The sequence below is a fragment of the Klebsiella scottii genome (assembly GCF_036561945.1).
GTDB lineage: Bacteria > Pseudomonadota > Gammaproteobacteria > Enterobacterales > Enterobacteriaceae > Klebsiella > Klebsiella scottii.
Genome location: NZ_JARXNI010000020.1, coordinates 57672 through 171619, shown reverse-complemented (window position 1 = coordinate 171619; position 113948 = coordinate 57672). Strand labels below are relative to the sequence as shown.

At 57.0% G+C, this 113948-nt stretch carries 108 protein-coding genes and 2 pseudogenes (2 of these 110 cut by a window edge); 29 read left to right on the top strand and 81 right to left on the bottom strand.

The window, feature by feature from the left end; all coding sequences use genetic code 11:
• The 8 genes from cysA to QFI97_RS08545 all read right to left on the bottom strand — a co-directional run.
• Positions 1-282: the start of a sulfate/thiosulfate ABC transporter ATP-binding protein CysA gene (gene cysA / locus QFI97_RS08580; protein ID WP_346430937.1), read on the bottom strand. 813 nt of this gene lie to the left of the window's left edge; 282 of the gene's 1095 nt are visible here — the first part of the coding sequence; its start codon is at positions 280-282; the stop codon falls past the left edge of the window.
• Positions 272-1147 (bottom strand): sulfate/thiosulfate ABC transporter permease CysW, encoded by an 876-nt coding sequence (gene cysW / locus QFI97_RS08575; protein WP_095100408.1) that lies wholly within the window; start codon positions 1145-1147, stop codon positions 272-274. Before cysW ends, cysA begins: the two co-directional genes overlap by 11 nt.
• Positions 1147-1980 (bottom strand): sulfate/thiosulfate ABC transporter permease CysT, encoded by an 834-nt coding sequence (cysT, locus tag QFI97_RS08570; RefSeq protein ID WP_095100406.1) that lies wholly within the window; start codon positions 1978-1980, stop codon positions 1147-1149. Before cysT ends, cysW begins: the two co-directional genes overlap by 1 nt.
• A complete protein-coding gene (locus tag QFI97_RS08565; RefSeq protein WP_095100404.1) occupies positions 1980-2996 on the bottom strand; it encodes a sulfate ABC transporter substrate-binding protein in 1017 nt (338 codons plus the stop codon). The genes cysT and QFI97_RS08565 overlap by 1 nt, the downstream gene beginning before the upstream one ends.
• Positions 2997-3204: 208 nt before the next feature.
• On the bottom strand, positions 3205-4104 hold the full coding sequence (locus QFI97_RS08560; protein ID WP_095100402.1) for a Dyp-type peroxidase: 900 nt from the start codon (positions 4102-4104) through the stop codon (positions 3205-3207).
• Between the two features lie 95 nt (positions 4105-4199).
• Positions 4200-4775 carry an RpoE-regulated lipoprotein gene (locus QFI97_RS08555; RefSeq protein WP_095100400.1) on the bottom strand — a complete coding sequence of 192 codons (576 nt, stop codon included), beginning with the start codon at positions 4773-4775 and terminating at the stop codon, positions 4200-4202.
• Positions 4776-4836: 61 nt separating this feature from the next.
• Positions 4837-5286, bottom strand: a complete 450-nt coding sequence (locus tag QFI97_RS08550) for a DUF2919 domain-containing protein (RefSeq protein ID WP_095100398.1) — start codon at positions 5284-5286, stop codon at positions 4837-4839.
• Positions 5273-5698 carry a GNAT family acetyltransferase gene (locus QFI97_RS08545; RefSeq protein WP_041146662.1) on the bottom strand — a complete coding sequence of 142 codons (426 nt, stop codon included), beginning with the start codon at positions 5696-5698 and terminating at the stop codon, positions 5273-5275. The genes QFI97_RS08550 and QFI97_RS08545 overlap by 14 nt, the downstream gene beginning before the upstream one ends.
• A 211-nt stretch (positions 5699-5909) precedes the next feature.
• Here QFI97_RS08545 and amiA point away from each other — a divergent pair, with 211 nt between their 5' ends.
• Both amiA and hemF read left to right on the top strand, forming a co-directional pair.
• On the top strand, positions 5910-6785 hold the full coding sequence (gene amiA / locus QFI97_RS08540) for an N-acetylmuramoyl-L-alanine amidase AmiA (RefSeq protein WP_095100396.1): 876 nt from the start codon (positions 5910-5912) through the stop codon (positions 6783-6785).
• Positions 6782-7684 carry an oxygen-dependent coproporphyrinogen oxidase gene (gene hemF, locus QFI97_RS08535; protein WP_346430936.1) on the top strand — a complete coding sequence of 301 codons (903 nt, stop codon included), beginning with the start codon at positions 6782-6784 and terminating at the stop codon, positions 7682-7684. The genes amiA and hemF overlap by 4 nt, the downstream gene beginning before the upstream one ends.
• Positions 7685-7715: 31 nt before the next feature.
• Here the strand turns inward: hemF and maeB are convergent, their stop codons facing one another.
• Entirely contained in the window at positions 7716-9995 is a 2280-nt protein-coding gene (maeB, locus tag QFI97_RS08530) for an NADP-dependent oxaloacetate-decarboxylating malate dehydrogenase (protein WP_095100392.1), read from the bottom strand.
• A gap of 287 nt (positions 9996-10282) precedes the next feature.
• Here maeB and tkt point away from each other — a divergent pair, with 287 nt between their 5' ends.
• Complete coding sequence (gene tkt, locus QFI97_RS08525) at positions 10283-12277, top strand: transketolase (protein ID WP_095100390.1); 1995 nt, start codon at positions 10283-10285, stop codon at positions 12275-12277.
• Here tkt and QFI97_RS08520 read toward each other — a convergent pair.
• The 3 genes and pseudogenes from QFI97_RS08520 to aegA all read right to left on the bottom strand — a co-directional run bounded on the left by QFI97_RS08520 (position 12267) and on the right by aegA (position 16017).
• Positions 12267-13313, bottom strand: coding sequence for a DUF1176 domain-containing protein (locus QFI97_RS08520; protein ID WP_346430935.1), 1047 nt, complete (start codon positions 13311-13313; stop codon positions 12267-12269). The two genes, tkt and QFI97_RS08520, sit on opposite strands and share 11 nt — an antisense overlap.
• 66 nt (positions 13314-13379) lie before the next feature.
• Positions 13380-13977: pseudogene (gene nudK, locus QFI97_RS08515) on the bottom strand (GDP-mannose pyrophosphatase NudK).
• A 57-nt stretch (positions 13978-14034) separates the two neighbouring features.
• Entirely contained in the window at positions 14035-16017 is a 1983-nt protein-coding gene (gene aegA / locus QFI97_RS08510) for a formate-dependent uric acid utilization protein AegA (RefSeq protein WP_346430934.1), read from the bottom strand.
• A 411-nt stretch (positions 16018-16428) separates the two neighbouring features.
• On the opposite strand from aegA, the gene acrD reads away from it, so the two are divergent.
• Positions 16429-19542: a multidrug efflux RND transporter permease AcrD gene (gene acrD / locus QFI97_RS08505; RefSeq protein ID WP_095100382.1), complete on the top strand. Its 3114-nt coding sequence runs from the start codon at positions 16429-16431 to the stop codon at positions 19540-19542.
• A 135-nt stretch (positions 19543-19677) separates the two neighbouring features.
• Here the strand turns inward: acrD and ypfM are convergent, their stop codons facing one another.
• Entirely contained in the window at positions 19678-19737 is a 60-nt protein-coding gene (ypfM, locus tag QFI97_RS08500; RefSeq protein ID WP_100181659.1) for a protein YpfM, read from the bottom strand.
• A gap of 473 nt (positions 19738-20210) precedes the next feature.
• On the opposite strand from ypfM, the gene QFI97_RS08495 reads away from it, so the two are divergent.
• Genes QFI97_RS08495 through QFI97_RS08485 form a run of 3 tightly spaced genes read left to right on the top strand, consistent with a single transcriptional unit; the run spans position 20211 to position 21949 of the window.
• Positions 20211-20567: an ArsC family reductase gene (locus tag QFI97_RS08495; protein WP_346430933.1), complete on the top strand. Its 357-nt coding sequence runs from the start codon at positions 20211-20213 to the stop codon at positions 20565-20567.
• Between the two features lie 3 nt (positions 20568-20570).
• Positions 20571-21698, top strand: a complete 1128-nt coding sequence (gene dapE, locus QFI97_RS08490) for a succinyl-diaminopimelate desuccinylase (RefSeq protein ID WP_095100379.1) — start codon at positions 20571-20573, stop codon at positions 21696-21698.
• 50 nt (positions 21699-21748) lie between these two features.
• A complete protein-coding gene (locus tag QFI97_RS08485) occupies positions 21749-21949 on the top strand; it encodes a YpfN family protein (RefSeq protein WP_095100377.1) in 201 nt (66 codons plus the stop codon).
• A gap of 94 nt (positions 21950-22043) precedes the next feature.
• Here the strand turns inward: QFI97_RS08485 and ypfH are convergent, their stop codons facing one another.
• From ypfH to dapA, 6 genes are all read right to left on the bottom strand, one after another.
• Complete coding sequence (gene ypfH, locus QFI97_RS08480; RefSeq protein ID WP_346430932.1) at positions 22044-22742, bottom strand: esterase; 699 nt, start codon at positions 22740-22742, stop codon at positions 22044-22046.
• A 76-nt stretch (positions 22743-22818) separates the two neighbouring features.
• Positions 22819-24819: a tRNA(Met) cytidine acetyltransferase TmcA gene (locus tag QFI97_RS08475; protein WP_346430931.1), complete on the bottom strand. Its 2001-nt coding sequence runs from the start codon at positions 24817-24819 to the stop codon at positions 22819-22821.
• Positions 24820-24831: 12 nt separating this feature from the next.
• Positions 24832-25704 (bottom strand): KPN_02809 family neutral zinc metallopeptidase, encoded by an 873-nt coding sequence (gene ypfJ, locus QFI97_RS08470; RefSeq protein ID WP_095100370.1) that lies wholly within the window; start codon positions 25702-25704, stop codon positions 24832-24834.
• Positions 25705-25825: 121 nt separating this feature from the next.
• Positions 25826-26539 (bottom strand): phosphoribosylaminoimidazolesuccinocarboxamide synthase, encoded by a 714-nt coding sequence (gene purC, locus QFI97_RS08465; protein ID WP_095100368.1) that lies wholly within the window; start codon positions 26537-26539, stop codon positions 25826-25828.
• Between the two features lie 109 nt (positions 26540-26648).
• On the bottom strand, positions 26649-27683 hold the full coding sequence (gene bamC / locus QFI97_RS08460) for an outer membrane protein assembly factor BamC (protein WP_095100366.1): 1035 nt from the start codon (positions 27681-27683) through the stop codon (positions 26649-26651).
• Positions 27684-27699: 16 nt separating this feature from the next.
• On the bottom strand, positions 27700-28578 hold the full coding sequence (gene dapA, locus QFI97_RS08455) for a 4-hydroxy-tetrahydrodipicolinate synthase (RefSeq protein WP_095100364.1): 879 nt from the start codon (positions 28576-28578) through the stop codon (positions 27700-27702).
• Positions 28579-28731: 153 nt separating this feature from the next.
• Here dapA and QFI97_RS08450 point away from each other — a divergent pair, with 153 nt between their 5' ends.
• The gene (locus QFI97_RS08450) at positions 28732-29301 is read left to right on the top strand and encodes a glycine cleavage system transcriptional repressor (RefSeq protein WP_346432076.1); all 570 of its coding nucleotides are present in this window, start codon (positions 28732-28734) and stop codon (positions 29299-29301) included.
• 3 nt (positions 29302-29304) lie between these two features.
• Complete coding sequence (gene bcp, locus QFI97_RS08445; protein WP_041146681.1) at positions 29305-29775, top strand: thioredoxin-dependent thiol peroxidase; 471 nt, start codon at positions 29305-29307, stop codon at positions 29773-29775.
• Between the two features lie 80 nt (positions 29776-29855).
• Here bcp and QFI97_RS08440 read toward each other — a convergent pair whose 3' ends face one another.
• Positions 29856-30923 (bottom strand): AI-2E family transporter, encoded by a 1068-nt coding sequence (locus tag QFI97_RS08440; protein WP_095100360.1) that lies wholly within the window; start codon positions 30921-30923, stop codon positions 29856-29858.
• 225 nt (positions 30924-31148) lie between these two features.
• Between QFI97_RS08440 and bepA the strand changes: the two genes are divergently transcribed.
• Both bepA and arsC read left to right on the top strand, forming a co-directional pair.
• Complete coding sequence (bepA, locus tag QFI97_RS08435) at positions 31149-32612, top strand: beta-barrel assembly-enhancing protease (protein WP_095100358.1); 1464 nt, start codon at positions 31149-31151, stop codon at positions 32610-32612.
• A gap of 9 nt (positions 32613-32621) precedes the next feature.
• On the top strand, positions 32622-32981 hold the full coding sequence (arsC, locus tag QFI97_RS08430; protein ID WP_041146684.1) for an arsenate reductase (glutaredoxin): 360 nt from the start codon (positions 32622-32624) through the stop codon (positions 32979-32981).
• Between the two features lie 45 nt (positions 32982-33026).
• Here arsC and QFI97_RS08425 read toward each other — a convergent pair whose 3' ends face one another.
• The 5 genes from QFI97_RS08425 to bglK form a co-directional block, all read right to left on the bottom strand.
• Positions 33027-33728 (bottom strand): DnaA inactivator Hda, encoded by a 702-nt coding sequence (locus QFI97_RS08425; protein WP_217698328.1) that lies wholly within the window; start codon positions 33726-33728, stop codon positions 33027-33029.
• A gap of 94 nt (positions 33729-33822) precedes the next feature.
• Positions 33823-35121: a uracil permease gene (gene uraA, locus QFI97_RS08420; RefSeq protein WP_346430930.1), complete on the bottom strand. Its 1299-nt coding sequence runs from the start codon at positions 35119-35121 to the stop codon at positions 33823-33825.
• A 96-nt stretch (positions 35122-35217) separates the two neighbouring features.
• Entirely contained in the window at positions 35218-35844 is a 627-nt protein-coding gene (upp, locus tag QFI97_RS08415; protein WP_095101327.1) for a uracil phosphoribosyltransferase, read from the bottom strand.
• Between the two features lie 182 nt (positions 35845-36026).
• Entirely contained in the window at positions 36027-37457 is a 1431-nt protein-coding gene (locus QFI97_RS08410; RefSeq protein ID WP_346430929.1) for a 6-phospho-beta-glucosidase, read from the bottom strand.
• A gap of 10 nt (positions 37458-37467) precedes the next feature.
• Complete coding sequence (gene bglK, locus QFI97_RS08405) at positions 37468-38361, bottom strand: beta-glucoside kinase BglK (protein ID WP_095100352.1); 894 nt, start codon at positions 38359-38361, stop codon at positions 37468-37470.
• Between the two features lie 264 nt (positions 38362-38625).
• Here bglK and purM point away from each other — a divergent pair, with 264 nt between their 5' ends.
• The 4 genes from purM to ppx all read left to right on the top strand — a co-directional run bounded on the left by purM (position 38626) and on the right by ppx (position 44183).
• Positions 38626-39663, top strand: coding sequence for a phosphoribosylformylglycinamidine cyclo-ligase (purM, locus tag QFI97_RS08400; RefSeq protein ID WP_095100350.1), 1038 nt, complete (start codon positions 38626-38628; stop codon positions 39661-39663).
• Positions 39660-40301 carry a phosphoribosylglycinamide formyltransferase gene (purN, locus tag QFI97_RS08395; RefSeq protein ID WP_095100348.1) on the top strand — a complete coding sequence of 214 codons (642 nt, stop codon included), beginning with the start codon at positions 39660-39662 and terminating at the stop codon, positions 40299-40301. Before purM ends, purN begins: the two co-directional genes overlap by 4 nt.
• A gap of 285 nt (positions 40302-40586) precedes the next feature.
• Complete coding sequence (ppk1, locus tag QFI97_RS08390) at positions 40587-42647, top strand: polyphosphate kinase 1 (RefSeq protein WP_095100346.1); 2061 nt, start codon at positions 40587-40589, stop codon at positions 42645-42647.
• 3 nt (positions 42648-42650) lie between these two features.
• Complete coding sequence (gene ppx, locus QFI97_RS08385) at positions 42651-44183, top strand: exopolyphosphatase (protein ID WP_346430928.1); 1533 nt, start codon at positions 42651-42653, stop codon at positions 44181-44183.
• 41 nt (positions 44184-44224) lie between these two features.
• On the opposite strand, the gene QFI97_RS08380 is transcribed toward ppx, so the two are convergent.
• A complete protein-coding gene (locus tag QFI97_RS08380; RefSeq protein ID WP_346430927.1) occupies positions 44225-46462 on the bottom strand; it encodes an EAL domain-containing protein in 2238 nt (745 codons plus the stop codon).
• A 353-nt stretch (positions 46463-46815) separates the two neighbouring features.
• Between QFI97_RS08380 and QFI97_RS08375 the strand changes: the two genes are divergently transcribed.
• Positions 46816-47007 (top strand): YfgG family protein, encoded by a 192-nt coding sequence (locus tag QFI97_RS08375; protein ID WP_071844960.1) that lies wholly within the window; start codon positions 46816-46818, stop codon positions 47005-47007.
• Between the two features lie 45 nt (positions 47008-47052).
• Here QFI97_RS08375 and QFI97_RS08370 read toward each other — a convergent pair whose 3' ends face one another.
• Positions 47053-47940, bottom strand: a complete 888-nt coding sequence (locus QFI97_RS08370; protein WP_346430926.1) for a LysR family transcriptional regulator — start codon at positions 47938-47940, stop codon at positions 47053-47055.
• A gap of 97 nt (positions 47941-48037) precedes the next feature.
• On the opposite strand from QFI97_RS08370, the gene QFI97_RS08365 reads away from it, so the two are divergent.
• Positions 48038-49234: an MFS transporter gene (locus tag QFI97_RS08365; RefSeq protein WP_346430925.1), complete on the top strand. Its 1197-nt coding sequence runs from the start codon at positions 48038-48040 to the stop codon at positions 49232-49234.
• Position 49235: 1 nt separating this feature from the next.
• Here the strand turns inward: QFI97_RS08365 and QFI97_RS08360 are convergent, their stop codons facing one another.
• Positions 49236-49991 carry an SDR family NAD(P)-dependent oxidoreductase gene (locus QFI97_RS08360; protein ID WP_346430924.1) on the bottom strand — a complete coding sequence of 252 codons (756 nt, stop codon included), beginning with the start codon at positions 49989-49991 and terminating at the stop codon, positions 49236-49238.
• Positions 49992-50033: 42 nt separating this feature from the next.
• Positions 50034-50801 (bottom strand): SDR family oxidoreductase, encoded by a 768-nt coding sequence (locus QFI97_RS08355; RefSeq protein ID WP_346430923.1) that lies wholly within the window; start codon positions 50799-50801, stop codon positions 50034-50036.
• Positions 50802-50913: 112 nt separating this feature from the next.
• Here QFI97_RS08355 and QFI97_RS08350 point away from each other — a divergent pair, with 112 nt between their 5' ends.
• On the top strand, positions 50914-51504 hold the full coding sequence (locus QFI97_RS08350; protein ID WP_346430922.1) for a TetR/AcrR family transcriptional regulator: 591 nt from the start codon (positions 50914-50916) through the stop codon (positions 51502-51504).
• A gap of 122 nt (positions 51505-51626) precedes the next feature.
• On the opposite strand, the gene QFI97_RS08345 is transcribed toward QFI97_RS08350, so the two are convergent.
• Positions 51627-52406, bottom strand: a complete 780-nt coding sequence (locus QFI97_RS08345; protein ID WP_346430921.1) for an SDR family oxidoreductase — start codon at positions 52404-52406, stop codon at positions 51627-51629.
• Positions 52407-52503: 97 nt separating this feature from the next.
• On the opposite strand from QFI97_RS08345, the gene QFI97_RS08340 reads away from it, so the two are divergent.
• A complete protein-coding gene (locus tag QFI97_RS08340) occupies positions 52504-53409 on the top strand; it encodes an AraC family transcriptional regulator (protein ID WP_095100332.1) in 906 nt (301 codons plus the stop codon).
• Between the two features lie 81 nt (positions 53410-53490).
• On the opposite strand, the gene guaA is transcribed toward QFI97_RS08340, so the two are convergent.
• Together guaA and guaB are read right to left on the bottom strand one after the other, a co-directional pair.
• Positions 53491-55068 carry a glutamine-hydrolyzing GMP synthase gene (gene guaA / locus QFI97_RS08335; RefSeq protein WP_095100330.1) on the bottom strand — a complete coding sequence of 526 codons (1578 nt, stop codon included), beginning with the start codon at positions 55066-55068 and terminating at the stop codon, positions 53491-53493.
• Positions 55069-55133: 65 nt separating this feature from the next.
• Positions 55134-56600 (bottom strand): IMP dehydrogenase, encoded by a 1467-nt coding sequence (gene guaB / locus QFI97_RS08330; protein ID WP_095100328.1) that lies wholly within the window; start codon positions 56598-56600, stop codon positions 55134-55136.
• Between the two features lie 158 nt (positions 56601-56758).
• Between guaB and xseA the strand changes: the two genes are divergently transcribed.
• Complete coding sequence (gene xseA / locus QFI97_RS08325; protein WP_346430920.1) at positions 56759-58129, top strand: exodeoxyribonuclease VII large subunit; 1371 nt, start codon at positions 56759-56761, stop codon at positions 58127-58129.
• Here xseA and QFI97_RS08320 read toward each other — a convergent pair whose 3' ends face one another.
• Positions 58130-58354: a zinc ribbon domain-containing protein gene (locus QFI97_RS08320; RefSeq protein ID WP_346430919.1), complete on the bottom strand. Its 225-nt coding sequence runs from the start codon at positions 58352-58354 to the stop codon at positions 58130-58132.
• A gap of 49 nt (positions 58355-58403) precedes the next feature.
• Positions 58404-59421: pseudogene (locus QFI97_RS08315) on the bottom strand (oxidoreductase).
• Between the two features lie 349 nt (positions 59422-59770).
• On the opposite strand from QFI97_RS08315, the gene QFI97_RS08310 reads away from it, so the two are divergent.
• Entirely contained in the window at positions 59771-60130 is a 360-nt protein-coding gene (locus QFI97_RS08310) for a hypothetical protein (RefSeq protein WP_346430918.1), read from the top strand.
• On the opposite strand, the gene QFI97_RS08305 is transcribed toward QFI97_RS08310, so the two are convergent.
• Positions 60123-60665 (bottom strand): plasmid pRiA4b ORF-3 family protein, encoded by a 543-nt coding sequence (locus tag QFI97_RS08305; RefSeq protein ID WP_071056516.1) that lies wholly within the window; start codon positions 60663-60665, stop codon positions 60123-60125. The genes QFI97_RS08310 and QFI97_RS08305 overlap by 8 nt on opposite strands.
• Positions 60666-61141: 476 nt before the next feature.
• On the opposite strand from QFI97_RS08305, the gene QFI97_RS08300 reads away from it, so the two are divergent.
• Complete coding sequence (locus tag QFI97_RS08300; protein ID WP_071056514.1) at positions 61142-61573, top strand: hypothetical protein; 432 nt, start codon at positions 61142-61144, stop codon at positions 61571-61573.
• Between the two features lie 7 nt (positions 61574-61580).
• Here QFI97_RS08300 and QFI97_RS08295 read toward each other — a convergent pair whose 3' ends face one another.
• The 7 genes from QFI97_RS08295 to QFI97_RS08265 all read right to left on the bottom strand — a co-directional run bounded on the left by QFI97_RS08295 (position 61581) and on the right by QFI97_RS08265 (position 68032).
• Positions 61581-61772 carry a hypothetical protein gene (locus QFI97_RS08295; RefSeq protein ID WP_071056512.1) on the bottom strand — a complete coding sequence of 64 codons (192 nt, stop codon included), beginning with the start codon at positions 61770-61772 and terminating at the stop codon, positions 61581-61583.
• Positions 61773-62656: 884 nt separating this feature from the next.
• On the bottom strand, positions 62657-63028 hold the full coding sequence (locus QFI97_RS08290) for a hypothetical protein (RefSeq protein WP_032743366.1): 372 nt from the start codon (positions 63026-63028) through the stop codon (positions 62657-62659).
• A gap of 203 nt (positions 63029-63231) precedes the next feature.
• Positions 63232-63429, bottom strand: coding sequence for an HGGxSTG domain-containing protein (locus QFI97_RS08285; protein WP_269784078.1), 198 nt, complete (start codon positions 63427-63429; stop codon positions 63232-63234).
• Positions 63430-63603: 174 nt separating this feature from the next.
• Positions 63604-66600 (bottom strand): tail protein (tape measure), encoded by a 2997-nt coding sequence (locus QFI97_RS08280; RefSeq protein WP_346430917.1) that lies wholly within the window; start codon positions 66598-66600, stop codon positions 63604-63606.
• Between the two features lie 7 nt (positions 66601-66607).
• Entirely contained in the window at positions 66608-66934 is a 327-nt protein-coding gene (locus tag QFI97_RS08275) for a hypothetical protein (RefSeq protein ID WP_004213174.1), read from the bottom strand.
• Entirely contained in the window at positions 66934-67104 is a 171-nt protein-coding gene (locus QFI97_RS08270) for a hypothetical protein (protein WP_170064944.1), read from the bottom strand. The genes QFI97_RS08275 and QFI97_RS08270 overlap by 1 nt, the downstream gene beginning before the upstream one ends.
• 166 nt (positions 67105-67270) lie before the next feature.
• Positions 67271-68032, bottom strand: a complete 762-nt coding sequence (locus QFI97_RS08265; protein WP_346430916.1) for a hypothetical protein — start codon at positions 68030-68032, stop codon at positions 67271-67273.
• Between the two features lie 684 nt (positions 68033-68716).
• Here QFI97_RS08265 and QFI97_RS08255 point away from each other — a divergent pair.
• The 3 genes from QFI97_RS08255 to QFI97_RS08245 are packed head-to-tail and all read left to right on the top strand — an operon-like array spanning position 68717 to position 71055.
• A complete protein-coding gene (locus QFI97_RS08255; protein ID WP_095094579.1) occupies positions 68717-69526 on the top strand; it encodes a TIGR04255 family protein in 810 nt (269 codons plus the stop codon).
• Positions 69527-69537: 11 nt separating this feature from the next.
• Entirely contained in the window at positions 69538-70197 is a 660-nt protein-coding gene (locus QFI97_RS08250; RefSeq protein WP_143350127.1) for a helix-turn-helix domain-containing protein, read from the top strand.
• 9 nt (positions 70198-70206) lie between these two features.
• On the top strand, positions 70207-71055 hold the full coding sequence (locus tag QFI97_RS08245) for a hypothetical protein (protein WP_095094575.1): 849 nt from the start codon (positions 70207-70209) through the stop codon (positions 71053-71055).
• 26 nt (positions 71056-71081) lie between these two features.
• Here the strand turns inward: QFI97_RS08245 and QFI97_RS08240 are convergent, their stop codons facing one another.
• From QFI97_RS08240 to QFI97_RS08105, 27 genes are all read right to left on the bottom strand, one after another.
• The gene (locus tag QFI97_RS08240; protein ID WP_346430915.1) at positions 71082-71486 is read right to left on the bottom strand and encodes a single-stranded DNA-binding protein; all 405 of its coding nucleotides are present in this window, start codon (positions 71484-71486) and stop codon (positions 71082-71084) included.
• 57 nt (positions 71487-71543) lie between these two features.
• Entirely contained in the window at positions 71544-71708 is a 165-nt protein-coding gene (locus tag QFI97_RS08235) for a hypothetical protein (protein WP_346430914.1), read from the bottom strand.
• A gap of 116 nt (positions 71709-71824) precedes the next feature.
• On the bottom strand, positions 71825-74584 hold the full coding sequence (locus QFI97_RS08230) for a DUF927 domain-containing protein (protein ID WP_346430913.1): 2760 nt from the start codon (positions 74582-74584) through the stop codon (positions 71825-71827).
• Entirely contained in the window at positions 74577-74927 is a 351-nt protein-coding gene (locus tag QFI97_RS08225; RefSeq protein ID WP_208510051.1) for a hypothetical protein, read from the bottom strand. Before QFI97_RS08225 ends, QFI97_RS08230 begins: the two co-directional genes overlap by 8 nt.
• A gap of 9 nt (positions 74928-74936) precedes the next feature.
• Positions 74937-75563, bottom strand: a complete 627-nt coding sequence (locus QFI97_RS08220) for a hypothetical protein (RefSeq protein WP_346430912.1) — start codon at positions 75561-75563, stop codon at positions 74937-74939.
• Positions 75560-75769, bottom strand: a complete 210-nt coding sequence (locus QFI97_RS08215; RefSeq protein ID WP_346430911.1) for a hypothetical protein — start codon at positions 75767-75769, stop codon at positions 75560-75562. Before QFI97_RS08215 ends, QFI97_RS08220 begins: the two co-directional genes overlap by 4 nt.
• On the bottom strand, positions 75766-76269 hold the full coding sequence (locus tag QFI97_RS08210) for a hypothetical protein (protein WP_346430910.1): 504 nt from the start codon (positions 76267-76269) through the stop codon (positions 75766-75768). The genes QFI97_RS08215 and QFI97_RS08210 overlap by 4 nt, the downstream gene beginning before the upstream one ends.
• Positions 76266-76481, bottom strand: coding sequence for a hypothetical protein (locus QFI97_RS08205; protein WP_346430909.1), 216 nt, complete (start codon positions 76479-76481; stop codon positions 76266-76268). Before QFI97_RS08205 ends, QFI97_RS08210 begins: the two co-directional genes overlap by 4 nt.
• Positions 76478-76657 carry a hypothetical protein gene (locus tag QFI97_RS08200; protein ID WP_346430908.1) on the bottom strand — a complete coding sequence of 60 codons (180 nt, stop codon included), beginning with the start codon at positions 76655-76657 and terminating at the stop codon, positions 76478-76480. The genes QFI97_RS08205 and QFI97_RS08200 overlap by 4 nt, the downstream gene beginning before the upstream one ends.
• Positions 76650-77648, bottom strand: coding sequence for an ash family protein (locus QFI97_RS23505; RefSeq protein ID WP_438943424.1), 999 nt, complete (start codon positions 77646-77648; stop codon positions 76650-76652). The genes QFI97_RS08200 and QFI97_RS23505 overlap by 8 nt, the downstream gene beginning before the upstream one ends.
• Complete coding sequence (locus tag QFI97_RS08185; protein WP_341545016.1) at positions 77645-77824, bottom strand: DUF4222 domain-containing protein; 180 nt, start codon at positions 77822-77824, stop codon at positions 77645-77647. Before QFI97_RS08185 ends, QFI97_RS23505 begins: the two co-directional genes overlap by 4 nt.
• Complete coding sequence (locus QFI97_RS08180) at positions 77824-78396, bottom strand: BRO-N domain-containing protein (RefSeq protein WP_341545022.1); 573 nt, start codon at positions 78394-78396, stop codon at positions 77824-77826. The genes QFI97_RS08185 and QFI97_RS08180 overlap by 1 nt, the downstream gene beginning before the upstream one ends.
• A 31-nt stretch (positions 78397-78427) precedes the next feature.
• Positions 78428-79237 (bottom strand): antA/AntB antirepressor family protein, encoded by an 810-nt coding sequence (locus QFI97_RS08175; protein ID WP_346430907.1) that lies wholly within the window; start codon positions 79235-79237, stop codon positions 78428-78430.
• Positions 79238-79250: 13 nt separating this feature from the next.
• Complete coding sequence (locus QFI97_RS08170) at positions 79251-79685, bottom strand: PM1773 family protein (RefSeq protein WP_301690912.1); 435 nt, start codon at positions 79683-79685, stop codon at positions 79251-79253.
• Positions 79685-79888 (bottom strand): helix-turn-helix transcriptional regulator, encoded by a 204-nt coding sequence (locus tag QFI97_RS08165; protein WP_099844136.1) that lies wholly within the window; start codon positions 79886-79888, stop codon positions 79685-79687. Before QFI97_RS08165 ends, QFI97_RS08170 begins: the two co-directional genes overlap by 1 nt.
• Before the next feature lie 109 nt (positions 79889-79997).
• Positions 79998-80879: a hypothetical protein gene (locus tag QFI97_RS08160; protein WP_346430906.1), complete on the bottom strand. Its 882-nt coding sequence runs from the start codon at positions 80877-80879 to the stop codon at positions 79998-80000.
• 103 nt (positions 80880-80982) lie between these two features.
• On the bottom strand, positions 80983-82236 hold the full coding sequence (locus tag QFI97_RS08155; protein WP_346430905.1) for a tyrosine-type recombinase/integrase: 1254 nt from the start codon (positions 82234-82236) through the stop codon (positions 80983-80985).
• Between the two features lie 228 nt (positions 82237-82464).
• Positions 82465-83943, bottom strand: coding sequence for a ribosome biogenesis GTPase Der (der, locus tag QFI97_RS08150; RefSeq protein WP_346430904.1), 1479 nt, complete (start codon positions 83941-83943; stop codon positions 82465-82467).
• Between the two features lie 114 nt (positions 83944-84057).
• Positions 84058-85236, bottom strand: coding sequence for an outer membrane protein assembly factor BamB (gene bamB, locus QFI97_RS08145; RefSeq protein WP_041146707.1), 1179 nt, complete (start codon positions 85234-85236; stop codon positions 84058-84060).
• A 10-nt stretch (positions 85237-85246) separates the two neighbouring features.
• Positions 85247-85867, bottom strand: coding sequence for a YfgM family protein (locus QFI97_RS08140; protein WP_095100315.1), 621 nt, complete (start codon positions 85865-85867; stop codon positions 85247-85249).
• Between the two features lie 34 nt (positions 85868-85901).
• On the bottom strand, positions 85902-87176 hold the full coding sequence (hisS, locus tag QFI97_RS08135) for a histidine--tRNA ligase (protein ID WP_346430903.1): 1275 nt from the start codon (positions 87174-87176) through the stop codon (positions 85902-85904).
• Between the two features lie 91 nt (positions 87177-87267).
• Complete coding sequence (gene ispG / locus QFI97_RS08130; RefSeq protein ID WP_346430902.1) at positions 87268-88389, bottom strand: flavodoxin-dependent (E)-4-hydroxy-3-methylbut-2-enyl-diphosphate synthase; 1122 nt, start codon at positions 88387-88389, stop codon at positions 87268-87270.
• 26 nt (positions 88390-88415) lie between these two features.
• Positions 88416-89405: a cytoskeleton protein RodZ gene (rodZ, locus tag QFI97_RS08125; RefSeq protein ID WP_346430901.1), complete on the bottom strand. Its 990-nt coding sequence runs from the start codon at positions 89403-89405 to the stop codon at positions 88416-88418.
• 272 nt (positions 89406-89677) lie between these two features.
• Complete coding sequence (gene rlmN / locus QFI97_RS08120; protein WP_095100303.1) at positions 89678-90844, bottom strand: dual-specificity RNA methyltransferase RlmN; 1167 nt, start codon at positions 90842-90844, stop codon at positions 89678-89680.
• 334 nt (positions 90845-91178) lie between these two features.
• Positions 91179-91610, bottom strand: coding sequence for a nucleoside-diphosphate kinase (ndk, locus tag QFI97_RS08115; RefSeq protein WP_041146713.1), 432 nt, complete (start codon positions 91608-91610; stop codon positions 91179-91181).
• Between the two features lie 160 nt (positions 91611-91770).
• Positions 91771-94095, bottom strand: coding sequence for a peptidoglycan glycosyltransferase PbpC (gene pbpC, locus QFI97_RS08110; RefSeq protein WP_346430900.1), 2325 nt, complete (start codon positions 94093-94095; stop codon positions 91771-91773).
• Positions 94096-99045 (bottom strand): alpha-2-macroglobulin family protein, encoded by a 4950-nt coding sequence (locus tag QFI97_RS08105; RefSeq protein ID WP_346430899.1) that lies wholly within the window; start codon positions 99043-99045, stop codon positions 94096-94098.
• Between the two features lie 628 nt (positions 99046-99673).
• Here QFI97_RS08105 and QFI97_RS08100 point away from each other — a divergent pair.
• The 3 genes from QFI97_RS08100 to sseA all read left to right on the top strand — a co-directional run bounded on the left by QFI97_RS08100 (position 99674) and on the right by sseA (position 103075).
• Positions 99674-100885, top strand: a complete 1212-nt coding sequence (locus QFI97_RS08100) for a hypothetical protein (protein WP_346430898.1) — start codon at positions 99674-99676, stop codon at positions 100883-100885.
• Positions 100886-100922: 37 nt separating this feature from the next.
• The gene (locus QFI97_RS08095) at positions 100923-102107 is read left to right on the top strand and encodes an amidohydrolase (RefSeq protein ID WP_346430897.1); all 1185 of its coding nucleotides are present in this window, start codon (positions 100923-100925) and stop codon (positions 102105-102107) included.
• A gap of 122 nt (positions 102108-102229) precedes the next feature.
• Positions 102230-103075 (top strand): 3-mercaptopyruvate sulfurtransferase, encoded by an 846-nt coding sequence (gene sseA / locus QFI97_RS08090; RefSeq protein ID WP_346430896.1) that lies wholly within the window; start codon positions 102230-102232, stop codon positions 103073-103075.
• Positions 103076-103106: 31 nt separating this feature from the next.
• Here sseA and sseB read toward each other — a convergent pair whose 3' ends face one another.
• The 11 genes from sseB to trmJ all read right to left on the bottom strand — a co-directional run bounded on the left by sseB (position 103107) and on the right by trmJ (position 112270).
• The gene (sseB, locus tag QFI97_RS08085) at positions 103107-103883 is read right to left on the bottom strand and encodes an enhanced serine sensitivity protein SseB (RefSeq protein WP_346430895.1); all 777 of its coding nucleotides are present in this window, start codon (positions 103881-103883) and stop codon (positions 103107-103109) included.
• 87 nt (positions 103884-103970) lie between these two features.
• Complete coding sequence (gene pepB / locus QFI97_RS08080; protein ID WP_095100279.1) at positions 103971-105257, bottom strand: aminopeptidase PepB; 1287 nt, start codon at positions 105255-105257, stop codon at positions 103971-103973.
• A gap of 179 nt (positions 105258-105436) precedes the next feature.
• The gene (gene iscX, locus QFI97_RS08075; protein ID WP_041146721.1) at positions 105437-105637 is read right to left on the bottom strand and encodes a Fe-S cluster assembly protein IscX; all 201 of its coding nucleotides are present in this window, start codon (positions 105635-105637) and stop codon (positions 105437-105439) included.
• Position 105638: 1 nt separating this feature from the next.
• Positions 105639-105974: an ISC system 2Fe-2S type ferredoxin gene (gene fdx / locus QFI97_RS08070; RefSeq protein ID WP_095100276.1), complete on the bottom strand. Its 336-nt coding sequence runs from the start codon at positions 105972-105974 to the stop codon at positions 105639-105641.
• A 1-nt stretch (position 105975) separates the two neighbouring features.
• Positions 105976-107826, bottom strand: coding sequence for a Fe-S protein assembly chaperone HscA (gene hscA / locus QFI97_RS08065; protein ID WP_346430894.1), 1851 nt, complete (start codon positions 107824-107826; stop codon positions 105976-105978).
• A gap of 75 nt (positions 107827-107901) precedes the next feature.
• Positions 107902-108417 carry a co-chaperone HscB gene (gene hscB, locus QFI97_RS08060; protein ID WP_346430893.1) on the bottom strand — a complete coding sequence of 172 codons (516 nt, stop codon included), beginning with the start codon at positions 108415-108417 and terminating at the stop codon, positions 107902-107904.
• A gap of 182 nt (positions 108418-108599) precedes the next feature.
• A complete protein-coding gene (gene iscA, locus QFI97_RS08055; protein WP_041146725.1) occupies positions 108600-108923 on the bottom strand; it encodes an iron-sulfur cluster assembly protein IscA in 324 nt (107 codons plus the stop codon).
• 15 nt (positions 108924-108938) lie between these two features.
• Positions 108939-109325: a Fe-S cluster assembly scaffold IscU gene (gene iscU, locus QFI97_RS08050; RefSeq protein WP_002913991.1), complete on the bottom strand. Its 387-nt coding sequence runs from the start codon at positions 109323-109325 to the stop codon at positions 108939-108941.
• Between the two features lie 26 nt (positions 109326-109351).
• Positions 109352-110566, bottom strand: a complete 1215-nt coding sequence (gene iscS / locus QFI97_RS08045) for a cysteine desulfurase (protein ID WP_041146726.1) — start codon at positions 110564-110566, stop codon at positions 109352-109354.
• 242 nt (positions 110567-110808) lie between these two features.
• A complete protein-coding gene (gene iscR, locus QFI97_RS08040) occupies positions 110809-111300 on the bottom strand; it encodes a Fe-S cluster assembly transcriptional regulator IscR (protein ID WP_041146727.1) in 492 nt (163 codons plus the stop codon).
• A 229-nt stretch (positions 111301-111529) separates the two neighbouring features.
• Entirely contained in the window at positions 111530-112270 is a 741-nt protein-coding gene (trmJ, locus tag QFI97_RS08035; RefSeq protein WP_095100266.1) for a tRNA (cytosine(32)/uridine(32)-2'-O)-methyltransferase TrmJ, read from the bottom strand.
• A 120-nt stretch (positions 112271-112390) separates the two neighbouring features.
• Between trmJ and suhB the strand changes: the two genes are divergently transcribed.
• Positions 112391-113194, top strand: a complete 804-nt coding sequence (gene suhB / locus QFI97_RS08030; protein WP_095100264.1) for an inositol-1-monophosphatase — start codon at positions 112391-112393, stop codon at positions 113192-113194.
• Between the two features lie 43 nt (positions 113195-113237).
• Here the strand turns inward: suhB and QFI97_RS08025 are convergent, their stop codons facing one another.
• Positions 113238-113948, bottom strand: the 3' portion of a protein-coding gene (locus QFI97_RS08025) for a nickel/cobalt transporter (protein WP_346430892.1). Its footprint extends 270 nt past the window's final position; only the last 711 of its 981 coding nucleotides appear in the window; the start codon falls outside the window, past its right edge — the gene reads right to left on this strand; it ends in the stop codon at positions 113238-113240.

Genomic DNA, 113948 nt, shown 5'->3' with positions numbered 1-113948 from the left:
ATTGTCGAATACCGTCATATGACGGAACAGCGCGTAGTGCTGGAACACAAAGCCCACTTTGCGATCGCGCGCGTGCACGCGGCTCACGTCGGTGCCATGAAAACGGATATGACCGCTGGACTGATTCTCCAGGCCGGCAATAATGCGCAGCAGCGTCGTTTTCCCGGAGCCTGACGGCCCCAGCAGCGCAACCATCTGTCCGGAAGGGATATCCAGCGAGATATCATTCAGCACCAGGGTGCGACCAAAAGATTTCTTAATATTGGCAATCTCAATGCTCATGATTTCCCTCCAGCTGCGCGCGTTTTTCCTGATTGGCCAAACGCCATTGCACCAAACTCTTCAAAAACAGGGTCAAAATAGCCATTAACGTCAGCAGGGCTGCGGCGGTAAATGAACCCACGGTATTGTAATCCTGCTCCAGCAACTCAATTTGCAGCGGCAGCGATAACGTCTCGCCGCGAATTGACCCGGAGACCACCGACACCGCGCCGAACTCGCCGATGGCGCGCGCGTTGGTCAGCACCACGCCGTACAGCAGCGCCCAGCGAATATTGGGCAACGTCACCCGACGGAACATCTGCCAGCCCGACGCGCCGAGCAGAATCGCCGCCTCATCTTCGTTGCTGCCCTGGCTCATCATTACGGGCACCAGCTCACGCACCACAAACGGACAGGTCACGAAGATAGTCGCCAGCACCATACCCGGCCAGGCAAACATAATTTGCAGATTATGCTCATCCAGCCAGCCGCCAAGCGGGCCGTTGGAGCCGTAAAACAGCAGATAGACCAGCCCCGCCACCACCGGCGAGACGGCAAAAGGAATATCCAGCAGCGTCAGCAGAAGCTGGCGGCCAGGGAAAGTAAAGCGCGTCACCAGCCAGGCCAGCAGCGTACCGAATACCAGGTTCACCGGGACCGTAATCAGCGCAATCATCACCGTCAGCCAGATAGCGTGCAGCATATCCGGGTCGGCGAGGTTTTGCAGGACCGGCATCAGGCCTTTACTAAAGGCCTGAACGAAGATGTAAACCATCGGCACGATAAGAATGAAGGCGGAAACCAGCATCCCGGCGCCAATCAAAAACCATTTACCCCAGTTGACGCGGGGCGTGTCATAACGCTTCAATTGAGTAACTTCCGCCATTAGTGACCTACCACACGTCGACCAAAGCGACTTTGCAGGGTGTTGATGGAAAACAGCAGCAGCAGCGAGGCGGCCAGGATCACCGAGGCAATCGCGCTCGCCGCCGGGTAGTCAAACTCCTGCAGACGTACAAAAATCATCAGCGAGGTAACTTCCGTTTTCCACGCGATATTTCCGGCGATAAAGATAACCGCCCCGAACTCGCCCAGGCTGCGGGTAAATGACAGAGCAACGCCGGCCAGCAGCGCCGGAGAAAGCTCCGGAAGCACCACTTTTCGAAAGCTCTGCAGACGCGTGGCGCCCAGCGTTTCCGCGGCCTCTTCGTATTCAGGACCCAGCTCTTCCAGCACCGGCTGGACGGTACGCACCACGAACGGAATGCTGGTAAAAGCCATCGCCACCGCGATACCCAGCCAGGTATAGGTAACCTTGATATCAAACTGCGCCAGCCACTCGCCGTAAAAGCCGTTGACCGAAAACAGCGACGCCAGGGTCAGGCCCGCTACCGCCGTCGGCAGCGCAAAGGGCAGATCGATCAGCGCATCGAGCAGCGTACGGCCGGGAAAACGGTAGCGCGTCAGGATCCACGCCATCAGCAGGCCAAACACGCCGTTAAAAATCGAGGCCACAAAGGCCGACAGCAGCGTCACCTTATACGCGGCAACCACCTGCGGGTTGGTAACAACATCCCAGTACTGTCCCCAGCTCATCTGCGCCAGCTGCATCACCAGCGCGCTCAGAGGAAGCAGCAGAATTAAACAGACAAACAGCAGGCTGGTGCCGAGGCTCAGGGTAAAGCCCGGCAGCACGCGCTTAGAGGCAACAGCAAACATTACTTACGCCCCGCCGCCAACAGTTTGTCCAGCTCACCGCCGCTGGCAAAATGCGTTTTCATCACCTGCGGCCAGGAGCCAAACTTATCCTCGACGCGGAACAGTTCGGTCTGCGGGAATTTATCCTTCAGCGTTTCCATCACCTGCGGGTTGTTCACACGATAGTAGTAGTCGGTGATGATCGTCTGCGCCTGCGGGCCGTAGAGCCAGTTCAGGTAGGCTTTTGCCGCCTTCTCCGTACCGTTGGCTTTGACGTTTTTATCCACCCACGCCACCGGGAATTCGGCAAGAATATTGGTTTTCGGCACCACGACCTCAAATCCCTGCGCTTCATACTGCTTGCGGATATTGTTCACTTCCGATTCGAAGCTAATCAGCACATCGCCCAGCCCGCGTTCCGCAAAGGTGGTGGTCGCGCCGCGGCCGCCGGTATCAAACACTTCGACATTCTTCAGGAACTGGGTCATGAACTGCTCGGTTTTGGCTTTGTCGCCGCCGTCGGCTTTATCCGCTGCGCCCCATGCGGCTAGATAGGTGTAGCGCGCGTTGCCCGACGTTTTCGGGTTCGGGAAGATAAGCTTCACGTCGGAACGGACGAGATCGTTCCAGTCATGGATATTTTTCGGGTTACCTTTGCGCACCAAAAAGCCCATCGTCGAGTAGAACGGCGAGCTGTTATTCGGCAGGCGGCTTTGCCAGTCGGCCGGGATGAGGTTGCCTTTGTCATGCAGGATCTGCACGTCCGTCACCTGGTTATAGGTCACCACGTCGGCTTTCAGGCCCTGCAGGATCGCCAGCGCCTGCTTTGACGAGCCGGCATGGGACTGCTTAATCGTTAGCTTATCGCCGGCATTATCTTTGGCCCACTGCTGTTCAAACGGCGGGTTAAGGGCGGCAAACAGCTCGCGGGAAACATCGTAGGAACTGTTCAGCAATTCAGTCGCCTGAGCCTGCGCAACCAGCAGCACAGAAGCAGCCAGCGCCAGGTATCCTTTGTTCAGTGATTTAACGGCCATTGCGCACCCTTATAAGATTGATGACTTTCATATGGTCATAATATTTATAACGAGTACCAAAGGAGTAACGGTTTTATATACCGTTTGGCGATTTGGAAGTAGAAAAGAGAATAAGGGGTTTGAAAACCGCAGCCGGCGGCAAAGTTAAGAGATGCAGGAGCCGATAGCCGCCCTCCCCGCGAGGGAGAGGGCGATGGCGCAGGAAGACCTACAGCGCCAGAATGCGCTCGACGGACGGCGCGAAGTAATAGCCGCCGGTCACCGGTTTGGTAAAGCGCAGCATGGCGTCGCGCTTGCCGTCGGTATCGCCAAACATGCTCAGCAGCTGCTGTTCAATGTTATGGATACGGGCGCAGTAGGCGCAGAAATAGAGGCCGTGCGTGCCGCTGGCGGTACCGTACGGCAGGCTCTGGCGCACAATCTTCAGCCCTTTGCCGTCCTCTTTCAGGTCAACGCGGCTTAGATGCGAGGTCTCCGGGCGATCGTCGCCGTCAATCTCCTCATTGGCCTCTTTGGTCCGGCCAATCATCATCTCCTGATCCGGAACGCTCATGCGGTTTAGCTGCTTGAGGTTGTGCTCCCAGCGCTGAACAAAGACGTAGCTCCCGCCCGCATCGACGCCCTCTTTAATAATCGCGACCTCGCGACGCGTCTCTTCGCCGGCCGGGTTTTCGGTACCGTCGACAAAGCCGCTCAGATCGCGCTCTTCGATCCAGCGGAAGCCGTGCACTTCCTCTTTGACGTCAACGACGCCGCCAAACGCCGCCATCGCCGCCTGGGCGACGGAGAAATTCACTTCATGACGAGCAGACAGGATATGAATCAGCAGATCGTACTGAGTCGATGGCGCCAGGCCCTTACCGTAAACGGGGAAGTCTTTTAACTCTTCGGCACCCACGCCGCCGCTCAGCTCGCGCCAGACGTTATTGCCAAAGGCAATTGCCGCCCCCAGCTGCGCGTCCGGGAATTTCGCCTGAAAGGTGGCTAATTTATCGATAAAGTTTTTGCTGGCTTCACGCAGGGCGTTAACGTCCCCTTTAACATTGGCTTCAATCCAAATCGCCGCACGGCAATGTTCCGGCAAAATGCCGCTCTGAACCTGAGACATCGCTCCTCCTGAAATGAGACAACCACAACGCTGTGGCGCTTTAAACGCGCCTATTGTACGCGTTTTTTACCACCGTCGTGTCCCTCCAGATCAAATTAGCGGCGCCAGGTGATTTTCGCTATTTTCCAGTTTTTCAGCGTGTCGTCTGAAGGCATCAGCTCTTCCGGGCCGCTCCAGTGGCCGGTGAAGGCATAGCTAATATGCTGGCTCCCCTGCGCCTGACATTCGACCACGGCGCCGTTGTCGCTGCTGGCCTTCTGACAGTTGCCGAACGCTTTGCTGTACAGCTCGCTGAACGGAGTGCCTACCTGCACGCCGCTCTCGGTTTTAATCTCGCTGTCGCGCACGTCGATGCGGCTGATGGTGCCATTCTCGCCGTTAATCGTCATCACCACCTTGTCGTCCTTCAGCGCCTCAAAGTAGCGCACGATATTGCCGTTGGCGCTTTTCATACCGCTGCGCAGGCGGTAGCCGCCGCCGAGCGCGTCGCTGATGGCCTGTTCATTCAGCGGCGTGGCGGCCGTCAGCTTACCGACTCCCTGCTCGGTCACCTCCGTCGAGGAGCCGAACCAGTTCCACGGCAAGGCCCCGGACCAGTTGACCGCGCTCATCGTGGAGCAGCCGGTTAACGCCAGCGGTAGCGCGCAAAGAAGTAAACGTAGCGATTTCATGAGATCGTCCTTTCCTGTTAATTTGACGCCTGTTGGAGTGCGGGATCGGCAAAAAGTGCCGTTAAACCTGCTCTTCCTGGAAACAGGCCCTCAGCCGACGGCTGCTCAGCAGCCACCACAGCGCATAAATATCCGCCACCAGCAGGCCGATGGTCAGCGTCGAAGGCGACTCGCCGCCCAGCCACAGCAGCGGCTGCCAGATAAGCAGCAGCGCCTGAGAGAGCGCCAGCAGCCAGCGTATAAGCGGCCAGAAGCGGGGAAAGCGCTGCCGCTGGCCGCTGACGATAAACGCCAGAACCGCCGGTATTCCGGGCAGCAGCCCAAGCCAAAAATTGTCGTGATCGGGGTAGAACAGATTCAGCAGGACGTCGCCCTGCTGCCGCGAAGCCCCGGCCATAATAAACAGCACCCAGGTCCGCGCCTGTAGCAGCAGGATGCACCAGAAGAGGAACGGCAGCCTTAGCCGGCCGTGCGCATCAAAATCGGCGGGGATTAGCTCAGTATTCTTCATCTTCAATCAAACGCTTACCCAGGCTGAGCACGTCCGCATATTCGTAACCAAGCCGTTCATACATGCCCTGTACGACCTCGTTGTCTTCGCGGATCATGATATTAATTTTCGGGCAGCCGCGGGCGGTGAGCTTTTTTTCCAGCCGGTTAAGCAGCGCATTGGCAATTCCGCGACCGCGATACTCCGGATGAACGCCGAGATAGTAAGCCGAACCGCGATGGCCATCGTAGCCGCCCATCACCGTGCCGACGACTTCACCGTTGACCTCGGCAACCAGAAATAAGCTGACATCGTGATTAACCTTACGTTCGATGTCCATTTCCGGGTCATTCCACGGGCGCAGAAGCTCGCAGCGCTCCCAGAGAGTTATCACCTCTTCAAAATCCTGCTGGCGAAAAACGCGTATCTCCATGGTATTCCCCATCTTTTAGGCATAAAAAAAGTGATTATGGCGTGATTACGCCCGATAGCCAATATCAGGCGAAATTAACCTCAAAAAATGACATAATATGACCTTGTCACGTATTGAAATGAAAAGTAAAACAATTCTTATTACGAAAGGTCGTAACGAAAAACACGATACGATATAACATTGGGTACCACTTGTTTGTAATTCAGGCCGAATGAGCACTTTTAAACCATTAAAAATACTTGCTTCGCGCCGCCAGGTGCTGAAAGCAGGACTGGCTGCCGTCACCCTTAGCGGGATTTCATCGCAGGCCAGCGCAAAAGAACAGCCGTTGACGACGTCCAACGGGCACAGTAAACCGGCGAAGAAAAAAGCGGGCGCGAAGCGCGTCGTCATGCTCGATCCGGGACACGGCGGTATTGATACCGGTGCTATCGGCCATAACGGCTCCAAAGAGAAACACGTCGTGCTGGCGATTGCCAAAACCGTACGCAGCATTCTGCGCAGCAACGGTATCGACGCGCGCCTGACGCGCACTGGCGATACCTTTATTCCGCTGTACGACCGCGTGGAAATTGCCCACCAGCACGGCGCCGATCTGTTTATGTCTATTCACGCCGACGGCTTCACTAACCCAAGCGCCGCCGGGGCGTCCGTTTTTGCCCTCTCCAACCGCGGCGCCAGTAGCGCGATGGCGAAATACCTCTCCGATCGCGAAAACCGCGCCGATGAGGTCGCGGGGAAAAAGGCAACGGCGAAAGACCATCTGTTACAGCAGGTGCTGTTCGATCTGGTCCAGACGGATACCATCAAAAATAGCCTGACGCTGGGCTCACATATCCTGAAAAATATTAAGCCGGTGCACAAGCTGCACAGCCGCAACACCGAACAGGCGGCCTTCGTCGTGCTGAAGTCGCCGTCGATTCCGTCGGTGCTGGTCGAGACCTCATTTATTACCAATCCGGGCGAGGAAAAGCTGTTAGGTACCACCGCGTTTCGGCAGAAAATCGCCAGCGCCATTGCCTCAGGCATCATCAGCTACTTCCACTGGTTCGATAACCAAAAAGCCCACTCAAAGAGACGTAAATGAAGCCCGACGTGCAACAGGTTAAACGCTATCTCCTCCAGCTGCAGGACGCTATCTGCTGGCAGCTCAGCGCCCTCGACGGCCAGCCGTTTATCGAAGATAGCTGGCAGCGCGAAGGCGGCGGCGGCGGCGGGCGTAGCCGGGTGCTGCGGGAAGGCGCTATCTTTGAGCAGGCCGGAGTCAACTTTTCTCACGTTCACGGCGACGCCATGCCGGCATCAGCCACGGCTCATCGCCCGGAGCTGGCCGGCCGCAGCTTTGAAGCGCTGGGCGTTTCGCTGGTGGTTCATCCGCGCAGTCCGTACGTGCCGACCAGCCATGCCAACGTGCGCTTTTTCATCGCCGAAAAGCCCGGCGCGGACCCGGTATGGTGGTTTGGCGGCGGTTTCGATCTGACGCCCTACTACGGTTTCGAAGAGGACGCTCGCCACTGGCACCGCACCGCGCGCGACCTGTGCCAGCCGTTTGGCGAAGCGGTCTACCCGCGCTATAAAAAGTGGTGCGATGACTACTTCTTCCTCAGGCACCGCAACGAGCAGCGCGGCATTGGCGGCCTGTTCTTTGACGATTTAAATACCCCGGATTTTGACCACTGCTTCAGCTTTATGCAGGCCGTTGGCAATGGCTACACCGATGCGTATCTGCCGATCGTTGAGCGGCGTAAAGCGATGCCGTACGGCGAGCGGGAGCGTCAGTTTCAGCTCTATCGCCGCGGGCGCTACGTGGAGTTCAACCTGGTGTGGGATCGCGGGACGCTGTTTGGCCTGCAGACCGGCGGGCGCACGGAGTCGATTCTGATGTCGATGCCGCCGCTGGTGCGCTGGGAGTATGACTACCAGCCGCAAGAAGGCAGCCCGGAGGCTGCCCTGAGTGACTTCATCAAAGTCAAAGAGTGGATTTAAACGCAGCCCCGGCCATCCGGGGCTGCGCTCATTACAGCGGCTGAGTTTGTGCTTCCACTACCGCCAGCGCCACCATATTGACAATGCGGCGAACGGAGGCAATCGGCGTCAGAATATGCACCGGTTTTGCCACCCCCATCAGCACCGGCCCAACGGTTACCCCTTCGGAACTCGAAACCCGCAGCAGGTTGTAGCTAATACGCGCGGCTTCCATATTCGGCATCACCAGAATGTTGGCCGCCCCTTTCAGCGGGCTGTCCGGCATCCGATCGTGACGAATACTTTCGACCAGCGCGGCATCGCCGTGCATTTCGCCATCGATCATCAGATCCGGCGCGCTCGCCTTCACCAGCTCGAGGGTCTTGCGCATTTTGCTCGCTGACGGGCAGTTGGCGGAGCCGAAGTTAGAGTGCGACAGCAGCGCGACGCGCGGCTCGATACCGAAGCGGCGCACGCTCTCCGCCGCCATCAGGGCGATCTCGGCCAGCTGCTCCGGCGTCGGATCGTGGTTAACGTACGTATCGGCAATGAAGGTGTTACCGCTCGGCAGCAGCAGCGCGTTCATCGCCCCCGCCGTGTTCACGCCGTCGCGATAGCCAAACAGCGGCTGAATCACGGCGTAGTGCTCATGGTAGTCACCGATGGTGCCGCAGATCATCGCATCCGCCTCGCCGCGATGGACCATGATCGCGCCAATCACCGTGGTATTGCTGATGACCGCCCGCTGCGCCTGCTCCTGGGTGATGCCGCTGCGTTTCATCAGCTGGTAATATTCGTTCCAGTACTCTTTGAAGCGCGGATCGGATTCATTATTGACGATCTCAAAATCAACGCCGGCTTTAATCTGCAGGCCCAGCTTCTGAATGCGCATTTCGATAACGCTCGGGCGCCCCACCAGAATCGGCTTCGCCAGCCCCAGAGAGACCAGCTCCTGAGTGGCGTGCAGAACGCGCGTCTCCTCCCCTTCAGCCAGCACCACGCGCTTCGGCTCTTTGCGCGCCTGGGAGAAAATCGGCTTCATAAACAGGTTGGTTTTGTAAACGAACTCGCTGAGTTTCTCGATGTAGGCATCAAAGTCGGCAATCGGGCGCGTCGCCACGCCGGAGTCCATCGCCGCTTTCGCCACCGCCGGCGCGATCTTAACGATCAGCCGCGGATCGAACGGTTTCGGGATGATATATTCCGGCCCGAAGCTCAGATCCTGATCGCCGTAGGCGGAAGCCACCACTTCGCTCTGCTCGGCGTGCGCCAGTTCAGCAATCGCATGCACCGCCGCCAGCTTCATCTCTTCGTTAATCGCCGTGGCGCCGACGTCCAGCGCGCCGCGGAAGATAAACGGGAAGCACAGCACGTTGTTTACCTGGTTCGGATAGTCAGAACGGCCGGTACAGATAATCGCGTCTTCGCGGACCTGCTTCGCCAGCGGCGGCAGAATTTCCGGTTCCGGGTTAGCCAGCGCGAGGATCAGCGGCGCGCGGGCCATCTTTTTCACCATCTCTGCGGTCAGGACTTTCGGGCCGGAGCAGCCGAGGAAAATATCCGCCCCGTCGATCACGTCATCGAGGGTACGCTTGCCGTCGTCGTCCACCGCGTAAGCCGCTTTGGTCTCCGCCATATTTGGCTCACGGCCTTTATAGATCACGCCCTTGGAGTCGCAGACCACAATATTGTGTTTCTGCATTCCCAGCACCACCAGCAGGTTCATACAGGCGATAGCCGCGGCGCCCGCCCCGGAAACCACCATCCGCACGTCGGAGAGGTTTTTCCCGACCACCCGCAGGCCATTGAGAATGGCGGCGGTGCTGATAATGGCCGTACCGTGCTGATCGTCATGGAATACCGGGATATTCATGCGCTCGCGCAGCTTCTGCTCGATGTAGAAACACTCGGGCGCCTTAATATCTTCCAGGTTGATGCCGCCAAAGGTCGGCTCCAGCGCGGCCACCACGTTGATAAACTTATCCGGGTCCAGCTCATCAACTTCAATATCAAACACGTCAATGCCGGCGAACTTCTTAAATAAAACGCCCTTGCCTTCCATCACCGGCTTACCGGCGAGAGCGCCGATATTGCCCAGTCCGAGCACCGCGGTACCGTTGGAGACGACCGCAACCAGGTTGCCGCGCGCGGTGTATTTATAGGCGGCCAGCGGGTCTTTTTCGATCTCCAGGCAAGGCGCTGCTACGCCCGGCGAGTAGGCCAGCGCGAGGTCGCGCTGCGTCGCGAGGGGTTTGGTCGGCACGACCTGAATTTTTCCAGGGACGGGAAATTCATGGAAGTCGAGGGCGCTTTGTTTCAACTGCTCATCCATTTTATTGTTCCTTTCACGTATCGATCGTAGGGGGTGACGGGCAATGACTTTCCTGATGTCCACCCAAGGTGAGCTTAGTATCTCGCCTGACGGTTTTTCAAACTTTGAACACCGCCAAACTCTCGCCATCACAAAGGTATATTTGTTATCGATTTATAACATTTTTGTAACCTAGTTTCGCAGGCAATGATAGCCCTGTCTGCTATGCTTTTTAGTTATCCACCCTATAGCTTCCGCTACCATTCATCACAAAAAACTCATGCAACATATTGTTTCAGGAGTACATTATGTCCCGAAGAGAACTTGCCAACGCGATTCGCGCCCTCAGCATGGACGCAGTACAGAAAGCCAATTCCGGCCATCCCGGCGCCCCGATGGGCATGGCGGATATCGCCGAAGTCCTGTGGAATGACTTCCTTCAGCACAACCCGGAGAATCCGCACTGGTACGATCGCGACCGCTTTGTGCTGTCCAACGGTCACGCCTCAATGCTGCTCTATAGCCTGCTGCATCTGACCGGCTACGACCTGCCGATGGAAGAGTTAAAAAACTTCCGCCAGCTGCACTCTAAAACGCCCGGCCACCCGGAGCATGGCTACACTCCAGGCGTCGAGACCACCACCGGCCCGCTCGGCCAGGGCCTGGCGAACGCGGTCGGGATGGCGATTGCGGAACGTACGCTGGCGGCGCAGTTCAACCGCCCGGGACATGAGATAGTCGATCACCATACCTATGTTTTTATGGGCGATGGCTGCCTGATGGAGGGGATTTCTCATGAGGCCAGCTCGCTGGCGGGGACCCTGGGGCTGGGTAAGCTTATCGGGTTCTATGACCATAACGGCATTTCTATCGACGGTAAAACCGAGGGCTGGTTCACCGACGATACCGCCGAGCGCTTCAGGGCCTATCACTGGCACGTGATCGGCGATATCGACGGCCACGACCCGCAGGCGATTGAGCAGGCGATTCGCGAGGCGCAAAGCGTCAAAGATAAGCCGTCGCTGATTATCTGCCGCACCGTCATCGGCTTCGGCTCCCCCAATAAAGCCGGCTCCGAAGAGGCGCACGGCGCGGCGCTCGGGGAAAAAGAGGTGGCCTTAGCCCGCGAGAAGCTGGGCTGGAAATATCCCCCGTTCGAGATCCCCAAAGAGATTTATGACAAGTGGGATGCCCGGCCGCACGGTGAAAAAGCCGAACACGCGTGGAACGACAAATTCGCCGCCTATCGGCAGGCGTACCCCGAGCTGGCGGACGAACTTACGCGCCGGATGAACGGCGATCTGCCTGAAAGCTGGACCGAGATCGTCCGCGGCTACATCGCGAAGCTGCAGGCCAGCCCGGAGAAAATCGCCAGCCGCAAGGCCTCACAGAATGCGCTTAATGCCTACGGGCCCGCGCTGCCGGAGCTGCTCGGCGGCTCGGCGGATCTGGCGCCCAGCAACCTGACCATCTGGTCGGGCTCGACCTCAATTAAAGACGATCCGGCCGGCAACTATATCCACTACGGGGTGCGCGAGTTTGGTATGACCGCCATCGCTAACGGGATTGCCCTGCACGGCGGATTCATCCCCTACACCTCGACCTTCCTGATGTTCGTGGAATACGCGCGCAACGCGGCGCGCATGGCCGCGCTGATGAAGGCCAGGCAGATCATGGTTTACACCCATGATTCCATTGGTCTGGGGGAAGATGGCCCAACGCACCAGGCGGTTGAGCAGCTGGCCAGCCTGCGGCTGACGCCCAACTTCAGCACCTGGCGCCCCTGCGACCAGGTGGAAACCGCGGTCGCCTGGCGGGCGGCCATCGAGCGGCAGAGCGGCCCGACCGCGCTGATCCTGTCGCGACAAAATCTGGCGCAGATGGCGCGCACGCCGCAGCAGGTGGACGATATTGCGCGCGGGGGTTACGTGCTGAAAGATGCCGGCGGTAAGCCGGATCTGATCCTGATCGCCACCGGCTCTGAGATAGAAATTACCGCGCTGGCGGCGGAAAAGCTGCTGGCGAAAGGCGTCAATGTGCGGGTGGTTTCGCTGCCGTCAACCGACGTGTTTGATGCCCAGGATGCGGCATACCGGGAATCCGTGCTGCCGTCTGACGTCAGCGCCCGCATTGCCGTTGAGGCCGGGATTGCCGACTACTGGTATAAATACGTCGGCCTCAAGGGCGCCATTGTGGGCATGAGAAGCTACGGCGAATCGGCGCCGGCGGATAAACTGTTCCCGTTCTTTGGCTTTACCGTCGAGAATATCGTCAGCACGGCTGAAGGGCTGCTTAACGGGTGATCCACAGCGTAGGCCAGGCGTCTGGCCTCTGCCAGTTATCGCACTGCGGCTGCTGAGCAAAGCGTACCAGGCTAAACCGCTGGCCGTCATAACGCCAGCGGGTCTGGGTGCCGCAATCCCCCGGGCCGCGCCCCTTCTCAAGGGTTACCAGCTCGTGGCGCTGCTCGTCGATGCTGGCATTCATCAGCTCAATTTCGCGCCCTGCGCCGCCGGGCGGCTGGAAAGGCAGCGTCAGGCTCAGCGGACGAGCGACGTACGGCTGCTGGCGCGAAACCAGCCACGCCAGCCATACGGTGTTGTAAGCCCCCGCTTCACAGCTGAACATCAGCAGCACCTTCTCATCGGTTAGCGCGGTGACCCGCACCTCACGCAGGGAGGGGTCCAGCGAGCATGAGCTGTTGCTCATGCGCTCGTTGCCATAGTCCATCAGGTCATTCAGCTCATCGCGGCTCAGCGGCGATTGCGATACGTCGACTTTCGCCACCGTACGCAGCGCTGGCGCCGGAGGGACGCTGAGCGGCGGCTCTTCGCCTTTGCCAATCCAGGCCGTTTCGCTGCCTACCCGCTTCTGACGGCTGTCGATAAACAGCAGCGCCGCCTTCAGGCCCTGCAAGGAAATGGTCTGCAGGCCGTCCACCAGGCTTATCGCCTGCCCTTCCTGCACCTGCTGGAGAAAAGCGTCGATGGCGGCGCTATCGCCGGTTTTGAGCAGCTTATCGGCAACCTGCCAGCGCGTATCCACCAGCGCCAGCGGTTTACCATCAAGCAGAAGACGAGGGCCGATCGGCGCCAGCGCCGCCACCGGATTGCCGACCCCGCCCAGCTCAATGCGCAGGCTGGCATCGGTTGCCGCCCCGGCGCTGCGGCTGAGGGTCATCACCAGGCCATAGTGCAGCCCGACGTTGCGGGTTACGCAGAAGTTTTGATTATTACAGGTCACCAGCCAGTCGCTGAAAGTCTGCTGCACCGGTGCCGCCCACGCCAGCGACGTGGGTAACAGGCCGAAAAGCAGAACCAAGATAAGCCGATAAAACATGCGTGGTACAACCCCGGAAGATAGCGCGAAAAACAGCCGCTATCTTCCCCAGCGATACGCCTTTACTCAATCGGATTTATCAGATATCCCCGGCCATCAGCCCCGAAGCGTGCAAATATTGCAGCAGGATAACCGCTTTCCCATCGCGAATCTCGCCGCCAGCCACCATCGCAAGCGCCTCGCTGAAAGGCAGCTCCAGCACCTCAATCTCTTCATCATCCACCCCGCCGCCGCCGTTTTTACGCTGAGCATCGCTGTATTCGGCGATAAAGAAATGGATAAGCTCGGTGACGCCGCCGGGGGACATATACAGTTCGAACAGCTTGCGAACCTCTCCCACCTCGTAGCCGGTCTCCTCGATCGCCTCTTTGCGAATGCAGGCTTCCGGCTCGTCGTTATCCAGCAGCCCGGCGCAGGTCTCAATGAGCATCCCGTCTTCGTTACCGTTCACCCAGGTGGCGACGCGGAACTGGCGCACCAGCACCACGCTTTGCTTACGCCGGTTGTAGAGCAGAACCGTTGCGCCGTTGCCGCGATCGTAAACCTCGCGCTTATGGCGAACCACGCTGCCGTCGCCGCGCGTCAGCTCGTAGGTCATGTTGCGCAAAACGAACCAGTTTTCGGAGAGGATTTTATCTTTAATGACGTTGATATTGAGTGACATACGACCCCGCAGCAGAGAATGACGCTGTCATACTACGCTGCGGAGTCCGCTTTGTCGTTAGCAGGGAGGAATCGATTTTAGGCCGAGGAAATCGATGATCCCCTGCGCCGCATGGCGGCCCTCCGCCATCGCCGTCACCACCAGGTCGGCTCCGCGAACCGCATCCCCGCCGGCAAAAATCTGCGGATGGCTGGTCTGATAGCGGTAGCGGCTTTCAACGTGAGCGCGGATCCGCCCGCGGCTGTCCAGCTGCACGCCGGCGGACTCCAGCCACGGCATCCCGTGCGGGTGAAAACCAAAGGCCATAATCACCGCATCCGCCGGCATAACGAATTCGCTGCCCGCAATCGGCGACGGAGTGCGGCGCCCCTGCGCGTCCGGTTCGCCGAGCCGGGTTCGCAGGAAGCGCACCCCGTTGACCCGCCCGTTGGCATCCAGCTCCAGGGTCACCGGCTGAACGTTGAATTCAAATACCGCCCCCTCTTCCCGGGCATTTTTGACCTCTTTTTTCGACCCCGGCATATTGGCTTCGTCCCGGCGGTAGGCGCAGGTAACCTGCTTCGCGCCGTGACGCAACGCGGTGCGCACGCAGTCCATCGCCGTATCGCCGCCGCCCAGCACCACCACATTCAGTCCGTGGGTATCGATATAGGGCTCCGCCGCCAGCTCGCTCAGCCCCATCACCTGTTTAGTATTGGCAATCAGAAACGGCAGCGCGTCGTACACCCCGGGGGCCTCCTCATTCGGCAAACTCGCTTTCATCGAGCGATAGGTCCCGGCGCCGATAAACACCGCGTCGTAGTCGTCCAGCAGCGCGTCGAGGGGAAGATCTTTGCCCACCTCGCAGTTCAGCTCAAAGCGCACGCCCATTGCGCTAAAGATCTCCCGCCGTCGGGAGAGCAGCGATTTATCCAGCTTAAAGGCGGGAATACCGAAGGTGAGCAGGCCGCCGATTTCCGGGTGACGGTCAAACACCACCGGCTGCACGCCGTTGCGCACCAGCAGATCTGCGCAGGCGAGCCCGGCAGGGCCGGCGCCGACAATCGCCACCTTTTTCCCGCTGGCAACGACCTGCGAAAGATCCGGCCGCCAGCCGCCAGCCAGCGCCTGGTCCGAAATATAGCGTTCGATGTTGCCGATAGTGACCGCGCCATGTTCATCACGCAGCGTGCAGGCTCCCTCGCACAGGCGATCCTGCGGGCAGACGCGGCCGGTGATTTCCGGCAGGCAGTTGGTCTGGTGGGAAAGCTCAACGGCGGCGGTCAGATCGCCGGCCTTGACCCGTTCAATCCACTGCGGGATGTGGTTGTGCAGCGGGCAGGTCCATTCGCAGATGCTGTGCTCGCCGCACTTCAGGCAGCGCCGCGCCTCCTGCTGCGCCTGGGCTGCGCGAAGCGGTAGATAGATTTCAGAGAAATGCGTTTTACGCTGCGCTGCCGCGAGCTTGTCGGCTTCCGCGCGCGGCGGCGTCGCCGCCATCTGCTCGACCTTATCGCCAGGTTCAGACAGCCTGAGGTCTGCGGAATGGCGATGCCACGGCCGGGCGTCCAGGCTGGCGGCCCGCAGGCGTCGTCGTTTCGCCAGGCTGAGCAGCGTCTCTTCCCCTGCCAGCTGCAGCGCCTGCGCCGGACAGTTTTGCACGCAGGCCGGCCCCGCTTCGCGATCGCGGCACAGATCGCACTTGTGCGCGGTCGCCTTCACTTTTCCCGCCGGCAGCGGCGTAAGCACGATTTGCATGACCCCAAACGGGCAGGCCACCATGCAGGATTTACAGCCGATACATTTTTCCTGGCGCACCTGTACGCTGCCGTCAACCTGGCTTATCGCACCGTTCGGACAGCTGCGGGCGCAGGGCGCGCCTTCACAATGGTGACACGTTATGGCGTTACATTTTTTCTCGCCTTTGATGACGACAATTCGTGGCAAAAAGCGGCGTGCGGTCAGGACGTGCTGCTCATCGTTATGCGCCATGACGCAGGCCACTTCGCAGGCCTGGCATCCGATGCATTTGTGGCTATCGCTCAAAATAAAGTGGTTCATGGCATCCTTCCGTCTTCCCGGTAAATAACCATGCGGTTAGCATAGCTATTAATTACCCGACAAGGTGGGACGGAAACAATGTTCATTTGCCCAGGATAGCGCTTATCTGGCGATAATCCGTTTTGGATCAAATTTTTTGACTTAAATGAAATGACGTTTTACTTATTCAGGCGATAATCAATCAGGGCGCAACAGCGATAAAACGTGTTTACTTCCGGCATCAATTGCGAAAGGGTAGCGCCATGAGCAGGCCTTGGGTAAAGAGGCAGAACACTTCTTTACCGTGCCGTAAAAGGCACACGATAAATTACACTATCTCCTTAATTTCTCCACGATTGCCTGCAGGCTTACCGCTAGAGTGTCACAGGCTGTGCAATAACAAAAAATGTACAAAATGAGGTCCTAATCCTGATGGCGAATTTCTTTATCGATCGCCCCATTTTTGCGTGGGTACTGGCAATTCTTTTGTGCCTGACCGGAACGCTCGCGATTTTATCGCTTCCCGTTGAGCAATATCCCGAGCTGGCGCCGCCGAACGTGCGGATCACCGCCAACTACCCCGGCGCCTCCGCGCAAACGCTGGAGAATACCGTCACCCAGGTTATCGAGCAGAATATGACCGGCCTCGATAACCTGATGTACATGTCATCGCAGAGCAGCGCCACCGGCCAGGCGACGGTCACCCTGAGCTTTACCGCCGGAACCGACCCCGATGAAGCGGTGCAGCAGGTGCAAAACCAGCTGCAGTCGGCGATGCGTAAACTGCCGCAGGCGGTGCAAAATCAGGGCGTCACGGTGCGTAAAACCGGCGATACCAACATACTGACCCTCGCTTTCGTCTCCACCGACGGCAGCATGGATAAGCAGGATATTGCCGACTACGTCGCCAGTAACGTCCAGGACCCCCTAAGCCGCGTCAACGGCGTCGGCGATATCGATGCCTATGGCTCCCAGTACTCAATGCGTATCTGGCTCGATCCGGCGAAGCTCAACAGCTACCAGATGACGGCGAAAGACGTCACCGACGCCATCGAATCGCAGAATGCCCAGATTGCCGTAGGCCAGCTGGGCGGCACGCCGTCGGTTGATAAGCAGGCGCTTAACGCCACCATCAACGCCCAGTCGCTGCTGCAGACGCCGGAGCAGTTCCGCGATATTACGCTGCGCGTTAATCAGGATGGCTCGGAAGTAACGCTCGGTGACGTTGCCAGCGTTGAGATGGGGGCCGAAAAATACGATTACCTCAGCCGCTATAACCGCCAGGCGGCATCGGGGCTGGGCATTAAGCTCGCCTCCGGCGCCAACGAAATGGCAACAGCCGAACGGGTAATTACCCGCCTGGACGAGCTTTCGCAGTATTTCCCGCATGGCCTGGAGTACAAAATCGCCTACGAGACCACCTCGTTCGTTAAGGCATCGATTACCGACGTGGTGAAAACGCTGATTGAAGCGATCGCGCTGGTGTTCCTGGTGATGTACCTGTTCCTGCAAAACTTCCGCGCCACGCTGATCCCAACCATTGCCGTCCCGGTCGTTTTAATGGGCACCTTCGCGGTGCTCTATACCTGCGGCTACAGCATCAACACCCTGACGATGTTTGCTATGGTGCTGGCGATCGGCCTGCTGGTGGATGACGCCATCGTGGTGGTGGAGAACGTCGAACGTATCATGAGCGAGGAGGGGCTCTCGCCCCGGGAAGCGACCCGCAAATCGATGGGGCAGATCCAGGGCGCGCTGGTGGGCATCGCTATGGTGCTGTCGGCGGTGTTCATACCGATGGCCTTCTTCGGCGGCACCACCGGCGCCATTTACCGCCAGTTCTCAATCACCATTGTTTCCGCGATGGTGCTGTCGGTGCTGGTGGCGATGATCCTCACCCCGGCGCTGTGCGCCACCCTGCTCAAACCAATTCATAAAGGCGAACTGCACGGGCAGAAAGGCTTCTTTGGCTGGTTTAACCGCATGTTTGATCGTAACGCCAGCCGCTACGAATCTTCGGTCGGTAAAATTCTGCACCGTTCGCTGCGCTGGATAATGATCTACGTCCTGCTGCTGGGCGGGATGGTGTTTCTGTTTATGCACCTACCGACCTCGTTCCTGCCGCAGGAAGATCGCGGGATGTTCACCACCTCGGTGCAGCTTCCCGCCGGCGCTACGCAGCAGCAGACGCTGAAGGTGGTGCAGAAAGCCGAAGACTACTTCCTCAATAACGAGAAGGCCAACGTCGAATCGGTGTTCGCCACCATCGGCTCCGGCCCGGGCGGAAACGGCCAGAACGTGGCGCGAATGTTCGTGCGCCTGAAGGATTGGGACCACAGGGACCCCACCAGCGGTTCTGCCTTCGCCATTATCGAACGGGCGACTAAAGCGTTTAACAAAATTAAAGAGGCGCGCGTCTTTGCCAGCAGCCCGCCGGCCATCAGCGGGCTGGGCAGCTCTGCCGGCTTCGATATGGAGCTCGAAGACCACGCCGGCAACGGACACGATGCGCTGATGGCCGCCCGCGACTCCCTGCTGGAGCTGGCCGCCAACAATTCTCAGCTGACCCGCGTGCGCCACAACGGCCTTGACGATAGCCCGCAGCTGCAGATTGATATCGATCAGCGCAAAGCGCAGGCGCTGGGCATATCGATTGATGACATCAACGATACGCTGCAAACCGCCTGGGGTTCGAGCTACGTGAACGACTTTATGGACCGCGGCCGCGTGAAAAAAGTCTACGTCCAGGCGGAGGCAAAATATCGCATGCTGCCGAACGATATTAATCTGTGGTACGTGCGCAACAGCAGCGGCACGATGGTGCCCTTCTCGGCGTTTGCCAGCTCGCGCTGGGAAACCGGCTCGCCGCGCCTGGAGCGCTATAACGGCTACTCGGCGGTCGAAATCGTCGGCGAAGCCGCGCCGGGCGTCAGTACCGGTACGGCGATGACGATTATGGAAGAGCTGGCGCAGCAGCTGCCGAACGGCTTCGGCCTCGAGTGGACGGCGATGTCGTATCAGGAGCGCTTATCCGGTGCCCAGGCCCCGGCGCTGTACGCCATCTCGCTGCTGGTGGTCTTCCTGTGCCTGGCGGCGCTGTATGAGAGCTGGTCGGTACCGTTCTCCGTGATGCTGGTGGTGCCGCTGGGGGTCATCGGCGCCCTGCTGGCAACCTGGATGCGCGGTCTTGAGAACGATGTTTACTTCCAGGTAGGGCTGCTGACGGTTATCGGCCTGTCGGCGAAGAACGCCATTCTGATCGTCGAGTTTGCCAATGAGCTCAATGAGAAAGGAGAAGACTTACTGGCTGCTACGCTCTCAGCCTGTCGTCAGCGCCTGCGGCCGATTCTGATGACCTCGCTGGCCTTTATTTTCGGCGTGCTGCCGATGGCGACCAGCACCGGCGCAGGTTCAGGTAGTCAACACGCGGTCGGCACCGGGGTGATGGGCGGCATGATCTCCGCCACCGTTCTCGCCATCTTCTTCGTGCCGCTGTTCTTTGTGCTGGTGCGACGCCGCTTCCCGCTAAAAGAACGCCCGCAATAACCTGCGGCCGGCGCGAGGCCGTATCGTCGCGCTGGAATAACAAAAAAGGCGACCAGAAGCGTCGCCTTTTTTATGTGTTCAGATCCACTGCATCGTTATTTTAGCAGTTGGAATACCCTGCTCACATTGCGGAATTTATTTACGAAGCATGCCTTCGATAAAATCTTTCCAGTTCCCTAGTTCATGTTCAATCATAATAGCCTCTCTTATTATTATGGGTGATTTTATGTAAATTCATCGGTTATGGGAAGTTGTTTGCCACTATCGCTTTGATTGCTTGATGGCCACTGTCAGGATAGCTATCGCTGATTTGCAGCTACTATGACCCTGCCAGTGTAAATTTAATGTGATACATAGCAATATTTTGCAATATCAGACTCGTCCTCAGGCATTGACCGTCTACGGCGGAAGAGGCCAGAATTTCAGCGCGCGAGCGTCGTCACAATCCTGCGTAAGAGATGAATATTTAACCAACCTATAAGCATGGTTATATATTGCCGGCAAAAAATTACATTTATTAAAGCGATTCACGTATTATTCCCTATCGGCTTATATATACCCGAAATAACTCAAGTTTCAGGATGCTAACGGACAGGCCGCCGGGTACGGCGTGAGTATATTCGGAAAAATCTGCGTTCCGCGCTTAATTCAATGAAAAAGGTTTCATTATGCTGACCATGTACGGGATAAAAAACTGCGACACCGTTAAAAAGGCCCGCCGCTGGCTGGAGGCTAACCAGGTTGAATACCGCTTCCATGATTATCGCGTCGACGGGCTGGAGCGTGAATTATTAGATACGTTTATTGCTGAACTGGGTTGGGAAGCCCTGCTCAACACCCGCGGCACCACGTGGCGTAAGCTGGATGAATCGGTCCGCTCCCGCATCGATAACGCCGATGCCGCCGCCGGGCTGATGCTCGAAATGCCGGCGATCATCAAACGCCCATTGCTCTGCGCGCCCGGTCAGCCTATGCTGCTGGGCTTCAGTGAACTCACATATAAGAAGCTTGTTAACGAGGTATAGTCTATGTCTTGCCCGGTCATTGAGCTGGCTCAGCAGCTTATTCGCCGCCCTTCCCTCAGCCCCGATGATGCGGGATGCCAGGCGTTAATGATTGAACGTCTGCGTGCGATTGGTTTTACCGTTGAACCGATGGATTTCGGCGATACCCAAAATTTCTGGGCCTGGCGCGGACGCGGCGAAACCCTGGCCTTCGCCGGTCATACCGATGTTGTCCCGGCGGGCGACGCTGACCGGTGGATTAACCCACCGTTTGAACCGACTATTCGCGACGGCATGCTGTTTGGCCGCGGTGCGGCGGACATGAAAGGCTCGCTGGCCGCGATGGTGGTCGCCGCCGAGCGTTTTGTCGCCCAGTACCCGAACCATAAAGGTCGGCTGGCCTTTTTGATCACCTCAGATGAAGAAGCCAGCGCCCACAACGGCACGGTGAAAGTCGTCGAAGCCCTGATGGCCCGCAAAGAGCGCCTCGATTACTGCCTGGTGGGCGAACCCTCCAGCACCGAAGTGGTCGGGGACGTGGTGAAGAACGGCCGCCGCGGCTCGCTAACCTGCAATTTAACCATCCACGGCGTGCAGGGCCACGTCGCCTATCCCCATCTGGCGGATAATCCGGTGCACCGCGCCGCGCCGATGCTCACCGAGCTGGTGGGAATCGAATGGGACAAAGGCAACGAGTTCTTCCCGCCGACCAGCATGCAGATTGCCAACGTCAAGGCGGGAACCGGCAGCAATAACGTGATTCCGGGCGACATGTTCGTTCAGTTCAACTTCCGCTTCAGCACCGAGCTGACCGACGAGATGATCAAAGCCCGGGTTGTAGAGCTGCTGGAAAAATACCAGCTGCGCTACACCCTCGACTGGTGGCTCTCCGGCCAGCCGTTCCTGACCGGCCGCGGTAAGCTGGTTGAAGCGGTGGTGAATGCCATTGAGCACTATAATGAGATCAAACCGCAGCTGTTGACCAACGGCGGCACCTCCGACGGGCGGTTTATCGCTCGCATGGGAGCACAGGTGGTTGAGCTGGGGCCGGTGAATGCCACGATCCACAAAATTAACGAGTGCGTGAACGCCGCCGACCTGCAGCTGCTGGCGCGGATGTATCAACGGATCATGGAACAACTGGTCGCCTGACAACATCGACAGATACCCTGAACGATGGCGGGTATGAAAGAGGAAGCAGCATGGAATGGCTAAGTAAATACTGGTGGGTTCTGGTGTTAGTTTTTTTAGTGGGCGTCATGATTAACGTGATTAAGGACCTTAATCGCGTCGACCACAAAAAATTTCTCGCCAACAAGCCGGACCTTCCCCCCCATCGTGATTGCAACGATAAGTGGGATGATGACGACGACTGGCCGAAGAACGACTCGTCGAAGAAGTAGGTTCGACGCGCGGTCTCCCCGGTGAACGTCACCTCGCCGGGGGATCTCCCGGATAACGGCGTCATACGCCTTATCCGGGCCAGCTATCTCCGGATCACAGCAGTTCGATAATATCGTCATCTTTCGGCGTGCTGCCGCTTAACGCTTCGTCGAAATAGTGCTTCGGTACGGTATAGCGCAGACGCTCGAGCGCAAACTGCATGCTGCGATCGTCAATCGCGTGTCCCAAATCCTCAACGATATCCAGCGTCACGTCGCCACCGGCCTGCACCAGCGCCTCCTGCGCCGCGACGGCCCACGCCAGATCGATAACCCGATCCTCGCCGCCGTGGATCAGGTGCACGGTGGTCGCCGTTGTCGCCGACTGCGGCAGCGTGGCGTAGCGCCCGTTAAAGGCGATCACCCGCGAAGCCAGTCCCGGCTCGGCCTTGATGCTTTCCAGCGACATAATCGCCCCCTGCGAGAAGCCAATCAGCGCCGTTGCCTGCGCAGGCACGCCGCTTTGCTTCTGCCAGTAGCGCACCGTCTCAATAAAGGTCGGCATGATGGCGTCAATACGCGCCTGCCGGTTGTCCTCGGTCACCCCCTGCACGGAGAACCACTGACGGCCGGGTGCCGGGCCGCACGGCTCGGCGCCGCCGATGCTGACGATTAACGCATCCGGGAACTGCGGCGCGAACAGGCTGCCGATTTGCCCCATTGCAACCGGATTATCACCGACGCCATGAAACAGCAACAGCAGCTGCTGAGCAGGTGTCACAGGGCTTTGAACAATAAAATGATCGTGTTTCATGGCTTTCTCCTTTGTCTACGCGGGCAGTTTACGCCGCAGATAAAATATGACCATGACATTTAACTGAATGAGTTAGTTAAAAAAATTGCAGTTGCTCAACCCGCTGACGCAGCTCATCGGCGCGGGCCGCATCTAGGCTGAACAGCGCCTGCCCCGCCTCCTCGCGTAACCTTGCCAGCAGCGCTTTGCGTCCGGCCAGCTGCAGAGAAGCGCAGAGTTCGGCCTCATCCTGTCGCCGCAGGCGGGCGCGCAGGGCCGGAAGCGCCAGATCGACCCGCAGCAGCAGGCGGTTCAGACAGCCAATCGTCGCCTGCAGCGGGCGGTGGGCAAAGGCGAATCCGGCGGCCTCGAGCCAGTCCTCTTCCGTCAGCATAGCAGCCTCGACAACCGGCAGCGGCAGCGCCTCTTCCCGCCATGCGCGCAGCCAATACTCATCGCGCCGCAGCCGCGCCAGCTCCTGCTGGCGTAAGCGGATGCCCGCAGGCGTTAACGGATACAGCGCCATCGCCGTATAGCAGCCGCTGCTCGCTTCACGGTGGGTACCGAGACGCACCAGGGTAAAACCGCAGCGTTGCCAGAAGCGCCAGAGCTCGGCGGTATAGCCGAAGCTCACCGAGAGGTAGTCAAGCCCCTCCGCCTCGGCCACGGCCCTCGCCACCAGCGCCTGGCCTAACCCTTCGCGCTGGCGCGACGGATGTACGGCAATGCGGCCGATCCGTCGCGCCACCAGCGTAGCGGCCAGCGGAGTGCCGCCGTGCGCCGCCAGCGACTGGGCCACCAGATTACCGCGCGGGCGGCGGTATCCCGCCCACACCGCCTGACTGAGAGCGGGGGCAAGAGCGCCCTCCTCTACCAGCCACAGCGCTCCGGCAACGTGGCTCCCGGCACGCGCGCAGATAAACCGCTGCCCGGGAGCGTCCATCATCCGGCGTAAATCCAGCGGCGACGTACGATAGTGCGCGCCGGAAAGGAGCTGATACATCGCCTCCGGCAGGGACGGCCGCAGCCGCCAGCTGGCCTGATGTACCGTTTCCAGCACCGCCTGGCCCTGCGGTGGATGCATAAAGGACTCATCACCAAATAGCAGCAGTTCGCTCACCAGCGCCTCCAGCGGGCAGCCAGGCGCCCAGCGCACGGGCGCAGAGAGGCTAAACTGGCGCAGCTGAGTGAATCCAGAACAAAATTTAAGCAAAAAACCGCGGCCGGTTCCTTCATACCCCTGTACGGTTGTGGTCAGCAGAGTACGCGGGAAGCGCGCCACCAGCCGGCGCAGCAGCGGCCCGGGAATGGCGGCCGCTTCGTCAACGATCAGCCACGAGGCGTTAACCTCGGACGCCAGCAGCGCGTCGGGGGCCATAAAACGGAAATGCTCCCCGGCAAACGCCGCGATAACGTCCGTGGCGCCGCGCGCGGGGGCGGTCACGATCGCATCGCCTCCCAGCTGTCGAATCAGCATTCCCGCCAGCGCCGATTTCCCCCGCCCGCGCTCGGCGGTTACCGCGGCAATGCCGGGAGGGAGAGCGGCCAGGTCGGCAAGGACGGCCGCCTGTTCGGCCAGGGGCCGGCCATCGGCTGGATGCCACAGAGGGCGAGGCGCGGCATCCGGCAGGCGCGGCGCCTCGCCCTGCCGCCAGACCAGCGCCTCTTTAGCCGCTGCGGCCAGCCGGCAAAAGCGCTGCACAAAGTTGGGGGTTGGGATGGGGTCCGGCGCATCGCTCCAGCGCAGCGAGTCCGCGTCCGGCTGCGTCGGCCAGCATGCAAAAGGAGGGGTCAGCAGCACCAGCCAGCTTCCGGCGCGCAGCGTGCCGCACAGAGCGGCAAACGCCGCCACGTCGAAGCCGCTGCGGGCGTCAAAGAAAGCGTGCTGGTATTCGCGTCCGAGCAGAGACTTCAGGGCGCCGGGAGAACCCGAGGGCGCCGGCATCGGCTGGGGGGAGATCCACAGACCGTCCCCGGCCAGCCGTTCACGCAGCGCCAGCGCCTGCTGCAGGCACCACGCTTCGTCGCCGCTGAGCACCAGCAGGCGACGAATGCCCTGCTGCGCCATCCGGGCCGTCAGGTTAAGTAATTCATCCATTTACAGCGGCGATCAGAGCGCATTACCAAACGTATTGCACTGCGCCGGGTCTCCGCTGTCAAAACCGCGCTTAAACCAGGTATAGCGCTGCTGCGAAGTACCGTGGGTAAAGCTGTCCGGGACGATGCGCCCCTGGCTTTGCTGCTGCAGACGGTCGTCACCAATGGCCTCTGCGGCATTCAGCGCTTCCTGCAGATCGCCGGTTTCCATAACGTCCTGATTCTGCATGCTGTGACCCCAGACGCCGGCAAAGCAGTCGGCCTGCAGCTCCATTTTCACCGACAGGCGGTTAACTTCAGCCTGCGACGCGTGCTGCTGCAGCTGACGCACTTTGGATTCAATGCCCAGCAGCTTCTGCACGTGATGCCCGACCTCGTGAGCAATCACGTAGGCCTGAGCAAAATCGCCGTCCGCGCCGAGCTTGTTTTTCATCTCATCGTAGAACGAGAGATCGATGTAGACCGTGCTATCAGCCGGGCAGTAGAACGGCCCCATAACGGACTGGCCGGTACCGCAGCCGGTCCGCGTCGCGCCGCGATAGAGCACCAGCTTCGGCTGCGGGTACTGACGGCCCATCTTTTGGAAGATAGCGCCCCAGGTATCTTCGGTATCCGCAAGAATCACCTTGGTAAACTTCGCGGCCTGCTCTTCCTGCGGGCTGACAGAGCGTTGGGTGGTGGTTTGCTGCTGTGAAACGGGCTCTCCGGTCAGCATGCCGGTCAAATCCACGCCGTAATAGCCCGCAACCAGCACGATAATCAGCAGGACGATACCGCCCTTCCCGCTGGGAAGACGGAAGCCACCGCCGCCTCCGCCCAAGGGCGAGCCGGAATCATTACGTCGATCTTCTACATTGTCGCTTTCGCGACGTCCTTGCCAGCGCATAGGCACCTCAATCCATCAAGTTGTCGAATATGAGAGATCGTAGGCGGTTCGGCGCAGGATTACCACTGGAAACAACAAGAAGAGCGCCAGAAGGTAGAGCTACCTTCTGGCGAAGGGAGGTTTAGTCGAGCTTAACGCCAAGGCGATGGGCCACTTCTTCGTAGGCTTCAATCAGGCCGCCGAGGCTCTGGCGGAAGCGGTCTTTGTCCATTTTATCGAGGGTATTTTTATCCCACAGGCGGCTGCCATCCGGCGAGAACTCATCGCCCAGCACCACTTCGCCTTTAAACAGGCCAAACTCCAGCTTGAAGTCGACGAGGATCAGGCCCGCGTCGTCAAACAGCTTTTTCAGCACATCGTTAGCTTTGAAGGTCAGCTCCTGCATGCGGGCCAGGTTCTTTTTATTCACCCAGCCGAACGTTTCGCAGTAGGACTCGTTGACCATCGGGTCGTGCATCGCGTCATTTTTCAGGAACAGGTCAAACAGCGGCGGGTTCAGCTCAATACCTTCTTCGATGCCCAGACGCTTAACCAGAGAGCCGGCCGCACGGTTGCGGACTACGCACTCAACCGGAACCATCTCCAGCTTTTTCACCAGGCACTCGGTGTCAGAAAGTAGCGCTTCCATCTGGGTCGGGATGCCGGCTTCTTCCAGCTTGCTCATAATGAAATGGTTAAACTTGTTATTCACCATCCCCTTACGATCGAACTGTTCAATGCGCGCGCCATCCCCTGCTGAAGTATCGTTACGGAACTCGAGTATCAGCAGGTCCGGGTTCTCGGTGCTGTAAACGGTTTTCGCTTTACCACGATACAACTCAGCTTGCTTGTTCATCTTTGTCACTCCAGTGAAGATATAGACGATAAAAATTGCGTTTTTCTGCCGACGCACACGTTTGCGTCACTATACAGAAAAAAGGGCCGGATTGCTCCAGCCCTGTTTATTACTTACCGAATGCGGCCTGGAATACGGCAACCAGCGCATCATTCTGCGACTGGGTCAGCGTATGACCTTTCGGGTCGATGAACTGCAGGCTGCTGCGGTTATCAAGATCGCCGACCTGCAGTTTGTAGTCACCTGAAACCAGCTGCGGATCGTGGGCACCTAGCTCCTGCCAGCTGCTGTCAGACAGCGGCTTGTAGGTCAGCGCCATGCTGCCCTGAGAGCGCGTGCTGTCGGTCACCTTCATGCCCGCTTTTTCCAGCGCGCCCGGCAGACGTTGCCACACGAGGTTAAACGGTGCGCGGACAACCAGCATCGGCAGACCGGTATCGTCGGCAGCGCTCTGCACGTCGAAGGTCGCGCCGGCGTTTTTCTGCGCCGCGTTCTGCGCGCTGGTGGCGTTCATGTCCAGACCTTCGGAAATGACGTTCAGCATAGAGGTGCTGTAGCGCTGCAGCGATGCCGGATCGGATACCGGTTTCCCGGCCTGCTCGAGGTTAACCAGCTTCACCACCACCGCCTGCTGATAGCCCTGCGGTTTAACTGAGATTTGATAGCGACCACGGTACTGCTGGTCTTCATCGAGGCGACTCCACTCCACCCAGTCGGTGTTCAGCGTCTGGCTGGCATCGTCACGTTTGGTGATGACGTAGTTTTTTGACTGCAGGATGCTGGTGACCTGCGCCCACAGCGAACCGCTGCGGCTGTTTTCCACCATCAGCGTCGAAGTGTCGCCATTAAACTGAGTGCGTGCGCCGTTTACCAGGGCCAAAGGCTGGGCCGGTGGACGAATGTCCAGAGCTTTACCCACCGCGCCGGCGCTGGTCGCAACCGGAATATTATAATCGCCAACCTGAACCGGCAGGATCATCCCCGCAGGCGCGTGAAGCTCGCTGAGCGGCGTAGCTTGCAGGTAAACCTCGTCGCCGCTAACCTGACGCTTGTAGCGCGAATCCGAACTACAGGCCGCGAGAAGCAGGACCAATGAAACACCCGCAACCTTCGCCAGGCGCGACTTCTGTACTGAGTAAGCCATCAAATCTCCCTAAACTTTACAGCAGACCGGCATGCTTCAGCGCTGCGGTTACCGCCTTCTTACCTTCTTCGGTAATCGGCGTCATCGGCAGGCGCAGCGTATCGGTCGCCACAAGACCCAACGCCTTACATGCCCATTTCACGGGGATAGGGTTGGGTTCGACAAATAATTTTGTATGCAATGGCATCAGACGCTGGTTAATCGCCCGCGCTTCGGCAAATTGACCCGCCAGAGCCAGTCGGCACATGTCCGCCATTTCACGCGCCGCAGCGTTTGCGGTGACGGAAATCACGCCATGACCACCCAGCTGCATAAAGTCCATTCCGGTCGCGTCATCGCCGCTCAGCAGAATAAAGTCGTCTGAAACCAGCTCTTTGATCTGATGAACGCGACTTAAGTTCCCCGTCGCTTCCTTAATACCGATAATATTTTTTACTTCCGCCAGGCGGCCGACGGTTTCCGGCAGCATATCGCAGCCGGTACGGGACGGCACATTATACAGGATTTGCGGCAGGTCGGTGTGTTCTGCGATGGCTTTAAAGTGTTGGAACAGGCCTTCCTGGGTCGGGCGGTTGTAATAAGGGGTTACCGTCAGGCAGCCAACTACTCCGCTGTCGTTGAAACGCTGGGTCAGGCTGATCGCCTCTGCGGTTGCATTTGCACCGGTCCCCGCGATAACCGGGATACGCCCGTCGGCCAGCTCAAGCGTCATCATCACAACGTCGCCATGCTCTTCATGGCTCAACGTCGCGGACTCACCGGTAGTCCCTACCGAAACGATCGCCGAGGTTCCGCTGGCGACATGGTAATCAATCAGTTTTTTCAGGCTTGTCCGGCAGACGTTACCGTTTTCATCCATCGGCGTGACAAGCGCTACAATACTTCCCGTGAACATGGGCCATCCTCAGAGCAGAAGTGCGACAAGATTCTCAATGTTACGTTTGGTGCCGTAATAAAAGCAAGAGACCCGATGCCTTCAGGGATGTTGTATGCCGGTTTTTTTTATGCTTTCCTAATGTTACCTCACCTTTTTAAAGGAAGAACAGGTTTGACCGCCTCATTACAACACTATCTGGTTATTACCGCTTTGGGCGCTGACCGTCCCGGCATCGTGAATACGATCACCCGCCACGTCAGCAGCTGCGGCTGTAATATCGAAGACAGCCGGCTGGCCATGCTCGGTGACGAATTTACGTTTATCATGCTGCTTTCTGGTACGTGGAATGCGATTAACCTGATTGAATCGACCCTACCGCTGAAAGGTGCCGAGCTGGATCTGCTGATCGTGATGAAACGGACAACCGCGCGGCCGCCTCAGGCCATGCCAAACACCGTCTGGGTCCAGGTTGAGGTACCGGACTCGCCGCATATTATCGAGCGCTTCACCGCCCTGTTTGACGCGTGGAATATGAATATCGCCGAACTGGTTTCTCGTACCCAGATCGGCGGCAATGACGATTCAGCCCAACTCTTCATCCAGATATCGGCGCACAGTCCCGCTACGCAAAATGCATCAAATATCGAACAAGCGTTCAAAGCCCTATGTACAGAACTGAACGCACAAGGCAGTATTAACATCGTTAATTATTCACAGCATGATGAACAGGATGGAGTTTGAGTAATGAATCCACTGAAAGCCGGTGATATTGCACCGAAATTTAGCTTACCAGACCAGGACGGCGAGGAAGTAAATTTGACCGACTTCCAGGGACAGCGTGTTCTGGTTTATTTTTACCCGAAAGCCATGACCCCGGGCTGTACCGTTCAGGCCTGCGGCCTGCGCGATAATATGGATGACTTAAAGAAAGCGGGCGTTGAGGTACTGGGCATCAGTACGGATAAACCAGAAAAACTCTCCCGTTTCGCCGAAAAAGAGCTGCTGAACTTCACGCTGCTGTCTGATGAAAACCATCAGGTCTGCGAGCAGTTTGGTATCTGGGGCGAAAAATCGTTTATGGGGAAAACCTACGACGGTATTCACCGTATTAGTTTCCTGATTGATACAGATGGCAAAGTTGAACACGTGTTTGATAACTTCAAAACCAGCAATCACCACGACGTGGTGCTGAACTGGCTGAAAGAAAACGGTTAACGTTTTATTGAACGCGGGACGCCGGGGCATTTCACTGACCCGGCGTCCGTTTTAGCACTTCCGTTCGTCAAGCCGTCGCGCTATTTATCGTCTTCTACCACCAGTCCGTCCGGCCAGGCGTGCACCACCGCCTTGATTAAGGTCGCCAGCGGGATGGCAAAGAATACGCCCCAGAATCCCCACAGCCCGCCAAAGATAACCACCGACAGAATAATCACCAGCGGATGCAGGTTAACCGCTTCGGAGAACAGCACCGGCACCAGCAGGTTGCCGTCCAGCCCTTGAATAATCAGGTATACCGCAAACAGGCTCCAGAACTCGGTGCCCGCGCCGAACTGAAACAGCGCCACGCCCACCACCGGGATGGTGACCACGAAGGCGCCGATGTAGGGGATCAGCACCGAGAACCCGACCAGCACCGCCAGCAGCAGCGAATAGTTGAGCCCAAAGAGGATAAAGCCGATCCACGTCGCCACGCCGACGACGATCATCTCCAGCACCTTACCGCGAATGTAGTTGGTGATTTGCTGATTCATCTCCTTCCACACCTGCCCTGCCAGCCCGCGGTTACGCGGCAGCACGCGGCGTACGGCGTTCAGCATCTGCTCTTTGTCTTTCAGCAGGAAGAAAACCATCAGCGGTACCAGCACCAGATAGACCGCCAGGGTCAATAAACCGACCAGCGAGGCCAGGGAGTACTTCACCACCGAATCGCCGACGGTCAGCATGCGGTTACGCATATTATCAGCCATCGCGTCGATAATCCCGGCATCCATCAGCGCCGGATAGCGGCGCGGCACGGTGGCGGCAAAATCGGAGAGCTTATTCAGCATGCCCGGCATATCGCGAATCAGATAGATCCCCTGCTGCCAGGCGACGGGCATCACCACGAAGGCCATCAGCAGCAAAATACCGACAAACAGTATCAGAACGAACGACGTCGCCCAGGTACGCGATAGCCCCACGCGCTCGAGCCTGACGGTCGGCCACTCCAGCAGATAGGCCAGCACGATAGCCACCAGTAACGGCGCCAGCAGACCGCTGAAAAAGAACATAATGCCGAATCCAGCCAGCAAAATAACCAGCAGCGCTATCGCCTCCGGATCGCTGAACCGGCGGCGGTACCACTGTATTAACATCTCAAGCATAAACCCTTCCCTGAAGCGCAAAACTGCAACAACCCGAGGAATTGTATCTAAACGTCACAAAAAAGACTTCGCTTTTTATTAGCAAAACCACAAACATGACTTCCCGCAGCAATATCATATTTTCAACGGCGTCAACGACAGCTAAACTCGCAGGACAAGCGGAAATGGAACATTCCACCGCCCTACCGGTCAAACTGGCACATCCACATAAACAGGACAGAGGTTATGTTCAGGCAGTTAAAGAAAACGCTGGTGGCAACCGTGATAGCGTCGCTGACGCTGGGTTCGATTTTACCTGCTTTTGCTGACTCCGCAGATACCCTGCCTGATATGGGTACCTCTGCAGGAAGCACGCTTTCCATCGGTCAGGAGATGCAGATGGGGGATTACTACGTCCGCCAGCTGCGCGGCAGCGCTCCGTTGATTAACGACCCGCTGCTGGTGCAATACATTAACGGATTAGGTATGCGCCTGGTTTCGCACGCCAACTCGGTGCGAACCCCCTTCCACTTCTACCTGATCAATAACGACCAGATTAACGCCTTCGCCTTCTTTGGCGGCAACGTTGTGCTGCACTCGGCCCTGTTCCGCTACTCGGATACGGAGAGTGAGCTGGCGTCAGTCATGGCGCACGAAATTTCACACGTCACGCAGCGCCATCTCGCGCGCGCGATGGAAGACCAAAGGCGCAACGCCCCGCTGACCTGGGTTGGCGCGCTGGGCTCGATTCTGCTGGCGATGGCCAGCCCGCAGGCCGGTATGGCGGCCCTCACCGGCACGTTGGCCGGCACCCAGCAGGGGCTGATCAGCTTTACCCGCCAGAATGAAGAAGAGGCTGACCGCATCGGGATTCAGGTGCTGCAGCGCTCCGGATTCGATCCGCAGGCGATGCCGGCGTTTATGAGCAAGCTGCTCGACCAGTCGCGCTACTCCACCCGCCCGCCGGAAATGCTGCTCACCCACCCGTTACCGGAAAGCCGCCTGTCCGACGCCCGCAACCGCGCGAATCAGATGCGTCCGGTAGTGGTGCAATCATCGGCCGATTTTTATATGGCCAAGGCCAGAACGCTGGGGATGTATAACTCCGGGGACAATAAGCTCGGCAGCGACCTGCTCGATGCCTGGGCGAAAGGCAATATCCGCGAGCAGCACGCCGCGCAGTACGGCCACGCCCTGCTGGCGATGGGCAGCAATAACTACGATCTTGCGCGTAAAACCCTGCAACCTCTGCTGAGCGCCGATCCGCAAAATGCCTGGTATCTCGATCTGGCAACCGATATTGACCTTGGCCAGAAGAAAACGGCCGATGCGATTAACCGACTGAAAAACGCCCGCGAGATCCGCACCAACCCGGTACTGCAGCTGAACCTCGCTAACGCCTACCTGCAGGGCGGACAGCCGGCCGACGCGGCGAATATCCTTAACCGTTACACCTTTAATAATAAAGACGATGGCAACGGCTGGGACCTGCTGGCGCAGGCGGAAGCGGCCCTCGGCAATCGCGATCAGGAGCTGGCGGCCCGTGCGGAAGGAGTGGCGCTGGTCGGCCAGCTTACGCAGGCTATTTCGCTGCTCAGCAGCGCCAGTTCACAGGTGAAGTTGGGCAGCCTGCAGCAGGCTCGCTACGATGCGCGCATCGATCAGCTGCGCCAGCTGCAGGAACGATTCCGCCCATATCAAAAAATGTAAGGAGACCTCATGTCTGACGCGGTAAAAATTTACCATAACCCACGCTGCTCCAAGAGCCGCGACACCCTGAGCCTGCTGAAGGCTAACGGTATCGACCCTGAAGTGGTGCTCTATCTGGAGACGCCGCCGGATGCGGCGACGCTGCGCCAGCTGCTGAAAATGCTGGGTATGGTGAGCGCCCGTGAGCTGATGCGCCAGAAGGAAGATCTGTATAAGTCATTAGAACTTGCCGACCCTCAGCTCAGCGAGGATGCGCTTATTCAGGCGATGGTCGACAATCCGAAGCTGATTGAACGCCCTATCGTCGTCAGCCACGGCGAGGCGCGGATCGGCCGACCGCCGGAGCAGGTGCTGGATATCGTGAATTAAGCAAGATGCGCCATCGTCATGATGGCGCGGAACCCGCGCGGCTCGCTAGAGCTTGAGGATCTCTTTAACGAAGGGAATGGTCAGCTTGCGTTGGGCGGTAATAGAAGCGCGATCGAGCTGATCGAGCGTCATAAACAGCGAGCGCATTTCGCGATCCAGGCGCTTGAGCAGGAACCGGCAGACGTCTTCCGGCATTTCAAAACCGCGCAGCCGCGCGCGCAGCTGCAGCGCCTGCAGCTTGTCTTCATCGGATAACGGCTGCAGCTTATAGATTTGTCCCCAGTCGAGGCGCGATGCCAAATCCGCCAGGCCAAGATTGAGCTGACGCGGAGGGCTATCGCCGGTGATCAGCAGGCGGGTTTTGCCCGATTCCAGGATCCGGTTGTAAAGATTGAAGATTGCCATCTCCCACGGCTCATCGCCGGCCGCGCATTCGATATTATCGATACAAACCAGCGAAAGCTGCTCCATCCCCTCCAGCACTTCCGGAACAAACCACGTACGCTTATCCAGCGGAACGTAGCCCACCGCATCGCCGCGCTGGGAAAGCTCCGCACAGGCGGCATGTAGCAGGTGACTGCGCCCCGCGCCTTCACGCGACCAGATGTAGATGTACCCGCTATGCTCCTGCCGCAGAACGTTCTGTAAGGCAGCAAGAAGAGAAGGATTACCACCCGGCCAAAAACTCGCAAAAGTTTCATCGTCAGGAAGGTACAGTGGCAAGGAGAGCTGTGCCGGTGCGTTCAGATGGACCTCATCATAGACTGACAGAAAAACGCGGAGAGTTTATCACGAAGTCTGCCGTGAGAGAACCGGGCGGGATCGCCGCCCGGTTGGAGGATCAGCGTTTTGCCTCGGCTTCATCAACCGCATCAGCCGCGTCCAGAACCACCTCTTCCGGACGCAGGACGCTAATTAATTTGAAGATCAGGCTCAGGGCAACGCCAACGATAGTCGCCAGCGCCATGCCTTTCAGCTCCGCCGCGCCGATGTGCACCTTCGCGCCGCTGACGCCAATGATCAAAATCACCGAGGTCAGAATCAAATTCTGCGCCTTGTTGTAATCGACCTTGGATTCGATCAGCACGCGGATACCCGAGGCGCCGATCACCCCGTACAGCAGCAGCGATACGCCGCCCATTACCGGCAGCGGGATGATCTGAATGGCTGCCGCCAGCTTGCCGACGCAGGAGAGCAGAATGGCGATAATCGCCGCCCCGCCGATAACCCAGGTACTGTAGACGCGGGTAATCGCCATCACGCCAATGTTTTCACCGTAGGTCGTGTTGGGCGTCGAGCCGAAGAAGCCGGAGATCATCGTCGACAGGCCGTTGGCAAACATCGAGCGGTGCAGGCCGGGATCGCGGATCAGATCCTTTTTAACAATATTCGCCGTCACCACCAGATGCCCCACGTGCTCGGCAATCACCACCAGCGCGGCGGGCAGGATGGTGAAAATCGCAAACCACTCAAAGCGCGGCGTGTAGAAGGTCGGCAGCGCAAACCAGTGCGCCTCGGCGATGGGAGTGGTGTCGACAACGCCCATCACGAAGGAGAGCGCGTAGCCCACCAGCACGCCGATAAGAATCGGGATGATGGCCATGAAACCGCGGAACAGCACCGAGCCAAACACCGTCACCCCCAGCGTCACCATTGAGATGATAATGGTTTTGCTATCAGGAGACTGTCCCTCTACCGGCAGCAGGCCGGCCATATTCGCCGCGACGCCGGCCAGCTCCAGGCCGATAACCGCGACAATGGCCCCCATGGCCGCCGGCGGGAACATCACGTCCAGCCAGCCGGTGCCGGCCCTTTTAACAATAAAGGAGACGATGCAGAACAGCACGCCGCACATAATAAAGCCGCCCAGCGCAACCTCGTAACCCAGCGGGAGCAGCAGCAGAACCGGGGAGATAAACGCAAAGCTCGATCCCAGATAGGCCGGAATTTTGCCCTTACAGATAAACAGGTACAGCAGCGTGCCGATACCGTTAAACAGCAGAACGGTAGCCGGGTTGATGTGAAACAGGACTGGCACCAACACCGTAGCGCCAAACATGGCGAACAGATGTTGCAAACTTAGCGGGATTGTCTGTAAAAGCGGCGGTCTTTCACTCACCCCGATTGCGCGGCGCGTCATAGTGTTTTCCTCTGAGTGTCGTTTATTAGTTGTTGTTGGCGTGTTTGATTCAAAAAAAAGCCGACTCTTAAAGTCGGCTTCTTATTAATGCTTCAATTACTTGGTACCAAAAATCTTATCGCCGGCATCGCCGAGGCCGGGAATAATATATCCGTGCTCGTTGAGGCCCTGGTCAATGGACGCGGTGTACATCTCGACGTCCGGGTGCGCTTTCTCCAGCGCGGCAATCCCTTCCGGAGCGGCAACCAGAACCAGCACCTTGATGCTGGAGCAGCCCGCTTTTTTCAGCAGGTCGATAGTGGCGATCATCGAACCGCCGGTTGCCAGCATCGGGTCAACCACCAGCGCCATACGTTCGTCGATATTGGATACCAGCTTCTGGAAGTAAGGCACCGGCTCAAGGGTTTCTTCATTACGGTAGATCCCAACGACGCTGATGCGCGCGCTCGGAACGTGTTCCAGAACGCCTTCCATCATGCCGAGGCCGGCGCGCAGAATAGGTACGACGGTGATTTTCTTACCTTTGATCTGCTCAACTTCGACCGGGCCATTCCAGCCTTCGATGGTGACCCTTTCGGTCTCCAGGTCGGCGGTGGCTTCATAAGTTAGTAAGCTACCAACCTCTGAGGCGAGTTCACGGAAGCGTTTGGTGCTGATGTCGTGCTCACGCATCAGGCCCAGCTTGTGTTTGACGAGTGGGTGTTTCACTTCCACAATCTTCATTCTCTTTCTCCTCTGAGGGGCAGCCACAAAAAAAATCGCGGGATTATACCGCTTTTTCCCATTTGCGCCATAGCCGATATGTTTGACCGGGATCAACCAAAATGCTTTGCGCTGCCTGAGCCAGTATAAATCAAAATAAAAAAACCCCGCGCAGGCGGGGTTTCACGGGGCTTCAGGCCGGTTTAAAGCGTTTCGCCGTTGCTGCCGATAACCTGCTGATACCAGGCAAAAGATTTCTTGCGGCTGCGGGCCAGGGTCCCGTTGCCTTCGTTATCTTTATCGACGTAGATAAAACCGTAACGCTTTTTCATCTCGCCGGTTCCGGCGGAGACCAGATCGATACAGCCCCACGGGGTGTAGCCCATCAGGTCAACGCCGTCCTCAACGACCGCTTTTTTCATTTCCGCGATATGGGCGGAGAGATAGTCGATGCGGTACTGGTCGTCTACCGTACCGTCAGCTTCGCGCACGTCGATGGCGCCAAAGCCGTTTTCGACAATAAACAGCGGCAGCTGATAGTGATCCCAGAACCAGTTCAGCGAGTAGCGCAGCCCAACCGGGTCAATCTGCCAGCCCCAGTCCGATTTTTGCACGTATGGGTTGGAGACCAGGCTCTTCGTCTCATCATAATCCAGCAGCGGATTATCCTCGGTGGCCTTGGTGGCGAACGACATATAGTAGCTGAAGCCAATATAGTCGACGCAGCCTTCGCTCAACGCCACGCGATCTTCGTCGGTGATATCCAGCGCAAAACCGCGGCGCGCAAAGTAGTTAAGCAGATGCTGAGGGTACTTACCGCGCACGTGAACATCGGTGAACCAGTAGCGGCGGTGCATGGCGTTCATCGCCATCATCATGTCATCAGGCACGCAGGAGAGCGGATAAATCGGGCACATCGCAATCATGCAGCCGACCTGCAGCGCCGGGTTAATCTCCCGCGCGACTTTCACCGCCAGCGCGCTGGCGACCAGCTCATAGTGCGCAGCCTGATACATCACCGGCTCGCGATCCTCACCCGGCAGGAACTTCAGCCCCGAGTTGGTGAACGGCGCAAAGTCTTCGTGGAAGTTTGCCTGGTTATTGATCTCATTAAAGGTCATCCAGTACTTCACTTTATGCTGATAGCGATTAAATACCACCTGCGCAAAGCGTACGAAGAAATCAATCAGCTTACGGTTGCGCCAGCCGCCGTATTCGCTAACGAGGTGGTAAGGCATCTCAAAGTGGGAGAGCGTAATAACCGGCTCAATTCCGTGCTTCAGGCACTCATCGAACAGATCGTCATAGAACTGCAGCCCGGCTTCGTTCGGCTCCAGCTCGTCGCCCAGCGGGAAAATACGCGTCCAGGCAATAGAGGTACGAAAGCATTTGAAGCCCATTTCCGCAAACAGCTGAATGTCATCTTTATAGCGATGATAAAAATCAATCGCCTCATGGTTCGGGTAATTTTTACCCGCCAGCACGCCGTCGGTAATTTCACGCGCCACGCCGTGGGCGCCAGCGGTCATCACGTCGGCAACGCTCGCGCCTTTGCCGCCCTCCTGCCAGCCCCCTTCCAGCTGATGCGCCGCGACCGCGCCGCCCCACAGAAAACCTTCTTTAAATCCAGACATGTTCTCTTCCTTATGAGCGATCGCCAGTCGGCGACCGGAATTGCTGATTGAAATGGTAAACGGCGCCAATCAGCCCGGCGTCGTTGCCGTGGCTGACGGTGTCGATATAGTCTGCAATGCCGAACCAGGCCAGATGTTCACGCAGCAGCGGCAAAAAGCCCGGGCGTTCCACGATGCCGCCGCCGATGAGGATAGTCTGCGGATCGAACACGTTGACGAGGTTATAAAGGCCGGTGCCAAGGCCGTTAAAGAATTCGGCCACCAGCCGATGACAGGTCGCATCGCCCCTGTCGTAACGATCGAATATCTCTTCCCCGGTCACCTCTTCCAGCGTTTTGCCGAAATGCGCGGCGTAGCGCTGGCGCAAGACGCGCAGGGTACAGTTCTCATTCATTGAGTAGCGACGAACGTCACGGGTGCCCGGGCGCTGGGTCTGCATATAGCCAAATTCTCCGGCGCGAAAGCTCGCGCCGTGCACCAGCCGGTCATTACAGAAGATAGCCCCGCCGATGCCGGTGCCAATCGTCAGAACCAGAAAATCACTTATATTGGCGGCTTTGCCCTGCCAGCGCTCGGCCAGCAGCACGCAGTTAGCGTCGTTTTCAATGGCGACGGGAAGTCGGGTACGTTGTTCAAGCCAGGTTTTGATAGCAAAATTATCGAATCTGCGGATAGCGCCGCCCATTTCGATATAGCCGGTGTGCGGATTAACGTAGCCGGGCGCGCTGATCGCCACCCCTTCACACTCCGGGTGAGCGGCAATCCACGCCAGCATGGCCTGCAAAATTTGCTCGCCGTCGCTGTCGCGAATCGGCTGCTTGCCCTTCTCCAGCAGCTCGCCGGTGCTGGCTATAATGCCCATTTTTAGCGCCGTGCCACCAATATCAAATGCGGCAATTACCATCCTTACCCCCCTCCTGAATCCCCTCAGTACCGTCGTTCGGCTCGCTTAAACAAAAAGAGAAACCGGTTTCAGTGGCATGATGGTCATTCTGGCGCACAGAGGCAAGCACAAGAATGTACCCGGTTTCATTTTCGTGAACAGTATCAAATTTGTCCATCTCGCCGCCGATTAACGCCGACTGCAAAGCAGGCTCGCAAACGTTTGCTATCCCTGTTAGAATTGCGCCGATTTTTCTTGCTACCGCAAATGTGTGGAGACTTCGCAGTGACCGATAAAACCTCTCTCAGCTATAAAGATGCCGGCGTAGATATTGATGCAGGCAACGCTCTCGTCGACCGTATTAAGGGTGTGGTGAAGAAAACCCGCCGCCCGGAAGTGATGGGTGGACTGGGCGGATTCGGCGCACTGTGCGCATTGCCGCAGAAATACCGCGAGCCGGTACTGGTCTCCGGCACTGACGGCGTCGGCACCAAGCTGCGTCTGGCAATGGACCTCAAGCGTCACGACACTATCGGTATCGACCTGGTTGCCATGTGCGTAAACGACCTGGTGGTTCAGGGCGCCGAGCCGCTCTTCTTCCTCGACTACTATGCCACCGGCAAACTGGACGTCGACACGGCAGCCAGCGTCATCAGCGGGATCGCCGAAGGCTGTCTGCAGTCAGGCTGCGCGCTGGTTGGCGGCGAAACGGCAGAAATGCCCGGCATGTACCACGGCGATGATTATGACGTCGCGGGCTTTTGCGTCGGGGTTGTAGAAAAATCAGAAATTATCGACGGCAGCAAAGTTGCCGACGGCGACGTGCTGGTCGCTCTGGCCTCCAGCGGCCCGCACTCCAACGGCTACTCGCTGGTGCGTAAAATTATTGAAGTCAGCGGCGTCGACCCGCAAACCACCGACCTGAACGGTGCGTCATTGGCCGACCATCTGCTGGCGCCGACCCGCATCTACGTCAAATCGGTGCTGGATCTGATCGCTAACGTCGAAGTTCACGCCATTGCGCACCTGACCGGCGGCGGCTTCTGGGAAAATATCCCGCGCGTTCTGCCAGATAACACCCAGGCGGTGATCGACGAGTCCTCCTGGCAGTGGCCGGAAGTCTTCAAATGGCTGCAAACTGCCGGCAACGTCAGCAGCCACGAAATGTATCGGACCTTCAACTGCGGCGTCGGGATGGTTATCGCGCTGCCGCCAGAAGCCGCCGATAACGCCATCGCTCTGCTGAACGAAAAAGGTGAAAACGCGTGGAAAATAGGCTATATCAAAGCCTCTGATTCCGAACAGCGTGTGGTCATTGAATGAAAAATATCGTGGTGCTGATTTCCGGTAGCGGCAGTAATCTGCAGGCAATTATTGACGCCTGCGCGCGGAAACAGATCGGCGGCACCCTGCGAGCGGTATTCAGCAACAAGGCCGATGCCTTCGGCCTTGAACGCGCGCGTGAGGCCGGTATCCCGACCCACGCGCTCACCGCCAGCCAGTTCGCCAACCGCGAAGCGTTCGATCGCGAGCTGATGCACGAGATCGACGCCTACGCGCCGGATCTGGTGGTACTGGCGGGCTACATGCGGATTCTGAGCCCGGCGTTTGTCGCCCACTATCAGGGGCGTCTGCTGAATATCCACCCCTCCCTGCTGCCTAAATATCCCGGGCTGTATACCCATCGCCAGGTGCTGGAAAACGGCGATGAGGAGCACGGAACCTCGGTGCATTTCGTCACCGATGAGCTGGACGGCGGGCCGGTCATTCTGCAGGCCAAAGTTCCGGTTTTCGCCGGCGATAGCGAAGATGACGTTACCGCCCGCGTGCAGGCTCAGGAACACGCCATTTACCCGCTCGTCGTCAGCTGGTTTGTCGACGGTCGTCTGCGCATGGAGAGGGGTCAGGCCTGGCTTGACGATGCGCCTCTGCCGCCGCAAGGATACGCGGCAGAAGAGTAATCGATAACGCCTCTCGCATCCGTCAGAGGCGTTTTTTTTGTCCCTGCTGCCATTGTTTATCTGCGCCAGGACCTTCAGCCGCAGACGCGTTTTGGCGCCTGACGCGCGACAGCGATCGGCTGAATTACCGCATTTTGCACACAGAATGAGCAAAGGAAAGCGACCTCCTTTTCTTCGCAGCGCGTTGAAAGAAAACTGTCATACTTCTTTGACATAGTTGGACATTCAATGGCAAAGCTCGCCATAATGAAAATGCAACATCAATCAACCGGAGTGTGAGTTGTAATGGGCCAGGAAAAGCTATACATCGAGAAAGAACTCAGCTGGTTGTCCTTTAACGAACGCGTACTTCAGGAAGCGGCGGATAAAAGCAACCCACTGATTGAGCGCATGCGCTTTTTGGGAATTTACTCCAACAACCTCGATGAATTTTATAAAGTGCGCTTCGCTGAACTCAAGCGCCGCATCATCATCAGTGAAGAGCAAGGCAGTACCGCCCATTCTCGCCACCTGTTAGGTAAAATTCAGGCCCGGGTCCTGAAGGCCGACCAGGAGTTTGACAGCCTGTATAACGAGCTGCTGCTGGAGATGGCGCGTAATCAGATCTTCCTGATCAACGAACGCCAGCTGTCGGTCAATCAGCAGTCCTGGCTGCGCAACTACTTTAAACAATACCTGCGCCAGCACATTACCCCTATTTTGATTAACCGCGAAACGGACCTGATCCAGTTTTTGAAAGATGATTACACCTATCTGGCGGTGGAAATCATTCGCGGCGAAACCGTTAACTACGCCCTGCTGGAAATTCCGTCAGATAAGGTTCCGCGCTTTGTTAACCTGCCGCCGGAAGCCCCGCGCCGCCGTAAGCCGATGATCCTGCTTGATAACATTCTGCGCTACTGCCTGGATGATATTTTTAAAGGCTTCTTCGATTACGATACGCTGAACGCCTATTCGATGAAGATGACCCGCGACGCCGAGTACGATCTGGTGCACGAGATGGAATCGAGCCTGATGGAGCTGATGTCCTCCAGCCTGAAGCAGCGTCTCACCGCCGAACCGGTACGCTTCGTTTACCAGCGCGATATGCCGGACGCGATGGTCGAAATGCTGCGGGCAATGTTCTCGATTTCACGCTATGACTCAATGCTGCCGGGCGGCCGCTACCACAACTTTAAAGACTTTATCGGCTTCCCGAACGTCGGCAAAGCTAACCTGGTCAATAAACCGCTGCCGCGTCTGCGCCACACCTGGTTTGATAAGTTCCGCAACGGGTTCGACGCTATTCGCGAACGCGACGTGCTGCTCTACTACCCGTACCACACCTTTGAGCACGTGCTGGAACTGCTGCGTCAGGCCTCCTTCGACCCCAGCGTGCTGGCGATCAAAATCAATATTTACCGCGTCGCCAAAGACTCGCGGATTATCGATTCCATGATTCACGCCGCCCACAACGGTAAAAAAGTCACCGTGGTGGTCGAGCTGCAGGCGCGCTTTGACGAAGAGGCCAACATTCATTGGGCGAAACGCCTGACTGAAGCCGGCGTGCACGTTATCTTTTCCGCCCCGGGGCTGAAGATCCACGCCAAGCTGTTCCTGATTTCACGTAAAGAGGGCGACGAGGTTGTCCGCTACGCCCATATCGGTACCGGTAACTTCAACGAAAAAACCGCGCGTCTGTATACCGATTACTCCCTGATCACTGCGGATGCGCGTATTACCAATGAAGTCCGTCGCGTGTTCAACTTTATCGAAAACCCATACCGTCCGGTTAGCTTTGACTATCTGCTGGTTTCGCCGCAGAACTCGCGCCGCCTGCTGTATGAGATGATCGATCGGGAAATTGCTAACGCCCAGAACGGCCAGCCCTCCGGGATCACCCTTAAGCTGAACAACCTGGTCGATAAGGGCCTGGTTGACCGCCTCTATGCGGCCTCAAGCTCCGGCGTTCCCGTTAACCTGCTAATCCGCGGGATGTGCTCCCTGATCCCAGGGCTTGAGGGGATTAGCGACAATATTCGCGTCACCAGCATCGTTGACCGCTTCCTTGAGCACGACCGCGTCTATGTCTTTGAAAACGGCGGTGATAAGCAGGTCTGGCTCTCTTCCGCTGACTGGATGACGCGCAATATTGACTACCGCATCGAAGTCGCCGCGCCGCTGCTGGACCCGCGTCTGAAACAGCGGGTGCTGGATATTTTTGACATCTTGTTCAACGACACGGTGAAAGCACGCTATCTTGATAAAGAACTGAGTAATAGCTACGTGCCGCGCGGCAACCGCCGTAAAGTTCGCGCTCAGATGGCGATCTATGACTATCTCAAATCACTCGAACAGCCCGATTAACCTATGCCTATAAACGAAAAAGCCCCTCGGCCCCAGGAGTTTGCTGCGGTCGACCTTGGTTCAAACAGTTTTCATATGGTGATCGCCCGTGTCGTCGACGGGGCAATGCAGATCATCGGTCGCCTTAAACAGCGGGTTCATCTGGCCGATGGTCTGGATGAAAACTCCGTGCTCAGCGAAGAGGCGATTGCGCGCGGGCTTAGCTGCCTGTCGCTGTTTGCCGAACGCCTGCAGGGCTTTGCGCCCGCCAGCGTCTGCATCGTCGGGACGCATACGCTACGCCAGGCGACAAACGCGGCTGAGTTTCTCAAGCGCGCGGAACAGGTTATCCCCTATCCGATAGAGATAATCTCCGGTAATGAAGAGGCGCGCCTGATTTTTATGGGCGTCGAACATACTCAGCCCGAGCGCGGCCGCAAGCTGGTCATTGATATCGGCGGCGGCTCAACCGAGCTGGTCATCGGCGAGGATTTCGAACCGCGTCTGGTCGAAAGCCGCAGAATGGGCTGCGTCAGCTTCTCGCAGATTTACTTCCCGGGCGGCATCATCAACAAAGAGAATTTCCAGCGCGCGCGCCTGTCGGCGGTGCAAAAGCTGGAAACGCTGGCATGGCAGTTCCGCATCCAGGGCTGGACCGTAGCGCTGGGCGCTTCCGGGACCATTAAGGCCGCTCAGGAAGTGCTGATCGCTATGGGCGAGAAGGACGGCTTTATCACGCCTGAACGCCTTGAAATGCTGGTCGCTGAGCTGCTGAAATATAAAAACTTCGACTCGCTGAGCCTGCCGGGCCTCTCTGAAGAGCGCAAGGCGGTATTTGCGCCGGGGCTGGCTATTCTGTGCGGCGTGTTCGATGCGCTGGCCATCAAAGAGCTGCGCCTGTCGGACGGGGCGCTGCGCGAAGGCGTGCTGTACGAGATGGAGGGGCGCTTCCGCCATCAGGATATCCGCAGCCGCACCGCGCAAAGCCTGGCAAACCAGTACAATATCGACCGCGAACAGGCGCGTCGGGTGCTGGAAACCACCACCCACATCTTTGAGCAGTGGCAGGATCAGAACCCCAAGCTCGACAACCCGAACCTGTCGGCGCTGCTAAAATGGGCGGTGATGCTGCACGAAGTGGGGCTGAATATTAACCACAGCGGTATGCATCGCCACTCGGCGTATATCCTGCAGAACAGCGATTTGCCCGGCTTCAATCAGGAGCAGCAGATGCTGATGGCCACGCTGGTGCGCTATCACCGCAAGGCTATCAAGCTCGATGATTTGCCGCGCTTTACGCTGTTTAAGAAAAAGCAGTTCCTCCCGTTAATTCAGCTCTTGCGCCTCGGCATTCTGCTGAACAACCAGCGCCAGGCGACGACAACGCCGCCGACGCTGACGCTGAAGACCGAAGCCAACCACTGGACGCTGGTGTTTCCGCACGACTGGTTTAGCCAAAATGCGCTGGTGCTGCTCGATCTGGAAAAAGAGCAGCAGTACTGGGAAGGCGTGCCTGACTGGCTGCTGAAAATTGCCGAAGAAAAGCCTGATAGCTAGCAGGCTGGCCGGGCGCTCCGCGTCCGGCCACTTTTCAGCAGTCAAGCCGTCGCCGGTACGGCCACGTTAGCCAGCGTCTCCAGCGGCACGGGCTCGCCAATCTCATACCCCTGCATATAGTCGATACCCAGCGATATCACCGCCTGACGAATCTCCGCCGTTTCGACATACTCCGCCACGACCTGCATATTCTTCATCCGCGCCAGATGGCAAATCGATGCCACCACCTGATAATCGAGGCTGCTGGTGACCAGATTACGAATAAAGCTGCCGTCGATTTTCAGCAGGTCGACGTTCAGGCTTTTCAGGCGCGCGTAGCTGGCATAGCCGGTGCCAAAATCATCGATCGCCACGCGGCATCCCAGCGCCTGTAAATGTGCCAGCGTTTGTCGCGCCTGCTGCGGGTTGGTTAACGAGTGATTTTCAGTCAGCTCGAATATCAGCTGCCAGGGCTCAACCCCGTAGCGCGCCAGCCGCTGCTCCACCTCTTCAGGGAACTGGCTGCGGCTTACCGACACCGGCGACAAATTCACCGCCAGCCGCATTCCCGGGAGGACGTGCCGATGCTGGTTCATAAAGGAGAGCGTATTTTCCAGCACCCAAAGATCGATCCGCGAAGCGAGGCCAAACTCGTGGGCTACCGGGAGGAAGCTGTCCGGACTGATGATTTCGCCATTCTCTCCCACCATTCTCAACAGCACTTCATGGTAGCTATCGCCGCGGATCCCGACTATCGGCTGCGCCATCAGGCGGAAGCGGTCCAGCTCCAGCGCCTGCAGGATCAGGTTCATCATCGCCACTTTATCTTTTAGCCCATGCTGGACGTGGGTTGCGCCCCGCCGCTGCATATTTTCCGGGTGGCCGCTGGTTAGCGACATATCGGCAATGGTATTCAGCTCACCTAATAGCAAATACAGATGCTTCACCGGAGATCGTACGCTGCAGTAGCTCAGGCCCACCGCGGGCTGCAGCGGCATCCCGTCCCAGACAAAGCGAAACTGCTTCAGGTGCTTATCCAGCGTCTCAATTCGCGCCTGATGATCGTCGCAGTTCATGCGGATAACCAGGTCGTGCCCCGAGAGATGATGAACGGCCTCATTCGGCTGAAGCAAGGCGCTAAGATGTTCTGCCAGATTTTGCTTGTACTGAATACGCAGCATCACCCCATAGTGCCGCCCCAGCAGCTCCAGCTCCGGGATGCGCAAAAAGCACAGCACCGACCTCGATGAGTTTTCGAGGGCCCGGCTTAGCGCGCGTAAATTAGGCATATGTACCACCGGGTCGAGAAATGCCATTCGCCGTACCCGCGCGTGGATCAGGCGCTGCTGCGTCGCCAGCATGGCCATATAGGCGATAATAAACGAGAACACCAGGTAGCTGGACGAGGTGATAGCCAGCTGATTATTGTAGCCAATCGAGAACGGCAAATAGCGATAATGAAAGTGGATAATAAGAATTAATACCGGCGTCCAGACCAGAGCGATAAAGCGATAGCCAAAGCGCATTGCGCCCCACAGCATCACCGGCATAAGTAATGATAATGTATAATTTGTGCTAAATATCGTACTGGTACTACTCAAGGGTATTAATAATAGTACCAATAACATTAACAACGTTATTGCCCATAAAAAAAACTCAAGCAGCTTTATTTTAGGGTCCATTTGCAGGCGAATTTGCGAAATAAATCCGCGTATATGTAATGGATTACGAATAATGCGCAGCAGGAAATAGCACAGCGGTACGCCGGTTAAACACCCGACCATCAGCGCCTGAAAAGTGATTAGCGATCGTAAACTAAAGGGGTCGATGCCAATCAGGCCCGTGGCGCGAGGATGAAGGCCAAGGTACTCGGCAAACTGGGAGAGCACGAGGAATATTGCCGACGGCAGCAGCATTTGCCAGAACAGCCTCTGCGGCATCAGGCCGACGTTACCGTGAGAGATCTGCTGCCTGCGCGGAACAAAAATGCGGTACCCGCCCCAGCACAGCACCACCGGGATCAGAAAGTGGAAGATAACGCCAATCGCCTCTTCCGGAGCCATATCGCGGGCCACCGTGCACCACAGCCCGATGATAATGCCCGGCAGCGCGTCCCAGCCAAAAAACAGCATCAGGCTTAATACCAGCGCCAGCGGTAAATAGTAAAGAGAAACTTCATTACCGTTTAGTTCAGCGTAGGAGTTTGTCCATCGCGTCAGGGGGAGTAAAAGAGTGGGTAACACCAGCGGCAGCGCCCACCATTTATCCCGATATTGTCTGTACAGATTAATTATGCTCATAGATGCTCTACGGATAACCCAAACTCCAGCAGGGTATATTCAGGCAGGCATCCAACCCAACCATCTCAACCGCGTAAGGAATAACGACGCGGAACTGGCTGGAGATTCTAGTTACCAACGAAAACAGACAGTTGATATAAATCAAAAAATCATTTAGCTAATATTAATAATGCTTATTTTTTTGCCGCAGGCCGCTGGAAAAAGAAACCATGTAAATGCAACGATTATGTTATATAACATTAAGTAATACTTCGGCGGAGGCATTTTTACATCCTCTTCAATTGACCCCGCACCTTTCCTGTGCCTTAATACGCCTATCGCCCATGTTATGGGTATACTTCAAGGAACCTTTTGTGAGTCAGGCACCCAGTATGCGTAAACGACATCGATTTAACCGTCGCATGACCCGTATCGTACTGCTTATCAGCTTTATCTTTTTCTTTGGACGTTTCGTCTACTCCTCTATCGGCGCCTGGTACCATCATCAGGACAAAAAAGAGTCGCAGCAATCCACCGCCCCGGTTGTCACGCCGACCCGAGAATAGCCTGGCTGTAACAAGGCGCTCGCCGTATCCGTATCCGATGCCCGATCAGTCTCCAGGGTGCCGCAGCAGGCGCAGCATTTCGGCGATCCCTTTACTAAGGATTTTATCCTGACGCATCACCACGCCCAGCCGGCGCTGCAGGTACGGCGTCAGCGAGTGAACGCTTAGCCCGCGACGATCCTCCGTGTGCTCCACCGCCATGCGCGGCACAATGCTGTAGCCCAGCCCCGCGCGTACCATGCGCTTGATCGCCTCGATGCTCCCGAGCTGCATCACCGGCGCAATCGCCAGGCCTGCGGCATCAAACCAGCCGTCAATCAGCGCCCGGGTACCGCTTCCCGCCTCAAAGGCTATCAGCGGCAGGGCTTGCAGAACGTCAGGCGTCAGCCGCGGCGGCAGCGCCTGGCCCTCGCTGGCAAAAATAAACACAAACTCCTCATCGAGAACCGGGGTCACCGCCAGGCAACGCCCGTTTGCCGGCAGCGTCACCAGCCCAAGGTCGAGCCGGTTTTCTTCCACCGCCCGCACGATATCGAGCGTATTTCCGGTGGTCACGCCCACCGTCAACAGCGGGTGGCTCTCGCGCAGCTGCTGCAGTATCGGCGGTAAAAGATGAATACAGGCCGTCGCCCCGGTGCCGAGAGCAATCGCGCCGCTGATCTCATGACTAAACTCGCCGACGGACTGCAGCGCCGCGCTGACCGCCTGCTCGATATGCTCGCCGTGGGCCAGCAGCGTCAGGCCGGCCGCCGTCGCCTTCACGCCTCGCCCGGTGCGCTCAACCAGACGGGTCTGGAGGAACTGCTCCAGCTGACGCACCTGCAGACTGACGGCGGGTTGCGATAGCCCCAGCACGTCGGCGGCGGCGGAAAAGCTCCCTCGCTGCACCACCAGCCGGAAGGTCGCCAGGTTTCCCAAATTCAGCGTCATCATCGCAAAGTTTCTCTTATAAGGGCCATAAACGGACGGGTCTGCCTGCACAATAGCCTGCGGGTTATGCTGCGACAACCTTATAACTGAACAGAAGACCATGAAAGTTACCGAAAAATCGCACTCCGCCCCCGCCCTGCTCACCTTTGCTGCCGGATGCAACCAGCTTATCAACTGGGGCATTTCATTTTATATGCCCGGCACCTTTGCCCGGGCCATCGCGCAGGATACCGGCTGGTCTGCGGCGCAAATCTATCTCGGCCTGACCCTTGCGATGCTGATGATGGCGATGGTCTCGCCCTTTGTTGCCCGCCTGCTGGCCCGCCTCGGCGGCCAGCGCGTGGTGGTCTCCGGCACGCTGATAATCGCTGGCGGATGTTTAACTATGGCGAATGCGCATACTCTGCCAGTCTGGTTTAGCGCCTGGCTGCTGACCGGCGTCGGTATGCGCCTGGCGCTGTATGACGCGCTGTTCGCCGCGCTGGTCAACCTTTACGGACAGCGCTCAAGAGTGACTCTCTCGCGGGTGACGCTGGCGGGCGGGTTAGCCTCCGCCGTTTTCTGGCCGCTTGGCGCCTCCCTGCTGACGACGATCGGCTGGCGACACGCGCTGCAGGTCTACGCGCTGTTCGGCGTGCTCAGCGCGCTGCTGCTGTGGACAATGCCGAATACCCGGCTCCCGCTGACGCCGCGGCGTAAAGCGCGCCGACCGACATCAGGTCACGATCGACGCGCTGGCCTGCTGTATGCGGCGCTGATCGCGCTGGTGACCTTTGTCTCTAACGGAACCTCAACTCACCTGCCGGAATTTATCGCCAGCTACGGCCTGCCCGTGGCGACAGGGATGCTGTGGGGAGTCGGGCAAACCGGCGCTCGTTTTCTGGAGGTGGCTTCCGGTTCCGCATTAACGCCGCTCAGGCTGACGCTGCTCACGACATTTCTGATGCCGCTGTGCTTTGCGCTCGGCCTGAGCGGCCCCTGTTTAGCGTGGGCCGCCGCCGGGTTTGTGCTGGGATATGGCGCCATTAATGGCTTAACCACGGTATTCAAAGCCACGCTGCCGCTGCAGCTGTTTGCCGCGCAGGATTACGCCCGGCGCACCGGGATTTTGCTGATCCCCGCCCAGCTGCTGGCGGCCGCATCGCCGTTTGCCTACGCCTGGCTTAACCATCGGCTGGGCATTGAGGGGAGCTTAGCGGTTTCTGCGCTGCTCGCGCTGGTCGTGGCCGCGCTGGCGCTGGCGATTGCGTTGCACCAGCGTCAGTTCCCGCCGGAGACGGTTAGCGAGCGCGTCTGAATCAGGCCGTGAAGCCACCGTTGACGTCAATCACCGAGCCGGTGATGAAACCGGCATCCGGCCCGGCCAGGAAAGCAATCGTCGCGGCGACCTCCTCAACGGTCGCGTAGCGCTGAATAGCGTGAGATGCCATCACCACCGGCGGCAGGTTATCCCGCGCGCCGGCCGCCATGTCGGTGTCCATGATGCCCGCCTGCACCACGTTGACGGTGATATTACGCGCCCCCAGATCGCGCGCCGCGCCCTTGCTGTAGCCCACGATCGCCGCTTTACTGGCGGCATAATCGGTGGTGCCGGGGAAACCTATGCGCGTGCCAAGGCCGGAGCCGACCGAAATAATCCGCCCGCCGTCCGGCAGAACCCGCACCGCCGCACGGATGTTCGCGATGACGCCCATCGTATTAATAACCCACTGTCGATCCATCGCCGCGTTGTCAATATCGGGGGCATCGATCGTTTTCCCCTGCCACGCGACGGCCGCGTTATTGACGAGAATATCGAGTTGACCAAGCTTCTCCACGACTTCGCGCACCAACGGTTCCGCGGCGGACGGCTCCCCCTGATCGGCCCTGATAGCAACGGCGCGTACGCCTTTCGCGATGAGTTTTTCCACGACGGCATGCGCCTTGTCGGCGGAAGCAACGTAGGTGATGGCGATATCCGCCCCCTGATCGGCCAGAACGTCAGCGATCGCCGCGCCGAGACCGCGCGAACCGCCGGTGATGAGCGCGACTTTTCCTGCGAGTTTTTTATTCATTGCAAATTCCTCAGTAGGTTGGGTTGAAAGGGAAATTCCGCCTCACCACGGCAGCCGCTGGTCCTGGAAGAAAAAGCCGCCCGTTGGCCCCTCTTCCCCGATGCAGGCATAGCGGATGACGGTACGAGCGCCGCTTGCGACGCTCATGTCCGCCCGTTCGCCGCCCATGCTGGTTTGCAGCCAGCCGGGATGAACGGCGTTAATTTTGATTGGTGTCCCGCGCAGCTCTTCCGCAATCAGGATGGTGAAGGCGTTGAGCGCGGCTTTGGACGTGTCGTACCCCAGCGCGCGAATCGGATAGACCGGCGAATGCGGATCGGATAAATGGGCAAGCGACCCACGGATGCTCGATACGTTGACGACGCGTCCCGCCGTCGAGCGTCTCAGCAGCGGCAGCAGAGCCTGCGTCAGGAAAACGGGAGCGAAGAAGTTCGCCTCAAATGTGTCACGCACCGCGTCCGCTGGCGCCTCGCTCGGCGGGCGGGTCGCCGGCGTGCCGCCGTCGGGACTGTCCAGCAGAATACCGGCGTTGTTAATCAGAATATCGAGCCTGCCATAAGCCCTGTCGATCTCCGCGCAGGCCGCCTGTCGATCCGCTTCGCGGGTAACGTCGAGCCTGAGCGCCGATACTTTGCCGCCCTGGCCACGCAGCTCGTTCGCCACCTGTCGGGCTTTGCGCTCATCGCGGGTGCCAATAATAACGTGGGCGCCAAGCGCAGCAAGCTGCCGGGAGATCTCCAGGCCGAGTCCGCGCGCCCCGCCGGTCACCAGCGCGACCTTATCGTGGAGCGGAGCATTGGAATTCATCATAATGGCACTCCTTAAATATAATACTGATCGATATGATATCGAACGGTATTGTATTTGCCGATAAGGTGTCAAGCGATTTATACTGACCGGTATTGAAATTGGGGGAATGAAAATGGGACGTCACAGACAGTTCAACGAAAATGAGGCGCTGGAGGCGGCGCTCTCTGTTTTCTGGCAGAAAGGATACGAAGGGGCCTCCCTTGAAGATCTCACGCAAGCCACCGGCGTAGCCCGCCCCGGCCTCTATTCGGCATTCGGCAACAAGGAAAAAATCTTCCTCAGGGCTCTCGATCTTTACGACGCCACGTACATGGGCTTTATGCGCGAGGCGCTAAACGAACCGACGTCCCGCGAGGTCGTTGCGCGGATCCTGCGAGAGTCTGCCAGCGTCCAGACGGCAAGCGCCGCCCATCCGGGCTGCCTGGGCATCAACGGCGCGCTGGCCTGCTCCGATGATGCGGAGCCCATTCGCCGCGAGCTTATTCGCCGCCGCAGCGCAACCCAGCAGGCGCTGAACGAACGCCTGGAGCGGGCGCGCCGGGAAGGCGATTTACCGCCATCGGCGGACTGCGCCACCCTGGCTTCCTTCGTCATGACGCTATCTCAAGGGATGGCCGTGCAGGCCAAAGCCGGGGCCAGCAGGCAGATGCTTGACGCGTTGGTCGAGCACGCGCTGGCGACGTGGCCCTCCGCATCCCGGTAACCTCCTCGCCGCCGGAATAGTCAGCATGCGGGCTTATCGATATTTCGCCGAAATTATCCGTCGTAGCCGGAGCGGAATGCTTTTCGCCTGAGGGTCAGCGCGGCAGGAAAGCGGCACCGCCCTCATGGTTGAAAAGCGCGCGATTCCGCCTGGCAGCCGGCCTCGGCCATCCACAGCTCGGCATCGGCGCCTGCGGGAATACGTAACGGCGCAGAGGGGTCGGTCGCCGCCCGCCAGACCGCTTCTGCCACATCGGAAGGATGGGTCACCGGACCCGGGTCTTCCTGTACGCTTTTTATAAATTGCTGCAGCATCGGGGCATAGTCCGGCTCCTCCATGCCGCGCACGTGCGGGCGGGCGTTATCACCGAAGCGGGTTTCCGGCGAACGGCCGGGCAAAACGATATGCACGCGGACGCCGAAGGGCGCCATTTCCACCGCCAGCGATTCGGTGAAGGCGTTTACGGCCGCCTTGCTTGCCCGATAAATCCCGACGATCGGCAATGGTTTGAGCGTGACCGTAGAGGTGACATTGATGACCACGCCGGCCCGGCGCTGGCGCATTTGCGGCACGACCGCCTGCACCATCGCCAGGGTTCCAAGCGTATTGGTCTGAAACAGGGCGTGGACGGTTTCCGACGCCGTAAGCTCAACCGGCGCTGGCGCCCCGAAACCGGCGTTGTTGACCAGAACGTCGATTGGGCCCGCAATTGCCAGCGCCTGCGCGATACTTGTCGGATCGGTAACATCGAGCGCAAGCAAGCGCAGCCGATCGGAAACCGGCAACACCCCCTCGCGAGGCGTCCTCATTGTGGCAATCACATCCCAACCTTTTTCAACAAACAGCTTCGCGGTTTCCAGACCGAAGCCGGATGAACAACCGGTAATCAATATCGTAGGCATAAGCATCTCCACTAAAGGTTAACGCTCTTATAGTAGTGGCCAAAAGTTGGACGTAATATAGCTTACAGTCGCCATTACTTTAGAGATAGTCTCGATCATGACTCCAGATCCTCTTGCCCAGATCGTTACGCTGCTACAGCCTGCCGCCCGTTTTTCCAAACTGGTGGAGTGTGCCGGCTCGTGGCGAATTCATCGTGAGGCGACAGGCGAGCCCTTATATTGCGTGATCCTTGAGGGCAGCTGCCGCGTAACCTTCGACGGGCATCAACGATTCGTCCTCCATACGGGCGACTTTATCCTCGCCCCGGCCATGCAGGATCTGGTCAACGACAGCCTCAATGCGCCGGACGATATGCCCTTCACCTTGCCCGTACGGATCAACGAGGGGCATTTTCGCGTTGGACGCCAGGAGGGGCCTGCCGATCTGCGCATGCTCATCGGCCATTGCAGCTTCGCCGCGTCGGATGCGGCGCTGCTGGTCTCGCTGCTACCGGAAGTGGTTGTGGTACGCGATCGCCCCCGACTCACCACGCTGATACAGCTGATCGATGAGGAAACCCGTGAACGGCGGGCGGCAAAAGAGCTCGTGCTGGAGCGGCTTCTCGAGGTACTGTTGATCGAGGTATTGCGATCCGGGACGGAGACCACGTCCGCCCCCGGTCTGGGACGCGGCCTGGGCGACGAGCGTCTCGCGGCCGCGCTTCGTTGTATGCATACCCAACCCGATCACCCCTGGACAGTTGCTGAACTGGCCACCAAAGCCGCCCTGTCCCGCTCGGCCTTCTTTGCCAGATTCAGCCGCATCGTCGGCCTGCCGCCGATGGAATATCTGCTGGCATGGCGCATGGCGCTGGCAAAGCAGCTCCTGCGGGATCGGGAGACCGGAATCGAGCAGGTAGCGGTGCGAGTAGGTTACGGGTCGGCAAGCAGCTTCAGCGTGGCCTTTGCCAGATATGTCGGCATCCCCCCGGCCCGCTACGCGCGCGCGCAAACCGCGGGCTAAGCCCAAAATGAAAAAAGCCCGCAGTTACGCGGGCTTAAAAGGGATGGCATAGGCTTCGGCGCCGGTGCGCCGGAGGCTAAATCATTCCCACTCGATCGTTGCCGGCGGCTTACCGCTGATGTCATACACCACGCGGGAGATACCGTTCACTTCGTTGATGATGCGGTTGGACACGCGGCCGAGGAAGTCGTACGGCAGGTGCGCCCAGTGAGCGGTCATAAAGTCGATGGTTTCTACCGCACGCAGGGAAACAACCCAGTCGTATTTGCGGCCATCGCCCATCACGCCGACGGAACGAACCGGCAGGAACACGGTAAACGCCTGGCTGACCTTGTTATACAGGTCGGCTTTATGCAGCTCTTCGATGAAGATAGCGTCCGCGCGACGCAGCAGGTCGCAGTACTCTTTCTTCACTTCGCCCAGCACGCGTACGCCGAGGCCCGGACCCGGGAAGGGGTGACGGTACAGCATGTCGTACGGCAGGCCCAGCTCGAGGCCGATTTTACGCACTTCGTCTTTGAACAGCTCTTTCAGCGGTTCAACGAGGCCCATCTTCATCTCTTTCGGCAGGCCGCCGACGTTGTGGTGAGATTTGATAACGTGCGCTTTACCGGTAGCAGAAGCCGCCGATTCGATCACGTCAGGGTAGATAGTCCCCTGCGCCAGCCACTTAACGTCTTCCAGCTTCAGCGCTTCTTCGTCGAATAACTCAACGAATACGCGGCCGATAATTTTACGTTTCGCTTCCGGGTCGTTCTCACCGGCCAGCGCGCCGAGGAAACGATCTTCCGCGGCAACGTGAACAATGTTCAGACCAAAGCGGTCGCCGAACATATCCATCACCTGCTCGGCTTCGTTCAGGCGCAGCAGGCCGTTATCAACGAACACGCAGGTCAGGTTTTTGCCGATCGCGCGATGCAGCAGCATGGCGGTAACGGAAGAGTCGACGCCACCGGACAGGCCGAGGATCACTTTGTCGTCGCCAACCTGCTGACGAATACGCTCAATGGCATCATCAATAATCTTAGCCGGCGTCCACAGCGCTTCACACTGGCAGATATCGCGCACGAAGCGCTCCAGCATACGCAGGCCCTGGCGGGTGTGGGTTACTTCCGGGTGGAACTGCACGCCGTAGAAGCGTTTTTCTTCGTTAGCCATAATGGCGAACGGGCAGGTCTCGGTGCTGGCAACGGTCACGAAGTCAGACGGGATGGCGGTAACTTTATCGCCGTGGCTCATCCAGACGTCGAGCAGCGCTTTGCCGTCGGCGCTCAGGGAATCTTCAATGCCGCGGATCAGCGCGCTGTCGGTTTGTACTTCAACCTGCGCGTAGCCGAACTCACGCTCGCTGGAAGCCTCAACGTGGCCACCGAGCTGCATTGCCATGGTCTGCATGCCGTAGCACACGCCAAAGACCGGCACGCCGGCTTCGAAAACGTATTCCGGCGCGCGCGGGCTGTTATTTTCAGTGGTGCTTTCCGGGCCGCCGGAAAGAATGATGCCGCTTGGGTTGAATTCACGGATCTGAGCTTCAGTCACGTCCCAGGCCCACAGTTCGCAGTAAACGCCTAATTCACGTACGCGACGCGCAACCAGCTGAGTGTACTGAGAACCGAAGTCGAGGATAAGAATGCGATGTTTATGAATGTTGTCCGTCATTGACGTTTATTCCAGAGCAGTAGCAATTAAATAAAATCGCCCGGCGCATGGCCGGGCGATGAAAATCAGGAGCCCATGCGGTAGTTCGGGGATTCCTTGGTGATCGTCACGTCGTGAACGTGGCTTTCCTGGATGCCTGCACCGCTGATACGCACGAATTCCGCTTTGGTACGCAGGGTATCGATGGTACCACAGCCGGTCAGACCCATACAGGAACGCAGGCCGCCCATCTGCTGGTGAATGATCTCTTTCAGGCGGCCTTTATAGGCTACGCGGCCTTCGATACCTTCCGGTACCAGTTTGTCAGCCGCGTTATCGCTCTGGAAGTAGCGGTCGGAGGAACCTTTGGACATCGCGCCCAGGGAGCCCATACCGCGATAGGATTTGTATGAACGGCCCTGGTAAAGCTCAATCTCGCCCGGGGACTCTTCGGTACCCGCCAGCATCGAGCCCACCATTACCGCAGCAGCGCCCGCGGCAATCGCCTTCGCGATATCGCCGGAGAAGCGGATGCCGCCATCGGCGATAACCGGGATACCGGTGCCTTCCAGCGCTTCGACCGCGTCGGAAACGGCGGTAATCTGCGGAACACCTACGCCGGTGACGATACGCGTGGTACAGATAGAGCCAGGACCGATCCCGACCTTCACCGCGCTCACGCCAGCTTCAGCCAGCGCACGCGCGCCGGCGCCGGTCGCCACGTTGCCGCCGATGATTTGCAGGTTCGGATATTTTGCCCGCGTTTCGCGAATACGCTGCAGAACGCCTTCAGAATGGCCGTGGGAGGAGTCGATCAGCAGAACGTCAACGCCTGCGGCAACCAGCGCATCAACGCGCTCTTCGTTACCGGCACCGGCGCCAACCGCCGCGCCTACGCGCAGACGACCGTGCTCATCTTTACAGGCGTTCGGTTTACGTTCCGCTTTCTGGAAATCTTTAACGGTAATCATACCGATCAGGTGGAAGCTCTCATCCACAACCAGCGCTTTCTCAACGCGCTTCTCGTGCATTTTAGCAAACACGACTTCGCGGCTTTCGCCTTCACGCACGGTAACCAGGCGCTCTTTCGGCGTCATATAAACGCTAACGGCCTGGTTCATGTCGGTGACGAAACGCACGTCACGACCGGTGATAATCCCGACCAGTTCGTTATCTTCGGTGACAACCGGATAACCGGCAAAACCGTTGCGCGCGGTCAGCTCTTTCACTTCGCGAAGAGTGGTGGTTGGCAGTACGGTCTGCGGGTCAGAAACCACGCCGGATTCATGCTTCTTCACGCGGCGAACTTCTTCCGCCTGGCGCTCAATGGACATGTTTTTATGAATAAAGCCGATGCCGCCTTCCTGTGCGAGGGCAATTGCCAGACGCGCTTCCGTCACGGTATCCATGGCCGCAGAGAGCATTGGAATATTCAGACGAATTGTTTTCGTCAGCTGAGTGCTGAGATCGGCGGTATTCGGCAGAACGGTAGAATGAGCGGGAACGAGGAGAACGTCGTCAAACGTCAGAGCTTCTTTAGCGATACGTAGCATGGGCAATATCTCGACCAGGGTGGATAAATATTGCCGTGGCATTATACAGAGCGTAACCGATTGCATCTACCCTTTTTTGCAAATAATACTTGCGATCGCCTCCCAGCAGGTTACTATCGACTGATTAACCTGCTGATTTAAAGTTTGATCTTGCTCACATGTTGCCATCTCAATCCCCCGCAATTTTTACGGTCAGCCGCCTAAACCAGACGGTTCGCCTGCTGCTGGAACAGGAAATGGGCCAGGTCTGGATCAGCGGCGAGATCTCTAATTTCAGCCAGCCCTCTTCCGGCCACTGGTACTTCACCTTAAAAGACGATAACGCCCAGGTGCGCTGTGCGATGTTCCGCAACAGCAACCGCCGCGTTACCTTCCGCCCGCAGCACGGGCAGCAGGTGCTGGTGCGCGCCAATATCACGCTGTATGAGCCGCGCGGCGACTATCAGATCATCGTCGAAAGCATGCAGCCCGCCGGTGAAGGGCTGCTGCAGCAGAAGTACGAACAGCTGAAAGCGCAGCTGGCGGCAGAAGGTCTGTTCGACCAGCAGCACAAGCAGGCGCTCCCCTCCCCGTCCCACTGCGTGGGGGTGATTACCTCTAAAACCGGCGCCGCGCTGCACGATATTTTGCAGGTCCTCAAACGCCGCGATCCCTCTCTGCCGGTGATCATTTATCCGACGGCGGTTCAGGGTGACGACGCGCCGGGGCAAATCATACGCGCCATAGCGTTAGCCAACCAGCGCCAGGAGTGCGACGTGCTGATCGTCGGCCGCGGCGGCGGTTCGCTGGAAGATTTGTGGAGCTTTAACGATGAGCGGGTGGTGCGGGCGATTTTTGCCAGCCGCATTCCGGTCGTTAGCGCAGTCGGCCATGAAACCGACGTGACGATTGCCGATTTTGTCGCCGACCTGCGGGCACCTACGCCCTCTGCGGCGGCCGAGATCGTCAGCCGCAACCAGCAGGAGCTGCTGCGCCAGCTGCAGTCCGGGCAGCAGCGTCTGGAAATGGCGATGGACTATTTCCTCGCTAACCGCCATCGCCGGTTTACCCAGCTTTTCCACCGCCTGCAGCAGCAGCATCCGCAGCTGCGCTTAGTGCGTCAGCAGACGGCGCTTGAGCGGCTGCGCCAGCGGATGCGTCTGGCCCTTGATACGCAGATGAAGCGCGCCGATCAGCGCCAGCTGCGCGCCCTGCAGCGCCTGAACGCGCACAATCCGCAGCCGCGTATTCATCGCAGCCAGTCGCATATCCAGCAGCTGGAGTATCGTCTCGCCGAGAGCATCCGCGCGCGCTTAAGCGAACAGCGCGAGCGTTTCGGCAATACGGTGACCCATCTGGAAGCCGTCAGCCCGCTGGCGACCCTCGCCCGCGGCTATAGCGTCACCTCCGCCAGCGACGGAAGCGTCCTGAAGCAAACAAAACAGGTGAAGGCGGGCGATCTGCTGACTACCCGCTTAAATGACGGCTGGGTCGAAAGCGAAGTGAAAACTATCACTCCCGTCAAAAAAGCGCGCGCGAAGAAAAAATAGCTACGCCTGGTCAGGCAGCGCGAACTCTACGCGCTTCTTCGAAATCAACCCGTGCCCGTGCTGGCAAAAATAATCGATCGCCCCGCAGGCTTTTAATACCTCCAGCGGCCGGTGGCAATCCGGGCAGCGGGCCTGCAGAGTAAACTCTTTTCCGCAGTGCGCGCAGCGCGCGCTGCCGGCCTGCACCTCCAGCGGTGCGTGGCAGAGAGGGCAATCAGGTTGCATAGTCATTCCTTACGATATTTGGGTCAGCTCAGCTTACCACGATACTCTTTCAGTGCGGCCCGCGTATCTGCTGTTGAAGCTGCAGCAGCAGAGCCACTTCGTCGATGCGCCGCCGGGTCAGTCTGGCGACTTCATCGGGGGCGCGCGCGAACAGGCTGCCCTTCCCGAGAATGTGTTCCCCCAGGCAGTGCTCGTAGATCGCCCCGGTCCGTCGCCAGCGCAGCACCTGCTCGCCGGCAACGAGCTCAACCACTTCGCTATTCTCGCGGCGATCGAGGTTGATAATCCGTCCGTCGCGCAGCGCTATCCGCATGCCCTTCTGCCCTCCCGCCGGGCCGGCATACTTATTGAGCCAGATATTGAGCGGGACTCCGCTCAGCTCCCCCTGCAGATGCGCCTCCCCTTCCGCGGTTTGCGTATCGCCGGGCGCAATCGCCTGGCCCAGGCGATCTTTCACCTGCCGTACCGCAAGGTGAATTCGGTCGTCGCCGCCGCAGTAGCGGATCGTTTCCCGCAGCATCGCCAGCACATGGGTTCCAATATCAAGGATCACGCCGTCGGGATGGCGCAGCTGGCGCGTATCCGGCCTGCCGGTCGCAAAATTCAGCGCCACCGGGTCGCCCCGTTCGTCAAACCCGCTGGGCTCCTGGAGAAAACCGTCAATACGCGCAATATCCTGCGGCGAGAAGAGCAGCGGACGGTCGCCCTGCGCCCCACTCTCCGACTGCCAGCGGGCATCCAGCTGGCCCAGCGCCAGCTTCAGCGCTCCGTCACGCGCCATCCAGTGGTCCAGCGCCAGCACCCGACGGGCATTTTCTGGCGCACGCAGCAGCGAGCGCAGCTTCCAGAACCGGAAGATGCTGCAATGAGGCGGTGGTAATAAACAGGATGTCCAGCGGCTTTGCCAGCAGCGCGGCCAGCGAGTCGCAGCGGCTGACGCCCTCAGGCATCCGTTGAGGATTGCTATCAAAACCCCAGCACGCCGCTAGCGGTATCGCCAGATTTTTCAACGCCGGCAGCCAGGCCGTCTCCACCACCGCGCCCAGCCCAATAAACCCTGCCTGCATCGTTACCCCGCCACCGTTAGCACACAATAATCAGCTGAAATGATAAGAGTATTATGGGGGAACGCTTTGTAGATTGCGCGACGGATGTTGCGCTCAGCGGGAATAAAAAAACCCGCCAGCGGCGGGTTTATGTCTTATTTGCTTTTCTTGATGTGAAAGATAATAAAACCCATAAGTACATTGTTTTATATGTAAATTTAAAGTTTGATAATTAGTTTGTGTACACCCATGTGTACATGATTTTAGAAGGTGCTCCCCTCTTTCACGCAAACTTGAGCATCGTCGCAATCTTGCCGTTACCATTCTTATTGTATGATACATCTATCCCACAATAAGGAATCCCCCAGCCATGAGAATGACCAGCCGCAAAAAAGAGATACTCAGTTACTTTGAGCCGGATAACCTCGAGTTGGTATCGGGTGAGATCGGCGCTCCGCCACTCGATGTGTCGGGCGTGGCCTACCTGCTTCACGGCATGGGATCGTTCGATAAACGACACCAGCTCGAATCAACCCGCCGCACGCTCGAAAGCATGGTTGCCGGTGGACTGCTTGAGCGAATGACAGTGTATGAATCGCGGCAGGTACGGCGCGGCGGTGAAACCAACGCAACGGTCGTGCGTTACGGTTTACCCGGTCAGTGCGCTGTTATGCGCGATACTGGCGGCGCTGATAACGCAATATCAGGCGAATATATGCGGGTCAGTTAAGAGCCTGCAATCTATCGTTGATGCTGCTCAGGTCGTAAACCCGGCGCTCAATATCCAGCATCAGGAAATTGTGGATCTCGGCCTGTTGAGGATTATCAGAATCTCTGGCCTGTAAGAGCAATTCATTGTATCCATGCAAACCACCTGAGTTTTCCGCCGGGGTGGTGCCTTTCCCGCGCAGACAGCCAATGGGCTGCTTACTAGTATCGTGTGTTCGCTTCTCCAGCACAACGAGGCAATCCCACCAGTCGCCAAAGTCATACGTGTAAACCAGCCTGTCCCCCTCATTCTGGAGCGCCGCCCATAGTGGCGTGATTGCCGCGTTACCCATGCTTTCATCCTCACCCCATACGCGATACTCGCTACCGGGATCACCTTTACGACCTTTCTCGAACATATACAGATGTTCGTCATTCCAGCCAAAAGCCAACTGGATCACCGCGTGAAGTTCACTAAAGGGGATTTGCTCTGGAACCAGCACACGCCGCCATATTGGTGGTTTGCTGTCTCGGATGGTTATCTTTAGCTGGTACATGCAAATCCTGAATAAATGCGAATCGGAAGGATAACGATACTGACGCACTCACAATTCTGTAAAGGTGAATAAAGGTAATTTGCTTAATACGCATAAGTTACATGCGGAATAATCCCGTATGTACGGGCCCAGAAAATTTAATACGCTCGATCGCTACTATAGTATGCAACGCTAGCCAAGACGCACGTTTGCCAAGCCGCGCAATCCAAATCCGTATCAAACAGTATAAATTTAACAAGCATCTTTTTTGGATGCCCCTGGTAAGTATTTCAACTCCAGACTATCGCCAGCTCGGTTCCTTCTGCGTCGGTAGCTCTCAAATTTCCAAAGCATTCCAAAATTTATGACCACCAGCGCCGCACACCCAAGGTGAGGATGGATGGAGAAAACCGTCAGTTATATGGAACCTAATCCGTATAACAACGTTATACAGTGGTATACTGTATAGACCGAAAATACTGATATGGCGGCCCCTAATGAGCAAATCCAATCTGGTAGCATTCCGCGTTCCGACTGAATTGCATGGCGCATTCAATCAGGCTGTAGCGGCGGCGGGCGGTGACAAAACAGCTTGGCTGCTCGATGCCCTGCGCAGTAAACTGAACCAGCCAGAAAGCAACCCACAGCTGCGCATGCTTGAGCTGGTGGAGCGAATGGAAGTAGCAGCAGCCGCGCTGGCCGGTGGCAAACAGGGGATCCCGCCGACCCTGTACAATGAAGCGGCTGTTATCGGGATTGTTGCTGATACTATCCGGGAAGGGTTCGATAATGGCCGCATTATCGCTGAGAGGCTCAATGAGGCCGGTTATCAGACTAAAGCGGGCAAGGCGTGGGATAAGGACATTTACAGCGCCTGGAAGCGTCAGGGGCGCAACGCTGAGAAGCTATCGGCAACGCTACAATCGTAGCTCTGGTTTATCTGCGCGGCGCGGCGGGCTTCTTCCACTGGTAGGCTGGTGCGCTCATCCTGCAGTGGTGGCGCTCTTTGGCCTGCAACACCTGCGCCACGCCGTTGCGAATGGTGTAAAGAGTGTGGCTGTCCACTCCTTCATCGTTCTGCCGGGCTATCTCGAGCAACGTTAATTCAAGCTTGTGACGGTCTAACATGGAATAGCTCCTGTTCATGGCTTGTAACCGGCTGATTTTAGCTAATTCTGTCAGAGAACCAGAATTAACCTTGCCGTAGTCTTGCTGTGCTCATGGGGTAGGCATTAGGGTAATATTAGTGCGCTCATGGGGTAGCCTTTTTCGATGCCCGTTCAAATGACCGAATTGACGCCTCCGCTTTGCGTATCACCCGGGCAAACCCTTTAGCGTCCCTCGGTTCTTTCAACCGCCAATAAGCTGATTCAGTCTTTAGCAGTCGAGAGCGCTTTTTCTCGAAGGTATCCCATCTCATGCCGGCAGGCTTCGGAAACTTGAGCGGACTATTTAGCAGGCTGCCCGCGGGTGGGTAATCATCCCCCCATAGATCATGCCTCTGCTTCCACACACTGCGCCGTAAGCGAGCGATTTCATCTTCACTCTGGCTGGCATAGTGAAGGCTCCAGCATTTACGACACCCTACGTCCTTCCGGCCAATAAATAATTTCGCAACCCGGCCACCACAATGCGGGCAAATGTACCATTGCCGGTAGCCATAACCTGCCCGGGTGATCGTGATGCCAATAACCCGCATTACCCCGTTGATTGTCGCGCTGTAGCCGCCAGAGACCAGAGAGAAGTACACCCTTCCGCTCTCGGTATCACAAAAAACCTGTGTTTTCGGGCTCGAATCCACCAGCTTTCTTTGCATATCTGCCAGAAACTGGAGGTTAATCCGTGGTAGCGCAGAAGTGTAAACCCGCGTCAGCTCTCTCATTGGCTCAGATCTCCGCTAAAAAAAGCCGAAAATGAATACGAAATAATATGAGTTCCGCAACATTAACAATTCTTAACCACTCACGGGGTAAGCGGTTTCTGTGCATATATCGGTTTCGTTTTCTGCGCAATCATGGCTTTGATAACTCCCGCAGGAAAGCAGCATCCATCTGCGGTTTTGCATCAGCAACGCCATGCTGCAAAAACTCTTTCCTGGCCCTGGGGAGGGTGAATTTCTGCGGGATATTCGGATCTGCTACATAGATTGCGTAATTTGCTGAATATCCGATGCGTCCAGTGATGCGCGTCCCGTTAGTGATGACCTCTTTAAACTGCGAGTTAATCAGCGTGCTGGTATCAACTGGCGTATAGATTGCGGCTACGAGTCCGGCCTCATGCAAAGCGGCTGTCATTGCGCGAGGTAAGCGCCGCCCAGTAATGTCCCTCACCAGCGCATTCATGTTGCGCCGGATGTTGTTCATTCCCCTGCCTTTGATGCCCATTTATCACCTCTTATCTTTGTCTGGTACGCACTGAAAAACTTTCATTTTGCTGCGTACCGTGCTGCGTACTGCGAACCTAAAAACTTTGACGGCTCAATTCTCATTGTTGTTCTTAGCCCGCTACTGGCGCGAGTTTAAGTATGCCCGCGTTTTAAATCCGTCCAGTACAGTCCAATATTTTAAAGCCGTTTTCGGTGCGAACCTCAATGCGAACCATCATCTTTGCTGGTGGCCTGCCTCTTCCTCTCCAGCCAGCGATGGAAGCCCTCTAACTGCCGCGTTTTACCCTCTGGCGTCTTTGCGCCGGTGCTCATGCCTCCGTGTAACTTACAGCGGCCAGAAGCATACAGGGCTGTCATTTTGCAGGGTGTCCCTTTCCTCGTCGTCGCTCCGCACGTCATATCCCTGCAGGCCTCCGGGAAAGGTGTTCCGCCGCCGATATCATCAGCCCACGCACGGTATAGTTTTCGCTTTTCGTCGTTAGTCACGTAACCGCCTTTCAATGTCAGCTTTTGTCACATTCTCATGGGGTAGGCTAATCTTTCGCCATCCCCCATGTTTTGTTTCCCTCTTGCTTAGTAATCGCCAGTAGCCATAAGTCTGTTACCGGTTCTGGCGGCAATGGCTCGTGTCGCAGGGCCGGAGTTATAAGCGTCATTGACAATGATGTTAATCACGTCCTCACCAGAGAGCCCCTTAGAAGCTGACGCCCTTACATCACTTCCGTTATTATTCTGAATAATGATCTGAATGTTCGGAGAGGAGCTTCCGTTTCCGCCTGCTTTAAGGTCATTATTGTTGGCTCCAGAGCTGCTTCTCTGGCTAAGGTACTCACTACCTGTCGATGCCTTTTTGATGCTCTGGGCGCCGCCAGTAACGTCCTTATTGCTGAACACCCGGCCACGGTCGCCAGGAATCATAATTAACCCGTTCTTGGTCTGCAGGAGTTCAGGCATATTCCCTTCGCCAACCTGATACGCCCCACCAGCGCCTACCGTCCCGCCATTTTTTCGTTTGCCGGCCAGAGCGGCACCGATGGCGAACGCTGCCACCATGCCGGCTATACCGGCGATAGCTGCGCCACCGAATGTAGCGATAGAGGCTGCGGCTGCGGCAGGAGCCCACGCGGCAGCGGTTTGCGCACCGGCCTGTTGTGATGAGTTAGATGTCATCTTATCGGCTATCATCGCCATCGCGGCATTTTTCAGGTACTGGATCCCCACCTCTACCAACGCCTGAACGACACTATTAGCGATCGCGCTCCCCAGATTTCTGAACGCTTCCGAAGCGCTTTGTGTTCCATCAATCAGGCCTGTTAACGAGTTGGCCGCCTGACTGGCGAACCCATCAACCGCCGAGGCCATCAACTCATTTGTTGTGCTTTGATTGCGGAAGATCTCCCACTGCGCGGCTATTCTCGCCTGTTCATATTGCGTATTGGCTGCGTTCATCAACGCAAGACCGTTAGCTGTGAGCGCTCCTTTTTGGGTTTCAAACTGCTGGATAAGCGCCAGCTCCTGGGCGTGCTGGTTGGCAAGCCGCTGTACCGGGTCAACTTCCCCCTGGGCCTGCTGCTGGGGTGTCACAACCTGTCCGGCTCGAATTTTCGCCAGATTAACCTGGTGCTGTTGCTCTAATTGCTCCGAAGCCTGGTTGTATTGCTTCTGCGAGATAATCAAATTTCCCTGTGCGTCTTTGGCGCCCTTAATCATCTCAAGCTGCGATTTCTGGGCTGTGTAGTCCGCGTTCTCTTTAAGCTCAGGTACGGCATTGCGTGCCTTCAATGCTGCCGTAGTATCCCAAACGGCGGCAGCGTAAGCTCTGGCCTGCTGTATCTGATCGGCTGAGGCTGATTTACCAAGGGATTGTTCGGCGCGCAGCATCGCTGATTCGCGGCTAAGCTCCTGGGTTGAACTGGCGGCTAACTCTGCCTGCTGCTTCAAATTCGCCAGCTTCTGGGTGATAGACTCCGCGGCTGTCGCTCCAGCGGTCTGCTGAGACTTGAGATCCTTCTGAGCCTGGGTGTTACGGTATGTCGCTGCGGCGTCATTCTCCATTTGCTTCGTGTGTGGATCGTCTTTCGCAAATCCAGCATCTTCCGCAGCAAACTGAGCCTGAAGCCGTGCGCGAGCCTCCCCCTGAAGCTTAGATAGAGCCAGGCTTCTCTCAGATTGCTGGATTAGGTTCTTCTGTCCTGCCGTGAGGTTATCAGTAGCCTTAGATACACTATCGACACTTTGTTTGGCATTCAGAGCGGCAATCCACAAATCATTAAGAGTGCCAACCAACCCCGCAACTGCGTCCTGTCCCTCTTTGGTTGAGGTCTTCATACTTTGAAGGCTGACAATGACCTTCTGTAAGGCTTCTGGCGTTGGGTTGTTGCTCAGGTCTGAAAGTTGTTTAGCTAAATCAAATGCCGCCTGACGACTAATGCTCAACCGAGAAGAAAGAGATACAACAGTGGCAGACAGAGAGCTAACAATACCAGAGGCATGTTGCCCCTTACTGTTGGCTTGCTGAATAGCATCCCCCCAGTTACCAGCGGTTACCTCAAGCGCCGCAAGCTCATCATTGAACTTTTTAATGCTGGGAGAAGCACCACCCAGCGCGGCAACTGCCCGCTCACCCAGAGTGACGAAAGAGTTGGATGCGTCACTAATTGCTTTTGGAATTTTAGCAATCGCATTGTTGTACTCCAGGAGGGCCTGGTTACGAAGAATGGCTGCTACATCAGCATTGGTGCGTGCCAGCACGGCATACTTATCAGACAGCGCCGCCACCCCTTGGTTGGATATAGTGATCACCTTATCCATCGTTTCGGCGGCATCTTTCAGTGAATCCATGGCGTTTTTTCCGCCATTAAGCGACGTAATCAGCGCGCCAGCGACAACCGAGCTAAGGGCAATCACAGCCCCAACAACTGCGCCGCCCGCACCAAATGCGCCAGCTAATTGCGATCCCTGCTGGGCAAAAGCAACTAAAGCCGACTGCCCACCTTGCACCTGAATGATAAAATCCTGCACCTGATAACCAGCCTGCTGAATGCTGTTTTTCCAGGTGCCGTGACTTTTCGCCCCGGTATCGACGCCAGTCTTCATGTCGTAAAGCCGACCAGTCAATTCGCCAATCTTCTGCTTTTCTTCATCAGTGGCTTTCGAGCCGGCACGCAACTGCGCCGCTAGCACAGCAGCACTACGGGCGCCATTTTCCTGCGCCTCATCCAGGACGGCCAACTGGTTGCCAAGACTCTCAAGTATTGCTTCCGCTCTGGTGAATTCTGAACCTACACCCGCGGTACTCGTCCCGGCATTTTGCATGGCCCTGGTGATCGCATTCACGTTGGTATTGAGCGATTTTAGAGAGCCATCCATTGAGCGGGCGTAGCCAGCAAGTTCATTAAATGAGGTTCCGGCACTCGATGCGGACGAGCTCAAATTATCGAAGGCTTTACTGCCATTTTTCGAATCAGCCGAAAGAGCATCAAGAGTGCTCTGTACCTTGTCCATCCCCTTGAGGAACGGTAAGACATCAGCGTCAATTTCAATGTAATAATTGCCAAAATTATTACTCATACGCACCTCAGTGTACTGTCGTGGAAGACTGTTTTTTTAAAGCCTTAGTCGTCATGAAGGTAATGACGTAAGCACCATGCTCAGTCAGACGATACTCCGGGCCATCGAGTGAAATTAACCGCAGTAACATTTGATATGCCTCACGTTCAAATGTCGCCCCGTATTGGTTTTTGGCTGCTGAAACTGAGTTATCCACCAGCCCCGCGGCTAAAAGGTGCGTTTCAACATTGCCGCTGACGCCATCAACGGTAATGACATTATCTCCTGTTTCCCGGCGCAGATCGCGGATGTAGGTTTCAGCGATAGCCTCGGCCAGTCGTTGTAGTTGTTCCATTACGCCTCCATTTGTGTGCTTAAAGCGCGATCCATCAACTGACGCGCGATAACGTGGATGGTGGGAGCAATGCCCAGCGGTGATTTCTTCCGTTCATTTTCCTGCAGCGTCCGGAGTTTCTCTATCTGCTCCAGGCTGAGAAGAACGGGTTTTACGGATGGTGTTGCCATTGCGTACCTCCTGATATTTATACAGTGATTATACTTGCAATTTTATCAACACTCACATAATTCATTGCGATAATTGAAACGGTTATTTTATGGTCACGATCGATTTTTCTTGTTTTCAGGCGATAAAAAGCCCCGTCTTGGCGGGGCTCTGTGTTCATGGGGAAAGTTATTTGAGTAACGATGACTCTATCAAATTCATTGTTTTTATCGCCGCCCCCAACGTGCTTGCATCTATAGTTCTAACTTCTGGGTAATTTTTTTGGAAGATAGTGTAACGAACAATAACTTTAGAAGTTGAAGTTACATTTCTAAGAAAGTTATCACTATCCACCTTATCAAGCAGACCTCTTCCATCGAGACTATTTATCGCTTTATCCCCATCCATTCTTAGTTCAACCTCCCCTCCTGGAGTTAAATCATTTCCAATGTAAAGAGAATATGAGCCACTTTCTTTTGTTACTGTTATCCCGTATTGCCTAACATAGCACGACTTTTCATCATTAAACTCGTCGCGCTTGCAAGCCACATCCCAGCCTTTATTATCAAATACTTTACCGTCTGCAATAACTGCGGTTCCAGTACTGTGATTTATCACGACTTGAATACCATCAATGCCTCCCCTTTCTTTTAGGGATATGGTTGCGGGATCGGATGGATTGGGAGACGTTGATACATCGCAAAAAATAGCTGAGTCACTAATAAGTTGCTTCTTGTCGAGCATCGCACCCTTTGAAACAAACTTCATATTCTTATTAATGTCAGAGGGGTGCCAAGCCTCAAAATATTTACACCCTAGTGCTTTTGCAGCAGCAGATTTACCCACTATATTGCTTTGGCTTTCATTCAAAGGTTTACTGGCCGCTGATGAGCAAAATGCCGTAGCAAGGTAAATGGTGAAAACCAAACCACGAAGCGTAACAAGCGACATATCTATATCCCATAAATGTAAATGTGAATAAAGCCTACCAGTGTTTGGCCGAACGGGAAACCGCCATTGCAAGCAGGCTTAAAGTTCAATTATAACTGTTTAAATAGCCTTGCCCTTTAACCTGAAAGCCTCGCCATTCGGCTGCGCTATCCCCATGCGGTGCTGTGTCTCTTTCGCTGCGTTGTGAAGCCCACAAAAATCTTCTGCACGGGCTGGTGGGCGCTTAACTATCTCCCGCTACAGCGCGTTCTCAACAACCACTTTCGAGCGCTTTCTGCCCTTATAGGCAGAACACACCATTTCTGCCATACATAGCCAGAACACACCGTTTCTGCCTATAAATAAGATATGGGCACTTTCATGGGGCGGTATGATTCTACGTGAAACGCTCAAACTGCCACGCAGCAACAGTCACCACGCATGAAGAGGATAAACTGTATCACGCCGAGCATTCAGCGTTTCATGCCCAATGACAGCCAAGCAAAGATACGTCACCTTCTTCCCATCAAGGCCAAACCCTGCGTTGAGATTTAGATATATCTATTTAGCAATAGCACTAGTTGCTCATACTATTGATGTAAATATGAACTTACAGATGGAGAATGTGTCAACCTAAGTGTAAACTAGCTACACTATCGAGAGAGCCACACATCACACATAATGAAGCCAATCAAGGAGGGCGTCATGAGCACTACTAATGAACGTATGAGTAATGCGCCCGTATACTATGCTCTGATTCAGGTGAAATTTACGCCTATTGCTGCAATGAACAAGTATGTTGCTGACATACAGGATGCCCTAAGAGTTGAAGGGTTTCCACTATTTGAGGTTAACGCGTCTACTCAACTAAAATTTGAAATGCGGAGCCCAAATGAACCACCGATTCCTTCATTTGAGTCAGTAACCCAATGGCTAATGATGAATGCGGAAAAAACAGCCGGTTTCGTGTTAGGTAATGATTTTATTACTTATCATACAACTGACTATGTTACCCACAAACCATTTATCGCATCCTTGCTTTTAGGGTTAGGGAAAGTTCTGGAGTTCGCCAAGCCAACATTTGTCAGCCGAATAGGACTCCGTTATCTTGATGCGATCATTCCTCAAGGGGATGAGTCGTTAGAAAGTTATCTGGCTAAAGAATTACATGGCGTAGAGTTTGGGCTAACACCTATTCAGGCTATTCAAGAGTCTGTTTTTCAAACCTCTGTTGAGCCTCTGATACCACAGGGTTTTATGATATCACGCATTCATAAAATGAATTCTCAACTAGGTTTTCCACCAGACATGGTTCCTAACGGGATAGCCCCTTTGCCAAGATTTACCAACACAGAACATCGTTGGCATGCAATTATCGACACAGATCACTACGTAGAAGGTAATATGCAGCCAAACTTAGAATTAATCGAAAAACAGCTGTTATCCTTACATGGTAAAGTGAAAGAGGCATTTCAAGGGATGGTTTCAGATTTTGCCCGTTCAAAATGGAACTAAACGTGGGGGAGATGAATCAAATGTATGCTACTCCAACTGGAAGCGTTAGAACGACTGAACGCTATTTACCTACACCGACTTTTGGCACTACAACCCAGAAAGCTGCCGCCGTTGTTTCATGCTTGTTAGTTGGTACGGGGGCTTCATATCCAGTCGATTCGTATCAGTCATGGCGCCAATATGTTCAGCCACGAGTACAATTTGCTTTTGAAGATAATCATTCACCAGTTTTTGTGACTGAGCTTGATGTAAGAAATGTTGCGCAACATTTAGCCAACATCAGAGAGGTTCTGTCTCCATCAATGTCTGAATTGGCAAAAGATTTAGGTATAACCCGACAAGCACTTTATAAATGGCTGTCGGGAGAAAACCAACCAGACGATCAGTCAAAAACAGAATTTATCCTCAACCTCAGTGGTGTGGCTGATGCTTTCTCTAAAGCCTGCTTAGACAACGTGAAGCTACTGATAAAGATGAAAGCGTTCGATGGCCGCTCATTAATGGATATCATCAGGAATGGGAAAGATTGGCATCAACCAGTACAAGTATTGATTGACGAAGCACGGGCAATGAATGCCGCAGCAGAGTCTGCCAATTTTTCTGTTAGCAAGGCCAAACCAACAGATGGATGGAAATCATCTGTTTCTATCCCAGGAACAGTAGAGGACTAAATTAGACTTATGCTGGAACCAGGTACATCATGGCGTCAGGGCCATGTTCTTAAGCATGATGATGCTGTTTCACTTAACTTGCTAAATCCTGAAGAAACAGACTGTAAAGCGGTAGTGATTACCCATGACTGTGATTTACAGAGCAAATCCGAGAAAAATATTGAGATCATTATTGGCCCCTTGAAAAAGGGGTCCAACCAGATGAAAAGGGCTAAACACCCGCGAATTCTTGATTTATGTTTCGAAAACCCAGAAAGCCCCAAAAGAAACGCTATAGAACTACGACACGAAAGGAAAAAAATTCTGCCAAAGGAAGCTTTTCATTGTGAAGAGAGTGATCCAGCCTTTGCTATTTCAGTAGAAGAAAAGCAAGGGCTAAAGCAGTGGCTGGCTGCTAAGTATGGGCGTCCTGCTTTCCCCAATGTTTTTGAAGACCGTTTGCGTGCTTATGATGATGGAAAAAAATTCATCTTCGAAAAAGAAGTTGCTTCTATCATTGCAACAAACGCGGAGCACCTTATCGGCGTTTTTTTTGATTTGGGCGAAGACAGGTTTGATGATCTTGAGGAGGGCTCTCCATACGAGCTATCCATCAGTGTTGTGTACGACGCGACAGAAGGTGGTCCGATTGCACGAGAATCTGCAGAAAAGGCCTGCACTGAACTAGTTGATCTATTTTTTAAATTTTACGGCGATCCGAAATTAGGCCACTCAGAACTTATCGAATTGGATAAGTGTATAGCAATTGCAGACACACATTTTTCACTTCATGCCCTAAGAAGAATGGATCAATGGAGAGTTGAATATATCAGTCTTGAAGATGAAACTCATGGCGATTTCATCGGTACAGGTTTATAAAATTGCTAAATGCATAAGAAGAAAATTTACCTGCTATCACCTGTAGTCTGAAGTTGCTGTTCATGAGCCCGGCGCAGGGCATCTGTAGCTTGTCCCTGTTGTCCTGCCTTACCGCGTACCGTTTTGGCCCTGACGACACTGTCCGCAATGACTTGAAAGCCTTGCTGGGTACCGCCATCCTGACCCGTCCACTGATTGAGTAGCATATTGCCCGCCACACTCACGAGATCGCCTTTCTGGTGTTTAGCCAGCGCATCGGCCTGCTTCCCAAAGGTAATGACGCCCAGCCAGAAGGTAGCCTGCCCATCCCCTGCAGCATTGCACGGCAGCGATACCGCCAACCTGGCCATAGCCATTTTCGTACCTTTTCCCGTTGTCCGGGTCTCAGGGTCGGCCACCAGCCGCCCGTATGCTGAAATTTGTGCCGTCATGGTTACCTCTCCTTAATTTCGTCTCTTATTTTTTTATGATAGTAAGCAAAAAAAGTGTTAGTTCAGTTGGTTCAGTTGGTTCACTGCCCGCCAGCCCGCGCCATTGCTGGTTTTTCCTGAACCAACATCGGCAATTTTGTGTTGGTTCAGCCGGCTTTTATGTTGGTTCACTGCCCGCCAGGTAAAAGCCCCATTCCTCTGGTGTTGGTTCAAAATCGTCATTTGTTGGTTCAGTGTTGGTTCAAATAGATAGAAAAAAACTTTATAAAACAATGAACTTTATTTACTGAACCAACTGAACTAACTGAACCAACACCATTTAATCGTATGTGAAAAAGCTATTCCTCTGGCTGGCCGTAGTCCTCCGGAAGATAGTTAAGGACGTAAACGTTAATCTGTCTGCCTTGGATGCGCGGTGACTTCCTCTGGTAACCGCGCCCCCTGTTCGGCGGCGTCAGCATCCCGGAATTTTTCAGCACTTCGGCAAACTGCTTCGGGTTAAACCCCGCGGCGATCTCCTTCTCAAAGGTTGCCGGGAATGTGTAAAACGCTATCGGGCTTTCGTCCCGTTCACCGCGCTGCCGGTACCCGGCCAGCTCTTTTATCGGCAGGTCAGCCGGACTGTATGGGAACGGTGCGAAACGACTCAGGCCGTAGGCATTAAGAAACGCTTCCGTTTGTTCGATTATCTGTTGGTGCTCCTTATTGCCGGTACCAAACTCGCGCAGCCAGGCGTTGTAGCTGTGCTGTATCGCATCCCGGCAGATCTGCACATCCCATCCGGTAACACCGGCGCCCAGCAGCAGCGCAGCTTCCAGTATGGCGAACCGGGCGGCTACGCGATGTACCTGCTCGCCATAGTCAGCAGGTATCAAGCTGCGCCAGCGGGCCTCACACTCCCGGACAGCTTCTGTAGCCTGCTGCTGGTGGTCGGCCAGCCACTTAATCCACAGCCGCCCAGCGGCGCCGTGGTGGTGCTGGTATGCCTCCTTCAGCGCATCAGCGTGCTGCTTGCCGTTCCGGTGCTCGTGGAAGTGAACCGCCTTACTCAGCGGGATATTCAGCAGGCGCACCAGCTGACCGGCTTTAGTCTTACGGCCGGCGGTCGCGATGAAAGTTTCCAAGTCCATTTCCCCGGTACTGATCGCCACCGTGCGCCAGCGCTTCAGATCCCTGTTCCCTCCTTCCTTCGCGCCTTGCAGTTTCCCAACCCCGTTAAACAGGGCATACGCAGACTGCGATACACTTACCGGGTCAGATCCCTGCCCCACTTCATCCAACGGCATCAGCCCGTCATTGTGGGCGGCAGCTTCGTTAGCAAGCCCCAACGCCGTGCCGTACCACGTCAGGCGCAGTAAGTCCGGGTTGCCGTAGAGGCTGCTGGCAATGTTCGCTGTGGTGGTCTTGCCCGCGCTGGACTGCTCATAGAAGTGAATGCCGAAACCGTCAGCGCCCGCCAGCCCTATCAGCGGTGCCGCCAGCGCAGCGGCTGTAGCAGTCATCATCGAGTAGTTGCCGGCGACCAGGTGCGCCACGCTTCTGCGCCAGCTATCAGGCGTTCCCTTAACGGTATATCCGGCAGCGGCAGAGCTGCGCCCGTTGAACAGCACCGGGTGCTCAGGCGTCCCGATAACTTCACCATCGGGCATGATATAAGCCCCGCACTGCCAGCCTGTCGCGTGGGCCACACGCCATAGTTCACGCGTACCGCTGCGCTGAAGCCAGTCAGCCAGGATAGCCCGCAAACTGCTTTTAGTCGTGACGTTAACACCGCCATTTTTCAGGGTGCGCCATCCTTCACGCTCCCCAATATCAGCCAGCGGAATTGCTGCTGTCGTCAGCGCATCAGCCCCGAATGCCTGCCATCGCATAATCAGGTACTGGTCTTTATCATCCCGGCCAGTACCAACCACTTCCAGTGGAGAGCATAGCCAGGCTTCGTGTCTAATAATCTCTCCGCTGTCTTTATCCATCTTCGGTGTTACCCAAAAAATTCCGTCTGAGCGGCTCTCGATGCGCGATTTAAGCCGATCATTGTCTTTGTCCGCGACTTTACCGCCATCAATGGCCTGTAACTTTGGTGTCACGGCTTCCCCCTGCGGTTGGTACATTGAATCATTAAACGCAGCCGTAGCAGCTTCAAGCCCCTGCCGCTGGTGGTAGTCGTTCCAGTCGGCCTTATAGTCTGTCGGCGGCACGGATACATAGCCATCCACGGATAAGGCCGCTTTCTCGGCACGCTCTGTGCCGGTGTTGGGCTTGTCGTCTAATCTGTCGTTATCGGCGGCAATGACGATCTGCGCCAGCGGGTACTTTCGGCGCATCACTTCCGCGACGGGCAGCAGGTTGCCCGCGTCTATTCCTGCCACTGTCAGAGCATCAGGGCAAATTAAGTGACACGTTAGAGCGGTAGCCAGCCCCTCGGCAATTAACACGGTCTGCGGGTCTTCTGGCGCGTTCACGGCGTGATATGCCCCGCGCTTTGCAGATCCGGCCACCAGCCGCTTCACTCCTGCACGCGTAATGGTCTGCGCAGCCACGAGTGCGCCAACCTCATCCACCAGCGGCAGGAGGATTGATCCATCGGACAGCATGGGGAAGGTGAAGCCGTCCAGCCCCTTACCAGTCAGATATTCAGATTCGCCCTGAGTGGCGTTCTGACGCTTCTCATCGTACAGACGGGAAAACGTAGCCCGGCGCTGCTGTGCGTCCCCTGCCGCCCGTTGCAGGCGCTCCTGATCCAGTTGTGTACGCTCGGCTTCCAGCTGCTCCCGCCTTTGGCTGGCGGTGGATTCGTCCTGTACTGCTGCCCGGTAATCAATACCCAGCACATCAGCCGCCAGTCGCGCGGCCTCTGAGGTATCGCATTTGTTCACCTTTCGGATTAGGTCAAGGCCATCACCGGCGCCGCACTGGTTGCAGATAAAGCTGCCGCGGCCGCCATCATCGAATCGAAAGCGATCCGAGCCACCGCAGGCCGGGCACGGGCCGTGCCGGCGCGGTGAATCCGGCACATTGATATGCAGACCCGCCAGCACCGAAGGCCAGCGGTCAGCGGCGGCATGAGTCACTTCGCGAATGAGGTCGATATTACGCATTCTCACCCCCGTGATTGCCTGCCACGGTTGCGCCCATATCGTTAACCATGCTTTGCCATATCTCACGACCGCGCCCGGTCAGACCGGTAGCGGTGACACAGCGGCTAAGCAGCTTGATACCGACGGCTTCCCACTGCGGGTAATGCTCTTTCAGTGCCTCCAGCGCATAACCGTCGATAAGGTCACGGACGCCTTTCACACCACCAGCTATCTCAACACGCACAGGCTCACCACCCGCATCAATCATGAAGTAATCGCCGTTGCTGGTGGCGGTGATATGGTCATACAACGCCACGGCGTACTGGTTCGCCAGCGCATTCAGACGGAAGTTTTTAGTAATCATCAGGCCCCCTTAGTGCGCCACCGGCGCTTCGGGCATACCGAGCGCTTCCAGATCGGCAATGAAGCTATCATGCAGCGATGCCAGCATCTCGCGCCCGGTGGGCGTGAGTTCCCCGGCGTCCACATCCAGCATGGACTGATAAAACACAATGGCGTTTTCCGTACCCTGTTCAGTGCCGTAACGCTCGATAAGAGCCCCCTCAATGTTGTTCGCCATCGCTAGCCGTTCAGCGAATGGATAAATCACAATTCCCGCTTTACCATTGGAGTAAATCGCTACCTGTGACGCGGAGCCGTCCGGTTCAGTAACCGTGGTGGTGCCGTTCTCGCGCTTCATTTCAGAAACGAACGTCGCAGCAATCAGCCAGCGCCACATAGTGACGTTGTGTTGCGCGGTAAAGTCGAAATATCCGCAGTTTCCGCCCTCTGCTACGGCAAGGTGAATGTCATAACCCGCGCTGGAGTCGTCATAATCGCCAGCGTCAAGACGGTTCACGGCGTCCTCATAGCTAATAAGCTGAACTGTTTCACGACCATCGCTACCAGAGCTGGTGATCTTCACCCCTGCAGGCGTAGGCTCAGCACGGAATGGATCGGTATTTCCCGACTTTTGAGGAAATGCGAAAATATTGCTCATGCTTTTATCTCCATCAGCGACTTATCGCGCACCACTCTTCTTTGCTGCACAAAAACAATCAGCGCAACGCTCCAGCCATTGCTTTTAGCCTCATGCTCCATTTTTCTGATCGCAGCATCTGAACTGCTGGCATACCCGCGCCATGTAACAGGTATCTGATAACCGGCACGATCGAGACACGTGGAAAACACACGAAACTCTCTCATTTCATGTCCTCCAGCTTTAATAGCAGGCGGTTGTATCTGCTTTCCGTACGCTGAGCCGCGTAGTTAAGTTCGTTAATAAGCGTCCATAATCTGGCACCAGCCTTAGGATTGGCAGCCCGCAAGCGAGCATCAAGATGAAGCTCCCACAACTCCTGCAGTTCTGCCGCATAACGCACCGTAGTTGCGGCATCACCACTAGTCGGCACAGACATTTCACTGCGCAAGGCTGGCACGGTTGTTGGCGTCGATGGTTTTGCATCCAACGCTTCTATCATCGTGATGGAATACATCGCATCTACCCACACGGCTATTTCGTCGCGTTCAGCTGTATTGGTAATGCCGGGAAGAACATCATTTAACAGGGTTAAGAGACCCGCGCTTATCCGCAATAAACGATCGCGTGAATTATTTTCTGGGGTATTAGGCACAACACTCTCTTTACGCCCAATGACCTGATTTACACGCGCCAGGATTCGATCTCTTTGAGCAATATCCATCATGCTGATACCTCCTTCACTTTTTCCAGGTAGGCAACAGCTTCGCGAAGGAGGGTGTCAACTGCGGCAACTCGGCAACTCTCCATTTCGTCTTCATCTGTCAGTGAAGACGTCCACATATCAAGAACAGCGAGTGCTTGCTTACTGTAATCAAGTGCCTGCCAGGTGTTTGTTATCAATCTGGTGATAGATTCACCCGTGGTTGGATTATTCATGCGGATATCTCCTGAACGCGGGTGATGCGTACATGGCTGAGGCCTTCACGCTGCGCCTGAAGCACTGCGTGGGACGTTGCTGTTTTGGTGTCGCTGGATATGAGCTCATAGCCGATACCAACCGTTAAACCGCGCTTATTAACGGCGTAGCCGGTGATGCGGAAGTAGTTACGCATGGCTCACCTCCGGCAGCTCATTGCCTTCCAGCAAGCCATGCAGATCACGCAAAGACATATCCAGCATGGCAATCAATGCCTCCAGATAATCATCGCGGGAATCAGCTTTACTGCCCCATACATCACGCATCAGCTCCGCCAGAGAAATCAGGTGGTGGGTGCGTTCGGTTGGATTAACTGGCACATCGTAGGTTTTAAGCATGAGCCACCTCCAGACGGATGCGGCCGGCAAAAAAACAGACGTGATCGCGAACCAGAGAACGGCGGGCTTCACGTTCAGAAGGTGCGGCAATATGGTGAATTTTTGCGGTAATTGTCGGCATATCGCGGCGAACAGCGGCGATAATCCAGATGAATTGCGGAATTTGGGTAGGGGTAGTAGCCAACATGTGGCAGCCTCCGATAACAGGGGATTAAACCCATCACCGGAAACGCCAATTTCACTGGTGATGGACTGGACAGGGTTGGCGTAACCGGCGTTATCGGAAACCGGCGCTTCCGAAGAAGCCCCCGCCCAGCCCACCATAATTCTGAGGCAAGTCCGGTATGACACCGAACCGCTGAAAAAAGGGTGTACTGAGCTAACGACACAAAAAAAGACGCTTGGCGCGTCATATGTCGCCGACAACTTTACCAGGACGCCAATCCCGGCACCAGATTTTGCTGGTGCGCTATAACCATAGACCGGGATACCGTCAGGCCGCAAGCCCTTTTTGTTACGGTGCGGCAATTTATAGCTGGCGGTGTGATGGGCCCCGCATCCACCGCCGGCGCCGGACACGCTATCTTCCAGATAGTCAGTTTCCGAACGCTTACCCGCGGGCGTAATTGTCTCGAAACTCCGCCAGGCGTTTTGTGCACCACTATCAGTGGCTCGCAAAATGACAGGTTTTGACAGGTTCCCGCAGTGGCGCATCACCCGCAGAGCGTTAACTTTTGCATACATCAGGCCAGCCAGAGAGAGGCTTTTACCCTGGGCGGCGGTAATCATTGCCTCACCTCCGTGTACTCCCTCATGAAGCGCTCAATGGGCTGTACGCACGGGAACTGGTAGCCCTCGCGATAGAACGTCACGCGGTTATGCGCTACAGCGGTCACGCTCACCATCTGGCCGTGAGCGTCGCGATAAGAGTGGTTTGGCAGCGGTGTGCTGGTGGGCTTAACCATTAATGAATCTCCAGCAGGTCCGGCTGGTACTTACGCCACAGCTCGATTTCTTCAGCAGCAAGGCGGGACTTCTCACCTTTGCACGACTGCAGGTCTTTACCGCGCTTGCTGGCTTTCTTCGTGTAAATCTCTTTGCGGCGGGTATGGTCATTCAGGAACGCGAACGGCACGCCGTACGAGCCGGTTTTACGGATGGACGGGATAACCTCACGGAATACCCAATTGCTGAAGCGGTGGGCGAACGTACCGGGCGTGGAGGCTTTACGGCTGCGGGCAATCAGTTTATAGAAGCCAGATTCTGCGGCCATATTCCAGCTACGCGCCCCGCCGCGCTTACCCGAATGACCCTCAGTTAAAGTTAGGGTCATTACCTCGTCACAATCCAGAGAGGAAACGGCACTGGTTGGATTGCTGATTTCCAGCGCCTGGCAGACGTCTGAGACAACAAACCACGGTTCACCGTAAACACTCACAATGCGCACGGTATGCCCCTCAAATTTAATAACTGAAATATCGCTCTCTTCGGCTTGGAATATCTCTTTCTGGCTGGCTACAGGCTGAGGGGCAGGCATTGCGACTACCTCGGCTTTGGTAACTGAATGCTTAGTCATGAACCACCCCCAGACGCTTTGCCAGCCACCGCTGAGACAGGCGGATTAGCTCTGCTTTACGCTGGTCGTACTCCATCCCCATATCGATCAGCGTGATGTTGGTGCTCTCCAGGTAGCTGAGGTGCTCCAGTTGGCCGGCGCTCATGCTATCGCGCAGTTCGCCGTCGATACCGTTCACCTGCGCCCACTGCTTAGCGGTCATGCCACCCAGTACAATGCGGGCGATCATGTTGCTTTCATTGCTGTAGTGCCGGGCTTGCGTCTCTTTCCCCTGTTCCGCCCGGGCAGCATCCAGAGCGGCGCACATCGGCTTAAAGAGGTTGGCAGCACCAATGCGGGCTTTGAGATGGCGGCGGTACTTCGCGGCGATTTCCGGCGCACTCAGCTGTAACGCTTCCTCGCACTGAATGAAATAGCGGCGGACGGCGCGGCCCTGCTCGTTACGCTCAACCATTGCCACTTCTTTAGCCATATCCAGCGAAAGAAGGTAATCATGCTCAATCTGCTGGCGAAATTTTGCGCTCGCCCGTTTTGGTGAGCTCAAATTTTCAACACGGATGTAGTCAGTCCCGGCTACAAATCCGTACTGGTCGATGCGGCCTTTAATCCAGTTGGTAAAGTCGCGGCCCACACCCAGCGCTTTATGCAAAGCTCTGGCGCTCGCAATATTGGTTTCACGCCCGCCAATCTGCCCGGAAATAACAGGGACAACAGCGGCAAAGTCGTTACCGTTAATTACCCCCGGGTTAACGTTGGGTTGAAGGGCGGCCTCAGAATTGAATCTGCTTTTTTCGATTTTCATTTTCTCGGCTCCGTTATGCGGCGGTGAAGTTGTCCGGGTAGAGGTTCAGAATGTCGGTAATATCCTGTTTAGTAAGCCCGTGGTGTTGGTTGACTGCGGCCATGCGGTTAACGAACTGAATCACCTTCAGCACGTCACCACGGCACGCAAACCGGTAGCGCATGTGCGCGCCGATACCATCAGGGTTTTTCTCTTCCAGGCGTTCCAGACAGATATCAAGCTCGCGCTCAAGCTCGCTCGCATAGTTGCGGCCAGATGAGAGCCGGCAGTAACGCAGGATATCGTTTTCTGTCCACCCACCAGCCCCACAGCGCAGCATGTAGGTACGGGCACGGTGTTTCTTCGGGGTGCGTTTTGAGGCTTGAACGGTGTAGGCTGGTGGCGTAACATCAGATCCGCGAGTATCTGTGTTAACCGCCTGCTGTCCGGGGCGGTTTTCTTTTTGCATCAGACCACCTTCCCGCGGCGCTCTGCCAGCCAGTGATTAATTTCAACTGCGTCAAACGCTGTAATTTTCTCCCCGAGCTTTACCGGACGAGGTAATGAGCCATTGCGGACCTTGCGATCAATGGTAGAGACGCTAACCCCCAGCAGTTCTGCCAGGCGAAAGCGGCGAATATAACCGGTGTGTGGAATTGCTTCTCTAGTCATGCTTCCCGTAACCCTTGTATGAGTGTTGTTGCTTCGTTACGGGAATCATGTGCTATGAAGATGCATGTGTCATCGCAGCGAAATTTAGTTTTTCGTTGCGAAATTATATCTATGATTTGAATGATTTATTTGCTAATGAAAAATAATCATCAACTAAGCGAGAGCTCAGCTTTAACCCCTTGTCTAACATTTCCGCCTTAAGTGCCTCCTGAGTCCATCTTTTTGATGACGGTTCAGCCTTCTTAAGGGCGTTAATCATAGCGCCAATTAGCATGAGACTATCTTCCAAGACAAGGGTCTTTTCAGTACCTATGGCTGCTTCTCTCTCGAATTTTTCAATATTTTCTTTCCTGAAAACAAACTCCACATCACCGATCTCATCAGCAGGATAGAAAAATGAATGGTAATTTTTCCTACTGAAATCAACAAACTGCTTAGAGGTTTTATCAAATGGTTTAGGATTGCCGTTATCATCACATTTTATGGAAAATTCATTAAATGTATTAAGTACATTTACCAACCCAAAATCAGTTAATAAAAACGGCCCCTCCATATTATTAAATTCACGGGGTGATTGCCCCCTGGAAAGATCAAATGCGTGCATGACATCCAAAGATTCAGCCCCAAGCATCGGGAGATCATAGATTCCATGAGTAATCTTAAAAACGTCACTAACCCTTTCAATGTCTTCATACTCATAGTCTAGCTGCTCATTTGAATAAAAATGCTCACCCGCAGGACTCCTTATTATTGCTCCATCATCACGGGTCTCTATGATCCATTGCTCGAAGACCTTTCTTTGTGTATTTTTTATAACTTGAGCCGCTATGACATATCTTCCCTCATCTAACATGGCAGAAATTGTAATATGCCCATCAATTGCCAACTGAAAACAATCTGAAGCAGATACCTTTTCTCCAAGACTTGAGGTCAATCTGTTGGCTGTTTCCTCTACACTAAACCAATTTTTGAATTTGAATAATTTGCTCATGGCGCAACCTTTTTCGCCGCCTCATAATATCGACCAGACCAGGCGGTAAGGCTTCCCGCTTTTCGCCCCGTCGAGCTAGGTCAGGTCTGTTCGTCAATTCTGGTTACTTCACCGTTCTGATAGGCGTAACGTTATATTCCTCTCCGCCCTCCAAGGCCACCAGCAGATCGGCCCATTGAGCGAGCGCTGCTTTGCGCTCATCAAAATACTGATGACGGTTATATATTCCCTCGATACCCGGTATTTTGTGGTTTAAGCAGCGTTCTGCTATCACCGGGTCAATACCAAGAGCAGCCATCTGGGTACGCATGGTTCGCCGTAGATCGTGGATACTGAACGGCTCAACGTCAGCCATTTCTTTTAACACTGACGGCATAACCATATTCAGCGTAGCCCGGCTGACATGCGCCGTTGTTCTGGCTCGCCTGGCCGGGATTAACCAACGGCTATCACCGGCAAAAAGTCGAATCTCTTTAATCCATTCGATCACTGGCGCCGGCAGCGGAATATCGATGTCATCGCCATTCTTTGCCCTCGAGCCAGGGAGGCGCCATACCTCATTATCAAGGTCGAACTCCGACCATTCGGCGGCGCACAACTCCATTTTACGCACCCCAAGCGCCAGAATAATCTTGAACGTCAGCTCATTCTCTCTACTGATTCCGCGGCCGCGGCGTAGCGCCTTGAAGAACATAACCAGCTCATCACGGCTTAATGCGCGTTTTCGCCCCTGCTCTTTCCCACCAGCGTCTTTCGAGCCAAATGATATGGCTGGGTTCACTTCAATCATCCCGCGCACTACGGCGTAATCAAACAGGCGTTTGAGCATACGAAGTACATCATTGGCTACAGTGGGAGATCCCCGCTCTAAAACATCCTGCAGGACGCTATCAACGTGCCGCGGGCGAACGTCCTCTACCTTCATCTTTCCGATGAGCGCAACGATATTTTTTTGCAGGCTGCTGCGGAAAAGCTCCGGGTGTTTGTAGGTGGTTTCTATCTGGCGGGCGTAATACTCAGCTGCGAGCTCTGAAACGTGTATGGCGTTCTTCTCGGCCTCAATCTTCGCTATTGCCTCAGCTTTGCGTTCCTGCTTCTCTGCGGCTACGTCATACCCGAGCGCAACCCGTGCGGATAGCTCTTTCGCTATATCTCGGGCTTTTGCCAGTGAGAAATCGGAATAAGAACCGATCATCATGGTGCGGGCCTTCCCCACCAGCTTGTACCGATACCGCCAAAAAGGAGTTTTATCCTCTTTTCGAAACCTCAGATATAGGCCGTCGCCATCGGCCCGCCCCTCGAATCGTTCGTCGCTTTTAATCCACGCGCGGATCTGCATGTCTGTGAGTTTTGGCATGTGCCGACACCTGAAAAACCTTACTGTTATCCGGCTGGGTACACAGTGAAAGGTACCCAAAATGATTGGAGGTATACCCAAAATCACGGATTTTCATTGTGGGCACACCTCTGTGTACACGCCAATCATGCGCTTTGTTGCGTCTTTATGATAGCCAATGATAACAAAAAAGCCCGGCATATGCGGGCTTTGGGGGGTTCGTGCTGGTGGGTGAATCGTCCTGATAGCTTATTTGCTTTTCTTGATGTGCTTGATCAAGCGCTTACGCTTACGCATCTGGTTCGGCGTCAGGGTATTGCGTTTGTTGGCAAACGGGTTCTCACCCTCTTTGAACTGGATACGGATCGGCGTCCCCATGACTTCCAGCGATTTGCGGAAGTAGTTCATCAGATAGCGTTTGTAGGAATCCGGCAGGTCTTTGACCTGGTTGCCGTGGATCACCACGATCGGCGGGTTATAACCACCGGCGTGGGCATATTTCAGCTTCACGCGACGGCCGCGTACCAGCGGCGGCTGATGGTCTTCCGCCGCCATGGTCATAATGCGGGTCAGCATCGCCGTGCTCACGCGACGGGTCGCGCTGTCATACGCTTCGCGTACCGACTCAAACAGGTTGCCGACGCCGCTACCGTGCAGCGCAGAGATAAAGTGCACGCGGGCGAAATCGATAAAGCCCAGACGGAAGTCCAGGGTCTCTTTCACCTGCTCTCTGACTTCCTGGCTCAGGCCGTCCCACTTGTTGACGACAATCACCAGCGAGCGGCCGCTGTTGAGAATAAAGCCCAGCAGGGAGAGATCCTGATCGGAAATACCTTCCCGCGCATCGATAACCAGCAGCACCACGTTGGCGTCTTCGATCGCCTGCAGGGTTTTGATAACCGAGAACTTTTCCACCACATCGGTAATTTTACCGCGCTTACGTACGCCCGCGGTATCAATCAGCACGTATTCGCGCTCATCGCGCTGCATCGGAATGTAGATGCTGTCACGGGTGGTGCCCGGCATGTCGTAAACCACGACGCGATCTTCGCCGAGAATACGGTTAGTCAGCGTTGACTTACCGACGTTCGGACGACCAACGATGGCCAGCTTAATCGGCAGATCCTGCGGATTAAAGTCATCCTCCGGCTCTTCCGGCGCTTCGCCGTTCTGCTCAGCTTCAAACTGCGCCCAGTATGCCGCGTCTTCATCGACTTCTTCCGACGGATCGATCTCTTCCGCCCACGGCAGCAGCACGTGCTCCAGCAGGCTGGTCACGCCGCGGCCGTGCGAAGCGGCGATCGGGTGAATATCACCGAGGCCAAGCGTCCAGAAGTCGGCAATGGCCTGATCGGCATCGATGCCGTCGGTTTTGTTCGCCACCAGGAAAGTCGGCTTCTCACGAGAGCGGAGGTGTTTGGCGATTGCGGTATCCGCAGGCATCAGGCCCGCGCGCGCATCGACCATAAACAGCACCACGTCCGCTTCTTCAATCGCCAGCAGCGATTGTTCAGCCATGCGTGTTTCAACGCCGTCTTCCGTGCCATCGATACCGCCGGTATCGATACAGATAAATTCACGTCCTTCTACTTCAGCACGACCGTACTTACGGTCACGAGTCAGCCCCGGAAAATCCGCGACCAGCGCATCACGAGTGCGGGTCAAGCGGTTGAAGAGCGTGGATTTTCCAACGTTAGGGCGCCCGACAAGCGCGACCACAGGTATCATGTTAAATGCCTCATACAAATCACTATGCAGCGTCGTTTTTCAAGACGCTTTTAAAAACAGGAAAACGGCCCCTGTATACCAGGGGCCGTTTCTCAATCCTGACTACTGCGCAACTTAACGCGTAATCGAGTACAGCGTACCGTCCGTTGCCTGGATAAGCAGGCGACCGTCAGCCACGATCGGGTCAGTACGGAAGCCGGAGCTGTCGACCTTCTGCTGGGCGACAAAGTGCCCATCTTCCGGGTTCACCCAGTGCATATAGCCTTCGCTATCGCCGACGACCAGATTACCATTATACAACACCGGAGCGGTCAGCAGACGATGCAGTAAATCGCTTTGCGTCCACAGCGTTACGCCACCTTCGGTGGTCAGCGCCAGCAGGCGATCGTTCTGATCGACCAGATAGATACGGTTGCCGTCGACGATAAAGTCGTTCACCGAGCCAAGCTCGCGTTTCCACATGATCTGGCCGCTGCGCAGATCCAGCGCGGTCAGGTTGCCGTTGTAAGCCAGCGTATACACCACGCCGTTGACGATAACCGGAGTGGTATCAACGTCGTTCAGACGATCGATTTCAGTCGGGCCGGTAGCCTGAGAGATGCGCTGCTGCCAGATGATCTGGCCCTGCTGCATCAGTACCGCGCTAACGCGACCGTTATCGCCGCCGACGATGGCTGCGCCGTAAGCGGTCGCCGGGGCGGATTCACCGCGCAGAGAAAGCGCCGGCATATCCAGGTTGACGGTCCACTTCACCGCGCCATCGGCTTCGTTCAGCGCCTGCAACTGGCCATTGCTGGTGTGAACCAGCACCATGCCGTCGCTGACGACCGGACGAGAAATCGCTTCACCCGCCACGCGGGTCTGCCATGCCACGGTACCGTCGCTGGTATTCAGGGCAAACAGCTGCGCTTTTTCACTGCCGATATAGACGTGACCGCCGGAGACGGTGACGCCGCCGGAGAGCAGCGCAGGCGTGCGGGAGAACCAGCCGTCTTTCTCGGCCAGGTTCACCGACCAAACCTCTTTCCCGTCGTCAGCGCCCAGCGCTTTAACGGTGCCTTTACGGTCGGCCGCGTACACGACGCCATCGGCAAAGGCAGGATGGAGGTTAGAGTAAAATTCGCCGATACCATCGCCAACAGAGGTGCTCCAGGACGTGGACGGCGTAAACTGATTTTCCACCGTCGGCAGTGGCGACATTTTCACCACATCTTCTTCGCTGTTAAACAACGAACAACCGCTTAATAAGGTAACGGAAAGCAGCCCTGGCAAAAGTAATTTACGCAATTGCATCGAGTCCCTCTCAGATGGACAAATTATTTATTTTCATACGCATCATTTCGCTGAGCGCCGGTGAAGCATCGCTTTTCACGCCCGCTTCCCACGCCGCGCGAGCGCCCTGCTTGTCGCCTTTATCCAGCAGAATCTCACCGCGGAGATCGGCAACAATCGCGGTCCAGCCTTCGCCTTTAATCCCCTCAAGGGTTTTCAGCGCCGCATCAGGATTTTTCAGCTGCAGCTGCACGCGAGCAAGACGCATATTGATAACCGACTTCAGATTATCATCCGGCGCGGCGGCTAATCCCTGCTGGAGCTGCTTTTCAGCGTTCTGCAGATCGTTTTTATCAACAAAGCGCTGCGCCAGCTCCAGGGAGGCAAACGCACCGTAGGCATTTTTGCTATCAGCGGCGAACTTTTGCGCCGAAGTCAGCGCTTCGGGCTTATCCGATTTAAGCGCGGAAATAGCATTCTCATAGGCTAAAGAGGAGTCTCTGGCCGTATCCTGCTGATGAGAATTCCAGTAGCGCCAGCCAACCAGCGCCCCAATCCCTAAAATCACCCCAACGGCCAGCGCTTTGCCATTTTCGGCAAAGAAGCGCTTCAGCGCATCGACCTGATCGTTTTCGTTGTTATACGTTTCCACGCAGTCCTTCTCCTGACTAATGATTCCCGGGAGATTAACCCAGAAGTGTGCGCAAATGCGCGGCAACGCTATCCTGCGTTACGGTAGTTTGCTCACCTGAGCGTAAATCCTTCACTACCACGTTTCCGTCAGCAATTTCTGATTCACCGACCACAAGAGCTATGCGAGCGCCCCATTTATCAGCACGGCCAAACTGTTTCTTAAAGTTGCCGCCGCCGTGGTTGGTCATCAGCTTAACGCCGGGCAGCTCATCGCGAACCCGCTCAGCCAGACGCATTGCTGCGGACTGGGTATCGGTTCCGGAGGCCACCAGGTATATATCGACAACAGGATCGGCTTTAAATTCCGGATTAACGGCCTGGACCAGTAAAACAAGACGTTCCAGCCCCATCGCAAAGCCGACTCCCGGCGTTGCGCGCCCGCCCAGCTGTTCGACCAGACCGTCATAGCGGCCGCCGGCACAGACGGTTCCCTGCGAGCCGAGGCTGGTGGTTACCCACTCAAACACGGTGCGGTTATAGTAATCAAGCCCGCGCACCAGACGCTGGTTAACGGTATAGCCGATGCCCGCGGCGTCTAACAGCGCGCGCAGCCCGGCAAAATGCTGTTTGGATTCTTCATCCAGATAGTCGCCCAGCGCCGGCGCATCGTTCAGCAACGCCTGCACTTCCGGGTTCTTAGAGTCCAGAACGCGCAGCGGGTTAGTGTACATGCGGCGTTTGCAGTCTTCGTCGAGCTTATCTTTAAACTGCTCAAGATAGGCGACCAGCGCATCGCGATAGCTCGCACGCGCTTCCAGCGAACCGATGGAGTTCAGCTCCAGCGCAACGTGCTCAGAGATCCCCAGCTCGCGCCACCAGCGGGCGGTCAGCATAATCAGCTCGGCGTCGATATCCGGCCCCTGCAGACCAAAGACCTCAACCCCCATCTGATGGAACTGGCGATAGCGGCCCTTCTGCGGACGCTCATGGCGGAACATCGGACCGACGTACCACAGACGCTGTTCTTGATTGTACAGAAGACCATGCTCGATGCCGGCACGTACGCAGCCCGCAGTCCCTTCCGGACGCAGCGTCAGGCTATCGCCATTGCGGTCCTCAAAGGTATACATCTCTTTTTCAACCACGTCGGTCACTTCGCCGATCGCGCGTTTGAATAACGGGGTCTGCTCTACAATCGGCAACCGAATTTCGCTGTAACCGTAGCTACCGAGCACCTGTTTCAGTGAGCCTTCAATGCGCTGCCAGAGAGCGGTCTCGCCCGGCAGATAATCGTTCATGCCACGGATGGCTTGAATGTTCTTTGCCACGTTTATTCTCTTTATATATATACAAAAATGAACCCCGGCGCGTTGCGCCCGCGGGTCCAATCATACACGGGAAGTCTTACGCTGCCCCGGATTATTTCTCTTCAACCTGCTGGACGTCAATACGGCGCGCTTCATCAAGCATCGAGGCTTTCGCACGGATACGCGCTTCCAGCTGATCGATCATATCATCGTTATCCAGCCGGTCTTTACGCACGCCGTCTTCGTACAGGCCGCTCTTCTTATTGCCGCCGGTGACGCCGAGCGTCGAAACCAGCGCTTCGCCTGGGCCATTCACCACGCAGCCGATGATCGAAATATCCATCGGGGTAATGATATCTTCCAGCCGCTGCTCAAGCGCGTTGACGGTCCCGATCACGTCAAACTCCTGACGCGAGCAGGTTGGACAGGCGATAAAGTTAATCCCGCGAGCGCGAATGCGCAGAGACTTCAGGATATCGAAGCCAACCTTGATCTCTTCAAGCGGATCCGCCGCCAGCGAAATGCGCAGCGTATCGCCGATCCCTTCGTTAAGCAGCAGGCCGAGGCCGATCGCCGATTTTACCGCGCCGCTACGGGCGCCGCCGGCTTCGGTGATCCCAAGATGCAGGGGCTGATCGATCTGTTTCGCCAGCAGGCGATAGGATTCCACCGCCAGGAAAACATCCGACGCCTTTACGCTGACCTTGAACTGATCGAAGTTCAGACGATCGAGATGATCGACGTGGCGCATGGCTGATTCCAGCAGCGCCTGCGGCGTAGGCTCGCCGTACTTTTCCTGCAGATCTTTTTCCAGCGAACCGGCGTTAACGCCGATACGGATAGGAATATTTTTATCACGGGCGCAGTCAACAACCATGCGAATACGCTCTTCGTTGCCGATGTTTCCCGGGTTAATACGCAGACAATCCACCCCGTACTCCGCCACTTTCAGGGCGATACGGTAGTCAAAGTGAATATCGGCGACCAGCGGTACGTTGACCTGCTGTTTGATAAGCCTGAACGCTTCCGCCGCATCCATCGTCGGAACGGAGACGCGGACGATGTCCGCGCCAACGCGCTCTAGTGCTTTGATTTGATTTACGGTCGCGGCCACATCGGTGGTGCGCGTATTGGTCATCGACTGGACGGCGATGGGGGCGCCATCGCCAATCGGCACATTCCCAACGTAAATTCGTTTCGATTTTCTACGTTGAATCGGAGCCTGGTTATGCATGAAAAATCTCCCGCGTTACCCGTCTGTTACTGCGCCGGTGATGTTTCGGCATTAAGGGTCAGACGCGCAACCTGGTTAGTTCTGATAAAACGACTCAAATCGACTGGTTTACCCAGATACTGAATCTGTACCGCAGCCGGCGCACCGATTTTCAGCTTATAAGGTGCCTGGCCGCTTAAATTCAGGTTACCGCCTTTGCGTTGCAAACCGCTGAACAGCTTCTTACCGGTTGCATCGCTGACTTCCAGCCAGCAGTCGGCAGAGAAGTTCAGGACCAGATCCTGAGCCGCAGCGGCTGCGGTCACGTTCGCCTGATCGGTTGGCAGCGGAGAGGCCGGGGCCGCAGCGCCTGCCGCGGTATCGACCTGCGCCTGAGACGGAGCAACGACGGCGTTATTATTCGCCGCAGTCGGTACGGACGCCGCTGGGGCCGGAGCCGGCGCGGTAGAGGTATCTACAGGCGCGCTGTTCGCCACGCTGTTGGCGCCGTCCGGCGCCGTGTTATCGGCACCGTTATCTAAGGGAATGTTCTGGCTGCCGCTGTCGCCCGCATTCAGCTCAGCGGTTGACTGGTCGGCCATCGTGGTAATCTCTTCCTGCTGCGCCTTATGGTCTTGCCACCACCAGGCGCCGCTCAGGCCAATCACCACAAACAGCACCAGCCAGGTGAAGCTCATCAGCCAGCCGTCGCGCTTTTTACGGCGTTTGCCCAGAGAGAAGCTCTGCATCGGCGCAACTTTAGCCGCGCGGATAGGTGCCTGTTTTGCCATCATCGGCAGCAGTTCCTCTTCCGGAATATGCACGAGACGCGCATAGGAGCGGATGTAGCCGCGCAGGAAGGTTGAAGCGAGGTCGGCTGGCGCCTTGTCGTCTTCGATATCACGAACCGTGGAAACCTTCAGGCATAAGCGCTCAGCCACCGCTTGCTGGCTGAGCCCGAGTTGTTCGCGGGCATTGCGCAGACGCGTGCCCGTAGTGTTTGCTTCTTGATGATCTTGAGTGGCTTCAGTATTCATTCGACAACTACTGGTACGTGAAATTTAAAGTTCAGCGCCGGTAAAACCCGCGCCGCGAAACATCTGCTAAACGTCAGACAAATAGTATAAGTCCGTATGGCGAACTATCACAGATACTTATCAATATTGAATTCTAAGCGGTTGTTGTGCCGCTACATACTGCCTCAAAGTCGACAAAAACGCACCGTAATTATTGGCCGAATCAGCCTATTTCGCCCACCGGTTCAACATAATTATGCAGCGCGCGTGAAATATTGCGCGCCGCACATTTATCAGATCGCTTTCACATCAATCGTTTCGCCCTGCATACGCTTGCGCAGCGTACGTTTGGTACGGTCGATAACGTCACCGGCAAGCTGTCCGCAGGCGGCATCGATATCGTCGCCGCGCGTTTTACGCACGATGGTGGTGAAGCCATAATCCATCAGCACCTTGGAGAAACGGTCGATGCGGCTGTTGGAGCTACGGCCATACGGCGCGCCCGGGAACGGGTTCCAGGGGATCAGGTTGATCTTGCACGGCGTATCCTTCAGCAGCTCCGCCAGCTCGTGCGCATGCTCGGTGCCGTCGTTGACGTGATCGAGCATCACGTATTCGATCGTCACCCGGCCCTGGTTGGCGTTGGACTTGGAAATATAGCCGCGCACCGAGTTCAGGAAGGTCTCGATGTTGTACTTTTTGTTGATCGGCACGATCTCATCGCGGATCGTATCGTTCGGCGCGTGCAGAGAGATGGCAAGCGCGACGTCTATCATATCGCCGAGCTTATCCAGCGCCGGGACAACGCCGGAAGTGGAGAGCGTTACGCGACGCTTGGAGAGACCAAAACCAAAGTCGTCGAGCATAATTTCCATCGCCGGCACGACGTTGGTCAGGTTCAGCAGCGGCTCGCCCATCCCCATCATGACCACGTTGGTGATCGGACGCTGGCCGGTAATTTTTGCCGCGCCGACGATTTTCGCCGCGCGCCAAACCTGGCCGATAATTTCTGATACCCGCAGGTTGCGGTTAAAGCCCTGCTGCGCCGTCGAACAGAATTTACACTCTAACGCACAGCCAACCTGAGAGGAGACGCACAGAGTCGCGCGATCGTCCTCCGGGATATATACCGTTTCAACGCGCTGATCGCCGACGGCAATCGCCCATTTGATCGTGCCATCGCTGGAGCGCTGCTCCTCGACGACTTCCGGCGCGCGAATTTCCGCGACTTCCTTCAGCTTGCCGCGCAGAACTTTGTTGATATCGGTCATATCATCAAAGTCATCGCTGCAGTAGTGATACATCCATTTCATCACCTGATCGGCGCGGAAGGGCTTTTCGCCCATGTTTTTGAAAAACTCGCGCAGCTGCTGACGGTTCAGATCCAGCAGGTTAATTTTGGCATCTTTGTTCGGCACCGTCAGAGCGGCGTTATCAGGCGTGACAATATGTTCAGACATAATCTATTCCGGCCTCGTTGTTACACGTTATGGCCCCAGGAGGGTTGAAAAAAAGAAGCGCCCCAATGAACGAGTGCTCGTCCAGGGGCGCTGCATTGTACAAAGTCTGGTGTATCAATACCACGTTTGCACGCGGCAATGATGAAAAAATCTGTTGCTGCGTACTTAATCCTCTATGGCTTTTCGATTGTCGAAAAGCTGAGGATCTGAATTTCCAAAGTATTTCACGTCACGGCGAGGCGGCAAGTTCGCAAATCCCCGGGAGCATAGATAGCTATGTGACCGGGGTGCGCGAATGAAGCCAACAAATCGGTGGCGTGAAAGACGCAGGAGATTAACGGGTGCGCGGGCAAACTTCGCCTTCGGCGAAGAAGAACGCGATTTCGCGGGCAGCAGATTCAACGGAGTCGGAACCGTGGGTGCCGTTCTCGGTGAAGCTGTCAGCGTAGTCAGCACGCAGGGTGCCGGCCAGCGCGTTGTCCGGGTTAGTTGCGCCCAGCAGGTCACGGTGACGCTGCACGGCATTTTCGCTTTCCAGAACGGATACGACGATCGGGCCGGAAGTCATAAACTCAACCAGACCGTCAAAGAACGGGCGACCTTCGTGCTCGGCGTAGAAACCGCGAGCCTGCTCAACGGTCAGGTGCAGCATTTTGGTGCCAACGATTTTGAACCCTGCAGCTTCGAAGCGAGAAAAGATGCCGCCAATAACGTTTTTTGCCACCGCGTTTGGTTTAATGATGGAAAAAGTACGTTCAATAGCCATGATTACCTCTAATAAAATTTTATGTTGTTGGGCATACGATCGTATGGCCTGGCGCGCATTATAATGAGCAACTCAGGCGCTGCCTATGGATGAAGGTAACATTTTGTTAAAATAAGACGAGCTTTAGCAACACAAAAAGCAGGGCCTTGCCGCCCCGACTTTATTGCAGAGTGAAATTCGCCGCCGCAACCTGCCCCGCCTCATCCATAACCACCAGCTGATAGCTATCCAGCCGCTCCAGGGTCAGGCTCGCGCCGGCCCCCGCCGCCTCCAGCGGTTCGCCGTTGAGAAACCACCAGCGTCGCCCTTCGCCGCCGGTAGTCTGCAGCGGCACCACCACCCGCGCCGCGCCGGGCAAACGCTTAATGACCGCGCCATCGCGAATGCCGGAAAGCACCAGCGGCGCGGCATCTGTGCCTGACGGCGGCGGACACTCCGCCGATGCCGGCCCCAGTCTCGCCCGACGGCGCTCGTTCGCCGGCAGCCACGGCTCCAGCGGCAGCGGCCAGACGTCGACGTTTTTCTCCACCGCGCCCGGACAGTCGGCCGCGACCCGCAGCCCGTGCTTATCTACCCATACCGGAAAACGAATGCCGCGCACGCCTTCCTGACCCGGCAACAGCAGCGTCGGCGGCTGGCTATCGTCGAGCAGCCAGGTGGCCAGCCGACGGCGGCAGTTAGCGTCGCCCGGCGGCAGGTTCTGCCCGCCGGGCCAGCAGATGGTTGCCGCCCTCACCGACGGCGGGCGCGGATCGGCAGGCAGCCCGTCGCGCCCCGCCGTCGGCCGCGCCAGCAGCATATTGTTGACCTGATTGAGCAGCGGTACCGCGCTGGCGAAGCCAAACTGCCCGACCACCGGCGTACCGTCAGGCCGCCCGGTCCAGATACCGATAAGATAGCGGGCGTTAACGCCAACCGCCCAGGCGTCGCGATAGCCGTAGCTGGTGCCGGTTTTCCACGCCAGCGGCACCACCTGAACCAGCGAATCGTCGGGGAGCGGCTGGGATTCACCGGCCAGGATGCGCCGCACTATCCACGCCGCCCCCGGCGACAGCAGCGGCCGCTCCACCAGCGGCGCGTCCGGCGTCATCCGCAGCCGCCCCGCCCTGCCGTGACGGGCAAACGCGCTATACGCCGCTACGATGTCCGCCAGCCGGGCGCCGGCGCCGCCAAGGATCAGCGACAGATTGGGCTCGGCGCCCGGCGGCAGCATCAGCGGCAGGCCGGCGTTGCGCAGCGTGGCGGCAAACCGTTTTGGCCCGTAGGCTTCAAGCACCTGCACTGCCGGCAGGTTCAGAGAGCGCACCAGCGCGTCGCTGGCGCTGACCGGGCCATGAAAGCCGCTGTCAAAGTTACCGGGCCGATAATCGCTAAACCGCCGCGGGACGTCCTGCAGTAGAGAGGCCGGATGAATCAGCCCCTCGTCCAGCGCCATGCCGTAGACAAACGGCTTCAACACGGAGCCCGGAGAACGGATCGCCGACACCATATCGATGTGCCCAAAGCGGCTGTCGTCGCTAATATCCGCCGAGCCGACCCAGCCCCGCACGCGCATATCGGTATGATCGACGACGACGATCGCCAGCGAGCTGCGCGGCGGCAGGCGCGATTTCCAGTTGAGGGCTAAATCCTCCAGCTGGCGCTGCAGCCCGGCATCGAGGGTCGTCACCACCTTGTCATCGCCGCTGCTTGCCAGCATCCGCCGGGAAAAAAGCGGCGCCAGCTGCGGCATCTGCCGGGGGAACAGCCACACCGGTTCTTCCGTGGCCTCGCGCACCGTCTTCTCCGACCACACGCCCTGGGTTTGCATACGCGCCAGCACTTTATCGCGCGCCGCCTGAGCCCGCTGCGGCCAGCGATCCGGACGCAGACGGCTCGGCGCCTGCGGCAGCACCGCCAGCAGGGCCGCTTCGCCGTAGCTGAGCCGGGCCGGAGGTTTCCCGAGGTAAGCCCAGCTGGCGGCGCCGATCCCCTGCAGCGTGCCGCCAAACGGCGCGCGGTTGAGGTACAGGGTCAGGATCTCGCTTTTCGATAAATGCCACTCCAGCTGCAGCGCGCGCCACAGCTGGCGCAGCTTGCCGCCGAAGGTTCGGGGATGAGGGTCGAGCAGGCGCGCAACCTGCATAGTCAGCGTGCTGCCGCCCGAAATGACGCGCCCGGAGGTTGCGTCCTGCCAGGCTGCGCGGGCAATGGCCAGCGGGTTTACGCCGGGGTGATCCCAGAACCAGCGGTCTTCGTACTGGATCAGGGCCTGCAGATAGCGCGGCGACACGTCATCAAGAGTCACCGGATAGCGCCAGACGCCCTGCTTGTCCGCAAAGCGCCACAGCGGCGTACCGTCCTGGGCCACCACCACCCGGGCCGGAGCCACCTCGTGCAGCGGCAGCGGCCACAGGCGATCCGCCGCCAGCAGCGCCAGCCACAGCAGGAACGGCGTCGCCGCCAGCCATCGCCAGCGGCGCCTTATCTTCACCAACCGCCGCATTTACGGAGTGACGATCAGCGGGCCGCTGGCCGTACCGGTTGCCCGCCACTGCGGAACGTACATCGATTCCACCTGCGGCTGAGGAACCTGATAGGTCCCAGGCGTCACCGCCCGCGCCAGGTAGACCAGCGTAACCGGCTGCCCTTCGTTTACCGCTACCGCGGCAACAAAGCGATCGTCGCGGAATTCGATATGCTGAATATCCGCCTGCTGCATTTGGTTGAGCAGGTTCTGCACCGCCTCTCCGTTCTCCTGCAGGCTGGCGCTGCTGTTTGCCAGGTTCTGGTTTTCCAGCTCAAGCCCCGCCGGCAGCAGATCGACGACCAGCGCATCCGGCACATTACGTTTAGCGGTAATTTCCAGCTTCACCAGCACCAGCTCGCCGCTGCGCAGCGAGCTCAGCGATTTTTGCTGCCCGCGAGTATCGAAGATCTGCCGTTCAATACCCAGCACGTTGCCCGAAGGCTGCGGGGCGCTAAGCGGATAGCCGCTGCTGTCAAGACGCAGCCAGAGCGGCTGGCTGCCGGTATTGCTGACCTGCAGCGCCGCCAGCTGGTCGCCGGTCAGGTTGCGGGTCTGCGCTTTATCCGCCGCGAGCGGCTGCGCCTGCAATGAGGTTTGAGCCTGCCAGCTGCCGGGTAAACCCTGCAGCGCGCGGCCGGCAAGGAACAGCGCGTTGCTCTCCTGAGTAGAGAGCCAGCGCTGGCCGTAGGCCTCATCAGCCAGATTGCTCAGCAGCGAGTTTTGCGCCTCCGGCAGCAGCTTATTCTCCTCCAGCAGCGCCAGCTTCAGCGCATCATCGCGCAGCGCGCTGCCGTAATCTCCCAGCCAGCGATCCCGATCCTGACGCGGCGTGCTCATCGCCAGCTTCAGCGCCTGCTCGCCGCGCGGCGCGTCGCCCATCGCTTTCAGCGCAATGCCGAGCTGCAGCAGCGGCAGGCCGGAGCGCGCCTGGTCATGGCGGGTCCAGATTTCACGTAGCGCGCCCAAGGGCGCCTTTTGCTGACGAGCCAGCACCAGAGCGGCGTAGGCCTGGGCGGCAAAGCGGCTGGCCGGCGCGTCGTCGCTGTAGCGCACGGTCATCAGCCCCGGCTCCTGCAGATAGCGCAGCAGGCGCTGGTTACCGTTATTGATAGCGTTGGCCGGCACGCTGTAGCCCTGCTCGCCCGCCCGCACAAGGAAGTCCATAGCGTAGGCGGTCAGCCAGTACTCCTCCGGCCCGTTTTTATCCCATAGCGCAAAGCCGCCGTCGTCGCGCTGCATCTGCAGCAGGCGCGCGATGCCGAGATCCACCGCCGCGCGGCGTTTTTCATCGCTGTCGCCCTCAATGCCCAGCGTTTTCAGCTGCGCCGCGCTGGTGTAGAGCGACGGGAACAATCCGCTGGCGGTCTGTTCCAGGCAGCTGTAAGGATAGGCTTTCAGCTCGCGAATATAGCGGGCCAGATTGAGCGGCGGCTTGCCGCTGAACACCAGCTGCCCCTGCAGGGTCGCCGGCGAGAAGCCGAGCGTTTGCTCCGGCGGCGCCTGCCAGCTTTCGCCGGGCTGCAGCACCACGCCAACGTTGACCGTCTGCGCCGGGAAGGCCGGACGGACGCCAATTTTCCACTGCTTTTGCAGCGGGACGAAGGTCTCGCCCGGCAGGTTCAGGCCGCTAATGGTCGCGCTGAGCTGGCCGTCGCCAAACCCCTCTTTGGCGCTAACCGGCACAAACAGGGTTCGACGCGCGCCCGGCGCCAGCTGAACCGGCGCGATTGCCGGCTGCGCAAGCTGCAGCAGGCCGCCGGCGCTAAGCGCAACGTTCAGCGTTTGCGGCCTGTCGGTCAGGTTGCTGAGATCCAGCGCCAGGCGCGTGGTATCGCCGCTGGCGAGGAAGCGCGGCGTATTCAGCTCGGCAATTACCGGCGCGGCGACCACCACTTTGTCTTCGCTGCTGCCAAAATCATCGGCGGTCCACGCCTGGGCCATCACCCGCAGCTCGCCGTTAAAATCACCGATCGGCAGCGTCACGGTTCCTTCGCCATTGTCATCGAGCGTTACCGGCCGGGCCTGCTGCGCAATAATCGTCACGTGATTGACCGGCGGCTTACCGCCGCGCTTGAGCTCGTCACCGTCGCCGCCGAAGCGCAGGCTCGCCAGTCGTCCCTGGCCCTCAATCACCTGGCCGTAGATATCGTAAATATCCGCCCCGTAGCGCTTCTGGCCAAAAAAGGCGTTCCACGGATCCGGCGTCGCGTAGTCGGTAATGTTCAGCACGCCGCTATCAACGGCCGAGAGCAGGACATTCACCTGCTTCGGCGTCTCGCCCTCTTTAACGCTGGCTTTCACTTTTACCGTCAGCGGCTGGTTGGGACGCATTTTTTCCGGCGCATCCAGCGCAAGGGTCAGGCGGCGGTTTTCATCGCCGAGCGGCAGATGCAGCAGCCCCACCGCCCGTTTCGGCGTCGCGGAGCGCGATTTGTCGCCGGGGCGAATCACCAGCGTGCTGAGATAGAGGTCATGGCGGTTCCAGGCTTTATCGACCGGGATCGACAGATCCATCCCTGCGGCCGGAACGTCAATTTCCTGCCACCACAGCGGGCCTTCGCTGGACTCGACCAGCGCATAGCCTTTGCCTGCCGCCGGCGCGGCGATATGCAGCTTGATGGTGTCACCGGGCTTGTAGGCCGGTTTATCCAGCTTCATGGTGACCCGGTCCGGGCGCGCGGCCCCCGCGCCGTCGCTGTTATCCTGCCAGCTGTAGCCGGCCCAGAAGCGCACGCTGCTGACCGCGCCCTCCGGGTCCTTCACCTCCAGCCGGTAAGAGCCCCACTCCACCGGGAAGCTGACCTTCGCCGTTTGTCCGGCCAGCAGATCCAGCGACTCTTCACCCTCCTGCAGATCTTTCTGGTCGAACTGCGACTGCCAGCCTTCGCTATCCGACCAGTTCCAGTAGTAGTCGCGGCGTTCGCGAATGAGGCGCACCTGCAGTCCGGAGACCGCTTTTTTGTCTCCGGCGGCATCGGCATAGACAATCTCGAATCCGGCGGTGCTGTTTTCATCCACCACCGGCTGCTTCACCGTGCTGTCGGTCCGGTAGTCATACACGTCTTTCAGGGTGAATTCAGGACGGATGCCCGGCAGGGCATCGGCAGGCCAGATAGCCTGCTGCACGGTGCGGGTCACGGGACGACCGCCGGACTCCAGCAGGCTGGCTTGTAAAATCACCTGCAGCGGCGAATGGCTATCCTGCCACTGGCTGGCGGTGGTCACTTCCCCGTGGCCTTTTTCGTCCAGCGTCATCTGTACTTCATCGAGGCTGCGGGAGAGGTTCTCCTCGGCAATATCGCCGAACTGGAAGCCCGGCAGCGCGGCGACCGCGTCGCGCAGCGGACGCAGGAACAGTTTCCCCTGCAGCTGGTTGCCGCTGGCAGGCGCGCCGTATAAATAGGCCCCGGCGACGGCAAAGGTCACGTCGGCATTCGGCGCAACGGCAGCCTTTTGCGCGCTCAGGTTCAGCGCCATCCGCTCGGGCATGAAGTCTTCAACGTGGAAGTCCCACTCGCGCGGCTGATTGTCGCCGGTGCTGGCGCGGATATGCCACATACCGGTGGCCGCGCCGGCGTCGAGCGGCCAGGTAAACTGATACAGGCCGTTCACCGGCTGGCTCACCAGGGAGCGGATCACCTGGCCGTCCGGCTGAACCACATCGAACTTCACCGGCTGCTCGGCCAGCGGCCTGCCGTCGCCGTCGCGCAGCAGCGCGTTGAGGATCACCGTCTCCCCCGGGCGATAGAGATCGCGAGGGCCAAACATAAAGAACTGCTTGCTAAAACCGGGGGCCCCGGAAATGGCGAACTCCGCCAGATCCAGCGCGGGCAGCTTGAGATCCAGCAGGGTGGTTTGCCCCTCTTTGCGCGCCAGCAGCAGCGCGGCGTCTTTATCGGTTTGCAGCGTCACGTGGCCCTGGCCGTCGCTTTTGGCCTGCGCCAGCGTCTGCCCTTTGGCGTTGAGCAGTTGAACCTCGATACCGGACTGCGCCGCGCCGTTTTCGAGGCTTTGGGTAAAGACGTCCAGCCGGTTATGGTAGCGATGCGCCGAGACGCCAATATCGCTGAGCGTAAACAGCGTCGCGGCGTTGCTGTAGCTGTAATGGCCCGCCTGGTTCATCACCGCCACGTAGACGCCCGGCTGCTGCAAGGGTTTGATATCCGCCAGCGGCAGCAGCAGCTTTTCCCGCGTATTGCGCGCCGGATTGAGGTCAAAACGTCCGCTGTAGACCAGGTCGGCCATTTTTAGCAGCTCGTCGGACTCCCAGTTGCTTAACGAATTCCGGTACTCCCACTGGCTGACGAAGGCGGACAGCGATTCGGGTTTGATACGGAAGAAGTTCACGTCGACGCTATCGACGTTCAGGGCCATCACCGGCAGCCCGGCCACCACTTTGCCCGGCAGCAGCGAGCCCCGGCTGGCAAAGCCGATGCTGGGGGCGACGTCGCGGGTGGCGATCGTTTTTTCAAAAGAGGTGCCGAAGGTCGCGGTATTCAGCGCGGTCAGCGTGGGGTCAACGGAGACAATCAGCTCCCGTTTCGGCTCAAGATGGCGCAGGCGCAGCTCTTTCAGGTTCGGCGCCAGCTCCCAGGCGCCGTCAACCTTCCCGCTTTTTTTATCGACAAGGTGCACGCTGCGGGAGAAATCCTGATCCGGCTGCAGCGGAACGGAGAAGGTCAGGACCAGCGTCGCCGCGCCGTCCAGCTGGACTTCCGAGGCGTCGAGCAGCGTCAGCGCCTTGCCTTTACTTTTCTCCGCCAGCTTAGCGAGCTGGGCGCCGTCCGGTTTCGCTGCGCCCTGATTATCCGCAGAAGAAGATGCGGCTGGCGCAGCGGTCTGAGTTTTGCCGCTATCGTCGCAGCCGGCAAGCGAAAGAGCGGTAAGCAGCGCCAGAGATAGCGTCGCTAAACGAAATGGTTTCATCCTTTAACCCCTTGGCCCAAACAGCCAGATACCTGTAGTGAACACATTATTATGCGTCAACGGCGGAATTACCAATTGCTTATAGTATCCGCAGCGCGCCGACGGCCTGATTTTCCCGATGATATAATTTCAGCGATAGGTTTTACCCGGCAGATGAGAATAATAACGACGGCGTATTTGCGTCCGGGCAGCGCGAAAGATTACAACAAACTTCGCACGATGAATATAAAACATATCGCAGAGCGCAATTAAAAATAAGAGAGAGTGATAATACGCAGATTTAATTATAATGTGAAAGCGCATACTTCCGCCCGGCTTAATTCTGAAATTAACATTAGCCCCCGTCTATAAATTGACAACCTGCTGGTTTTCTCTTACTTGAACGCTATACCGTGATATGTCATGCCGTCCTAACCTTCGCGGCAGCCGTCCCTTCTCATCTTCAGATGGAGAAATGGCTTCACTGCCGCTGCCCGGCCAGGCGCATGATTCACGGTATATGTTAATGCCCACGTCGGCTAAAAAACTTCTGGTGGTAGCACTGACCGCCCGTTCTGCGGAATCAATAACGGCACAACAGCCATCCGTTCCGTATTGACATATGAAATAAGTAATATGGGAATTATTTATGTCACAAATGAGCGCTCTTTTAATTATTATTTTTATTCTTTATACAGGCGATGTTATTTCGACCCGCACCAAAGCCTGGGTCCCTTCCGTCTTTGTCTGTGCGGTGCTGTTTCTGGGCGGGTACTGGACATTTTTCCCGGCCGATATTATCAGCCGGGCGGGGATCACGGCCCCCGTCGCCATCATGCTGATGTATCTGCTGATTACCAATATGGGGACCCTGCTGTCGCTGAAGGAGCTCATGCGCCAGTGGAAAACGGTGATCGTCGCGCTTGCGGGTATCGCCGGGATAACGGTGGCCGTCTTCGCGGTGAGCCTGCTGCTGTTTGACCACAACACCGCGCTGGTTACCATCCCACCGCTGGTCGGCGGGATCGTTTCATCATTGATTATGTCGCAAGGCGCTAGCAACGCCGGGCTGGTGGATCTGTCGGTGCTGGCGATTCTGATTTACGTGATGCAGGGATTCGCCGGCTATCCCCTCACCGCCATCATGCTACAACGCGAAGGAAAAGCGTTGCTTACGCGCCACCGCAGCGGCGAGCATCATCCTGATAGCGCTGAAGATGAACGGCCCCTCCTCGCCTGCGGTGAGGAAATGATGCCGCATCTGTTTAGCCGCATCCCCACCAGCTACAACAGTACCTATTTTAAATTCCTGCGCCTGGCGATGGTGGGCTGCCTGGCCTGGTTTGTCTCCGAGCTGGCAAAACCCATCGTCAGCATCAGCCCGTTCGTACTGTGCCTGTTTTTTGGCGTGGTCTTTACTTCATTGGGCTTTCTTGAAAAACATACGCTGCAAAAAGCGAACGGATTCGGCTTTGCCGTAATGGCATTGATGCTGTTTATCTTTGATACCCTGAACAAAGCCACGCCGGATATGCTGCTGCGCCTGCTTTATCCGATGGCGGTGCTCATCGCCACGGCGGTTATCGGCATGTTTATCGTTTCCTGGGCCGTAGGGAAAGCGCTCGGCGTCAGCGGCGCCATGTCGTTCGCCATCTCCCTGACCGCGCTGTACGGCTTTCCGGCGGATTACATCATCACCAACGAAGCCATTAACTCCCTCACCCAGGATGAAAAAGAACGCCAGATGCTGACTCAGCACATGCTGGGGCCAATGCTGGTCGGCGGGTTTATCTCCGTGACGATTGTTTCCGTCATCCTGGCCGGAATACTGGTGGGTTATCTGGCGCCGGTTATCGGCTGAAGTCTTTCATTTTCTACGTCCCTATGGAGTCCGTTTTATGATTAACCCCGCTATTACCGCCATCATCGCCAGAGAAGAGCAGGCGACAATCGACTTTCGCCGCGATCTACACGCCCACCCGGAGCTGCCGTGGGAGGAACGGCGAACGACGGAGCGCGTCGTGGCAGAACTGGAGAGCATCGGCATCGCCTGCCGTCGTACCGTTCCGACCGGCGTCATTGCAGACATCGCCGGCGGCAGGCCGGGCAAGACGGTCGCCCTGCGCGCCGATATGGATGCGCTGCCGGTGCAGGAGCTCAACGATCGGCTCAGCTATAAATCGCAAATCGCCGGGAAAATGCACGCCTGCGGGCATGATTCCCATACCGCAATGCTGCTCACCGCTGCCCGCGCGCTGTATGAGGTTCGCGAGCAGATGGCCGGTAACGTGCGTTTAATTTTTCAGCCCGCCGAGGAGATTGCCGAGGGGGCGAAAGCCATGATCGACCAGGGCGCGCTCGATAGCGTCGACAACATTTTTGGCATGCACATCTGGTCCGGTTCGCCTGCCGGTAAAATCTCCTGCAACGTGGGGTCGTCGTTTGCCTCCGCGGATTTACTCAAAGTCACTTTTCGCGGTCGCGGCGGTCACGGTTCAATGCCGGAGGCCTGCATCGATGCGGCGGTCGTCGCCTCCGCCTTCGTGATGAATTTGCAGGCTATCGTGGCGCGTGAAACTTCGCCGCTGGAATCCGCGGTGGTCTCTATCGGCCGAATGGATGTCGGCACCCGGTTCAACGTGATTGCCGAAAATGCCGTCCTGGACGGCACCGTGCGCTGTTTCAGCATCGAAACCCGCCAGCGCCTGGAGGCCGCAATAACGCGCTATGCGCAGCATACCGCGGCGATGTATGGTGCGACCGTTGACGTCGACTACTGCTACGGCACGCTGCCGGTGATTAACGAAGAGCACAGCGCACGGCTGGCGCAATCGGTGATCCGCGAGGCCTTCGGCGACGACGTGCTATTCAGCGAAAAGCCCACGACCGGCGGGGAGGATTTCAGCTTTTATATGCAGGATATTCCCGGCTGTTTTGCCCTGCTCGGCTCCGGCAATAAAGAGAAAGGGAGCGACTACGCCCACCATCACGGATGCTTCAATATTGATGAGCAGGTGATGAAAACCGGCGCCGGGCTGTACGCCCAGTACGCCTGGCGCTATCTGCATCAAGACCGCTTCTGATCGTTTCTCCCCGGCGTGCGCCGGGGACATATCACATTACGATATGTATTACGTGAAAATGCCTTGTCGGTAAGGGCAAAAACATCAACAATCTATCTATTGTTGATGACACGGAGATAGCCATGTCCACTTCGTTTTTTATCGCCGCCGACTGGTTAGCGGAACATATTGATGACCCGGAAATCCAGATTATCGATGCCCGAATGGCGCCGCCAGGGCAGGAAGATCGCGATTTGCACGCCGAATATCGCGCGGGTCATATTCCCAACGCCGTATTTTTCGATATTGAAGCGCTTTCCGATCGCACCAGCCCGCTGCCGCATATGATGCCGCGCGCGGAAGCCTTCGCCGTGGCGATGCGCGAGCTTGGCGTGAGCAGCGATAAGCATCTGGTGGTTTACGATGAAGGCAACCTCTTCTCGGCGCCGCGCGCCTGGTGGATGCTGCGGACCTTCGGGGTCGAAAACGTCTCTATTCTCGCCGGCGGCCTGGCCGGCTGGCAGCGCGATGAGCTGCCGCTGGAGCAGGACGATCCGCAGCTACCGGAGGGCGAATTCGACGGCCGCTTCGACCCGCTGGTGGTTAAGCGGCTGACCGACGTGCTGCTGGTGAGCCATGAAGGATCGGCCCAGATCGTCGACGCGCGTCCGGCCGGGCGCTTTAACGGACTCGTCGATGAGCCGCGTCCGGGACTGCGCCGGGGGCATATTCCCGGGGCGCTGAACGTCCCGTGGACCGAGCTGGTGATTAACGGCGAGCTGAAGACTATCGACGAGCTGAATGATATTTTCCTGCGTCAGGGCGTGGATTTTGAGCGGCCGATTATCGCCAGCTGCGGGTCCGGCGTCACGGCGGCCGTGGTGGTGCTGGCGCTGACGACGCTGGGCGTCAACGGCGTCTGCCTGTATGACGGTTCGTGGAGCGAATGGGGCGCCCGCCCGGATCTGCCGATAGAGCCGGCGCAATAAAAATAGCGGCGGGGTTAATGCCCCGCCGTCATCAGATAATGCGGTTCTGCTTGAAATCGCGCAGGAAGCTGCCCCAGCGCTTTTCATAGAATGGCGCGATATGGGCAATCATAAAGTGGCTGATGCCCTTCTCCCCTTCCACGACCTGGCAAATATCGATCGGCTCATCGCCGGGCTGCGTGTCGGTTGCCACGCTGCCGGTCGCCTGGATGACCTCTTCAATATCCCCCTCGGCCTCAATGCCGATAAGCAGATTCGCCGGCGCGTCGGCGCTGTCCTTAATCGAGCATAGAAACGCGCGCTTTACGGTTTTCAGGGATTTAAAGAGCGTGGTCAGCGAATCCACCATCTGCGCCGGCGGCTCGGCCACCTCAGACAGCAGCAGAGGCTGCCCGCCTTCCAGCACGGTTTGCGCGCTCAGAGGACCGCCATCTTCACCCAGCAGATGCTTGATTTCGTTCGGCGTAAACTCTTTTCCGGCCGGCAGTTTGGCATTGAGGAACAGCGTCTCGCCCAGCGTCATCGCCATCAGCGTACGCGCCGGCATCGCCACAAAAGACTGCTCGTCTTCGACCGCCTGCTGCAGCGCCTCCAGCGAGGTAAAAAAGGGAATGACCGAGGCGCCATCATCTTTTTCCCAGTGCTGCAGGTCTACGGCGCTCTCTTCGACAACCTTTTCACCTTCCGCCGCCGCTCCGGGCACCCAAACGGTGGACTCCAGCAGCGTACGGAAAAAAGCCGGGCGATGGCCTGGCTCAATCGCCGCCTTTTCCAGCAGCGTTTCTAATTCATTTTTAGTTTCGGACATGGCTCTCACAACATCAGAATCAGAAATCCCCCGGCCGTGGACGCGGGCCGGGGTGAGACAATCCGGGGCGCCAGCGCCCCGCCATTTTTACTCTGCGGTTAACAGATTGGCAATCGTGCGCACGCCGAGCCCCGTCGCGCCGGCTGACCACTGCTCAACGGCGGATTTACGGTAGGTCGCGGAGCAGTCGATGTGCAGCCAGCCCTGATGATAGTTCTCAACGAAATGGGAGAGGAATCCTGCCGCCGTGCTGGCGCCCGCCGGATAGGCGGCGCTGCCGGTGTTGTTCAGCTCGGCGAAGTTCGACGGCAGCTGGCCGCGGTGGAATTCCGCCAGCGGCAGACGCCAGAAGGCTTCGTTTTCCGCCTGCGCGCTCGCCAGCAGGCGAGCCGCCAGCGCGTCGTCGAAGCTGAACAGCGCGTGGTAATCGTTGCCCAGCGCGGTTTTCGCCGCTCCGGTCAGCGTCGCCGCGTCGATAATCAGCTCCGGCTTCTGCGCAGACGCATCAATTAGCCCATCCGCCAGCACCAGACGGCCTTCGGCGTCGGTGTTCATAATTTCTACGGTTTTACCGTTACGGTAGCGAATGATATCGCCAAGCTTGAAGGCGTTGCCGCTAATCAGGTTGTCAGCGCAGCACAGGTAGAGCTTCACGCGCTTATTCAGGCCGCGGGAGATCGCAAACGCCAGCGCGCCGGTGACCGTTGCCGCGCCGCCCATGTCGGACTTCATCGAATCCATAAACGCGCTCTGCTTGATGCTGTAGCCGCCGGAATCGAAGGTGATGCCTTTCCCCACCAGGCAGGCGTAGACCGGCGCATCTTTATCGCCGGTGGGGTTGTAGTCCAGCGCCAGCAGGACCGGCGGGCGCTCGGAGCCGCGTCCTACGGTATGCAGACCAAGATAGTTCTGCTCGCGCAGGTCCTCGCCTTTGGTGATGCGGTAAGAGACGTTATCGCAGCCAACGCCGCACAGCAGATCGACCGCGCGCTGGGCCAGCTGCTCCGGGCCGAGCTCTTCCGCCGGGGCGTTAATGGTGTCGCGCACCCAGTCGATAATGGCCAGACGGCTGTCCAGCTCGCGCTTTTGCGCATCATCCAGCGCCGGCCACTCAACCTGGCGGCTGCCTTTCGGCCCTTTATAGCCCGCCCAGAACGCCCACGCGCGATCGGTATTCCAGCCTTCGCCATCGAGAGCGACGTGCCTGATGCCCATCCCGTCAACTTTACGCGCCGCGCGCTGAATCAGGCCCAGGTCGTCTTTACCGTTCAGATGCAGGGTGATGCCGTCGTTGTTAATGCTGTAAGCCGCTTTTTCTCCCCAGCGCGCGTCGGCAGGTTGGGTCGTCAGCGTAATCTTCATGGCTTCGGTCATTTTATTCATCCTTATTAGCAAACGGGCCACCCTATGGCAGCCCGTTAAAATTTTTCCGCTAAATGATTCGCGTTGCAGGAAGGCGGCAAGTAAGCAAATCCCCTGGAGCATAGATAACTATGCGACTGGGGTGAGCGAACGCGGCCAACGCATCTGCAACGTGGAACATGACGCGAAAATTATTCTGCTTCGTCTAACCAGACTAGCAGAATTGCCTCCAGAATTTTTTCATTGGATGCGTTTGGATCGTCATTAAACTCTTCCAGCTCGCAAATCCACTGATGCAAATCGGTGAAGCGAACGGTTTTCGGGTCGAGATCCGGGAAGGCGTCATACAGCGCTTCGCCTATTTCGCGACTATCGGTCCATTTCAGTGCCATATCAATGCTCGCGTGCGTGGTTGATGGTGTAGCGCGGAATTTCGACGACCAGATCGTCGGCGGTCACGCGCGCCTGGCAGCTCAGACGGCTGTCGGGTTCCAGCCCCCAGGCCTTATCCAGCATATCGTCTTCATCTTCGGTACTTTCGGCCAGCGAGTCAAAACCTTCACGCACGATGCAGTGGCAGGTGGTGCAGGCGCAGGATTTTTCACAGGCGTGTTCAATCTCAATACCGCTACGCAGCGCAGCATCAAGAATGGTCTCACCGATTTTAGCTTCCACAACTACGCCATCCGGGCACAGGTCCTGATGGGGTAGAAAAACAATCTTTGGCATATTAAACCTCGTCCACGGATTGGCCTTTCAGCGCGGTACGGACCGACTGGTCCATGCGGCGTGCGGCAAATTCCTGGGTTTGTGTGTCTGTATTTTTAATGGCTTCTTTTATTGCATCGGCGTCATCGCCTGCCGCCACCGCGCGCAGCTGCGCAGCTGCGTCATCGATAGCCTGACGTTCTGCGGCGCTTAACAGCGCGGCATCGCTGGCCAGCGCGCTTTCCAGGCTTTCCAGAACGCGTGCGGCTTCGACTTTTTGCTCGGCCAGCATTCGCGCCTTGACGTCCTGCTCGGCGTGGCTCATCGAATCTTTGATCATGGTGGCGATTTCGCTGTCGCTCAGGCCGTAGGAGGGTTTCACCTGAATGGACGCTTCGACCGCGGTCGATTTCTCCATAGCGGTGACGCTCAACAGCCCGTCGGCATCGACCTGGAAAGTGACGCGAATATGCGCCCCGCCCGCCGGCATTGCCGGGATACCGCGCAGCGCAAAACGCGCCAGCGAACGGCAGTCCTGCACCAGCTCGCGCTCGCCCTGCATGACGTGGATGGACATCGCCGTCTGACCGTCTTTAAAGGTGGTGAACTCCTGGGCGCGGGCCACCGGAATGGTGGTATTGCGCGGGATCACTTTCTCCACCAGGCCGCCCATCGTTTCCAGCCCCAAAGAGAGCGGGATAACGTCGAGCAGCAGCAGCTCGCTGTCCGGCTTGTTGCCGACCAGAATATCGGCCTGAATGGCGGCGCCGATGGCGACAACTTTATCCGGGTCAATGGTGGTCAGCGGGGTACGGCCAAAAAACTCGCCGACGCGCTCGCGCACCAGCGGCACGCGGGTTGAGCCGCCCACCATCACCACTTCCAGCACCTCTTCCGCGCTCACGCCGGCGTCCTTCAACGCGCGACGACAGGCCAGCAGAGTGCGCTTAACCAGCGGAGCAATCAGCTCATTAAAGTGGCTACGGGTGATTTCGCCCTGCCAGCCACCCACGTCAACGCGGGCGGTTTCCGCTGTGCTAAGGGCAATTTTGGCCGCAATAGCCGCGTCCAGCAGCTCGCGCTGCAGGCGGTTATCGCTGCGATCGCTGAGGCCCGCCTGCTCGCGCAGATAGTCCGCCAGCAGATGGTCGAAATCGTCGCCGCCGAGCGCCGAGTCGCCGCCGGTAGCCAGAACTTCGAAGACGCCGCGGCTGAGGCGCAGAACGGAAATATCAAAGGTGCCGCCGCCGAGATCGTACACCGCGATAACCCCTTCCTGACCGGAGTCGAGACCGTAGGCAATCGCCGCCGCCGTCGGTTCGTTAAGCAGGCGAAGTACGTGCAGGCCGGCCAGACGCGCGGCGTCTTTAGTGCCCTGGCGCTGCGCATCGTCGAAATAGGCCGGCACGGTGATCACCACGCCGTCGAGCTCGCCGGCAAGGGCTTCCGTCGCGCGGGCGGACAGCGCCTTGAGGATATCGGCAGAAACGCGGACCGGATTAAGCAGACCGCCGGCGGTTTGAATCATTGGCAGACCGTTTTCGCTGGCCTGCAGCTGGTAAGGCAGATGCGGGTAGCGGGTCTGAATATCGACCAGAGAGCGGCCCATCATGCGCTTCACCGAGCTGATGGTGTTGACCGGGTCCAACGCCGCATTCTGTCGGGCGTCATAGCCGACGCTCAGGCCGGACGTTTGGTAGTTCACCACCGAAGGCAGCAGATAGCGCCCCTGGCGATCGGGCAGAGTTTCGGCCTGGCCGCTACGCACGGTGGCGACCAGTGAATTGGTGGTACCCAGGTCAATACCCGCCGCCAGACGACGCTGGTGCGGCGCGGCACTCAGGCCAGGCTCACTAATTTGTAATAAGGCCATAATTGCTTCCGAATATTAATTTACTCGTCATAATCTGTGCTGCAGCTACGTTGGCTGCATGGCGACCCGAATACGTTAGAGTGAAAAAAACTTTTCTTCGAGTTGTTCTGCTACGTTCTGAAGCTTATCGAGAAAACGCAGCTTACGCACGGTATCCGCCGCGGCCTCCCACGCTTCGCCGTCTAATTGCTCAACGACCTGCCGCTGACGGACGTCGTACATCCCCTTCACACGATGAATAAACGCGCTCAAACGCGCTTCATCCTGCGATTTTTCGATCTCATCCAGCTCTTCGCGCAGCTCCAGCTGTTCCATCAGGAACGCGGTATCGCGCACGGTGTGCTGCTCGCTGGCTAAATCGAAGCCGTGAAGCGAAAGGATGTATTCGGCGCGGGTCAGCGGATGACGCAGCGTTTGCCACGCCTGATTAATCGTCGCGGAGTGCTGCACGGAGGCGAGCTGTTCGGCGGCGCTGGCGCTGGCGAACCGGTCGGGGTGATACTGACGCTGCAAATCCTGGTACCGGACAGCCAGCTGTTCTTGCGAAAGGGTATAACTGACCGGTAACCCGAAGAGGGCAAAATAGTCCATAGTAACCTCAGGGTTAACGAGATAAAGCAAACCCCACGCACGGTACTCCGCAGTGGGGTTATATATCCGCGCCTCTCAGGACACATCTTAACCGGCGGCGTCCGCCTACTGTCGTAAGCCTATCGGGAAACGCCCGCGTGCCGCCTCGATGCTGCACCGAAATTTAGCGGATATAGTGCAGATTACACGTTGAAGCTTTCGCCGCAGCCGCACTCATCTTTGATGTTCGGGTTGGTAAACTTAAACCCTTCATTCAGGCCTTCTTTGACAAAGTCCAGCTGAGTGCCGTCGAGGAACTGCAGGCTTTTGCCGTCGATCACTACCTTGACGCCTTTATCTTCAAACACGGTGTCTTCTGCCGCCGGCTCGTCAACAAATTCCAGCACGTAGGCCATACCTGAGCATCCGGAGGTGCGAACACCTAAGCGCAGACCAAAGCCTTTGCCGCGGTTGGCCAGGAAGGTATTCACTCGCGACGCTGCGCTGTCGCTAAGAGTAATCGACATACAATAACCTCTTAATTATTTCGCTTCACGCTTGCTTTTGTAATCCGCAATCGCGGCTTTAATCGCGTCTTCCGCCAGGATAGAGCAGTGGATTTTTACCGGCGGCAGCTCCAGTTCATCGGCGATATCGGTGTTTTTGATAGCCTGAGCTTCGTCCAGAGACTTGCCCTTCACCCACTCGGTAACCAGGGAGCTTGAAGCGATAGCGGAACCGCAGCCGTAGGTCTTGAAGCGCGCGTCTTCAATGATACCTTCATTGTTGACTTTAATCTGCAGCTTCATAACGTCGCCGCACGCCGGCGCGCCGACCATGCCGCTACCGACATTTTCATCGCTGTTGTCAAAAGAGCCAACGTTGCGCGGATTCTCGTAATGATCGATAACTTTTTCGCTGTATGCCATGATGAATTCTCCTTAATACCTACCGATTAATGATGTGACCATTCAATGCTGTTCAGATCCACGCCCTGCTTGAACATTTCCCACAGCGGAGAAAGATCGCGCAGACGACCAATGGAGTTGCGAACCAGGTTGATGGTGTAGTCAATCTCTTCTTCGGTAGTAAAACGACCTAAAGAGAAACGGATAGAACTGTGCGCCAGTTCATCAGTCATGCCCAGCGCGCGGAGCACGTAGGACGGCTCAAGGCTCGCTGAGGTACAAGCGGAGCCGGAGGAAACGGCCAGGTCTTTCAGCGCCATAATCAGCGATTCGCCTTCAACATAGTTGAAGCTGACGTTGAGAATGTTCGGCGCGCCCTGGGCGAGGTCACCGTTGAGGTAAACCTCTTCCATATCTTTTACGCCTTCCCACAGACGGTTACGCAGACCGCGCAGGCGCGCCATCTCGGTTTCCATCTCTTCTTTCGCGATACGGTAAGCTTCGCCCATACCGACGATCTGGTGGACAGGCAGAGTGCCTGAACGCATGCCGCGCTCGTGACCGCCGCCGTGCATCTGCGCTTCAATACGAATACGCGGTTTGCGACGGACGTACAGCGCGCCAATGCCTTTCGGGCCATAAATTTTGTGACCGGAGAAGGACATCAGGTCAACTTTCAGCTGGCTCAGGTCGATAGGCAGTTTGCCCACGCTCTGGGTGGCGTCAACGTGATAAATGATACCGCGTGCGCGGCACATTTCGCCGATGGTTGCGATGTCCTGCACCACGCCGATTTCGTTGTTCACGTGCATGATGGAGACCACGATGGTGTCATCGCGCATGGCCGCTTCCAGCTCTTTCAGATCGATAATACCGTTGCGCTGCGGCGCCAGGTAGGTGATCTCGAAACCTTCACGCTCCAGCTGGCGACAGGTATCCAGCACGGCTTTGTGCTCGGTTTTGCTGGTGATAATGTGCTTGCCTTTTTTCTGATAAAAGTTGGCTGCACCTTTAATCGCCAGGTTGTCGGATTCCGTTGCGCCTGAGGTAAAGACGATTTCGCGCGGGTCGGCACCGACCAGCTCGGCAATCTGATTACGGGCAATATCTACCGCCTCTTCAGCCTGCCAGCCAAAACGGTGTGAACGAGAGGCCGGGTTACCAAAGGTCCCGTCCAGGGTCAGAAACTGCATCATTTTCTCGGCAACACGCGGGTCCACCGGCGTTGTTGCGGAGTAATCGAGATAAATCGGTAATTTCATTGCTCTTTAACTCCGTACATCACTCAATGCAAGGAACCAGGCGGCCGGCTTGATGTACGACCGGGTAAACGGGATGTCGCAACATCCCGGCCTGATTCGAAAATCTTTTATAATTTTTACCCTAACTGTTTTGCGATGCAGCAAGGCGGCGGGCTTGTAAGCCCCCAGAAGCTTACATCAGCAAGCGGCTGGGGTGAACAAACGCGGCCTACGCAGCAGCGCCCCGAAACAGGACGGGTAAACTACGCACGCAGTTTGACGTCGATAGCGTCCTGAGTGCGGGTATTACGCTGGGATTCATGGCTGTGCTGACGACCCGAAACATCAAGGATTTCCTGGTTGTTCACCAGTTCGCCCAGAGTGATGTTATTCAGGAAGCTGGTCAGGCGCTCGCTCAGGTCGCGCCACAGCGCGTGGGTCAGGCATTTATCGCCACCCTGGCAGCCGCCTTTACCCTGACAACGGGTGGCGTCAACGGATTCATCAACCGCGCTGATAACTTCGCCAACGGCGATGCTACCGGCTTCTTTCCCTAATAAATAACCGCCGCCTGGACCGCGTACGCTCGATACCAGACCATTTTTACGCAGGCGGGAAAACAGCTGTTCCAGATAGGAAAGCGAAATCCCCTGACGCTCAGAAATATCAGCTAACGGAACCGGGCCCGATTCAGAGTTGAGCGCGACGTCCAGCATCGCGGTCACAGCATAACGCCCTTTAGATGTCAGTCTCATGTCTTACTTAACCTCAAACTCGCCCCTGCCCGGGCTTTTTATTAATATGGGTATTGCATAGCAGGGCCAAGTCTGACATTCCCGAGTAATTTGGTCAACTATTTACTTGACTGTTTTAGTCAGGTATTTGGCTATCTGTGCCCTATCGCCCGGCGGCTGATATTCGCGACCGCACAGCGGCTCCGCGAGCGGCGGTATCAGCCGCTCAGCGCGCCCCTATGCGGCGCGGTTACTCTTTATCCTTCTGCGGCTGCTCAATCGACGCCAGCATTCCGCGCAGGATGTTCAGCTCCTGGCTTTCCGGACGCGCGCGGGTAAACAGACGACGCAGTTTGTTCATCACCTGCCCCGGATGGCTGGCGCGAATAAAGCCGGTCGCCAGCAGCGTCTGCTCGAGATGGCCGTAAAAGCGCTCTAAATCATCCACCAGCGGATACGGCGTTTCGTCCTGTTGTTCGACCTGGGGCTGTTCCTGCTCCTGCGTTGCCAGCCACGCCATCCGCACTTCATAAGCGATGACCTGCACCGCCATTGCCAGGTTCAGCGAGCTGTACTCCGGATTGGCGGCAATCGCGACGTGATAATGGCATTTCTGCAGCTCGTCGTTGGTCAGACCGACGCGCTCGCGGCCGAATACCAAAGCCACCGGGGCGTGCTGGCCTTCTGATACGCTCTTCAGGCCGCATTCGCGCGGGTCGAGCATCGGCCACGGCAAAGTACGCGAACGCGCGCTGGTTCCGACCACCAGGCTACATCCGGCCAGGGCTTCATCCAGCGTATCGACAATATGCGCATTGCCAATAACGTCGCTGGCGCCGGCCGCCAGGGCGATAGCCTGCGAGTCAGGCTTAACCAGCGGGTTAACCAACCACAGGTTAGTCAGGCCCATCGTTTTCATTGCCCGAGCCACGGAGCCCATATTGCCAGTGTGTGATGTTTCTACCAGTACGATACGAATATTTTGCAGCATTAGTGTTCTTCGGCTAAAGATTATTCACGCATGCTATCATAAAACGAAGACATAGGCAGATTTCACTGTTACTATGTGCGCCGTTTTTTCCCGTTCTTTAACATCCAGTGAGAGAGACCGATGCATCCGATGCTGAATATCGCCGTGCGCGCAGCGCGCAAGGCGGGTAATTTAATTGCCAAGCACTACGAAACCCCAGACTCCGTAGAAACCAGCCAGAAAGGCAGCAATGATTTTGTGACCAACGTCGATAAGGCAGCCGAAGCGCTGATTATTGAAACGATTCGCAAATCTTACCCGCAGCACACTATTATCACCGAAGAAAGCGGTGAGCACGTAGGTGAAGATCAGGATGTTCAATGGGTTATCGATCCACTGGATGGCACCACCAACTTCGTAAAACGTCTGCCGCACTTCTCCGTATCCATCGCCGTACGCATTAAAGGCCGTACCGAAGTCGCCGTGGTTTACGATCCGATGCGCAACGAACTATTCACCGCGACCCGCGGCCAGGGCGCTCAGCTGAACGGCTATCGTCTGCGCGGCAGCACCGCTCGCGATCTGGATGGCACGATTATCGCCACCGGCTTCCCGTTCAAAGCGAAACAGCACGCCACCTCTTACATGAATATTCTGGGCAAAATGTTTACCGAATGCGCTGACTTCCGCCGCACAGGTTCTGCTGCCCTGGATCTGGCCTACGTTGCCGCAGGCCGCGTCGATGGCTACTTCGAGATCGCGCTGAAGCCTTGGGATTTCGCCGCCGGCGAGCTGATCGCTCGTGAAGCGGGCGCTATCGTTTGCGACTTCACCGGTGGCCATAACTACCTGCACAGCGGCAACATCGTTGCCGGCAACCCGCGCGTAGTTAAAGCGATGCTGGCCAACATGCGTGAAGAGCTGAGCGAAGCGCTGAAGCGTTAATCTCTCTCACCTCATCCCGGCCCGCCCGGGATGAGGATATCACTCAAAACGGCCGCAGCCCGCCGCCGCCCGGCACCGCGCTGCTCCACATCACCACCGCCGCCGCCACTAAAATGACGCCGCCGGACAGCGCCAGCGTCGACCAGCCAACCTGCTGCCAGAGAGGCGGCGTTTTATTCCCGCTAAGCCTGACGGCCAGCTGACGGAAGCCGTGCACCAGCAGCGCCAGCCCGCTGATGGTCAGCGAGGTTCCCGCCGCCATTGCCAGCGCCGCCGCCATTCCCCAGCTAAATACGCCAATCACCTTACTGAACAGCAGGACCATGATCGCCCCTGAGCAGGGACGCATGCCCATCGACAGAACGATGACCAGCCGCGCGCGCCAGTCATCGCCGCTTTGCAGCTGTTCCGGCACCGGCATATGCTGATGCCCGCAGCCGCAGTGCGCATGATGAACGTGATGCGGCGTAAAGGCGGTAAACGTTGGCCGACGCAGCAGCCCGCGCAGCTTTTTCAGCGCCCGCCAGCACAGCAGCAGGCCCAGCGCGCCGACCAGCAGATAGCTCCCCTTCTCCAGCCAAAAGCTGCTGAGATGAAGCTGCCTTGCCGGCAGCTGCAGCAGGGTCAGCACCACCACCACCAGCACGATCGCCACCACTCCCTGCAGGAGCGAGGCGGCCAGCGTCAGCGCAATGCTCGACCTGAGCTTCGCGGGATGCGTCGCCAGCCAGGTGCTAATCACAATCTTGCCGTG

Excerpts from the sequence above, each read along its gene's own strand:
- cysW (WP_095100408.1), bottom strand. The coding sequence starts at position 1,147 with ATGGCGGAAGTTACTCAATTGAAGCGTTATGACACGCCCCGCGTCAAC.
- cysT (WP_095100406.1), bottom strand. The coding sequence starts at position 1,980 with ATGTTTGCTGTTGCCTCTAAGCGCGTGCTGCCGGGCTTTACCCTGAGC.
- QFI97_RS08565 (WP_095100404.1), bottom strand. The coding sequence starts at position 2,996 with ATGGCCGTTAAATCACTGAACAAAGGATACCTGGCGCTGGCTGCTTCT.
- QFI97_RS08560 (WP_095100402.1), bottom strand. The coding sequence starts at position 4,104 with ATGTCTCAGGTTCAGAGCGGCATTTTGCCGGAACATTGCCGTGCGGCG.
- QFI97_RS08555 (WP_095100400.1), bottom strand. The coding sequence starts at position 4,775 with ATGAAATCGCTACGTTTACTTCTTTGCGCGCTACCGCTGGCGTTAACC.
- QFI97_RS08550 (WP_095100398.1), bottom strand. The coding sequence starts at position 5,286 with ATGAAGAATACTGAGCTAATCCCCGCCGATTTTGATGCGCACGGCCGG.
- QFI97_RS08545 (WP_041146662.1), bottom strand. The coding sequence starts at position 5,698 with ATGGAGATACGCGTTTTTCGCCAGCAGGATTTTGAAGAGGTGATAACT.
- amiA (WP_095100396.1), top strand. The coding sequence starts at position 5,910 with ATGAGCACTTTTAAACCATTAAAAATACTTGCTTCGCGCCGCCAGGTG.
- hemF (WP_346430936.1), top strand. The coding sequence starts at position 6,782 with ATGAAGCCCGACGTGCAACAGGTTAAACGCTATCTCCTCCAGCTGCAG.
- maeB (WP_095100392.1), bottom strand. The coding sequence starts at position 9,995 with ATGGATGAGCAGTTGAAACAAAGCGCCCTCGACTTCCATGAATTTCCC.
- tkt (WP_095100390.1), top strand. The coding sequence starts at position 10,283 with ATGTCCCGAAGAGAACTTGCCAACGCGATTCGCGCCCTCAGCATGGAC.
- QFI97_RS08520 (WP_346430935.1), bottom strand. The coding sequence starts at position 13,313 with ATGTTTTATCGGCTTATCTTGGTTCTGCTTTTCGGCCTGTTACCCACG.
- aegA (WP_346430934.1), bottom strand. The coding sequence starts at position 16,017 with ATGAACCACTTTATTTTGAGCGATAGCCACAAATGCATCGGATGCCAG.
- acrD (WP_095100382.1), top strand. The coding sequence starts at position 16,429 with ATGGCGAATTTCTTTATCGATCGCCCCATTTTTGCGTGGGTACTGGCA.
- QFI97_RS08495 (WP_346430933.1), top strand. The coding sequence starts at position 20,211 with ATGCTGACCATGTACGGGATAAAAAACTGCGACACCGTTAAAAAGGCC.
- dapE (WP_095100379.1), top strand. The coding sequence starts at position 20,571 with ATGTCTTGCCCGGTCATTGAGCTGGCTCAGCAGCTTATTCGCCGCCCT.
- QFI97_RS08485 (WP_095100377.1), top strand. The coding sequence starts at position 21,749 with ATGGAATGGCTAAGTAAATACTGGTGGGTTCTGGTGTTAGTTTTTTTA.
- ypfH (WP_346430932.1), bottom strand. The coding sequence starts at position 22,742 with ATGAAACACGATCATTTTATTGTTCAAAGCCCTGTGACACCTGCTCAG.
- QFI97_RS08475 (WP_346430931.1), bottom strand. The coding sequence starts at position 24,819 with ATGGATGAATTACTTAACCTGACGGCCCGGATGGCGCAGCAGGGCATT.
- ypfJ (WP_095100370.1), bottom strand. The coding sequence starts at position 25,704 with ATGCGCTGGCAAGGACGTCGCGAAAGCGACAATGTAGAAGATCGACGT.
- purC (WP_095100368.1), bottom strand. The coding sequence starts at position 26,539 with ATGAACAAGCAAGCTGAGTTGTATCGTGGTAAAGCGAAAACCGTTTAC.
- bamC (WP_095100366.1), bottom strand. The coding sequence starts at position 27,683 with ATGGCTTACTCAGTACAGAAGTCGCGCCTGGCGAAGGTTGCGGGTGTT.
- dapA (WP_095100364.1), bottom strand. The coding sequence starts at position 28,578 with ATGTTCACGGGAAGTATTGTAGCGCTTGTCACGCCGATGGATGAAAAC.
- bcp (WP_041146681.1), top strand. The coding sequence starts at position 29,305 with ATGAATCCACTGAAAGCCGGTGATATTGCACCGAAATTTAGCTTACCA.
- QFI97_RS08440 (WP_095100360.1), bottom strand. The coding sequence starts at position 30,923 with ATGCTTGAGATGTTAATACAGTGGTACCGCCGCCGGTTCAGCGATCCG.
- bepA (WP_095100358.1), top strand. The coding sequence starts at position 31,149 with ATGTTCAGGCAGTTAAAGAAAACGCTGGTGGCAACCGTGATAGCGTCG.
- arsC (WP_041146684.1), top strand. The coding sequence starts at position 32,622 with ATGTCTGACGCGGTAAAAATTTACCATAACCCACGCTGCTCCAAGAGC.
- uraA (WP_346430930.1), bottom strand. The coding sequence starts at position 35,121 with ATGACGCGCCGCGCAATCGGGGTGAGTGAAAGACCGCCGCTTTTACAG.
- upp (WP_095101327.1), bottom strand. The coding sequence starts at position 35,844 with ATGAAGATTGTGGAAGTGAAACACCCACTCGTCAAACACAAGCTGGGC.
- QFI97_RS08410 (WP_346430929.1), bottom strand. The coding sequence starts at position 37,457 with ATGTCTGGATTTAAAGAAGGTTTTCTGTGGGGCGGCGCGGTCGCGGCG.
- bglK (WP_095100352.1), bottom strand. The coding sequence starts at position 38,361 with ATGGTAATTGCCGCATTTGATATTGGTGGCACGGCGCTAAAAATGGGC.
- purN (WP_095100348.1), top strand. The coding sequence starts at position 39,660 with ATGAAAAATATCGTGGTGCTGATTTCCGGTAGCGGCAGTAATCTGCAG.
- ppk1 (WP_095100346.1), top strand. The coding sequence starts at position 40,587 with ATGGGCCAGGAAAAGCTATACATCGAGAAAGAACTCAGCTGGTTGTCC.
- ppx (WP_346430928.1), top strand. The coding sequence starts at position 42,651 with ATGCCTATAAACGAAAAAGCCCCTCGGCCCCAGGAGTTTGCTGCGGTC.
- QFI97_RS08380 (WP_346430927.1), bottom strand. The coding sequence starts at position 46,462 with ATGAGCATAATTAATCTGTACAGACAATATCGGGATAAATGGTGGGCG.
- QFI97_RS08370 (WP_346430926.1), bottom strand. The coding sequence starts at position 47,940 with ATGATGACGCTGAATTTGGGAAACCTGGCGACCTTCCGGCTGGTGGTG.
- QFI97_RS08365 (WP_346430925.1), top strand. The coding sequence starts at position 48,038 with ATGAAAGTTACCGAAAAATCGCACTCCGCCCCCGCCCTGCTCACCTTT.
- QFI97_RS08360 (WP_346430924.1), bottom strand. The coding sequence starts at position 49,991 with ATGAATAAAAAACTCGCAGGAAAAGTCGCGCTCATCACCGGCGGTTCG.
- QFI97_RS08355 (WP_346430923.1), bottom strand. The coding sequence starts at position 50,801 with ATGATGAATTCCAATGCTCCGCTCCACGATAAGGTCGCGCTGGTGACC.
- QFI97_RS08350 (WP_346430922.1), top strand. The coding sequence starts at position 50,914 with ATGGGACGTCACAGACAGTTCAACGAAAATGAGGCGCTGGAGGCGGCG.
- QFI97_RS08345 (WP_346430921.1), bottom strand. The coding sequence starts at position 52,406 with ATGCCTACGATATTGATTACCGGTTGTTCATCCGGCTTCGGTCTGGAA.
- QFI97_RS08340 (WP_095100332.1), top strand. The coding sequence starts at position 52,504 with ATGACTCCAGATCCTCTTGCCCAGATCGTTACGCTGCTACAGCCTGCC.
- guaA (WP_095100330.1), bottom strand. The coding sequence starts at position 55,068 with ATGACGGACAACATTCATAAACATCGCATTCTTATCCTCGACTTCGGT.
- guaB (WP_095100328.1), bottom strand. The coding sequence starts at position 56,600 with ATGCTACGTATCGCTAAAGAAGCTCTGACGTTTGACGACGTTCTCCTC.
- xseA (WP_346430920.1), top strand. The coding sequence starts at position 56,759 with ATGTTGCCATCTCAATCCCCCGCAATTTTTACGGTCAGCCGCCTAAAC.
- QFI97_RS08320 (WP_346430919.1), bottom strand. The coding sequence starts at position 58,354 with ATGCAACCTGATTGCCCTCTCTGCCACGCACCGCTGGAGGTGCAGGCC.
- QFI97_RS08310 (WP_346430918.1), top strand. The coding sequence starts at position 59,771 with ATGAGAATGACCAGCCGCAAAAAAGAGATACTCAGTTACTTTGAGCCG.
- QFI97_RS08305 (WP_071056516.1), bottom strand. The coding sequence starts at position 60,665 with ATGTACCAGCTAAAGATAACCATCCGAGACAGCAAACCACCAATATGG.
- QFI97_RS08300 (WP_071056514.1), top strand. The coding sequence starts at position 61,142 with ATGAGCAAATCCAATCTGGTAGCATTCCGCGTTCCGACTGAATTGCAT.
- QFI97_RS08295 (WP_071056512.1), bottom strand. The coding sequence starts at position 61,772 with ATGTTAGACCGTCACAAGCTTGAATTAACGTTGCTCGAGATAGCCCGG.
- QFI97_RS08290 (WP_032743366.1), bottom strand. The coding sequence starts at position 63,028 with ATGGGCATCAAAGGCAGGGGAATGAACAACATCCGGCGCAACATGAAT.
- QFI97_RS08285 (WP_269784078.1), bottom strand. The coding sequence starts at position 63,429 with ATGACGTGCGGAGCGACGACGAGGAAAGGGACACCCTGCAAAATGACA.
- QFI97_RS08280 (WP_346430917.1), bottom strand. The coding sequence starts at position 66,600 with ATGAGTAATAATTTTGGCAATTATTACATTGAAATTGACGCTGATGTC.
- QFI97_RS08275 (WP_004213174.1), bottom strand. The coding sequence starts at position 66,934 with ATGGAACAACTACAACGACTGGCCGAGGCTATCGCTGAAACCTACATC.
- QFI97_RS08270 (WP_170064944.1), bottom strand. The coding sequence starts at position 67,104 with ATGGCAACACCATCCGTAAAACCCGTTCTTCTCAGCCTGGAGCAGATA.
- QFI97_RS08265 (WP_346430916.1), bottom strand. The coding sequence starts at position 68,032 with ATGTCGCTTGTTACGCTTCGTGGTTTGGTTTTCACCATTTACCTTGCT.
- QFI97_RS08255 (WP_095094579.1), top strand. The coding sequence starts at position 68,717 with ATGAGCACTACTAATGAACGTATGAGTAATGCGCCCGTATACTATGCT.
- QFI97_RS08250 (WP_143350127.1), top strand. The coding sequence starts at position 69,538 with ATGAATCAAATGTATGCTACTCCAACTGGAAGCGTTAGAACGACTGAA.
- QFI97_RS08245 (WP_095094575.1), top strand. The coding sequence starts at position 70,207 with ATGCTGGAACCAGGTACATCATGGCGTCAGGGCCATGTTCTTAAGCAT.
- QFI97_RS08240 (WP_346430915.1), bottom strand. The coding sequence starts at position 71,486 with ATGACGGCACAAATTTCAGCATACGGGCGGCTGGTGGCCGACCCTGAG.
- QFI97_RS08235 (WP_346430914.1), bottom strand. The coding sequence starts at position 71,708 with ATGACGATTTTGAACCAACACCAGAGGAATGGGGCTTTTACCTGGCGG.
- QFI97_RS08230 (WP_346430913.1), bottom strand. The coding sequence starts at position 74,584 with ATGCGTAATATCGACCTCATTCGCGAAGTGACTCATGCCGCCGCTGAC.
- QFI97_RS08225 (WP_208510051.1), bottom strand. The coding sequence starts at position 74,927 with ATGATTACTAAAAACTTCCGTCTGAATGCGCTGGCGAACCAGTACGCC.
- QFI97_RS08220 (WP_346430912.1), bottom strand. The coding sequence starts at position 75,563 with ATGAGCAATATTTTCGCATTTCCTCAAAAGTCGGGAAATACCGATCCA.
- QFI97_RS08215 (WP_346430911.1), bottom strand. The coding sequence starts at position 75,769 with ATGAGAGAGTTTCGTGTGTTTTCCACGTGTCTCGATCGTGCCGGTTAT.
- QFI97_RS08210 (WP_346430910.1), bottom strand. The coding sequence starts at position 76,269 with ATGATGGATATTGCTCAAAGAGATCGAATCCTGGCGCGTGTAAATCAG.
- QFI97_RS08205 (WP_346430909.1), bottom strand. The coding sequence starts at position 76,481 with ATGAATAATCCAACCACGGGTGAATCTATCACCAGATTGATAACAAAC.
- QFI97_RS08200 (WP_346430908.1), bottom strand. The coding sequence starts at position 76,657 with ATGCGTAACTACTTCCGCATCACCGGCTACGCCGTTAATAAGCGCGGT.
- QFI97_RS23505 (WP_438943424.1), bottom strand. The coding sequence starts at position 77,648 with ATGATTACCGCCGCCCAGGGTAAAAGCCTCTCTCTGGCTGGCCTGATG.
- QFI97_RS08185 (WP_341545016.1), bottom strand. The coding sequence starts at position 77,824 with ATGGTTAAGCCCACCAGCACACCGCTGCCAAACCACTCTTATCGCGAC.
- QFI97_RS08180 (WP_341545022.1), bottom strand. The coding sequence starts at position 78,396 with ATGCCTGCCCCTCAGCCTGTAGCCAGCCAGAAAGAGATATTCCAAGCC.
- QFI97_RS08175 (WP_346430907.1), bottom strand. The coding sequence starts at position 79,237 with ATGAAAATCGAAAAAAGCAGATTCAATTCTGAGGCCGCCCTTCAACCC.
- QFI97_RS08170 (WP_301690912.1), bottom strand. The coding sequence starts at position 79,685 with ATGCAAAAAGAAAACCGCCCCGGACAGCAGGCGGTTAACACAGATACT.
- QFI97_RS08165 (WP_099844136.1), bottom strand. The coding sequence starts at position 79,888 with ATGACTAGAGAAGCAATTCCACACACCGGTTATATTCGCCGCTTTCGC.
- QFI97_RS08160 (WP_346430906.1), bottom strand. The coding sequence starts at position 80,879 with ATGAGCAAATTATTCAAATTCAAAAATTGGTTTAGTGTAGAGGAAACA.
- QFI97_RS08155 (WP_346430905.1), bottom strand. The coding sequence starts at position 82,236 with ATGCCAAAACTCACAGACATGCAGATCCGCGCGTGGATTAAAAGCGAC.
- der (WP_346430904.1), bottom strand. The coding sequence starts at position 83,943 with ATGATACCTGTGGTCGCGCTTGTCGGGCGCCCTAACGTTGGAAAATCC.
- bamB (WP_041146707.1), bottom strand. The coding sequence starts at position 85,236 with ATGCAATTGCGTAAATTACTTTTGCCAGGGCTGCTTTCCGTTACCTTA.
- ispG (WP_346430902.1), bottom strand. The coding sequence starts at position 88,389 with ATGCATAACCAGGCTCCGATTCAACGTAGAAAATCGAAACGAATTTAC.
- rodZ (WP_346430901.1), bottom strand. The coding sequence starts at position 89,405 with ATGAATACTGAAGCCACTCAAGATCATCAAGAAGCAAACACTACGGGC.
- rlmN (WP_095100303.1), bottom strand. The coding sequence starts at position 90,844 with ATGTCTGAACATATTGTCACGCCTGATAACGCCGCTCTGACGGTGCCG.
- ndk (WP_041146713.1), bottom strand. The coding sequence starts at position 91,610 with ATGGCTATTGAACGTACTTTTTCCATCATTAAACCAAACGCGGTGGCA.
- pbpC (WP_346430900.1), bottom strand. The coding sequence starts at position 94,095 with ATGCGGCGGTTGGTGAAGATAAGGCGCCGCTGGCGATGGCTGGCGGCG.
- QFI97_RS08105 (WP_346430899.1), bottom strand. The coding sequence starts at position 99,045 with ATGAAACCATTTCGTTTAGCGACGCTATCTCTGGCGCTGCTTACCGCT.
- QFI97_RS08100 (WP_346430898.1), top strand. The coding sequence starts at position 99,674 with ATGTCACAAATGAGCGCTCTTTTAATTATTATTTTTATTCTTTATACA.
- QFI97_RS08095 (WP_346430897.1), top strand. The coding sequence starts at position 100,923 with ATGATTAACCCCGCTATTACCGCCATCATCGCCAGAGAAGAGCAGGCG.
- sseA (WP_346430896.1), top strand. The coding sequence starts at position 102,230 with ATGTCCACTTCGTTTTTTATCGCCGCCGACTGGTTAGCGGAACATATT.
- sseB (WP_346430895.1), bottom strand. The coding sequence starts at position 103,883 with ATGTCCGAAACTAAAAATGAATTAGAAACGCTGCTGGAAAAGGCGGCG.
- pepB (WP_095100279.1), bottom strand. The coding sequence starts at position 105,257 with ATGACCGAAGCCATGAAGATTACGCTGACGACCCAACCTGCCGACGCG.
- iscX (WP_041146721.1), bottom strand. The coding sequence starts at position 105,637 with ATGGCACTGAAATGGACCGATAGTCGCGAAATAGGCGAAGCGCTGTAT.
- fdx (WP_095100276.1), bottom strand. The coding sequence starts at position 105,974 with ATGCCAAAGATTGTTTTTCTACCCCATCAGGACCTGTGCCCGGATGGC.
- hscA (WP_346430894.1), bottom strand. The coding sequence starts at position 107,826 with ATGGCCTTATTACAAATTAGTGAGCCTGGCCTGAGTGCCGCGCCGCAC.
- hscB (WP_346430893.1), bottom strand. The coding sequence starts at position 108,417 with ATGGACTATTTTGCCCTCTTCGGGTTACCGGTCAGTTATACCCTTTCG.
- iscA (WP_041146725.1), bottom strand. The coding sequence starts at position 108,923 with ATGTCGATTACTCTTAGCGACAGCGCAGCGTCGCGAGTGAATACCTTC.
- iscU (WP_002913991.1), bottom strand. The coding sequence starts at position 109,325 with ATGGCATACAGCGAAAAAGTTATCGATCATTACGAGAATCCGCGCAAC.
- iscS (WP_041146726.1), bottom strand. The coding sequence starts at position 110,566 with ATGAAATTACCGATTTATCTCGATTACTCCGCAACAACGCCGGTGGAC.
- iscR (WP_041146727.1), bottom strand. The coding sequence starts at position 111,300 with ATGAGACTGACATCTAAAGGGCGTTATGCTGTGACCGCGATGCTGGAC.
- trmJ (WP_095100266.1), bottom strand. The coding sequence starts at position 112,270 with ATGCTGCAAAATATTCGTATCGTACTGGTAGAAACATCACACACTGGC.
- suhB (WP_095100264.1), top strand. The coding sequence starts at position 112,391 with ATGCATCCGATGCTGAATATCGCCGTGCGCGCAGCGCGCAAGGCGGGT.